Source organism: Streptomyces sp. NPDC057697 (assembly GCF_042799335.1).
Lineage (GTDB): Bacteria > Actinomycetota > Actinomycetes > Streptomycetales > Streptomycetaceae > Streptomyces.
This window is the reverse complement of record NZ_JBHVJA010000003.1, coordinates 522,165-637,004: the sequence shown is the minus strand read 5'-3', so window position 1 is coordinate 637,004 and position 114,840 is coordinate 522,165. Positions and strand designations below refer to the sequence as shown.

The window sequence follows — 114,840 nt, the reverse complement described above, 5'->3', positions numbered from 1 at the left end:
GCGCTCGCCGTACTCGCGGTCATCGGGACCTCGCTGCCGAACGCGCTGCGCGCCTTCCTGCTGACCCTCGCGGTCGTCGACGACCTCTTCGCGATCCTGATCATCGCGGTCTTCTTCACCGAGCAGATCGACTTCATGGCCCTGCTCGGCGCCTTCGTCGGACTGGCCGTCTTCTTTCTGCTGCTGCGCAAGAACGTGCGCGGCTGGTACATCTACGTACCGCTCGCCCTGGTCATCTGGGGCCTGATGTACAACAGCGGCATCCACGCCACGATCGCCGGTGTCGCCATGGGTCTGATGCTGCGCTGCACCCGTCGGGAAGGCGAGACCCACTCGCCCGGCGAGCACATCGAGCATCTGGTCCGCCCGCTGTCGGCCGGTTTCGCCGTGCCGCTGTTCGCCCTCTTCTCGGCCGGTGTCTCCCTCTCCGGCGGCGCGCTGGCGAACGTCTTCACCCGGCCCGAGACGCTCGGTGTCGTGCTGGGCCTGGTCGTCGGCAAGACCCTGGGCGTCTTCGGCGGTACGTGGCTGGCCACCCGCTTCAGCAAGGCGGAGCTCAACAAGGACCTGGCCTGGGCCGACGTCTTCGCGGTCGCCGCACTCGCCGGAATCGGCTTCACCGTCTCGCTGCTCATCGGTGAGCTGGCCTTCACCGGCGACGAGGACACGATCAACGAGATCAAGGCCGCCGTGCTGGTCGGTTCCCTGACGGCCGCCGTGTTCGCCTGTGTCCTGCTCAAACTCCGGGTACGCAGATACCGGACGCTGCACGAGGCGGAGGAGCTCGACGAGGACCAGGACGGGGTACCCGACGTCTACGAGCAGGACGATCCGGAGTACCACCTGCGGATGGCCGCGATCCACGAGGAGAAGGCCGCCGAGCACCGCCGCCTTGCCCAACTGGCGGGGGCAGCGCGCAGTGAGCCGGACAGTCCGGCATGATCTGACACCAGATGTGTTGAGCAGCAGAAGCAGGAGAGGGAGTCAGGGATGAGCGACCCCGGCAACAACGCGGGCAGCGCCGACCGCAGTCTCGGGCAGCTGGTCGCCTCGGCGACAGCCGAGATGTCCGCACTGGTGCACGACGAGATCGCCCTGGCCAAGGCCGAGGTACGGCAGGACGTCAAGCGCGGGGCGATCGGCAGCGTGGTGATGATCATCGCCGCCGTGCTGCTCCTGTTCATGATGCCGATGCTGAGCTTCGCGGCCGCCTACGGGATCCACCACCTGGGAATGGGCCTGGCGCGGTCGTTCCTGATCGTGGCGGGCGGGTACTTCATCCTGGCGTTTCTGCTGGGGCTGATCGGCTGGCTCAAGTTCAAGAAGCTGAAGCCGCCGGAGAAGTCCATCGCCTCGGCGAAGCGGACGGCGGCCGTGCTCCAGGGCGTCAAGCCGCACCCGCGGCCCGCCGTCAGGGCCGGAACGAGCCGTCCGGCCGTCTCGGGCAGCACGCTGGCGGGCAAGGCGGTGGAGAAGGCTCCGGTCCAGGACAAGAGCTCCGCTGTGGCACGCTCGTCCACATGACGGTCCCCGATTCCAGCGCATTCGGCCCCGTAGGCCCCGTAGGCCCGGAAGACCCCGCAGGTCCGGAAGGCCGGGCGGATCCCGCAGCCCCGGAAGACCGGGCAGCCCTCACGGCCAGGGACGGCCGGACGGGTGCGGACGGCCGGAGAGACTCGGACGGCGGGACGAGGCGGCCAGAACGGACGGGTTCGCACGACTCGACGGGATCGCACGACTCGACGGGTTCGTGCGACTCGACGGGTTCGTGCGACTCGACGGTTCCAGGCCCGGCACTTTCGGACAGCCCGACGCCCAGTGACAGCCCGATGCCCAGTGACGGCCGGGCGGCCCGCGACGGTCAGGCGGCCCATGACGGTCGAGTGGCCCGCGACGGTCAGGCGGCCCCGGTCGGCCCCGGCGGACCCGTGCGGATCGAGGGGCCGTGGACGCATCGGGACGTGGCGGCCAACGGCGCCCGTTTCCATATCGCCGAGCTCGGCGAGGGGCCGCTGGTACTGCTGCTGCACGGCTTCCCGCAGTTCTGGTGGACCTGGCGCCATCAGCTCACCGCACTGGCCGACGCCGGTTTCCGGGCCGTCGCGATGGATCTGCGCGGGGTCGGCGGCAGCGACCGTACGCCCCGGGGTTACGACCCCGCCAACCTGGCGCTCGACATCACCGGCGTGATCCGCTCGCTCGGCGAACCGGACGCGGCGCTGGTCGGCCATGACCTGGGCGGCTATCTCGCCTGGACGGCCGCGGTGATGCGGCCGAAGCTGGTGCGCAGGCTCGTGGTCTCCTCGATGCCGCACCCGCGCCGCTGGCGCTCCTCGATGCTCTCCGACTTCGCGCAGACCCGGGCCGGCTCGTACGTCTGGGGCTTTCAGCGCCCATGGGTGCCTGAGCGTCAGCTCGTCGCCGACGACGCCGCGTTGGCCGGTCGGCTGATCCGCGAATGGGCCGGCCCCCGCACCCCGGACTTCCCCGACGACGCGACGGTGGACGTCTACCGGCGCGCGATGTGCATCCCGTCGACGGCGCACTGTTCGATCGAGCCGTACCGCTGGATGGTGCGCTCCCTCGCCCGCCCGGACGGAATCCAGTTCAACCGGCGGATGAAACTCCCGGTACGGGTACCGACGCTGCATCTGCACGGTTCACTCGATCCGGCGATCCGTACGCGCAGCGCGGCCGGATCCGGCGAGTACGTCGAAGCGCCGTACCGCTGGCGACTTTTCGACGGTCTGGGGCACTTCCCCCACGAGGAGGATCCGGCCGGCTTCTCGGCCGAACTCATCAGTTGGCTCAAGGATCCCGAGCCCGACCGGTAGCGGTAAGGGCACAGTTGTCCGACGAACAGCCAAGTGCCTGGCGCATAGGCCAATTGGCTGACGGATGGGCGGTTACCGACCATGAGGCACGGGCAGACGTCCCGGTATGGGCTGGACGCACGACTTCGGTGACACAGCACGAAACCGACGCTCGACCGCCACGGCGGGTCTGAGCACTCATGAGGGGGGCGGCCTTCAGGGCCGGGTGCACGATATGCGTGTTCTGCATGATCCCCGGCTCGGTATTCCGCGCATTCTGCGCCGTCGGGCCCGCTGGGTCTCGGCGCGGCTGCGGCATCCGCGCGGATGATCTCCATCCCGGTCGGCCGGTGAATGATCACCGGCCGGGCGGGACTCCTCCCGGCTCTTCCCCGCCTTGCCGGGCGGAGCCGCGCCACGCCCGGCTCTTGCCGGTGCCCGGCTTCTGTCGGTGCCTCTGTCTGTGCCCGGCTCCTGTGGTGTCCGGCTCCTCAGCCGGTCCCTGCCGCTCCTGACCGGGCAGGCGCCACTCCTGCCGGGCGGGCGTCACGTCTCCGCCGGGCGGCTTTCACCTCCTGCCGGAGTCGACCAGGAGTCCGCAGGCCGACGGGTGTCACGGCCGCCACGTACGCGTCACGGCCGCCCGCCGGGTGCGTGTCACGACTACGGGGCAGGCGTCACGCCTGACGAGGTACGCGTCACGACCGCCGCGCACATGCCACAGCCGTCCGGTACGTGTCACGTCCGCCGGACAGCTGTCACGACCGCCACGTACGCGTCGCGACCGTCCGGTACGTGTCACGTCTACGGGGCAGGCATCACGTCTGACGCGGTACGTGTCACGGCCGCCGCACCCGCCTCAGAGTGCGCACGCCTGGCTGTCGACCTGCTGGTTGGCGGAGCGGCCGTGCTCGATGTCCTGGCGGATCTCGTCGGCCGTCAGCGCGTAGCCGGTGGCGGGGTCGTCGAGCGACTTGGCGAAGACGACGCCGTACACCTCGCCGCCAGGAGTCAGCAGCGGTCCGCCGGAGTTGCCCTGACGGACCATCGCGTAGAGCGAGTAGACATCGCGGCGGACGGTGCCCCGGTGGTAGATGTCCGGGCCCTTGGCGTCGATGCGGCCCCGGACGCGCGCGGCGCGCACGTCGTACGCGCCGTTCTCCGGGAAGCCCGCGACGATGGCGCCGTTCCCCGTCCGGGCGTCGTGGTCGGGGTCGGTGAACTTCAGCGGCTTCGCGTCGAGGTCCGGTACGTCGAGCACGGCGATGTCGCGACGCCAGTCGTACAGGACGACCTTCGCGTCGTACAGCCGGCCCTGGCCGCCGATCTGGACGGTCGGCTCGTCGACGCCGCCGACGACATGCGCGTTGGTCATCACCCGGCGGTCGGAGAAGACGAAGCCGGTGCCTTCGAGGACCTTGCCGCAGCTCGGGGCCGTACCGACCACCTTGACGATGGACTGCCGGGCGCGGGCCGCGACGGGGCTGCCCACCAGCGCCGGATCCGGCGCCTGGACCTCGGTGATCGGCTCGTTGGCGAACGGGCTGAAGACCTGTGGGAAGCCGTTCTGCGCGAGGACCGAGGAGAAGTCCGTGAACCAGGTGGAGGCCTGTGCGGGCATCACCCGGGAGATACCGAGCAGGACCGAGGAGCTGCGGACCTCCTTGCCCAGCGTCGGCAGCGAGGTACCGGCCAGCGCGGAGCCGATCAGCCAGGCGACCAGCAGCATCGCGACGACGTTGACCAGGGAGCCGCCGGTGGCGTCGAGGGCGCGCGCGGGCGACCACGTGATGTACCGGCGGAGCTTGTTGCCGAGATGGGTGGTGAATGCCTGGCCCACCGAGGCGCAGACGATCACGATGACGACGGCGACGACGGCGGCCGTCGAGGAGACCTCCGAGCCGTTCGTCAGCTGGTCCCACAGGAGCGGCAGCAGATAGACGGCGACGAGGCCGCCGCCCAGGAACCCGATCACCGACAGGATGCCGACGACGAACCCCTGTCGGTAGCCGATGACCGCGAACCACACGGCGCCGGCCAGCAGCAGCATGTCCAGCACGTTCACCGTCTATAGCCTCGCAGATTCGTCGCCGGGCCCGTTCCCACGGCTGGGTCCGGGCGGGGCCGGACAGCGCAGCACGGAAGTCAGCCTGTCATGCGCGCCAGTCCAGCGGCACCTGCTTGGCCGCGTCCCAGGGGCGCTCCCAGCCCGCGAAATGCAGAATGCGGTCGATCACTCCGGCCGTGAAGCCCCACACCAGGGCCGATTCGACCAGAAATGCCGGGCCTCGGTGGCCACTCGGATGGACCGCGGTCGCGCGGTTGGCCGGATCCGTGAGATCCGCCACGGGCACGGTGAAGACCCGGGCTGTCTCACCCGGATCGACGACACCGACCGGGCTCGGCGAGTGCCACCAGCCGAGGACCGGCGTCACGACGAAGCCGCTCACGGGAATGTAGAGGCGGGGCAGCACGCCGAAGATCTGGACGCCGTGCGGGTCGAGACCGGTCTCTTCCCGGGCCTCGCGCAGGGCCGCCCTGAGCGGCCCCGTCGTCGCCTGGTCGCCGTCCTCCGGGTCCAGGGAGCCGCCGGGGAAGGACGGCTGACCGGCATGGGAACGCAGGCTTCCGGACCGCTCCATGAGAAGCAGCTCGGGACCGCGGTCGCCCTCGCCGAAGAGGATGAGCACGGCGGACTGCCGCCCGGCGCCGCTCTCCGGGGGCAGGAAACGGCTGAGCTGGTCGGGCTCGACCGTCCGCGCGGCGTGGGCCACGGGGTCGAGCCAGGCGGGCAGCCCCTCGGTGGTGACGGCGATCGCGGCGTCCTCACCGGCTCCCGCGGCGGCGGCCGCCGCCCTGACCGCCGCCGCGGGACTGACCGCCGCCGGGTGTCCCGCCGTGGGCGCGGCTGCCGCTTCCGTGCTCTGTTCATGCGTCTTCATAGGCACCCCTCGTCTCACAACGCCTCTGGTCACACATTTCGTTCCGCCGTCCCGGAACCGGCGGAGCGCCCCGGCTCCGAGCGGTGCCGCGTCTCAGTCGGCCCCGAGCGGCGGTGCGGGCTCGCCGGGGTAGTCCGCGGGCGGGTTCAGCCGCTGCCCCGGCCGCCCGCCCATCTCGTACTTCAGCAGCTTCTTCGCCTTCTCCGGATCCGTCTCCCCCTCGCCGTACGCCGGGCAGAGCGGGGCGATCGGGCAGGCGCCGCAGGCGGGCCTGCGAGCATGGCAGATGCGGCGGCCGTGGAAGACGACCCGGTGCGAGAGCATCGTCCACTCGCTCTTGGGGAAGATCGTGGCGATCTCGGCCTCGACCTTCTCCGGGTCCTCCTGCTCCGTCCACTTCCAGCGGCGGACCAGCCGTCCGAAATGGGTGTCGACGGTGATCCCCGGGACGCCGAAGGCATTGCCCAACACGACGTTGGCGGTCTTGCGGCCGACCCCGGGGAGCGTGACGAGATCGTCGAGCCTGCCCGGCACCTCGCCGTCGAACCTGTCCCGGAGCGCCACGGAGAGACCTATCAGCGACTTCGTCTTGGCCCGGAAGAATCCGGTCGGCCTGATGAGCTCCTCCATCTCCTCCGGAACGGCCGCGGCCATGTCCTCGGGGGTGGGGTAGGCGGCGAAGAGCGCGGGGGTCGTCTGGTTGACCCTCAGGTCGGTCGTCTGCGCGGAGAGGACCGTGGCGACCAGGAGCTCGAAGGGGTTCCGGAAATCCAGCTCGGGGTGGGCGTACGGGTAGAGCTCGGCGAGCTCGCGGTTGATCCTCCGGGCACGGCGCACCATCGCCAGCCGCGATTCCGGCTTCCGCCCCGCCCCTGCCCGCGCCGCTCCCGCCGCCGGCACCGAGGGAGCGGCCGACGCTCCTCCTGCGACCGACGCTCCTCCTGCGGCCGGTGCCGCCCCTGCGGCCCGTGCTCCTCCTGCGGACGGTGCTGCGGGCTTCGCCTTCGCGAGGCCCTTCACCGACTCCCTCGCGGGACGTTTTGTCGCTTTTTTCGGGCGAATCGCCCCCTGTTCGCCCACAGCGGAATCACGGCCTTCCGACACCCCATCAGCCCCCTTGGCCTGCGCTCTCACCGGCGATTTGGACACCCGGCCAGCCTAGAGCCACGCACTGACATCCGCCCCTGTCACCGTGCATCAGCCCCCAATCGGCCCCCTGCCGCACGATTCGGCACGCCCGTGCGTCAAACTGGTTTGTGATTGATCGCACTGTTTTACCGTCCGGCATGATGGGGACCACGGTTCCCTGAACAGGCCGACAAGGAGAAATCTCGTGGACGACGTTCTGCGGCGCGCCCCGCTTTTCGCGGCGCTCGATGATGAGCAGGCCGCGGAGCTCCGCGCCTCGATGAGTGAGGTGACCCTCGCACGCGGCGACGCGCTCTTCCACGAGGGCGACCCGGGCGACCGCCTCTACGTGGTCACCGAGGGCAAGGTGAAGCTCCACCGCACCTCCCCCGACGGACGCGAGAACATGCTGGCGGTCCTCGGCCCCGGCGAGCTGATCGGCGAGCTGTCGCTCTTCGACCCGGGCCCGCGCACCGCCACCGCGACCGCGCTGACCGAGGTCAAGCTCCTCGGCCTGGGCCACGGCGACCTCCAGCCCTGGCTGAACGCCCGCCCCGAGGTGGCCACGGCCCTCCTGCGTGCCGTCGCCCGTCGTCTGCGCAAGACCAACGACCAGATGTCCGACCTGGTCTTCTCCGACGTACCGGGCCGCGTCGCCCGCGCCCTTCTCGACCTGTCGCGCCGCTTCGGCGTCCAGTCGGAGGAAGGCATCCACGTCGTCCACGACCTGACCCAGGAAGAGCTGGCCCAGCTGGTCGGCGCCTCCCGCGAGACGGTCAACAAGGCACTCGCCGACTTCGCCGGACGCGGCTGGCTGCGCCTGGAGGCGCGCGCCGTGATCCTGCTGGACGTGGAGCGCCTGGCGAAGCGGTCCCGCTAGCCGGACCGTCTGCCCACGCGTGTGGAAGGCCCCGCCGAACGGCGGGGCCTTCCACACGTGCGGGGTCGCGCACGGGGCTGGGTACGGGCCCGCGTCGGGGCCTGTGTACGGGACCGCACATCGGGCCGCTCGCGCGGGGCACGTACGGGACCCCTCGCACCGGCGGGAGACGGCTGACGGCTGACGTCCGTACCCGCGCGCCGGAACCCGCGTACCGGCGGCCGGCAGCTGACGGCTGACGGCTGACGGCTGACGGCTGACATACCCACGCGCCGCGCCCCGCGCCCGACCACCCCCGCGACACCCCGCACCGCATCCGCGTGCCGCGCCCGTGCGTCAGATCAGCCCGTGCTCGCCCAAGTACTCCAGCTGCGCCAGCACCGAGAGTTCCGCCGCGGGCCACAGGGACCGGTCCACATCCGCGTACACCTGCGCCACCACCTCCGAGGCCGTCCGGTGCCCGGCCTCGACCGCGGTCTCCACCTGGGCCAGCCGGTGGGCGCGGTGCGCGAGGTAGAACTCGACCGCGCCCTGTGCGTCGTCCAGCACCGGGCCGTGCCCCGGCAGCACCGTGTGCACGCCGTCGTCGACGGTCAGCGAGCGCAGCCTCCGCAGTGAGTCGAGGTAGTCGCCGAGCCGCCCGTCCGGATGCGCCACGACCGTGGTGCCGCGGCCGAGGATCGTGTCGCCCGTCAGCACCGCCCGGTCGGCGGGCAGATGGAAGGAGAGCGAGTCCGCGGTGTGCCCGGGGGTCGGCACGACGCGCAGCTCCAGTCCACCGGTGGTGATCACATCGCCCGAGGTCAGCCCCTCGTCGCCCAGCCGCAGCGCCGGGTCCAGGGCGCGCACCTTCGTACGGGTCAGCTCGGCGAACCGCGCGGCGCCCTCCGCGTGGTCGGGGTGCCCGTGGGTGAGGAGGGTGAGCCCGATCCGGCGGCCGGCCCGCTCGGCGGTGTCGATGACGGCCCGCAGGTGGGTGTCGTCCAGCGGGCCCGGATCGATGACGACGGCAAGATCGGAGCCGGGCTCCGCGACGATCCAGGTGTTGGTGCCGTCCAGCGTCATCGGCGAGGCGTTGGGCGCGAGGACGTTGACGGCACGGCGGGTGGCGGGGCCGGACAGGGCCCCGCCGCGCGGCTGCCCCGGAAGGGCCGCGGCCTCGCTCATCCGGCCCCACCGCCCGCGCCGCCGCTCGGGATGTGTTTGGTGAACTCGTCGTGTCCCGGCCAGCTCAGCACCAACTCGTCACCCTCCAGCCTCGCCTGTGCCAGCACGGGGGCGAGGTCCTGGGACTCCGCCGCCTTCAGGGCCTCGGCGGCCGTCCCGTACGGCCTCAGCGCCCGCAGCGTGGAGATGGTCGGCGGCATCATCAGCAGTTCGCCCCGGTCGTATCCGTCGGCCGCCTCGCCCGGCCCGATCCACACCGTGCGGTCGGCCTCCGTGGAGGCGTTGCGGGTGCGCTGGCCCTCGGGGAGCGCGGCGACGAAGAACCAGGTGTCATAGCGGCGGGGCTCGAACTCCGGGGTGATCCAGCGTGCCCAGGCGCCCAGCAGGTCCGAGCGCAGCACCAGACCTCGCCGGTCCAGGAACGCGGCGAAGGACAGCTCCCGGGCGACCAGCGCCGCCCGGTCCGCCTCCCAGTCGGCCCCCGTGGTGTCGCTGACCACCGTGTCCGCGCCGGGTCCGGCGAGGAGCACGCCCGCCTCCTCGTAGGTCTCGCGGACCGCCGCGCAGACGATGGCCTGGGCCTCGGCCGGAGTACCGACGCCCAGCCGCTCGGCCCAGGTCTCCAGCGCGGGCCCGGCCCAGCCGACGAGCCGGTCGTCGTCGCGCGGGTCGACCCCGCCACCCGGATAGGCGTACGCCCCGCCGGCAAAGGCCATGGAGGTGCGGCGGCGCAGCATGTGGACGGTGGGACCGCCATCGGTGCCAGTGGCGGAGTCCCGGAGCAGCATCACGGTGGCGGCCCGCTTCGGGGCCGCGGCCGTCAGCTCACCTGCGGCGAGTGCCCGGATCCGGTCGGGCCATTCCGGTGGGTACCACTGACCATTGGACATGGCCGGAGGCTATCCGGAACCGCGCCGATGTTCGAGAGGTGCGGGGATCCGTACATGCCCCGTACACAGATGATCCCGCCCGGTCGTCATGACCGGCCGGGATCGGAGGAGCAGAGACGGCGGGGACTACAGCGGCGGGCAGAGACGGCAGGAAGACAGCAGGCGCGGCAGGGACCGCGGCGACATCAGAGACGAGCAGGAAGACAGCAGGGGCGGCAGGAACAGCAGACGCTTGACGCCCCTGATGCCCTGACGCCCCTGACGCCCCTGACGCCCCTTGCGTCCTCAGGCCCCGACCAGCTCGACCTGGACCTCGACCTCGACCGGCGCGTCCAGCGGCAGCACCGCGACACCCACCGCGCTGCGCGCGTGCACACCCTTGTCGCCGAGCACCGCACCCAGCAGCTCGCTGGCGCCGTTGATCACGGCGGGCTGCCCGGTGAAGTCGGACGCGGAGGCGACGAAGCCCACGACCTTCACCACACGCGCGATCCGGTCCAGATCGCCCGCGACGGACTTCACGGCTGCCAGCGCGTTGAGCGCGCAGGTCTTCGCCAGCTCCTTGGCCTCGTCGGGCGTGACCTCGGCACCGACCTTGCCGGTGACCGCGAGCTTGCCGTCCACCATCGGCAGCTGGCCGGAGGTGTACACGTACACACCCGACCGCACGGCCGGCTGGTACGAGGCCAGCGGAGGCACGACGTCCGGCAGCGTCAGCCCGAGCTCGGCGAGCTTCGCCTCGACGGCGCCCGCCACTACGCCTTCTCCCGCTTCAGGTAGGCCACGAGCTGCTCGGGGTTGTTCGGGCCGGGAACGACCTGGACCAGCTCCCAGCCGTCCTCGCCCCAGGTGTCCAGAATCTGCTTGGTCGCGTGCACGAGAAGGGGCACGGTCGCGTATTCCCACTTGGTCATGGCCCGACTGTAATACCTGGCACGCGCAGCCTCGTGCGTAGCCTGCGGTGTGACTGGTTAGGCTCGAATACGTGAGCAGGTTCCAGGTCGTCAGCGGCAAGGGCGGTACCGGTAAGACCACGGTCGCCGCCGCCCTCGCGCTCGCCCTCGCGACCGAGGGCAAGCGCACCCTCCTCGTGGAGGTCGAGGGCAGGCAGGGCATCGCCCAGCTCTTCGATACGGAGTCCCTCCCGTACGAGGAGCGCAAGATCGCCGTCGCACCGGGCGGCGGCGAGGTGTACGCCCTCGCGATCGACGCCGAGCGCGCCCTTCTCGACTACCTCCAGATGTTCTACAAGCTGGGCAGCGCGGGCCGGGCGCTCAAGAAGCTCGGCGCGATCGACTTCGCCACCACGATCGCGCCCGGCGTGCGGGACGTCCTGCTGACCGGCAAGGCCTGCGAAGCCGTACGCCGCAAGGACAAGCAGAACCGGTACGTCTACGACCACGTGATCATGGATGCCCCGCCCACCGGCCGCATCACCCGCTTCCTCAATGTGAACGACGAGGTGGCGGGGCTGGCCAGGATCGGCCCGATACACAATCAGGCGCAGGCCGTGATGCGGGTGCTCAAGTCCCCCGAGACCGCCGTCCATCTGGTGACGCTGCTGGAGGAGATGCCGGTCCAGGAGACCGCGGACGGCATCGCCGAGCTGCGGGCGGCCGACCTGCCGGTGGGCCGGGTCATCGTGAACATGGTGCGCCCCCACCTGCTGGACGAGGACACCCTGCGCACCGCCGCCGGCGGCCGCCGCAAGGAGATCGCCAAGGCGCTGACCAGGGCCGGGGTGACCGGCTCCGCGGGGCTCGTACGCCCCCTGGTCGAGCAGGCGGCCGAGCACGCCCAGCGGGTCGAGCTGGAGCGGGAGCAACGTGCCGTGCTCGCGGACCTGGAGCTTCCCGGGTACGAACTCCCGTTGATCGGCGAGGGGATGGACCCGGCCGGTCTCTACGAGCTGGCGACCGAGCTCCGCAAGCAGGGCGTGGGCGAAGGGGCGGCACAAGGGGTGGGTGCATGACACAGCGCGCGGACGCGGCCACGGCCGCCACGACGGGTACGGCTGCCTCGATGAACGCGGCACCTCCTAGGAAGGCGACGTCTTCGACGAACGCGGCACCTTCCAGGTCCGGGAACGCAACGCTCTCGACGAACGCGACGCCTCCCAGGAACGCAACGCTCTCGAAGGACACGGCTTCTTCCACGTCTTCCACCGCGGCCGCTCCTCCTCCCGCCCCCACTTCCGCCTCCGGTCCCGCTTCCGCCTCCGGTCCCGCTTCCACCTCCGACGCCTCCTGCCCCACCCCCGCCCCCACGCTGGACACCGACGCGCTGCTCGACGACCCGGACATCCGGATCGTCGTGTGCTGCGGTTCGGGTGGCGTCGGCAAGACCACGACCGCGGCGGCCCTGGGCGTACGGGCGGCGGAGCGCGGCCGCAAGGTCGTCGTCCTCACCATCGACCCGGCCCGCAGGCTCGCCCAGTCCATGGGCATCGACTCGCTGGACAACATCCCGCGCCGGGTACCGGGCATCGAGGGCGAGGACGCCGGGGAACTGCACGCCATGATGCTCGACATGAAGCGGACCTTCGACGAGATCGTCGAGGCGCACGCGGACGGCGAGCGGGCCCGCGCGATCCTGGAGAACCCCTTCTACCAATCCCTGTCGGCCGGATTCGCGGGCACACAGGAGTACATGGCGATGGAGAAGCTCGGGCAGCTGCGCGCGCGCAACGAGTGGGACCTGATCATCGTCGACACCCCTCCGTCGCGCTCCGCGCTGGACTTCCTGGACGCGCCGAAGCGGCTCGGTTCGTTCCTGGACGGAAAGTTCATCAAGCTGCTGATGGCCCCGGCGAAGATGGGCGGCCGGGCCGGGATGAAGTTCCTGAACGTCGGCATGTCGATGATGACCGGCACCCTGGGCAAACTGCTCGGCGGTCAGTTCCTGCGCGACGTACAGACCTTCGTCGCGGCGATGGACACCATGTTCGGCGGATTCCGTACCCGGGCCGATGCCACGTACAAGTTGCTCCAGGCACCCGGAACGGCGTTCCTCGTCGTCGCGACACCGGAGCGGGACGCGCTGCGCGAGGCGGCGTACTTCGTGGAACGGCTGGCGGCGGAGGAGATGCCGCTGGCCGGGCTGGTGCTCAACCGGGTCCATGGCAGCGATGCCGCCCGGCTCTCCGCCGAGCAGGCCCTGGCCGCCGCAGAAAATCTTGATGCAGAAAATCTTGACGGGGTCGGCATTGTGGATCAGACGGCCGGGAAGGCTGGACTTCGTGACCGGGCCGAACGGTCGGCCGCCTCCCCCGAAGCCACTGACACTCCCGGTGCCACATCGCACACCACTCCCGACGCCACGCCCGACCATCCCGCGCACGAGAACACCGAGGACCGCGAGCCCACGCCGGTGGCCGCTCCCGACGCATCCGGGACCACCTCCGTCGATGAGCTGACCGCAGGTCTGCTGCGCCTGCATGCCGAACGGATGCAGGTCGTCGCGCGCGAACAGCGCACACGCGAGCGCTTCACCGCGCTGCACCCCGAGGTCGCCATGGCCCAGGTCGTCGCGCTGCCTGGCGATGTACATGACCTCGAAGGACTTCGAGCCGTCGGAGAACGGCTCGCGACCGGTTCCGCCCCGGCCGGAGTGGTGTAGCTGTAGCCGCTCGTTCGTCCTATCCCACCGCGGCGAACCTCTCGTGCAGTTCGTCGTCGTCCAGCCCGATCGCCACGGGCAGGATGCCCGTCGACTGCTCGTACTCGCTGCGCGCGGTCTCCAGCAGCCGGCGCCAGGACGTGACGGTGGGCCGCCTGCGCAGCAGCGCGCGGCGCTCCCGCTCGGTCATTCCACCCCACACGCCGAATTCGACGCGATTGTCCAGCGCATCGGCCAGGCACTCGGTCCGCACCGGGCATCCGGTGCACACCGCCTTGGCCCTGTTCTGCGCTGCCCCTTGTACGAACAGTTCATCCGGATCGGTAGTGCGGCAGGCTGCCTGCGCACTCCAGTCGGTTACCCAGCCCATCACGGCGCCGTCCTCTCCCGAATCGAGGCTCCCCCACGGCGGAAACGGCATATTCACCGCTGCCAGTTGAGGACGTTACGGAAGGTGGCGACAGCACAACACCCCCTTCGGGCCCAATCTTGAATGGCCCGAACGGACTATGCGTATGCGGCAGATCACCCAGGGGAGTGAGGCGAGGGCATACGCGACTATCCCGTCGCAATCGGGACAGTTCACCTGGATCACAACGGACGTTCAATGACACACGAGGTGAATTCGGGAGCGCTGAACTCGTGGCCGGGACCTGCACGGGGGTTGATACGGAACCGGACTGCTGTGACAGTTGAGAGCAGCTTAGGCCAAGGCATATACGTGTGTCCGGCGAATGAGAACGTAGGTGCCTCGCGTTGCTCGGCCGTCACGGACATGGCGGCGGCCACGGAGCGCCGAGACCCCGCCGACCGGGCTCCATCGATGCGTCCGACGCGTCCGACGCGTGTGATGCGTCTGATGCGTCTGATGCGTCCGAATGCGTCCGCCTGCATCGAGCTCCACCGGACGGCATCGCCCCCGGCGTCCCCACCCAGCATCCCCATCCGGCATCCCCATCCGGCCGCATCGGACGACACCGAAAGGCTCCCGGAGCCGCCGGAAGGCTCCGGGAGCCGCCGGGAGCCGCCGAACGGGCATCCACCTGCGCCCGGATGTCACGGTCTGGTACTCGAACGCCGCGAGAGGCCCCCGCTCCCGCAGAACGCCGCCGACGACGGATTAGGCTGCCTCCATGCCAAAGAAGCGCTCGGGCGGGGGTCTCTCGACGACCCAGCAGGCCGCCAAGTTCCTCGGTGTCGCCGCACTCTCCGGAGTTGTGCTCGCGGGCATCGCGCTGCCGGCCGCCGGAGCACTGGGGCTCGCCACCAAGGGAACGGTCGAGGGATTCGACGAGATCCCGGCCAACCTCAAGACTCCGCCGCTGAGCCAGCGCACCACGATCCTGGACAGCAAGGGCGGGATGATCGCCTCGGTGTATTCACGTGACCGCACGGTGGTCCCGCTGAAGGACATCTCGCCGTACATGCAGCAGGCGATCGTCGCGATCGAGGACGCCCGCTTCTACGAGCACGGGGCCGTCGACCTCAAGGGCATCCTGCGCGCGCTGAACCGCAACGTGCAGTCGGGCGGAACGGCCGAGGGCGCGTCGACCCTCACCCAGCAGTACGTGAAGAACGTCTTCGTGGAGGAGGCCGGCGACGACCCGGACAAGGTCGCGCAGGCCACCCAGCAGACGATGGGCCGCAAGGTCCAGGAGCTGAAGTACGCGATCCAGGTCGAGGAAGAGCTCGGCAAGAAGAAGATCCTGGAGAACTACCTCAACATCACCTTCTTCGGGCAGCAGGCATACGGCGTCGAGGCCGCCTCCCAGCGGTACTTCTCCAAGTCGGCGAAGGACCTGACGCTGGAGGAGGCCGCGCTGCTGGCCGGTGCGGTGCAGTCGCCGAGCCGGTACGACCCGGTCAACGACCCGGCCGAGGCGACCAAGCGCCGCAACACCGTGCTCCAGCGCATGGCGGACGTCGGGAACGTCTCGCAGGCCACGGCCGACAAGGCGAAGGCCCGCCCGATCAAGCTGAAGGTCAAGAAGCCGAAGAACGGCTGCATCACCGCCGTCAGCGGGGCCGGCTTCTTCTGCGACTACGTACGCCATGTCTTCCTCACCGACCCGGTCTTCGGCAAGTCCAAGGAGGACCGGGCCAAGATCTGGAACCAGGGCGGCCTGACGGTCCGGACGACGCTCGACCCGCAGTCCCAGCAGTCGGTGCAGGCCTCGATCAAGAGCCACGTCTACAAGTCGGACAAGGTCGCGACGGCCGTGACGCTGGTCCAGCCCGGCTCCGGCAAGATCATGGGCATGGGCCAGTCCAAGCCGTACGGCTTCGGGACCAACGAGACCCAGTACAACTACTCGGTCAACAAGGCCATGGGCGGCTCCAACTACGGCTTCCCGACCGGCTCGACGTTCAAGCCGTTCCTCGCCGCCGCGGCCATAGAGGGCGGCAAGCCGGCCACCCAGACCTATCCGTCCCCGTACGAGATGGACTACCCGGACACCGTGCAGTCCTGCGGGAAGCCGTGGATCAACGACGGTGTGCCGAAGTACCACCTGGAGAACGAGAGCGAGTCCGAGAAGGGCCCGTACGCGCTGAAGGAGGCGATGGCGAAGTCGGTCAACACCTACTTCGTCGAGATGCTCCAGGACATCGGCATGTGCCCCGTCTCGCAGATCACCGACAAGCTCGGCGTGGTGCAGGGCGACGGCACGAAGCTCCCGCAGAACCCGTCGACCCTGACCCTGGGCTCCAACGGTCTGTCGCCGCTGACGATGGCGAGCGCGTACGCCGCCTTCGCCAACCGCGGTACGTACTGCACGCCGATCGCCATCGAGTCGGTCCACAAGGCCGACGGCAGCTCGCTGCCCGTGCCCAAGACCTCCTGCTCGCAGGCGATGTCCCAGACCACGGCCGACACCGTCAACACGCTGCTGCGCGGTGTGGTCGACTCCGGTACCGGCCAGCAGGCCGGTCTGCAGAGCCGCGACAACGCGGGCAAGACCGGTACGACCGACGCCCGGAAGAACGCCTGGTTCGTCGGGTACACGCCGAACATGTCCGGTGCCGTCTGGGTCGGCAGCCCGTCGCAGAGCGTCGAGATGGAGAACATCACGATCGGTGGCGTCTACCAGGAGAAGGTGTACGGCGGACAGGTCCCCGGACCGATCTGGCGTGACGCGATGACGGGCGCCCTCAACGGAGTGGCGGCTCCCCCGTTCAACACCATCGACATCCCGGACCCGCAGAAGAACGACGACCGGGGCAAGGGCCGGAACCGGGGCCGGGACAAGGGACAGCCCGGCTCCGACAACAAGAAGCCCGGCGGAAACAACGGCGGCGGAGACAACGGCGGCGGGCGCGGCGGGAACAACGGCGGCGGGCACGGCAACCACGGCGGCCAGACCATCGCGGGCACGCAGGGCCCCTGACCCTCGCGGCTCCTATGAAGGGGTGCCCCGGACCGATTCCTTCCGGTCCGGGGCACCCCTTCATATATGTATGCCGTTGTGCGCACCTGTCTCCGCACCGTCACGGGACGCCCCGGTACGTACGCCGCGCCTGCCGCGTACGCCGCATCTGCCACGTACGCCGTGCGCCGCAGGGGCTCAGCCCGCGAGAAGCTTCTTCACCGAGGCGGCCACCCGCCCGCCGTCCGCGCGCCCCGCCACCTTGGGGTTCACGATCTTCATGACGGCGCCCATCGCGCGCGGCCCCTCGGCCCCGGCGGCCCTGGCCTCCTCGACTGCGGACGCCACGATCGCGCCCAGCTCGTCGTCGCTCAGCTGCTTCGGCAGGTACGCGTCGAGGATCTCGCCCTCCGCCTTCTCACGCTCGGCCTGCTCCGCACGGCCGCCCTGGGCGAAGGCTTCGGCCGCCTCACGGCGCTTCTTCGCCTCCTTGGCGATCACCTTCTGCACCTCGTCGTCGGAGAGCTCGCGGGCCGACTTGCCGCTGACCTCCTCCTTCGTGATGGCGGTGAGGGTCAGCCGGAGCGTGGACGAGGTCAGCTCGTCACGCGCCTTCATGGCCGTGGTGAGGTCTTCCTTGAGCTTGGACTTGAGCGTGGTCATGTGCTGATTGTGGCAGGTACGGGGCGACCGGCGCCCGCCGGTTTTCTGCTGGCCGCACGGTGTCTGCGACGATGGACACATGCGCGCACGCTACGGAGTACCCCTGAAAGTCACGGCAGTCGGCGCGGCGATCGGCGCAGCCGGTCTCGCCTACGCCGCCGGATTCGAGGCCCGCTCGTTCCGCCTCCGGCGGGTCACCATCCCCGTACTTCCGCACGGGGCACGCCCGTTGCGCGTGCTCCAGGTCTCCGACATCCACATGGTGAGCGGCCAGCGCAAGAAGCGCGCCTGGCTCCAGTCGCTGGCGGGCCTGCGCCCGGACTTCGTCGTGAACACCGGCGACAACCTCTCCGACCCGGAGGCCGTGCCCGAGCTGCTCGACGCGCTCGGCCCGCTGATGGAGTTCCCGGGGGTGTACGTCTTCGGCTCCAACGACTACTACGGGCCCAAGCTCCGCAACCCCGCCCGCTACCTCCTGGAGAAGGCCCACGGCAAGCACGGCCTCAACGGGAACGCACCCGCGGTCGGCGTGGTCCACAACCCGTGGGAACCGATGCGCGACGCCTTCGACGAGGCGGGCTGGCTCGGCCTGTCCAACACCCGCGGCCACCTCAAGCTCGACGGCCTGGAGATCGCCTTCACCGGCCTGGACGACCCGCACATCAAGCGCGACCGCTACGCGGAGGTGGCGGGCGGCCCCGAAACGGGCGCCGACCTCTCCATCGGCGTGGTCCACGCCCCCTACCTGCGCTCCCTGGACGCCTTCACCAGGGACCGTTACCCGCTGATCCTGGCCGGTCACACCCACGGCGGCCAGCTCTGCATCCCCTTCTACGGAGCCCTGGTCACCAACTGCGACCTGGACACGGACCGGGTCAAGGGTCTCTCGACCCACTCCGTGGACGATCACCGCGCCTACCTCCACGTCTCCGCCGGCTGCGGCACCAACCGCTACACCCCGGTCCGCTTCGCCTGCCCGCCCGAGGCGACCCTCCTGACCCTGACGGCCCAGGACTGACCCCCGACCGGGCACCCGCACCCCCGCCCCGCAACCACCACGACGGCGCCCCGGCCCTGCCCCCGCCCACCGGCACCGAAACCGGATTTCGTCTGCGGGCGCGGGTGGGCTAAAGTAATCGATGTCGCCAGAACACCGGCGACGATCGGGGTGTAGCGCAGCTTGGCAGCGCGCTTCGTTCGGGACGAAGAGGTCGTGGGTTCAAATCCCGCCACCCCGACAGCTGAAAGACCAGGTCAGGGGCCTGATCCGCGAGAGCGGGTCAGGCCCCTCCTGCATTTCCGGTGATCGTCCGGGAGAGATCCGGGAGAGATCCGGGAGAGATCCGGGAGAGATCCGGGAGAGGATCGAGAGAGAGCCGGGAGAGAGCCGGGAGAGGATCTTGGCCGGCTTCTCCCGGCATGTGATCACCCCGGCGGGACCCGCGGCAGCCACCAGGCCCGCACGCGCGGCCACGGCGCCTTCCATGCCGCTCCCGACCAGGTGGACCCGTTCGACCACCACGAACGCGACCGGCAGGTCGACCAGTTGCCTCCCCGCGCCAGGCGATGAACCCCGTCGTCGAGTGGCCCGACCCGCGGCCCGGCACCCTCGACGACGCCCGGAGACGCCCGGAGACGCCCCGGCCGCATGATCCGCAACGTCTCAGGGCCCGGTCGGTCCGAGCCGCCGAGCGAGGCCCGCCCGCGACGGCCCGGCGGACGACGATCGGCGCACATCCGGGGGCGAGGTCGGCACCCGGCCAGGGGGACCGCCTCCCGCGCTGCCGCATCCCGTCATGGCGGCTCACCAGTCGCGCAGCTGCTCGGCGGCTTCCTGGTAGGCCTCGGTGGCGCGGGTGAAGTAGTCGAAGAGGACGTCGAGTTGGTCCTGGGTGTAGCCGCCGAGAATCTTTCCGACCTTCTGACGGGCGGGGGCCATCGCGAGGTCGAGCCCGGCGGGCTCACCGAGTGGCTCGACGGTGACCTTGCGGCGGTCGGTGGGGTCCGGCACGCGGCGTACGTAGCCCGCCCGCTCCAGACGGTCGATCAGGCGGGTGGTCGGCCCGGTCGTCAGACCGGTGCGCGTACCCAGTTCGCCCGGGGTCATCGCGCCCGCCAACTGAAGGATGTTGAGCGCGTACAGGTCGGTGGCGCCGAGCTCGCAGGCCCGCGCGCTCGCGTGGCTGTGGAGCAACACCGCACTGAGGTACTGGCGGTAGATCCGGCTGGCATCGGGGCGCATCTCCGGCGTTGACAAGGGCTCCTCCACTCCTTAATCTCTTCCTCGAAGAAGAGAAATCTTCGACGCAGTAACTTCTCTTAAGAAGTTATCACGGGAGGGCATGACCATGAACGCCACCAGCACCCCGCAGACCGAGCAGCAGAAGCACCTGGAGCCGCTCACGACCGTCCGGACGTCGGCCCCGAAGAGCCGCCGTCGCCGCATAAAGATCATCCTCGGTGTCACCGCGCTGACGCTGGCCGTTGCCGCAGGTGGCGGATACCTGTGGCTCGGCGCCACCTCCGACGCGAAGAACCTCGGTGTGAGCGACTGCAACGCGGTCGAGCCCGAGATCACCGCCACTCCGGCCGGCTCGGCGACCGCCGACGACCACCGCGCCGTCTGCGGCGTCCTGAGCGCGATGAAGGACGCCTGGGCCCGCCACGACGCCACCGCGTACGGTGACCTGTTCACCGAGGACGCCACCTACACCACCTACGTGGGCACCGCCTACCAGGGCCGACGCGACATAGCCGAAGGCCACCGCGCCCTGTTCGGTGGATTCCTCAAGGGGACCAAGCTCTCCGACTCATGGCTCAGCATCCGCTTCTACGGCCCCGACACCGCCGTGGCCACCAGCCGCGGCGACACCTACGAAGGCGGGGAGCCGAAGGCCGCCGACCTCTCCAAGACGCAGACCTACACCCTGGTCCGCCAGGCCGACGGCGCATGGCGCATCGCCGCTTTCCAGAACACCAAGCGCCAGCGCGTCATGGAACGCATCTCGTTCCTGTTCTCCCCCGGCACCAAGCCCGCGGCCGAGAAGTGAACCCGCTCGGCGCCCGGAACCGGGGCGCGGACATGCCCACCGCGCTGGTGACCGGCGCCGGAGCCGGGATCGGGCGGGAGTTCGCCCGCCAACTGGCGGCGCGCGGCCACCAGGTGATCGCCGTCGCCCGGAGCGAGGACGGACTCCGGTCGCTGACCGACGAACTCGGCCCGGACCACTCGCACATCGCCGCCGACCTGACGACCCCCGACGGCCTGCGGAAGGTCACCGGGGCACTCGACGGGCACCGCCGGGTCCAACTGCTCGTCAACAACGCCGGCACCACCGTGCCGGGCCCCTTCGCCACGGTCCCGCTCCATCGGACGCTGGCGATGATGCGGCTGAACTGCGAAGCGCTCGTCACCCTCGCCCATCGGTTCCTCGCCCGTGCCGAACCCGGTGACAGCCTGCTGAACGTGTCCTCGACCCTGGCGTTCGCCCCCATGCCGGACCTGAGCGTCTACGCCGCCACCAAGGCGTTCGTGACCTCCTTCTCCGAGTCCCTCTGGCACGAACACAAGGACCGTGGCATCTACGTGATGGGCCTGTGTCCGGGCATGACGGCCACCGAATCCCAGCCGCACTCCGACGGCGACAGCCGCTCCGTGCCGGTGCAGTCCCCGGAACGCGTCGTACGGACGGCCCTCACCGCCCTGCACCGGCGCAGGCGGCCCACCGTCATCTCCGGACGACGGAACACGCTCTTCGCCGCGGCCACCCGCTCCCTGCCGCGCAGGACCGTACTCAAGATGCTCGGCGGGACCTGAGCCAGGCGCTCCTGGACTGCCGAGAGGGGTGACGCAGTTCGCCGCACCCGCTCCTGCCGCGGTTCCGGACGCTGCGGCACAACCTTGTGGTGCCCGAGGGAGTCTGCGAAGTATCCACTATGGGCTTTTCTGATATTAAGGTGCACGTCATGCCGAGATTCGCTGAGTTCGACGCTTCATCGCTCCGCCGCACCAGTGCAGTTGAGGGCGGGTTCCCCTGGCGCGGGCAGACCGTGACCCTGATCCAGGTCGACGCGAAGGGGATCGTCAGCCAAGCCACCCGCGTGACCGAGAAGCGGACGATGCTGGCCGAGGCGGGACCGAAGGATCTGATACTCGCCGCATGGCCCGGGCAGTGGTCCCAGGACGTGTTCCTGGTGGACGATCTCAAGGCCGCTCGCGAGGAAATGGGCTGAGCCCGGCCGCTGCCGCGAGAAACGATCTTTCTCGCGGCAGCTCGTTCCCGATCGTCACCCGTCCCGGTGACTTGCCCCGGCTTCTCCTGACCGGTCCGATCCATCATGGGCAGGATGGGCCGCCGTGAAGCAGGGCGTCTCGGGGGAGGTGGCCTATGTCCTTGCTGCCTTGGCGAGCCCTTGTGCCGAGCGGTTCGTCCCGCGTGATCGTCACCCGGCCGGACAGTACCGATGCCGATGCCGATACCGATATCGATGCCGCTCCAGCCGTCGCGCTCCGGAAGGGATGCGAGCCGGCCACCGGGGCCGGCCCGCTCCGTCCCCCGCGAACGACCTATGCGGAACGTGACGAGCGGCCGCCGTCGAACGAAGTGGCCCGTCTGCTCGCGGGGGCCATGCACGGGCGTGTGGACCGTATCGGTCAGGCGCGCGATCTGGTGGGGCAGTGGCAGGACCGTGCGCTGGGCCACGAAGTACGCGACATCCGGCGCCTGGGCCCCCTCGCCGGAGACGTACTCGTCCGCTGGACCCTGGACAACGTGCTCAACGCGCGAAAACGTCCCGCGCCCTCCTTCGGATTCAGCCTTCCTCTCGTCCTGACCCACAGCGTCGCTGCCCACCGCCAGCGCCGGCTGCGCGACATCGTGGCGGCCGGGTCGGTGGGTCTGATGGTGGTGCGCCATCCCTGGGGTGCCCTGGCGCTGATGGTGATGGTGCTGCTCCACCACTACCTCGTCGGAGCGGGGCTCCTCCACGCACTGCTCCGCTGGGGCTCCAGCTCTCTCGTTCCGCTGCTCCTCGTCGTGGCAGGCGGCTACCTGGCCTGGTCAGAGGTGCGGACCCATGCGTCCGCCCTGTCGTTCGCGGTACGGGACTCCGTCGCCGCCGCCGTGTGGACGGCCTTCCTGCTCACCGTCGTCCACACGGTGGATCGCTGGTCGTGCCTGGCTCACCTGGCCTCGCTGGGCCCTCGGCGGAGGGCTTCGGCGGTCCGCCCGCGCCTCGCTCCACGGGCGAGGGCACGCATCGCCGAATGCGAGGTGACCGAGAGGTGGCAGAGCATCCCGTACCGGAAGGAGGCCGGAGTCCATCGCTTCGTCGGTGCCGGACTCGATGCCTGGCGGGCCAGTGGCCCCCGGATCCAGCTCACCGCCGCCCCTCGTACCGACGCCGAGGAGAACGCGGAGCCCGGCAGCGCACGAGCGGCGGCGCCCCCGCCGACGTTGCCCGCGCAGGCCGGGGCAGCCCCGGAGGACGAGCCGGCCGGCATCCGCAGGTTCGAGGCCGATGAGCTGATGGACAGGCTCCGCGTCGAGCTCGAACGTCTCAGCGGTGTCCTGGTGGAGACCCATGCCCTGCCTCACTGCGACATCTTCGAGGTCCTCACCGTTCCGCAGTCCCGGTGGAGGACGCTCACGCGGAAGCCCTACCGCGAGCCCGGTGGCCCGAGAGGGGATCTCGACGGCAGGTGGCCGGAGGCACACGAGATGATCCAGGAAGGGACGCGGGCGCCGTCCGGCCATCACTCGCGTCGATATCTCGCCGCGCAGGTCGTCGACTGGCAGGGAGAGATCGTCGTCACGGTGTTCGCGCATGCCGCTCTCGAAGGAAGAACGCTCCACTTCGTGACCCGGCCGCATGTCATGGCCCCTCTCCGGGCCGAAGCCCGCTCCGAAACCGCGAGGGGGCGGGAACTCGCCGCGAAAGTCCTGGTCACCCCGGTTCATGCCGTCGGCGACACCGTGGCGCTGGCACATGGCGCCCGTACCTGGCTCATCCGCGCCTCGAACGTGGTCCTGGGCGGTTTGCTCGGGCGGTTCGCGCAGCAGCGGGCGGCGGAGGCTCTCGACCGGGCAGAGCAGGCGGACGACGGCGAGCCCGTCAGCCTCCGGGAACACTGCGCTCTCGACGCACCGGAAGACATGCATCAGGCGGAAGACGCGGCCCGGCACATCTCGATCCTCCAGTCACGGATGTTCACCACCGTCGGTGCGTTCCTCGACGATCACGGCGTCTACACCGGCGACTTCAGGCGCCAGGCACAGGAAGTCGTCACCAAGATCTTCATCAACGGCGATCACAACCAGGTCAATACCGGAAACATGCACGGCGGTCAGACGAAGAACGCCGAAGGCGACAACGCACAGCCGAAGGGATGAGCATGAACATCTGGCGGGGTCGTGGCACGAGCAGCGGCGTCCACATCACGGGAAGCGGCAACCAGGTCAACACGGGCCGGATCGGTGGAAGCCAACAGCAGTCGTACGCCGGAACGGGGCAGGGCGCCGAGCTCCAGGACGCGCTGGCGAGGCTCTCGGAGCTGCACGCCGCCCTGGAGCACCATGCGGAAGAGCTGAGCAACGCCGATCTGGCGCGCCGCACGGCCCGGCGCATCGAGGAAGAGTTGAACAGTGCCCGGCCCGACCGGCGCCGTATCAGGGACAACCTCGAAGATCTCGAACTCGCCGTCGGGTCCGCGGCAGCCGTCGTCACCGTTGTGCAGGGCCTCACGGCTGCCGTCGTGACGCTGCTCGGCTAGGGACTCTGCTCGGGCAGGGGTTCTGCTCGGACAGGACGGCCGCTCCCCGAAGGCTGATCGCCCGTTCTGTTCGGACAGGGGTTCTGCTCGGACAGGACGGCCGCTCCCCGAGGGCTGATCGCCCTTGGTGCGGGTCAGCTCTCCAGGGGGGCGGTCCATGAGCGGAGTTTCTCCGGGTTGCGGACTGCCCAGATGTGGGTGACGCGGTCGGCCGTGAGGCTGAACGCGGCCACGGTCACGGGCACGCCGGTGTGCTGGGCGACCAAGCCGGGTCGGCCGTTGACCGTCCGTTCCAGGAGCGTCAGGCCCGGGGCCTTGTCGGCGATGTGGATCAGGTACTGGGCGATGCGATCGCTGCCCCGGACCGGGCGGAGGACGGCGCCGACCAGACCGCCACCGTCGGCGGTCATCGTGGCGTCGGGGTCGAGGAGGCCCACGAGAGCCCCGATGTCCCTGGCCTCCCAGGCTTCCTTGAAGCGTCGCACCAGGCCGGTCTGCCCGGCCGCCGGAACCATCGGGGTACGGGCGGCGCGGACCCTCCGGCGCCCCGAGGACGCCAGCTGCCGACAGGCCGCCGGGGTCCGGTCCACGATCTCGGCGATCTCCGCGAACGGGTACCGGAAGACGTCGTGCAGGATGAACGCCACGCGCTCGGCCGGTGTCATCGACTCCAGTACGACGAGGAAGGCCATGTCCACCGACTCGTCCAGGGTGACCTGGTCGGCGGGGTCCGCCGACTCGGCCCCACCGCCGCCCGACCGCCCGCTGAACCACTCCGTACGGTCGGGCAGCGGCTCGGGGATCCACGCGCCGACGTAGGCCTCGCGCCGGACCCGTGCCGAGCCGAGCACGTCCAGGCAGATGCGGCCGGCCACCGTCGTCAGCCAGGCGGCGGGCACCTCCACGGCCTCCTGCCGGTGCCTCGGCATGGCGTACCAGCGGGCGTAGGTCTCCTGTACGGCGTCCTCCGCCTCGGCCAGCGAGCCGAGCAGCCGGTAGGCGAGGTTGATCAGCCGACGCCGCTCGTCGGCGATCAGGCTCGGGGCGGGCGTGGCGGGGGCGTGCGCCCCGGTGGCGGGGGCGTGCGCCTGGTCCGTGGGGGCGGTGGGAGTGGGGGCGGTGGAGGTGGGGGCCGGGTCCGGCTGGGTGTGCGCCGGGTCGGATGGGGTGCTCATGGCCGTGGCCGCTCCCTTGTTCTCCTCAGCCGGTGTTCTTCTCGGTCGCGGTTCGCTTCGTTCGTGGTGCACCGGGCGATGGGGGCCGCGCCCGGCCTCACATTCCGCGGCCCTGTGTCGTCGAACTACCGAGACATTACTGATCCACCGCCGCGAGGCAGAAGAGGGGGACCGTGTCATGACCACACGGACGACCGCAGCACCGGGCAGAGTCACGTTCATGCAGGTCTCGATAGCGCTTCAGACCTTGGCCATCTTCTTCCAGGCGGCCACGGCCGGTCTGCTGCTCTCCACGTCCTACGGCGAGACGCTGCACAGTGTCGGGGCACGGGTGATGTACGGCGCGTCGATGCTGTACGTGCTCGCGGCGGTTCTGGCCTGGCGGCCGGGCGGTGGTTCGCCGCGCCCGATCCTTTACGCGTCCGGCTTCCTCGTACTCGCTTCCGTGCAGGTGGTGCTGGGCATCGCGCACAAGCCCTCGCTCCATGTGCCCCTGGGCGTCCTGATGTTCGGCCTCAGCGTGCTGGCGCTGGGCCAGGTGCTGACCGGCCGCGCGCCGGGGCCCGACGGCACGCGGTCGTAGCCGCTGGCGGGACCGCGCACGCCGGTGGCGGAGGCCGTGCACGCTGCGTATCCGGGGGAGTCGCGCTCGGCCGCTACCACCCAGAATGCACCTTTCGCACCCACATGCGAATCTGGTGATGGCCCATCGTCCGAGTTCCGCAACAGGAGGCACGATCGTGGGCAAGAAGCAGAGTCGACAGAACCGCGGTGCCCGCAGCGGCGGCCATGAACGCAGCACTGCTCCGGAGGCGAAGGAGCAGAAGCAGCCGACGACCGCGCAGGAAACGGTGCACTCGATCTCGGAGCAGGTCTCCCACCGGAAGCAGCGGAGGTTCGGCCACAACTGATCCTCGTATCTCCGTAGAACCACGAAAACCGCCCTCTGCGGCGGCGCCCCCTCGGGGGATTGCCGCCGCAGAGGGCGGTTTTTTTCTGTGCTTTTTTTTCTGTGCTCTTTCTGTGCTTTTTCTGTGCCTCATGAATGACCCGTCGGCTCGGACATCGGTGCACTCGATGAGCCGCTGAAGCCGTGAATCCGGAAATTCGGGCACCGGTACGCCCCTGCCCGCCATGCGACCCCCTGCCGATATGCCACCCGTTCGGGTCTCGGTCAGGGGTTTATCTACGCGCGGAGCTATGACGCCCGAACGATCATTCGGGCATATCAGACTAGTTCTTCCGCAGCTATTACCGGCCGGTACCTTCAGCTGCTAGAAACGTGGCGCTCAATCAACCCCCCACCCACCCCCCACACTTCGGAGGGCTGACAGCCATGTCAGTACGGAGATTCTGGGCGTCCGCATCCACTCTGGTCCTCGCCGCCGTGGCCGCACTGGGCATGGCCCAGCCGGCCTCGGCGAACTCCTCGGCCGCCGCCGACGGATACGTCGCCCTCGGCGACTCGTACTCCTCCGGCGTCGGCGCCGGGAGTTATCTTTCCGACAGCGGCGACTGCCGCCGCAGCACCAACGCCTACCCCTACCTCTGGGCCGCTGCGAACTCCCCTTCCTCCTTCGCCTTCGTGGCCTGTTCCGGTGCCACGACCAGTTCGGTGGCCGGGACCCAGCTGGGGGCGCTGAGCTCGTCCACCGGTCTGGTCAGCGTCACTGCGGGCGGCAACGACGTCGGGTTCGCCGATGTCATGCAGGACTGCGTGCTGTCCGGCGAGGCCACCTGCCTCAGCAGCGTCTCCACGGCCGTGTCGCAGATTCAGAACTCACTGCCTTCCGGCCTGAGTTCGCTCTATGGTTCCATCCGCTCGCGGGCCCCGCAGGCCCATGTCGTGGTGCTCGGCTACCCGCGCTTCTACCAGCTGAGCGGCAGCTGTATCGCCGGGCTCTCGGAGAAGGAGCGGTCGGCCATCAACAACGCGTCCGACGTGCTGAACGGGGTCATCGCCAAGCAGGCGGCCGACGCCGGGTTCACGTTCTCCAGCGTGGTCGACGAGTTCACCGGGCATGAGCTGTGCTCCGGTGACCCGTGGCTCCACAGTGTGTCGTTGCCGATCTACAACTCGTACCACCCCAAGGCCGCCGGCCAGTCCGGTGGTTACCTCCCGGCCTTCCGCTCGGCCGCGTAGGACGCGGGCGAGAGAAGCGCGGGAGTGCGGGAGTGCGGCGGGCCACCGGGGGTTCCCTCGGTGGCCCGCCGCACTCCGTCGCGCTCCTCCGGGCTTCTTCGCACCCCCCGAGCTTTTCCGCGCCTGTCCGAACTTCCCCGCACTCCCCCGCGCTTCCTCGAACCTCCCTTCTCTTCCCCGCGCTTCCGCGAACCCCCTTCTCTTCCCCGCGCTTCCTCGAACCTCCCAGCACTCCCGTCACAGTCGGGCGGGAAGGTCGGGCGTAAGGGTCAGGTGGGAAGGTCGGGCGCGAAGGTCAAGCGGGGTCCGACGCGGCTCCCGGCCTGTGCAGGGCCAAGGCGCCGATCGCGGCGAGTACGGCGGTGACGGCTGCCGCCCACCAGCCGTGGCGGAACGCGTCGAGCGCCTCGCCCGGCCCGTCCGGCGCCCCGAGCAGCGTGACCATCAGCGCCACCCCCAGCACCGAACCCGTCTGCCGGGCCATCGTCGTGACGGCCGATCCGGTGGCGAACCGGGTGGGCGGGAGCGCCGCGGCGGCCGCGCCGACCAGGGTGGGGAGGGCCAGGCCGACGCCCAGGCCGGTGACCAGCATGCCGGGGAGGAAGCCGCTCGCGTAGCCCGGAGCCGTATCAAGGGCGACGGCCCACCAGGCCAGCCCGGCGGCGAAGAGCAGGCAGCCGGCCGCCGCCGTACGCCCCGCTCCGAGCCTGCGGACCACCGGTCCGGAGAGGACCGCGAGCACGGGCACGACCAACGGGCCCGGCGCGACGGCGAGTCCGGTACGGATCGCCGAGTACCCCCACACCTGCTGGCACCAGAGCACCGCCGTCAGCAGCATCGCCGCGAACGCGACGGTGAAGAGCAGGGCCGCGAGGGTGGCCGTCGCGAAGACCGGGGTCCGCAGCAGCGGCAGTTCGACGACCGGGGCCGGATGCCGGGCCGAGCGCACCCAGAATCCTGCGGCGAGCACGGCCGTCGCGACCAGCGCGACCAGGACACGCGGCGAACTCCAGCCCCAGGCGTCCGCCTTGACCAGCGCGAGGGCCAGCGCGCCTATGGCGAGGGTGAGCAGCACCGCCCCGACGAGGTCCGGGAAGGGGCCCTCGCGGTGCGGGCGGGCGTCGGGCAGCCGCCGCGCGCCCGCGAGCAGCCCGATCACCCCCACCGGCACGTTGACGAGGAAGACCCAGCGCCAGTCCGCCTCCACCAGCACGCCACCGACCACCGGGCCCAGACCGGCCGCGATGCCGCCGATCGCCGCCCAGCTCCGGATGGCCCGGGGGCGGCGCTCTGCCGGGGTGTTGACCAGCAGGAGCGCGAGGGACGTCGGCATCAGCGCGGCTGCTCCGGCCGCTTGCAGCGCCCGGGCGGCCACCAGCCAGCCGACTCCCGGGGCGAGGGCGCAGAGCGCGGAGGCGACGGTGAAGACCGCCAGCCCGAGGAGGAAACCGCGGCGGTGGCCGTACCGGTCGGCCAGCCGGCCCGCGACGACGAGCAGCGCGGCGAAGACGATCGCGTAGGCGTTGAGCACCCAGGACAGCGAGGCCAGGGAGCTGCCGTCGAAGGCGTCACCGAGCGCGGGGACCGCGACGTTGACGATGAACAGATCGAGGTTCACCACGAAGACACCGGCCGAGATGATCCAGACAGTGGCCCGTGAAGTGGGCGGGGAGGAGGCGGCGATCGGCTGGCCCGCTGTCGCCGCCGGAGAGGGTGAGTTTGATTTTCCAACTGTCATGGCGGCAAGGTAGCGCCAGTGAGTTTGAGATGGCAACCTTGTGGTGATGAGTGCTGCACAGGAATCCCGCGCCCGTACTGCCACCACTGCCACGACGACCGCGACGGCTGCGACCACCGCGACCGCCACGACCACTGCGACGGCTGCGCTGCCCGGTCGGCCCTGCTCGGCGGCTGCCGCGCTGCATGTGGTGGGCGAGAAATGGGCGCTTCTGGCGGTGCGCGAGATCTTCTTCGGCAACCACCGGTTCGAGGCGATCGCCCGCAACACCGGCGCGCCCCGCGACCGGCTCGCGGCACGCCTGCGCTCACTGGAACAGGCGGGAGTGGTGGAGCGTCGGCCCTACAACGAACGCCCGCCGCGTTACGAGTACCACCTGACCGATTCGGGCCGTGACCTCGCTCCGGTCATCCGGGCGCTGCTGGACTGGGGCGATCGGTGGGTACGGGAGGACCGGCCGGTGGTCATGCTCCACGAACCGAGTACGCACGCGGACGTGTCGGCCGACGTCCACGCGGACGAGCCGATGGACGGGCAGGTGGCCGCGCATGCGCACGATCTCGATGCGGCGTGGATCTGTCGCACCTGCGGCGAGGAGGTCGAGATGAACACCCTGACGGTCGACGTCCGCGCCCCCGGGTGGGACCGCTCGGGCCCCAGGGTTCCAAGCCCGTCCGACAACTGACGACCAACGGCCAACGACCGACGGCCGATGACAGCGACGGCGACTGCCACTCCACTGCCACTGCCACTGCGGGCAAGATCTCGTGGGCGCCCGCAAAATGGCTGGCACGGGTGCGGCCCGTGCAGGACCCTGAGCGCATGCCTCAACGCCTCATGTTCGTGCAGTTGAAGAGCGGCTACAACACCGACCGCGGGCCCTCGTGGATCGGGTGGGTGAACTTCTCGAAGACCTGGAGCACCGCGTACTTTCGCGGGAGGACACTGCGCCGGGCAGGGGGAATGTCCGATGCGAACTTCTACGACGTGCAGACCGACGAGGAGTTCTGGATCTCCGGACCGAAGCGGGATCGCACCGACACCCGCTACGGCCCCGACGACCCCGAGATCGAGCCGAATGCCGTCGAGCCCTACCGCGCCTTCCTGAACGGTGCACCTCTGCCGGGCCGGGAAAACGGCTAGCCTCGCGCTCGGGTGAGCGGGCCCGTCCAGGACCTCGCGCCACCACGGCCCGGGAGCGGACCTTCGGGCCCGGATTCGAAGCAGGTCGTCAGGCGCAGACTCGAAGCGGACCCTCGGGCGCAGGCTAGTACCGCTCGACGAGATGCTCCCGGCCCGACGGAGGCTCGTACGGCTCGGGCCAGAAGTCGGTGATTCCGCTGATCCGCCCCGCCGCGTCGAACACGAAGAAGTGGATGGCGTGCAACTCCTCGCCGCCGACCGTGAAGAGCGTGCGGACGGCGGCCTGCCGTCCCTGGTCGTCGGCCACCACGCGCTCGACTCGGACACGCCAGTCGCCGGGGTACTCCCGGTTGAATCTCAGGTACCGGTCCTTCCCCCGGATCCGCTCGCGCGTCTGCGGCAGCTCGTACAGCACCTCGTCGGCCAACGTCGCGGCGAAGGCGTCCCAGTCGCGGGCATCGGCCGCGCTCCAGTACGTCTCCGCCACTTCGCGCAGATCGGCAGTCGTCGTCATGGGTCCGAGTCTGGACCCCACCACTGACAATCGGCCGCGGTTCAGGAATCGGCGGCCCTCGACGCCTTGATGGAGTACATCAGCGGGATGCGCGGCCGGTCGGCGGGGAAGCGGTAGAAGCCGTCGCTCTGCCGCTCCAGCGTCGGGAAGCGGGCGAAGAGCGAGGCGTCGTGCTCGTGCAGGAACTCGATCCGCAGCCCCTCGGCGGCCAGCGCCGACACCACCTCACCGATCGGGTGCTGCCACTCGACGCTGCGGTTGTGGACGGTGGGCGCGTCGAAGTCCGCGTACGTGCCGGGCGTCTCGTCCACCCAGGCGTCGCGGCTGAAGTAGTCGTGCTCGACCTTCGTCCCGGTGGCGTCGTCGAGGCAGTCCGTCATCGGGTGGAATTCGGCGAGGTAGAGGAAGCCGCCCGGCGCCACGAGCGAGGCGGCGGTCTCGGCCCAGCGACGGATGTCGGGCAGCCAGTTCAGCGCGCCGATCCCGGTGTAGACGATGTCGTACGACGAGTCGGGGACGGCCTGCGCCGCGTCGTGCACGTCGGCCGCGACGAACGCCGCCCGGTCCTGGCCGAAGCCGAGCTCACGGGCCAGGGCGCGCGCGGTCTCGATGGCCGGTTCGGAGAAGTCCAGGCCCACGACCTGTGCGGCGCCGTGCCGGGCCCAGGAAAGGGTGTCGACCCCGATGTGGCACTGGAGGTGCAGCAGCGACTTGCCCGTGACGTCCCCGACCTCGGCGAGCTCGAAGTCGCGCAGGGCGTCCTTGCCGGCGCGGAAGGAGTCGAGGTCGTAGAAGTCGCTCCTGGCGTGTATCGGGACCCGCTCGTCCCAGTGCGCGCGGTTTGCCTCGTGCCAGTCGGCAGGGGTCGATGCATGCATGCCGGGAGGTTATCCACAGGCTGAGGACGAGGCGAACGAATTGTCGGCGTTCCGACGCAGAATGGGGGACATGACTGAGACCAATGGCCCGACGACGGCCCCTTCCGCCCAGGCCCACGCTTCCGTCCCGGAGTGGGAGAAGCGCTTCCGGGCGCCGCGCGTGTCGTTGCCCGACTGGGCGGAGGACGCCCCCGACCGCGCGCTGTTCGTCTCCAATGCCACGGGCACCTACGAGCTGTACGCCTGGGACCGCGCCACCGGCGAGCAGCGCCAGGTGACCGACCGGCCGAACGGCACCACGGACGGGGTGCTGACGCCCGACGGGGAGTCGGTCTGGTGGTTCGACGACACCGATGGCGACGAGTTCGGGGTGTGGATGCGCCAGCCGTTCCACGGCGGCGGCGCGGGCGGGCCGGGCGCGGTGGTGGACGAGCCGGCGACGCCCGGCCTCGCCCCCTCCTACCCGGCCGGGCTCGCGATCGGCCGGGACGGCACGGCGGTGGTCGGCCGCTCGACCGACGAGGACGGGACGACGGTCCACGTCGTGCGGCCCGGGGCGGCGCCCGTGGAGATCTACCGCCACCGCGAGTCGGCGGGCGTCGGTGACCTCAGCCATGACGGCACGCTGATCGCCCTGGAGCACACCGAGCACGGCGACGCGATGCACTCCGCGCTGCGCGTGGTGCGGCCGGACGGGACGACGGTCGCCGAGCTGGACGACACCGAGGGCGGTACGAAGGAGCTGGGGCTGTCCGTGCTGGGCTTCGCCCCCGTCGCCGGGGACACCCGGCTCCTGGTCGGGCACCAGCGGCGGGGGCGCTGGGAGCCGATGATCTGGGATCCGACCACGGGCGAGGAGACGGAGCTCGCGATCGATCTGCCCGGTGACGTGGTCGCCGAGTGGTATCCGGACGCCTCCGCGCTGCTGATCGTGCACGGCTTCGAGGCCCGCAGCGACCTGTGGCGGTACGAGCCGGAGGCGGGCGGCGCCCCCGTCCGGGTGGAGACCCCCGCGGGCTCGGTGTCGGGAGCCACGGCCCGGCCGGACGGCACCGTGGAGTACCTGTGGTCCTCCGCCGCGCAGCCGCCGGTCATCCGGTCCACCTCGGGCGCGGTGGTGCTCGATCCGCCCGGCCCGAAGGCCCCGGCGTCCGTGCCGGTGGAGGACGCGTGGGTGGACGGGCCCGGGGGCCGGATCCACGCACTCGTGCAGCGGCCCGCCGCCCCGGCCGAGGGGCCGTTCCCCACGGTCTTCGAGATCCACGGCGGCCCGACCTGGCACGACAGCGACGCCTTCGCCTCCGGTCCGGCCGCCTGGGTGGACCACGGCTTCGCGGTCGTCCGGGTCAATTACCGAGGCTCCACCGGTTACGGCCGCGCCTGGACGGACGCGCTCAAGCACCGGGTCGGCCTGATCGAGCTGGAGGACATCGCCGCGGTCCGGGAGTGGGCCGTGAAGTCCGGCCTCGCGGACCCGGAGCGGCTGGTCCTGTCCGGTGGCTCCTGGGGCGGCTATCTGACCCTGCTCGGCCTCGGTACGCAGCCGGACGACTGGGCCCTCGGCCTGGCGGCGGTCCCGGTCGCCGACTACGTCACGGCGTACCACGACGAGATGGAGGACCTGAAGGCGATGGACCGGACGCTGCTGGGCGGCACGCCGGAGGAGGTTCCCGAGCGCTTCGAGGCCTCGTCCCCGCTGACGTACGTCGACGCGGTCCGGGCGCCGGTCTACATCTCCGCGGGCGTCAACGACCCGCGCTGCCCGATCCGCCAGGTGGAGAACTACGTCGACCGGCTGAAGGACCGGGCCGCGGTGCACGAGGTGTACCGCTACGACGCGGGACACGGTTCGCTCGTCGTGGAGGAGCGGATCAAGCAGGTCCGCCTGGAACTGGACTTCGCCCGGCGCCACCTGGCTCCGGAGCCGGGCCCGACCACCGTGTAGCGGACGGGCCGGGCCGGGGGCTCCCGCCGGTGGCACCCCGCTCCGGGCGGCCGGAGCGGGGACCGTACCGTGGAGGGGTGTACCGGTTCCTGCTGACCCCGCGATGGTGGGGAATCAACCTCTTCGTCGTGCTGGCCATCCCGTTCTGCGTGTTCATGGGCACCTGGCAGCTCGGCCGCTTCGAGGACCGCGTGCAGACGCACGACGCCGCCGAGAAGCAGCCCGCTCCGGGTACGAGGCCCGCGAAGCCTCTCGATGAGCTCCTGCCCGTCGACACGGTGACCTCGGGCCGCCCCGCCACCGCCACCGGCCGGTACGCCGACCAGTTCCTGGTGCCCGGACGGGAGTTGGACGACAGGAGCGGCTTCTACGTACTGAACATGCTCCGTACGGACAGCGGCAAGGCCCTGCCGGTGGTACGCGGCTGGCTGCCCGGCAAGCCCGGCCACACCGCCGTGCCCGCCGCGCCGACCGGCACGGTCACGGTGACCGGTGACCTCCAGGCGTCCGAGAACACCGGTACCGCGGGTGTCGACACGGCGGGCGGGCTTCCCGACGGCCAGTTGGGCATGATCAGCGCCGCGTCGCTCGTCAACCTCGTGCCCTACGACGTGTACGACGCATGGGTGACCCTCCAGGACGCCGACGGCGGCGCCGGGGGCAAGGGCGCCGGCGCGCTGCGCCCCGTACCGGCCGCCGTGGCCCAGGGCACCGGGCTGGACCTGAAGGCCTTCCAGAACCTCGGCTACACCGGCGAGTGGTTCGTCTTCGCGGGGTTCGTGCTCTTCATGTGGTTCCGGCTGGTCCGCCGCGAGGCCGAGGCAGCACGCGACCTGCAACTGGGCCTCACCGAGGACACGGGCGCGGGCGCGGATGCGGGTGCGGATGCGGATGCGAATACGGCCGCGGAGGCGGGCGTGGCCCCGGCCGCGACCGCGAAGGCGGATGTTTCAGCCGAGGCGGGGGCTGCGTCCGGGGCCGGGGCCGGGGCCGACGACAAGGCCGACGTCAAGGCCGGGGCCGGAGCGGGCAAGGACGGCGTGGGTACCGAAACCGTCTGAGACACATATGTATCCATGAGGGGCCCGCCGGTCGATCGTCGATCCGGCGGGCCCCTCATGGATATGCGCTGTGGTGCACCTGTCGTGCGGCCGCTGTGCGCCTGCCGGGCGGCTGCCGTGCTCCTGGCGGGCGGTGCGCGGCCTCACGTCGCGGGGGCCAGCACCCCGGTCCGGTAGATCGTGCCCGAGCAGGCGTTGTCGATCTTCGTCTCGGCGACCGGCGCCCCGGGCTCCGGCGTGTGCATCACGGAGACACTGCCGTCCTGCGTACCCCCGCCGTCCTCGCTGCCGAACTGCGCGACGGTGTCCGACGTCCCCTCACCATTCCCCGCGCCGGTACCGGCAGCCGCGGCGCCGCCCGCCCCGCCCGCGTCCTCGGTCGGTGTCGGACTCGGCGAGCCCCCGACGGTCGGGCAGGTGTCCTTGGGCACCCAGGCGAACTTCACCTCGTACGCCATGGACGGCTTCAGCAGCACCGTCTCCTGCTCCTGCGAAGGATCGGGCAGTCCGGCCGCCGCGTCGCCCGCGGTGTGGTGGACGACCGCGATCCTGGCCGGGTCGGCGGCGCCGATCGCCTGGAAGCCCACGCTTCCGCTGCTGCTCACCGCACACTCCGTGCCGGAGACGTTGGCGATCCGGAAGGTGCCGTAGACCGTGCCGTCGGCACCGGCCGCGCCGGTCTCGGCCGAGGCGACACCGAGCTGTCCCGGGTCGCAGGCGGGCATGGCGACCATCGCGGAGCTGCTCGGATCGGCGATCCCGCCGGACAGGTGCCCGTCCTCGCCCTGGCCACGGCTGTCGGCGGGGCTGGCCGTGCTCGTGGGCTGGTTCGGGCCGCCGTCGGCCTGCCCCTCGGTGCTGCCGCTGCTGTTCTTGCCGCCGGACTGCGAGCCGGTGTCGACGCCGTTGCCGCCCTGCGCCTGCTCGCCGTGTCCGGCTATCGCGGGGTCGGCGGCGTTCGAACCGTCGGAGTTCGCCACATGGACGAAGGCGGGTACCGCGGTGCCGATGAGCAGCGCCGCTGCTGCCAGGCCGACGACGGCCTGGCGCCGCTTGGCGCGCCGGACGGGAACCGCGCGTTGCAGATGGTCGAGCGTGCCGTCGCTGGGCTCGATGTTCTCGACGACGCCGTGCAGCATGCGGCGGAGGGCGGCCTCGTCGAGGCCCGCACCGGTGCCGCTGCCGGCGTCGCTCCCGGCACCTGGGCCGTCGGTCCGGCCCGTCCTCCGGCCCGAACCGAAGAGATTGCTCAGGGTGGCGAGTTCGGCGGTCTCGGCGGTCTCGACGGCCGCAGTGGTCCCGGGGGCGGTCGTCGTGATCACCTCGGTCTCGGCGGACGCCTCGGTCCCGGCAGTCGCCTCCCTCCCGACAGGCACCCCAGGCACCCCAGCCCCGCGAGCCCCAGTGGTCACGTCAGCCCCGTCAGCCCCAGCCGAATCGTCCAGCGCATCCGACCCGTCCGACCTGCCCGGCCCATCCGCCCCGTCCAGCGCGTCCGATCCGTCCGACCTGCCCGGCCCATCCGCCCCGCCCGGCTCGTTCAGCTCGTCCGGCCCGTCGTTCACAATCCCGATTCCAGTCCGGTCCGTCCGAGGACACCCACTCGGCTGCTCACGCCCGGGACCGTTCGCCTTCTCGTTCTCGTTTGCGCTCTCGTACGCGCTCGCGCTCGTGCCCTCGTACGCGTTCTCGCGGTCGCCGCGGCTCATCCCTGCGCCTCCATCACGACGCGCAGTGCCGCGATCCCGCGGGAGCCGTAGGCCTTGACCGAACCCAGGGATATCCCCAGCGTCTCGGCCACCTGGACCTCCGTCATGTCCGCGAAGTAACGCAGCACCAGCACCTCCCGCTGGCGCCGCTGGAGCCCCCGCATCGCCTTGATCAGCGCGTCCCGCTCCAGCTGGTCGTACGCGCCCTCCTCCGCGCTCGCCATGTCCGGCATGGGCTTGGAGAGCAGCTTCAGGCCGAGGATGCGGCGGCGCAGCGCGGAGCGCGAGAGGTTGACGACGGTCTGCCGCAGATACGCCAGCGTCTTCTCCGGGTCCCGCACCCGGTTGCGCGCCGAGTGCACGCGGATGAACGCCTCCTGCACCACGTCCTCGCAGGAGGCCGTGTCGTCCAGGAGCAGGGCGGCGAGGCCGAGCAGCGAACGGTAGTGGGCGCGGTAGGTCTCGGTGAGATGGTCGACCGTGGTTCCGGCAGCCACGCTCTCCTCAGCACCCTCGCGCTGCGAGGGCAGCCGGGTGGAGCGAGCAGCGGGCATGGGCGCAATCACCGGCATACCGCCGGGTGCGCGGGGCCGCCGCAGCGGACGCACCGAGGCGCCGCGCAAGGGGCCCACCACTGTGATATCGAGAACCTCTGCCACGCCAGTTGGACACGTTGCCCCCCGTCAGGGTTGTACGCGCGCGCCACCGCGTTCGGCGCTGTGCGACATGCCCTCATACGTACCTGCTCTTCCCCAAATGCCCCGAATGTGCGCCTCGCCGCGCCAGAGGTGACCGCATAGACGCACACGCCCCGGCCAGTGGTTGCAGCGGGCCGAAAGCCATCGTCGGATATGGAAACACCCCAGCTCAAGAGGTTGAGGCTTTCAACTTACTCACAGGGCATTCACAGAATGCGTACAAACCAGGTGCGATCAGGACCGGGGCGACTTCGATCAGGTGCGGGGGAACTCCGCGGCCACCGACTCGGCGATCTGAGCCACGTTCAGCGCCGCGCCCTTGCGCAGGTTGTCGCCGCAGACGAACAGCTCCAGACCCTGCGGATCATCCAGTGACCTGCGCACTCGCCCGACCCAGGTCGGATCGGTGCCGACGACGTCGGACGGCGTCGGGAAGTCCCCCGCCGCCGGGCTGTCGTACAGCACCACGCCCGGTGCCGTCGCCAGGATCTCGTGGGCCCGCTCGACCGCGATCTCGCTCTCGAACCGGGCATGCACGGACATCGAGTGCGTCGCGATGACGGGAACGTACACACAGGTGGCCGCGACCCGCAGGCTCGGCAGGTCGAGGATCTTGCGGCACTCCTCGCGGATCGCCAGCTCCTCCGACGACCAGCCGTCCCCGGCGTCGGTACCCGCCCAGGGCACCACGTTGAGGGCCACCGGCGCGGCGAAGGGGCTGCCCTCCGTGTCGCCCAGGGCCCGGCGCACATCGCCGGGGTTCGTGCCCAGCTCCGTACCGGCGACCAGCGACAGCTGTTCGCGCAGGGCCGCGACACCGTCCCGGCCCACCCCGCTCACCGCCTGGTACGAGGAGACGACCAGTTCCCGCACGCCGAACTCGGCGTGCAGCGCGCCCACCGCGACGATCAGCGCGAGCGTCGTGCAGTTCGGGCTGGCCACGATGCCACGCGGCCTGATCCGTACGGCGTGCGGATTGATCTCGGGCACGACCAGCGGGACGTCCGCGTCCAGCCGGAACGCGGCGGAGTCGTCGATGACGACCGTGCCCTTGGCGGCGGCGATCGGCGCCCACCGCGCGGAGACGTCGTCGGGCACCAGGAACAGCGCCACGTCCACGTCGTCGAAGACGTCCTCGGTGAGTTCGAGGACCTCGGTCTCCTCACCGCGCACGACCAGCTTGCGGCCGGCCGAACGCGGCGAGGCGATCAGCTTCACCTCGCCCCAGACATCCGCGTGCTGCGAAAGGATCTGGAGCATGACGCCGCCGATCGCCCCGGTCGCGCCGACGACCGCGAGCGAAGGACGGCGCGCGGTCATCGGCCGGTGCCCCCGTAGACGACGGCCTCGTCCGAGTCACTGTCGAGACCGAAGGCGGTGTGCACGGCGCGCACGGCCTCGATGACGTCGTCGGCGCGGGTGACCACCGAGATACGGATCTCGGACGTCGAGATCAGCTCGATGTTCACACCGGCGTCCGAGAGCGCCTCGAAGAAGCCCGCCGTGACCCCGGGGTTGGTCTTCATACCGGCGCCGACCAGGGAGATCTTGGCGATCTGGTCGTCGTAACGCAGCGAGTCGAAGCCGATGGCGCCCCGGTTGCGCTCCAGGGCGTCGATGGCCTTGCGGCCCTCGGCCTTGGGCAGCGTGAACGAGATGTCGGTCAGCCCGGTCGACGCGGCGGAGACGTTCTGCACCACCATGTCGATGTTGATCTCCGCGTTCGCGATGGTGCGGAAGATCGCGGCGGCCTCGCCCGGCTTGTCGGGCACGCCGACGACGGTGATCTTGGCCTCGGAGACGTCATGGGCGACTCCGGAGATGATCGCGTGCTCCACCTTCTGGTCCCCTTGCGGCTCGTTGCTGACCCAGGTTCCGCGCAGTCCGGAGAAGGACGAACGGACGTGGATCGGGATGTTGTAGCGGCGTGCGTACTCGACGCACCGGTGCAGCAGCACCTTGGAGCCGGACGCGGCCAGCTCCAGCATGTCCTCGAAGGAGATCCAGTCGATCTTCCGGGCCTTCTTCACGACCCGCGGGTCGGCGGTGAAGACACCGTCCACATCGGTGTAGATCTCACAGACCTCGGCGTCCAGCGCGGCCGCGAGGGCGACGGCGGTGGTGTCGGAGCCGCCGCGTCCGAGGGTGGTGATGTCCTTCTTGTCCTGGGACACGCCCTGGAACCCCGCGACGATCGCGATGTTCCCCTCGTCCAGCGCGGTACGGATACGGCCCGGCGTCACATCGATGATGCGCGCTTTGTTGTGGACCGAGTCGGTGATGACGCCCGCCTGGCTGCCTGTGAACGACTGGGCCTCGTGGCCCAGGTTTTTGATCGCCATCGCCAGCAGGGCCATGGAGATCCGCTCTCCGGCGGTCAGCAGCATGTCGAACTCACGCCCGGCAGGGATCGGGGATACCTGCTCGGCGAGATCGATCAACTCGTCCGTCGTGTCGCCCATCGCTGACACCACGACAACCACCTGGTTGCCATTCTTCTTGGCATCGACGATTCGCTTGGCGACGCGCTTGATGCCTTCGGCATCGGCTACGGAGGAGCCTCCGTACTTCTGCACGACAAGGCCCACGTGCGCTCCTCGCTCAGTCCATTACTGCGGTCGACTCAGTTTAACGAGCAGCCCGGAAACGCCTCGCTGATACCACATGGTGAGATGTCCCGCTCAGCACGTGATCATCAGCGAGTCGTTCCGGACCGCTCGTACAGAGTTGCTGCCCGCCGAAATGGCCCGCACTCCCGTATGTGTCCCAGCCCACACGCCCGGTCCGTGCGGCAGGTCCGTGCGCCCAGCCCGCACGTCCGGTCCGCACGCCGGGTCCATGCGCCGGGTCCGTACGCCCGGTCACCCTGCCCCGGGCGCGCGGTCCGCACGCCACGGACGGCGGCGGGCTGACGGACGGCGGCGGGCTACCAGAGAGCTGCGACCTCGCTGTTGGTGAGCGCGCCGGAGAAGGCCCGGACCTGGTCCACGGCCCCGTGCAGATACTCGCCCCACCCGTCGGCCGTACGGCCCCGGCCCACTTGGAGGCCGCCGCCGCTCGTCCAGCCACCACGGAACTCGGCGACGCCCGCGGTCTTGGCGTAACCGTCCACGAAGAGGGTGATCCGGCCCGCCGCGACGTCACGGACCACCGCGATCCGGTGCCCCCCGCCCTGGCCGCCGTCCGGCTCCACGAACCGGGCGACCGTCGTCTCGGCGGCTCCCGGCTCGTCCGCGTCGGTCACCACCAGTTCCCAGCTGGACGTGGACGGCTCGTAGCGGACCTTGAAGGCGTCGCCGTGCGCCCCTCCCTGTGAGAGGACGGTCATCGGGTGGTCCGGCTCCTGGTCGGCCAGCCGCACCGTCGCACTCACCGTGTAGCTTTCGCCGGTGTCGACGACCGGCTTCTCCGTGGCCGCGTGGCCCGAGACACCGTTCAGATTCAGATGGCCCTCGTCCACGAGGGGCCAGTCCCCGGGGTTGCAGTCGGGGTCCGCCGGATCGCACGTCCCGTCCAGCCGGAAGATCGAGGCACCCTGGCCCAGCTTCAGTGGCTGACCGCCGTTCGACTCGGCGCTGATGCCGCCGGGAGCCGTCTCCAGCGCCCAATGGCCGAGCAGCTCCGCCTTACGGGCGGCGAGCCGCTCGATCTCGGCCGGCACCGCCACACGGTCGAAGACCTGTGCCTCGCCGACCTCGCCCCGCCAGTGGTCCCGGTAGCCGGCGGCTCCCCGTGCCCGGCCGATCTGGAAGTCCCCGTCGCCCGCCACCGGGGTCACGGTCCGCTCATCGCCCACCGCCTTGCCGTTGACGTACAGCCGGGCCTTGCCCGTACGGGCGTCGTACCGCCCGAGCACATGGGCCCACTCGCCCGCCCCGGGTTCGCCCCCGGTCAGCGTCGTGCCGCCGACGGCGAACGACCAGACCGGCTTGCCGCCGGCCTGCCGGAGGCCCAGCGTGAACGCGGCCCCCTGCCCGGAGTCCTGACTGGCCACGGTCCGGGTGCCGTCCACCGAGGCAGGCCGCACCCAGGCCCCCACCGTGAAGGTCCCGTCCGCCGCAACGACCGGGGCGTCGGGCGTCACGAAGCCGTCCTCCGTCCCGTCCAGGCTCACCGAGGAGGTCATGCCCGTGCCCGACGGCGCACCGGCGCCGAACGCGGCTCCGGCTCCGGCACGGGCCACCGGACCGGCCTCCGCGGCTGCCGTGTGCGAGCCCGCCGCGTCGTCCAGCTTCCAGTGCGCGGCCGGTGCCCGCCCGGAGCCCACCCGGAACTGGTAATTCGTGGGCGTGCTGCCGTTGCCCGCGCGGTCGAACGCCTGGACCGTCAGCATGTGAAGGCCCGACGACTCCGGGAGGTAGTCGATGTCCGCCGCCCGGTCCGGGCCCGACGCCTGGACGGTCAGCTGCGGGCCGCCCAGGAAGGTGTACTGGTAGGACTCGACGTCCTCGGACGGCGAAGTGATGTGGAAGGTGCCGTGCACCCCGACGCCGTCCGTCCAGTCGTCACCGTCCGGATAGTCGGCGGACGACACCGCCGGGGCCGCGGGGACCGTACGGTCGTACACGAACACGCAGGCAGCGCCCGCGCCTTCGGAGCTCCAGGGCGAGGTCTTCCCCTCGCTGAGGGCGCGCACATGCCACGAAATCGCGGTGTCGGCCGGGATTCCGATCTCCTCGGGCAACTGCCAGGAGAAGACCGAACCCTGGGGCTTGGAGGTCGTGGTCAGCCGGCGCCGCTCGACGCCGCCATCGGCCGACCACCACACCTCGAACTCGGCCGCGACCGCGGGCGCGCCCGGCTGCCCGCCGTTCACCGGGTCGGACAGCACGGCACGCAGCGGTGGAACGGTACGGACGTAGGCCTGGGGCTCCCCCGCCCCGCACGCCCGGCTGCCGGTCTCCAGCTGCGAGGCCCACGACTGCTCCGGAGCCGGGTCGGCGACCGCGACCGCCGTCCCCTGCGTCGTCAGCACCACCCCGGCGACCAGCGACAACGCCCCCAGCCGCGCCGTTCTTCGACGCCCCGCACCCATGATCTGACGCATACGTCCCTCCCCATCACTTTCTGTGACAACCACAGATCATCGGGAGGTTAGCAACACGCACCGACAACGGCACGAAATTTTCTACGGCTACGCAACCGGGCGCCGCTACGGATCAGCGGCGCGTTACTGAACCGGCCGAAGCCCCAGGGGGCCCGCGATCTCCTCGGCCATCACGCGGCCCGCCTCTTCGGCGAGGTCGTCGTCGATGGTCTCCGAGTCGGTGTCCAGGCCGTCCAGCTCCTGGAGGGGCTGGTTGAGGCGGATGTGGGCGACCAGGGACTGGAGGGCGCGCAGGGTGGCGGAGGCGGTGGAGCCCCAGTTGGAGAAGTAGGAGAACTGCCACCACCACAGCGCCTCGGTGGTGCGGTCCTCCTCGTAGTGGGCCAGGCCGTGGCGCAGGTCGGTGACCAGGTCGGCCAGGTCGTCGGAGATCCGGGCCGGGACCGGGGCCTTGCGGGGCTCGTACGGGTCGAAGACCTCGGAGTAGACGTCGATCGGCTCCAGCAGGGCGGCGAACCGCTCGCGCAGGCCGTCCGCGTCCGGCTCCGCGCCCAGGTCCGGCTCGTAGCGCTCGTCGGGGAGGATGTCCTCGTACGCGCCGAGCCGGCCGCCCGCCAGCAGGAGCTGGGAGATCTGGAGCAGCAGGACGGGAACGGCTTCCTCGGGCTCCTCGACCTTGGACACCTCGGTGACCGCGACGATGAACGTCTTGATCTGGTCGGCGATCTGGACGGCGAAGTCGTCCGGGTCCTGCGTGACGGAGTTCAGCGTGGCGTCAGACATCGAGGGGACCTCCCGTGGGCACGGTCGCGAACGGTGAGTAGAACATAGCGTCGCTGAACGTAAAGCCGCCGTGAGTCGCGGGAACGACCGGAGAAGCCGTCGTGAAAACCGTCGCGGGAACGGTCCTGCGGACACTCCCGGAACGCGCCGCGCGAACAGTCCCGCCGACACTCACGGAACCCGCCGCGCGAACAGTCCCGCCGACACTCACGGAACCCGCCGCGCGAAGCGCCGTCGTCACGGGGAGCGGCGTCGCCGCGCGAAGCGCCGGCGGCACGGGGAGCGCCGTCAGGAGGGTGCCCGGGGATGGGTGGGCGTCAGACATCGAGCAGGCGCCTCCCCTCGAAGGCGCGGCCCAGAGTGACCTCGTCCGCGTACTCCAGGTCGCCGCCCACCGGCAGACCGCTGGCGAGCCGGGTGACCCGCAGGCCCATCGGCTTGACCATCCGCGCGAGGTACGTCGCGGTGGCCTCGCCCTCCAGGTTGGGGTCCGTCGCCAGGATCAGCTCCGTGATCGAGCCGTCCGCGAGGCGGGCGAGCAGCTCTCGGATGCGCAGGTCGTCCGGGCCTACGCCCTCGATCGGGCTGATCGCGCCGCCGAGTACGTGGTACCGGCCCCGGAACTCACGGGTCCGCTCGATCGCGACGACGTCCTTCGGCTCCTCGACCACACAGATCACCGACGGGTCCCGGCGCGTGTCCCGGCAGATGTTGCACTGCTCCTGCTGGGCGACATTGCCGCAGACGGAACAGAACCGGACCTTGTCCTTGACCTCCAGGAGTGCGTGGGCGAGCCGGCGCACATCGGTCGGCTCGGCCTGCAGGATGTGGAAGGCGATCCGCTGCGCGCTCTTGGGACCGACGCCGGGCAGCCTGCCCAACTCGTCGATGAGGTCCTGAACCACGCCTTCGTACAACGGGAACGCCTTCCTTTCCTTGAGCTGTCCTGAGGTGCTTGAGCTGTCCTGAGGTGCTTGAGCTGTCTGAGCTGTCTGAGCTGTCCCGAGCTACCCCGCGCTGCCCTGCGCCGTCCTGGGCGAGCGGGCTCCGGTGAGCGGGCTCCGCTCCGGCCGGCCCGGACGCGTCAGAAGGGGAGGCCGGGCATGCCGCCCAGGCCCTGGGCCAGCGGGCCCAGCTTCTGCTGCTGGAGCTGCTGCGCGTTCTCGTTGGCCGCCTGGACCGCGGCGACGACGAGGTCCGCGAGCGTCTCGGTGTCCTCCGGGTCGACCGCCTTCGGGTCGATCACGAGGTTGCGGAGCTCTCCGGAGCCGGTGACGGTCGCCTTCACGAGACCGCCACCCGCCTGCCCCTCGACCTCGGTCCTGGCCAGTTCCTCCTGGGCCGCGGCGAGGTCCTGCTGCATCTTCTGGGCCTGCTGCAGCAGCTGCTGCATATTGGGCTGACCACCACCGGGAATCACGGTCACTCCTGGCAATTCGACGACAAAATGTTTCGGTACGCCGAGCCTACGTGGTCACCGGGCAGCGCGCCCCACTCACTGGCGCGCAACTCTTTCGGGTGAGTTTCAAGCGGGGCCTGCCACGCTCCTATACCTGATCACAGCCTCCGCGCACCCGGGAATACCGCGTTTTCTACCCCACGGCCCACCATTCGGCGGTAGGAAGGGCATGCGCGTCTGAACACGCAGGCACACCGGTCGTCACGCAAGGTTACCCACGCGGGACTGTCGGCCACGCCGGAGAGCAGTGAGCACCCCGCCGTCTCGCACACATCGCCGCTTCAGGCGTCGCTACGCAGAATGCAGAGGAGTACCCGGTGAGCCAGCCGGAGATGCAGCCCGAAGGGCCGCCCCGCAACGAGCCCGGTTCGGCCGGCTCGGCCGGTTCCTCCGGTTCGGGCTCCGGCGCACGCGGCCGGGGCGCCCGGGGCCGGGATCTGACCGGTGCGCCGTTCCCGCTCGGCGACTGGGGCGAACCCGCCGACCGCCTCGACGAGCTGTACCGCTGGGTCGAGGCCGACGCGCTGCGCACCGCCGACTGGTACCTGGGCGACCGGGTGTGGAAGCGCCGCGCGGCCAGGGCACTGCGGGTCGGCACCGCGGCCGGGACACTGGCGGGCGCCGCGCTGCCGCTGTTCGATCTGACCGGGGTGCTGCACGGGGCGGCGGGCTGGGGCTATCTGTCGCTGCTGCTGGGCGCCGCGAGCATGGCCAGCGACCGGTACTTCGGCCTCACCTCCGGCTGGATAAGGAGTCTCGCCACTGCCCAGGCCGTGCAGCGGCGCCTCCAGGTGCTCCAGTTCGACTGGGCGTCGGAATCCGTGCGGGAGGTCCTCGGCCCGACCGAGGGGACGGCCAGCGAGGCGGCCGAACGGTGCCTGGGCGTGCTGCGGCGGTTCTCGGAGGACATCACGGAGCTGGTGCGCACCGAGACCGCCGACTGGATGGTGGAGTTCCGGGCCGGGCCCGCGCCGATGGGGATGCAGGCGCTGTCCTCGGGCGGCGGGAACAGCGGGCGCCAGGACCAGGGGGTGCTGCCCGGCCGGTTCCCGCTCCAGACGATGGCCCGGCCGAACATGCCGCGCCAGCGCCCCCCGGAGTCGCCGCGGTGACCCCGGAGCCCCGGCCCACCCACGACTGCCCCCGGCCCGCCCACGACGGGCCCCGGCCCGCCCACGACTGCTCCCGGCCCGCCCGGAGCAATCCCGTATCCGTCCCGGTCCGGCCGGAGGACGGCACTTCGAAGACGGGCCCTAGCTGAAGATGATCATGGAGCCCTGGGCGAGGCTCCGGGTGGCCGCCGCGTGCAGGCCCAGCCAGACGTGCCGTTCCCGGGCGAACGGGCTGTCGTCGTACGGCATCGGGGCCGCCGGCTCCTCCAGGGAGGTCGGTGCGGCGGGCGGCAGCGGGGCCGGCGGCGGGTTCGCCGGGTCGATGCCGATGGACGGGGCGACGTACTGGAGCTCCCGCAGCAGGCCGTGCGAGGAGCCGAGCGGGCCGCCGCCCTCCAGCAGGTCGTCGGCGGAGAGCGGGGCGGCGAAGTCCAGCGGGACGTACGCCCCGGCGTGGTCGTAGTGCCAGACCAGGTGGGACTGGCGGGCCGTCGCCTCGAACATCTCCAGCAACTGCTCGTAGTCACCGCCCAGTTCACCGACCGGCGTGACGGAGAATCCGCTGAGCTGGAGCAGGAAGGCGCGGCGGAGGAAATGCAGGGCGTCGTAGTCGAAACCCGCGACCGGCGCGACATCGCCCGTCAGCCCCGGCATGTACGCGTACACGGGGACGGGCGGCAGTCCGGCCTCGCCCAACGCCTTGTCGTAGACGGCTATCTCTTCGGCGAACGGGTTGTCGGGGCTGTGGCACAGCACGTCGACGAGGGGAACCAGCCACAGGTCACAGGCCACGAAGTCTCGCTCTCCCACGGGTACGCATCGGGGTGTTCGGATGTCCGGATGTCCGGCATGTTCGGATGTTCGGGGTATCCAGTTGTCCGGAGTCTCCGGGGGTTCGGAGTCTCCGGGAGTTCGGAGTGTTCCGGAAGGCCGGGACAGACAGCGTAATGCGGTGGGCGCGTTGCGCACAGTGGCCAGGGGGGGGCGGGGGCGGCGGGCAAGGGCCTTCGCCACCTGCGCCTCCTACGCCTCCGGGCTCCGCCCGGCCGCGCGCTCCCGCCGCCCCGGATGTTCGAGCTCTCCGGCGGCGAGCCGGTCCGCCCAGTTCAGCGCGTGGCTGTTGTAGTCGTCCATCACCGTGCGCACCGCGTCGTGGTCGCTGAGCGTGATCGCCGCGACGAGATCCTCGTGGCCGTGCCAGAGCCAGTCCCGGGCGGCCGGGTCGTGGCGCAGATAGGGCACCGCGAACACCCAGGCCTGGACGCGGAGTCGGTGCAGGAAGCCGTTGATGTACGTGTTGCCCACGAGCGCGCCCAGCTCGCGCCAGAACCGCAGGTCGTAGCCGATGAGTATGTCGAGGTCGCCGCCGCGTGCCGCCCGCGCGGCCTCCTGGGCCCGGCGGCGCACCGAGACCAGGCAGTCCCGGAACGCCGCCCGTTGCGCGGGCGAGAGCCCGGCGCCGAAGAAGATCCCGCGGATGACCCCGTCGATGACCAGGCTGCGGGCCTCGACCAGGGACCGGTAGTCGGCGACGGTGAACTCCCGTACCCGGAAGCCCCGGTGCTGGTCCGATTCCAGCAGTCCCTGCGCGGAGAGGTCGAAGAGCGCCTCGCGCACCGGGGTCGCCGAGACCCCGTACTGCTCGGCGATCTGCTTGACCGTGAACTCACGCCCCGGTTGCAGACGTCCGGCCAGCACTTCGTCACGCAGTGCGTCCGCGATCTGCTGCCGCAGCGTACTGCGGGTCACAGCTCCGCTCGCGCACATGGCGCCCCTCCCCATTTCCGGCTCCGGTCACCTTAAGCCAGGGCAGCTGTGCCCGGATCCGGGCAGGGAGGGGCGTCGTGCTGCCGGGCCGCCCGGTGGGGCCGCCCGGCAGCGGGTCACACTGTGTGTTCGTCCGCGACCGACAGCGCCGCGTCGAGGGCCGCGAGGCCCTCCTTGGCCTCGGCCTCGGTGATGTTGCAGGCCGGCACGGCGTGCGTGCGGTTCATGTTGATGAAGGGCCACAGGCCGTGCTTCTTGGCCGCGGCGCCGAAGGCCGCCATCGGCGCGTTGGCCTCGCCCGTCGCGTTGTACGGGACCAGCGGTTCGCGGGTCTCCTTGTTGCGGACCAGGTCCAGCGCCCAGAACGCGCCGAGGCCGCGGACCTCGCCGACCGAGGGGTGGCGCTCGGCCAGTTCGCGCAGGCCGGGGCCGAGGACCGTCTCTCCGATGTGCGCGGCGTTCTCGATGACCTTCTCGTCCTCCATCACGTGGATGGTGGCGACGGCCGCCGCACAGGCCAGCGGGTGACCGGAGTACGTCAGTCCGCCCGGGTAGGCGCGGGTCTCGAAGGTCGCGGCGATCTCGGCGGAGATCGCGACGCCGCCGAGCGGTACGTAACCGGAGTTGACGCCCTTGGCGAAGGTCATCAGGTCCGGCACCACGTCGAAGTGGTCGGCGGCGAACCACTTGCCGGTGCGGCCGAACCCGGCCATGACCTCGTCGAGGACGAAGACGATGCCGTACCGGTCGCAGATCTCGCGGACGCCCGCGAGGTAGCCGGGCGGCGGGGTCATGATGCCCGCGGTGCCGGGGATCGTCTCCAGGATGATCGCGGCGACCGTGCCGGGGCCCTCGAAGGCGAGGGTGTCCTCCAGGTGCTGGAGTGCGCGGGCGCACTCCTCGGCCTCGGTCTCGGCGTGGAACGGCGAGCGGTAGAGGAACGGCGCCCAGAAGCGGACGACGCCCGCCGAGCCGTTGTCGGAGGGCCAGCGGCGCGGGTCACCGGTCAGGTTGATCGCGGTGGAGGTGGCGCCGTGGTACGAGCGGTAGGCGGAGAGCACCTTCGTACGGCCGGTGTGCAGCCGGGCCATCCGTACGGCGTTCTCGACGGCCTCGGCGCCGCCGTTGGTGAAGAAGATCTTGTCCAGGTCGCCGGGGGTGCGCTCGGCGATGAGGCGTGCGGCCTCGGAGCGCGCCTCGATCGCGAACGCGGGGGCGAAGGTGGCGAGCTTGCCCGCCTGCTCCTGGATCGCGGCGACGACGGTGGGGTGCTGGTAGCCGATGTTGGTGTAGACGAGGCCGCTGGTGAAGTCCAGGTAGCGGTTGCCGTCGTAGTCCCAGAAGTACGCGCCCTCGGCGCCGGCGACGGCGAGCGGGTCGATCAGACCCTGGGCGGACCAGGAGTGGAACACGTGCGCGCGGTCGGCGGCCTTCACGGCCGCACCGGCGGCGGGGTCGACATGAGGGGCATGAGGGGTCATGCGGCGAGCGTAGGCGGCGCCGGGAGCCGCCCGACATGACCACCTTGTATGGCGTGGGGCGCTGCGCTGGGCAGGGTGTCGCGTCGTCGGCGTACGAGCGGGAGGGGCGGACCGGCCCGGAACGGGTGTCGCGTCGTCGGCGCACGAGCCGGGGGCGGACTGGCCCCGGAACGAGTGCCCGGCGTACGAGCCGGGGGCAGACCGGCCCGGAACGAATGCCCGGCGTACGAGCCGGGGGCAGACCGGCCCGGAACGAATGCCCGGCGTACGAGCCGGGGGCAGACCGGCCCGGAACGAATGCCCGACGCACGCACCGGGGGCAGACCCGCCCCGGAACGGGTGTCGCGTCGTCGGCGCACGAACGGGGGGGGCGGACCGGCCCGGAACGGGTGCCCGGTGTACGGCCTCTTCCGTGGCGGACCTCTTCGCGTACCCGGCCGAAGCCGCAACCGGCCCGGGTACGCGTTGCGTGGGTCCCTATGATCGAGCGAGCCACGCCAGGCACCGCTCAGTGCCCACCCGGGGAAGGACGTTCAGCGCCATGCAGAGCCTGTCGCCACAGGACCCGCGCGTCATCGGCGCCTACCGGCTGCTGGGCCGGCTCGGTGCCGGGGGCATGGGCCAGGTCTATCTGGCCCGGTCCGAACGCGGCCGCACCGTAGCGATCAAGCTGGTCCGCGGCGAGCTGGCGGAGCAGCAGGAGTTCCGCGACCGGTTCCGGCACGAGGTGCGGGCCGCCCGCCAGGTCGGCTCCGCCTGGACCGCCCCCGTGCTGGACGCGGACACCGAGGCCGCCGTGCCCTGGGTCGCCACCGGATACGTCGCCGGGCCCTCTCTGCACGCCACCGTCACCGGCCGCTCCCGCACCACCCCCGAGGGGACGGTCTCCGGCGCCTACGGCCCGCTGCCCGTGCGTTCGGTCCACATCCTGGGCAGCGGGCTCGCCCATGCCCTGCGGGCCATCCATGCCGCCGGGATCATCCACCGCGACCTCAAGCCCTCCAACATCCTGCTGACGATAGACGGGCCGCGCGTCATCGACTTCGGCATCGCCCGCGCGCTCGACACCGTCGCCGACGGCAGCGTCACCCGCACCGGGGCCCTGGTCGGATCGCCCGGTTTCATGGCGCCCGAGCAGGTGCGGGGCGAGCGGGTGACCCCGGCGTGCGACGTGTTCTGTCTGGGTTCGGTGCTGGCGTACGCCGCGACCGGGCGGCTTCCGTTCGGGGCCTCCGACAGCGGCGCGGCCGCGCAGATGTTCCGGATAGCCAAGGAGGACCCGGACCTGACCGGCGTCCCCGACGCCCTCGTCGGCCTCGTCCGGGACTGCCTGCACAAGGACCCGGCCGCCCGGCCGACGACCGACGCGATCCTGGCCCGGCTGGGCGGCATCGACTCGGCCGAGCCCTGGCTCCCCGCCGCGCTGATAGCCCAGCTCGGCCGCCACGCGGTGGAGTTGCTGGACTCGGAGGACCCGGAGGACGAGGCGGCGGCCGCGCCCGCCCCCGCGCCGGACGTGAGACCCCCGGCGCCCGCGCCCACCACGTCCGCCACCCCCGTCACGCACCACCCCGCGGCGGCCGCAGCCTCGACCCCTCCCCCGGCCCCCGGCTACGGCTACCCGCCGCACCCCGGCCAGGGCTTCGGCCCCCCGCAGCCCCCGACCGGGTACGGCTATCCGCCGCAGCAGCAACAGCCGTACCAGCAGACCGGGTTCGGCCCCACGCCCCCGTTCGGCCCCGGGTACCCCACCGCCGCGCAGTCCGAGCCCGCACCCGCCCGCCGCCGGAAGGGCCCGACCATCGCGCTCATCGCCGTCGCCGTGCTGGTGGCCATAGGGGCGGGCGGTTCCGTCTACGCCCTCATGAACGGCAAGCCGCCCCGCCCCGACCCGTCCCCCACCGGCTCCTCGTCCGCCTCGGGCGGGTCCTCGGGTTCCCCGGACGGCTCCCCGTCGCCGGATTCCACCGACGACCAGAAGAGCGGCGACGGCAGCATCCCGTCCGGCTACCTCGGCACCTGGTCGAGCGCCATCGACAACGCGGCCGGTCACTCCACCCGCAAGCTCGTCATCCAGCAGGGCAAGGTGGGCGAGAACGTCCTCACCCTCACCGCAGACGGCCCGCTCGACACCGGCGGCTCCTACCACTGCGTCTTCCAGGCGACCCTGACCGCGGAGCCCTCCCCGGACGGCCCCGTCGAGGTCGGCCCCTCCACGGTCACCACGGGCGAACCCATGACCTCCTGCACGGCGGGCAAGGCCACCACGCTCACCCTCTCCGCGGACGGCACCCTGAGCCGCGAGAACAACGACAGCGGCGAGCGGCTCACGTACACGAAGGACGACTGAGCGGATGCGCTCCCCGAGGCCGTTCAGCGCAGGAGCGCCGAAGCCGCGTTGAGCAGCAACAGCGCATGGACGAACCTGCCCGGCCTCGTCGGCGGGAAGTACCACGCCAGCGGCCATGTCCGTCCGCACAGGGCCGGGACCGGTACGTAACTGACCTTGTTCGCCGTGGTGTTGAGCCGGGTGACCCCCGCAGGCCACGCCTTGCCGAGCGTGCTCCCTACCGGGACGAAAAAGTACACCGCCCGCCGCCCGTTCGCCTCGGCGACGACGGGCCCCGGCTCACCGCCCGTGATCGCCTCCATCAGCAAGGCCAGCCGACGCCCGTCTTCCCCGTCCACGCGTAGGGCGTCGAAGTGCACGCCTGCTTTGCGCAGTTGAAATCCGGAGTAAGGAATCCACTCAAGGTTCAGTTCACTTTTCTGTGCATTCACAGGACCAGTCTGGCCTCTATTGGTTAGCGTTTTACTCGACTGACGAGGGGCGTCGCATAGCCGTTGACCTGCGCGAACTCCCGTAAAACTCAGTTGAGTCCGGCAGTTCTGGGTAGTGACCGGTTGAGACCGGTTGAGTCGAAAAGGGATCGCAATGGCACGAGCGGAGAACAAGGAAACGGCGAGTCCGACAGCCAAGTTGGTGGCCGATGTGGCCAAAAGGGCACGGCTTCGGAAAAGGATGACTCAGGAGCAACTCGGAAACGAGATCGGCTTCTCGGCGGCGGCGGTGAGCGCCATGGAGACGTGTGCGCAACCGGCGAGCGACGACATGCTGGTGGCGCTGGAGCGGGCGCTCGGGGACGGCCTGGGCATGTTCGAGCAAGCGCGGTTGTACATGCGGATGGAGGCGTATCCGCCGCAGTTCAAGCCTCACGCTCCGCTTGAGCAGGCCGCGATCAGCCTCCACCTGTACGCGACTCACGTCGTGCACGGTCTGTTCCAGACGGAGGACTACGCCAGGGCGCTGATCGGTGGCGGCTACCCGCCGCTGTCGGACCAGCGGGTGGACCAGCTCGTGGAGGCACGCGTGCTCCGCAAAGCGCTCTTCGACCGGGATCCGCTGCCCATGATCGAGCTAATCCTCGAAGAGTCCGTGCTCACCAGGGTCATCGGCAATGCCTCGATCATGAGGGAGCAGATGCGACACCTCGCGGACCTTGCTCGCCGCCGCAACGTAACGCTCCTGGTGTTGCCTCTGGACTGCGGTAAGTTCGGAGAGTACGCAGGTGACCGAGGCGGCATGACGCTGGTGGAGACCCCTCAGCACGACCGACTCATCTACCTGGAGCCGCAGGATGAGAGTCTGCTGATCAGCGACCCTGGGAAGGTGAGCACGTACGCCCAGCGCTATGCGAAGATCCGGTCACAGGCCATGGGTCCTCGTGAATCGCTGGACCTCATCAAGCGGTTGGCAGGAGTAAAGGAATGACCAGCACCCTGCGGTGGTTCAAGTCCAGCTACAGCGACAGTGGCGGCGGCAACTGCATCGAGGTGGCCTTCAACTGGCACAAGTCCTCGTACAGCAGCTCCAGCGGTGGCGAGTGCATCGAGGTCGCCGCCTGCACCCACGCTGTTCACATCCGGGACTCCAAGGTGCCCGAGGGCCCCACGTTCGAGGTCGCTCCCGATGCCTGGACCACGTTCCTCACCTGGGCGAACTGACGTTTCGCGGGGTCGGGAGTGCCCTGGCCCCGCAAATGTGTACGACTTGTGGACGTCATGACATACCCTGCGTTCCTGGGCCGCACCCCGCTCTCATCTGCGGGTGCCATGCGGCCCTCTCTTACCGTGGGGGTAACTCGTTTTGCGTACGCGCAGAATCTCGGCCGCGACCTCGCTCGCAGTCCTCTTCAGCTCAGTGGTTCTGGTCGGCGGGGCGGCGAATCCGGCCGCCGCCGACTCCAGCAAGGTCCTTCCCGCCGCGTCGGTCGGCGACATCGTCGCGGACGGTGTGCACAAGCGGGTCTTCATCAGTGACCCGACCGGCGGCAAGGTGCTCGTCGCCGACTACAACGGCGCGGTCATCGGCACGATCGCCTCTCTGCCGGGCGTGACCGGCCTCGAACTCTCCGCCGACTCCGGCACGCTGTACGCCGCCGTCCCGGGCGCCGACGCGATCGTCACCATCGACACGGCCGGGCTCAAGGAGTCCGCCCGGTACGCGACCGGCGAGGGCACCGACCCGAAGCACCCGGCGCTGGCGGGCGGCAAGCTCTGGTTCGGGTACGGGGCGGCGGGCGAGGGCAACATCGGCTCGCTCGACCTGTCCGGCGCCGAGCCGGTCGTCACCCTGGACCAGGACCAGGACCGCACCTGGTTCTCCGCCCCGACCCTGGCGTCCACGCCCGGCGCGCCGGGCACGCTGGCCGCCGGCATCGAGACGCAGAGCCCGGCGGAGCTGGCCGTGTACGACGTCGCCTCGGGGACGGCCACGCGGACCGCGCACGCCTCCGTCGACGGGGGCAACATGCGCGACCTGGCGCTGAGCCCGGACGGCAAGCAGATCGTGGTGGCCAGCGCGGCCCCGAACCGGCACCAGGCGTACAACACGGCGGACCTCACGCGGGGGACCGCGTACGCGTCCACGTCGTACCCCAACGCGGTCGACATCGCCCCGAACGGCACGGTCGCCGCGGGCTCGTCCGCCTGGTACGACCCGGACGTCTACGTCTACAAGCCCGGCAGCACCACCAAGCCGGTCCGCACATACGACTTCCCCAACACCGGGAACAGCAGCGGCGCGGACACCCTGGCGGACGCGGGGCTGGCCTGGGCACCGGACACCAGCAGGCTGTTCGCGGTCACCGAGAACAGCGCGGGCGTCCGTTCGCTGCGGGTGCTCACCGACGCCGTGAAGTCGGTCTCCACCGTCACGGTCAGCGCCCCGGCGAAGTCGGCGCTGAACAAGAAGCTGACCGTCACCGGCCGGGTGAAGTCCACGGGCGCGTTCCCGGCGGGCGCCAAGGCCACGGTCACGCGCACCGACATCGAGTCGCCCAAGGGCAAGACGCTGCCCGCGGTGACGCTCAAGTCGGACGGCAGCTTCTCCTTCACCGACACCCCGACCGCGGGTGGCCAGGTCACGTACAAGGTGTCGTACGCGGGCGACGCGACCCACTCCGCGGCCTCCGGCTCGGACAAGGTCGCCGTGCCCCGCACGGTCACCTCGATGAGCCTGAACCACAACAAGGCGCTGTACGCGTACGGCACCGACGTGACGTTCACCGCGCACCTCGGCAAGACGTACAAGAACCGCACCGTCGAGCTGTGGGTGGACCCGTTCGGCTCGGACAAGCCGAACAAGCTGGTGAAGACCGGCAAGGTCGACTCCAAGGGGAATCTGTCGACCAAGGTCGACATGACCCGGGACACCACCGTCTCCGCGGTGTTCAAGGGCGACGGCCGGTACACCTCGAAGAAGGTCACGTCGGTCGCGTACGCCAAGGTGAAGGTCTCGACCTCCATCGCCAAGCAGTACAAGACGGCGAAGATCGGCAAGACGTCGTACCGGTACTTCCACAAGAAGACCGACCCGGTCTTCACGACGACGATGACGTACTACAAGAACCGCGCGCACAAGCTGTCCCTGGAGCTGTACTACCAGGGCAAGTGGTACGACGCGGGCTCGCAGTACTTCAAGCTCGGCACGGCCGGGAAGTCCATCGTGACGCTGAAGGGCACCCACGACACGGGCTACCGGATGCGTGTCCGCGCCTCGTACGTGAACGGCACCTCGGGCGACACGGTGAACTCCACCACGCACGGCGCCTGGCAGTACTTCATCTTCACGAAGTGACCTGCTGAGCGGGTGAGTTGATCGGTGGGGGCCGCTTTCCTTCCTCGGCCCCCACCTTCCCGGTCGGTCAGCCCAGCAGTGCGCGCAGCCGGAGCGCCTGCCGCTCGTCCGTACCGGGCGGGTTCCTGGAGTCTGCGGGGTCTGCGGCGGCGAGGATGAACAGCCAGGTCAGCGCCAGCAGACGGCGGCAGTCCCGCAGCCGGGCGCGCTCCTGGGCGGTCAGGTCGAAGCAGGCGAGGAAGGCGGCGGCATCCAAACCGCCGCCGACACCGTCATCGACACCGCCGCCGACACCCGCGTCGACCCAGCTCGACACGTGTTCGGTGATCTCCGCGAGTTCGAAGGCCCGGTCGCTGCGGCCGGAGTCCTCGAAGTCGACCACCGCGATGCGTGAGGTCTCCGCGTCCCAGAGGTAGTTGGCGAGGTTGCCGTCACCGGCGCCGAAGACCGGCGCGGGCCCGTCCGTCGCGGCGGCCCGGTCCCGGCGGCCGTCCAGCCAGGCCATGCCCTCGCGCAGAGCCTCGCGCACCACCGTTCCGGTGCCCGGCGCCGGGGTGCGGTCGTACCGGGTGCGCAGGTCCGCGATCAGCCCGGCCTCGTGGCCGGGGCGCATCGGCACCCGGAGCAGCCGGTCGCGGGGGACGGCCCGGTACATCGCGTCCAGTGTCCCGGCCAGCGCCGCCAGGCGCGCCGCGTCCACCGGGGCTCCGCGCAGCGGAACGCCCGGCACCCGTGACATCACCACGGTCGGCGGGTCGGCCTCGCGGTCGACGGAGAGGGGCGCGGGGGCGAGGCCGGGCGCGTGGCCGTGCAGCAGGGTCAGCGCCCGCCACTCGCGGTCGAGCAGGGCGCGGACGTCGCCCTTCCGGTACCGCTTCGTCACGGTGTCGCCGCGGATCTCGATGTCATGGGTGCTCCACCGCACGGGGTCATGATGCCCCGGATCGACCGGGAGCAGCGGCTGTTCGGGCTGCTGGCGGATCGGGATCCGGGCGCGCGGGCCCCGGCACCGTCCCCAGGCCCTGTCTTCAAACTGCGGTCGTCCGGCCGGAGGCCGGAGGCCGGGCGACGGCAGCTTGAAGACAGGGCCTAGAGCAGCGGCTTGGCCGACATCAGCAGGTGCTGGTGGGTGGTGGGGCGGGGGTCCGCCGTGTCCGCCCCGGGCGTCCGGCCGGTGACCATCGCGCGCTGGCCGGGGCCCATCAGACCGAACCTGATCACGGGGGTGCCGAAGGAGCCCAGGGCGTCCATCAGATAGCCGGGGTTGAAGGCGACCGTCAGCTCGACCGCGCCCTCCAGCACGGCCGGCAGGCGCTGAGAGGCGACATCGTCCTCGTAGCCCGCCTGGAGCAGCACCGAGCCTTCGGAGAAGGTGAGATGGAGCGGGCTGCCGCCCTCCGCGACCACGGCGACCCGCTTGACGGCCTCGACCAGGGGCGCCCGGTCCGTCTCCGCCGTGACCGCGCCGGTCATGGTGAACAGCTTGTCGTGGCGCGGCAGCCGTCCGTCGAGCAGGCGCACCGTCGTACGCATCCCGGCCAGCTCGAAACCGGCCGAGCCGCCGTCCAGCGCGAGCCGGACCAGGCCGCCGCCCGGACCGAAGGAGCGGGCGATCTCGGTGAGCCTGCGGGCGGAGACCACCACATCGGCCGCCGCCCCGTCCGCGCCGGGCTTCCAGGCGAGCGTGCGCACCGCGAACCGGTAGCGGTCCGTGGCGGCGAGGGTCATCGTGTCGCCGTCCAGCGCCAGCCGGATGCCGGTCAGCGTCGGCAGCGCGTCGTCCCGGCCCGCCGCCACCGCCACATGGGCGACGGCCGCCGCGAACTCCTCCGCGTCCACCTCACCGAGCACCGCGGGCAGCGGGGGCAGGGCCGGGTAGTCGTCGAGGGGCAGCACCGCGAGGCCGAACCGGGCGCCGTCGCTCGTCAGCGAGAACCGTGAGCCCTCGACCGCGCACTCCACCACCTTCTCGGGCAGCACCCGGCAGACGTCGAGCAGCCGACGGCCCATGACCAGCACCTTCCCGGCCCGTACGGTCTCCGCCGCCACCTCGATGCGGGCGGACGCCTCGTAATCCAGGCCCGAGATGGTCAGCCGCCCGTCGGCCGCCTCCAGCAGCAGGCCACCCAGCACGGGGACGGGCGAGCGGGTGGGCAGCACCCGGGCGGCCCAGGCCACGGCGTCGGTCAGTGCGGTGCGCTCGATGCGGAACTCCATGGCGACGGTCTCCCCCGGTCGACTCCGGCTCGCGCACGCGAGCCTGGGCCGACCCTAGGGGCCACCACTGACAACGGAGGGTACGGCTGCGGCCGACGACAGCGGCTACCCCCGTGAGCCGCGGCCGTCGCCCCCTGCCCCTCCCCCCGAGGGTGCCGCAGCCGTGTTCGGACTCTAGGTGCTCGGGTACGTACCCGGAAGCTTCAATTCGCACGGTGTGGGCCGTGTCGGGTATCAGTCCGCACAATCAAACCGGTACCCTTCATTCCGGTTTTTGGCGGGAGTGGAGGGTCTGTGCGCGCGCGGAAACGGGCCGATGACGTACTGCGGATGTACCGGCTGGCCCGGTCGGGCGGGGCCAGGGAGCTCCTGCACTGGGTGTCGGGCCGGGCGGCGGGCTGGGCCGGGCTGCTCGACGGGGACGGCACCGTACTGCACGGCGTGACGCGCGGGGCGGACGGCACGGGCATCGACGCGGCGGCGCTGACGGGCGTGGACGCGGCGGCGCTGGCGGGCGAGTACGCCAGGGACCTTTCGCGGCTCGAAGCCCGCTCGTTCGCCTTCGACCGGGGGCCGCACACCGCGCTGCTGTTCCCGTTGGACGGCCCGCCGGATGCCACCGCCCCGATCCTCGCCGTGGTAGCGCCGCGCCCGCTGCCGGACGGGCTCGCCGTGCTGCTCTCCGACGTGGCCATGCCGCTCGCCATGTGCTGGGCGGCGGAGACCGTGGAACGCAAGCGGCTCCGCGTCGACCTCGCGGAGTCCCGCAGCCGGGAGGCGGTGCTGCATCTGCTCATGACGGGCCAGCTGTCCATCGCCCACCAGGTGGCGGGCGCCCTGCGCCCCACGCTGCCCGACCCCGTGCGGGTGTACGTCGTGGAGTGCCCGAGCGGCCGCCGGGACGAGGTGGCACGGATCTGCGAGGAGCTCTCCGCGGGGCGGTCCTGGATCGTCCGCTGCCCGGTCTACGCGCGCCATCTGATCCTCGTCGTACCGGCGGACGCGGACGCGGCCGAACAGCGGCTCGGGCTCCGGGCCGCCGAGGTGGTGCCCGAGTGCGTCGTGGGCGTGAGCGAGAACGTACCGCTGCCCGACACGGCGACCGGCTACCGCCAGGCGTTCCACGCGCTGGCCGTGGCCCGGGGGCTTCCGGAGCGGCACGCCCGCTTCGGTTCGGCGCCGGACCCGACCGTGGCCGCCGGGGAGGCCGGCGCGCGGTGGGCCGACGAGCTGCTCGGCCCGCTGCTCACCCACCAGCCCCGTCGCAGCCAGGACCCGGGCAGCCAGGAACTCGCGGCGACGCTCGCCTCCTGGCTCGCGTTCGCCTCGCACGCGACCCAGCACCTGAAGATCCACCGGAACACCCTGGCCGCCCGGCTCCGGCTGATCGGCGAGCTGCTCGGCCTCGATCTGAACCGGGTCGGCGACCAGGCCGCCCTCGACCTGGCCCTGCGCATCCGCGCCACCCCGACCGGGCTCCGGACCGTCGGAGCGACCGGGCTCCGTGGCACCGGCCCGGACGAGCGGGACGGCCGATCGGCGCTCGGCACGGACGCCCGGTCACGGCTCGGCGCGGACGCCCGGTCACGGCTCGTACCGGAGTCCGGGCCGGCGCTCGTACCAGGGTCGGGACCCGCGCTCGTACCGGAGTCCGGGCCGGCGCTCGTACCGGAGTCCGGGCCGGCGCTCGTACCGGAGTCCGGACCGGTGTTCGGTCTGGACGACATCCTGCGCGGTCCGGCCGTTCGGGAGTGGGCCGCCCAGCAGCTGCGCCCGCTCAGCGTCTCCGGCGCCTCCCGTGCCGCCGCCGACCCACGGACGACGCTCCGCACCTGGCTGGCGTGTGAGGCCAACCTCGGTGCGACGGCGCAGGCGTTGGGGATTTCGGTGCCGGGGGCCCGTAAGCGCCTCGCCCGGCTCGAATCGATTCTTCAGCGCTCACTGCTCCAGGCACCGAGCGCCCGTTACGACCTGTGGCTCGCCTTCCGGGCCCTGGACGGCGCGGACGCGGACGACGCCCGATGAACCGGAACGGGAACAGGAACGGAATCGGAACGGGAATCGGAACGGGGACTGAAACCGGAATGGGGGCGTGTCCGGCCGGGGCCGGGCACGCCCCCTTCGGGTGGGGGGTCCACCACCGAGGGTCCGTCGGCCGTCGCGGTCACGGCCGGCGGACCCACGGAGTGGGGGTCAGCAGCTCAGGTTCGAGCCGGGGGTGGTGCCGAGGATCGCCACGAACGCCTGGTAGCGGTCGATACGGCTCTGGACCTGGGCGGGGTTGCCGCCGTTGCACTCCAGGCTGCCGTTGATGGAGCGGATCGTCTCGCCGAAGCCCGCGCCGTTCACCATGGCGTTGTGCGCGGTCATGGTGCCGGGGCCGTTCTGGGTGTTCCAGTACCAGAGGCCGGTCTTCCAGGCGACCGAGGCGTTCTGCTCGACCAGGTACGGATTGCCCAGCAGGTCGATGCCCAGGGCGTCACCGGCGGCCTTGTAGTTGAAGTTCCAGCTGAGCTGGATCGGCCCGCGGCCGTAGTACGCGGCCTGTCCGGCCGGGCAGCCGTAGGGCTGGCTGCTGTCGCAGTAGTGCGGGTAGTTGGCCGTGTTCTGCTCGACCACGTACACCAGACCGCCCGTCTCGTGGCTGACGTTGGCGAGGAACGCCGCCGCCTCCTGGCGCTTCACGGTGTCGCTCCCGGTGTTCGCGAAGGCCGGGTAGGCGCTCAGAGCCGCGGTCAGACCGTCGTACGTGTAGAACGGATTCCGGTTCGGGAACATCTGGTTGAACTGCGCCTCGCTGACGACGAAGCCGGACGGGGTGCCCGGGTCCGTGCCGCCGCCTCCGCAGCTGCCCTGGTCCGCCCAGACGTCGGAGCTGCCGGGGGTCTCGTTCTGGGTCCACCACTTGGCGGTCCAGTTGTGTCCGTTGTAGGAGGCCGAACCGCCGCCGGTGTAGACGGACGAGGAGTTCCAGGGGGCCGCGCACTCGGCTGCCGCGGCGGTGGTGGCGGGGAGAACGACGACCATTGCGACGACCGCGCCCAGCGCGGCGAGCAGGCCCATGATGCGTCTGATCATGCGATCACTCCTTCGGTGCGGCGCAGCGAACGCAGTGAACCGGCCGGTGCACCGCCATGGGGGGCGTGACGGTCACTCAAGCGCCGCCACACGGGGCTGTCAAGGTCTAGACCAACGTCCGCTCACGCCTCCGCCGGGGCGCCCGCAGGCGGGCCGACGACGCGTACGCACCACTGGACCCTTCCTCAACAGGGTTGATTCCGGAGGGAGTTCATCCGGATCAGGCACCTCGGACCGGACGGGCCCGCAGGTAAAAAATCTGGGGACCCGTCCACCATGCGGGACACCGGGACCACCCGGGCGAGCGACGCGGCCTCGGCGCGGGGTCGGGGAGTGGGCGACGAACCGTCAGCCGTCCCCCGCCAGCCGCCGGCCGACCCGGTGGTGTGACGTAGCGTCAGTGCTCGACGCCCGGTCGGTCCATCGGCGGGGCGTCAGCAGCTCAGGCGGGAGCCCGGTGCCGTACCGAGGACGCCGGTGATCCGTTCGTACCCGGCGACCCTGGCCGCGACCGAGGCGGGATTGCCACCGTCGCACTCCAGGGCGCCGTTGAGCGAACGGATCGTTTCACCGAACCCCGCGCCACCGACCATTGCCTCGTGCGAGGTCATCGTTCCGGGGCCGTTCTGGGTGTTCCAGTACCAGAGGGCCGTCTGCCAGGCGATGGACGGGTCCTGCTCGACCAGCCAGGGGTTGTTGAGGAGATCGAGGCCGAGCGCGTCGCCCGCGGCCTTGTAGTTGAAGTTCCAGCTGAACATGATCGGGCCCCGGCCGTAGTACGCCTTCTGCCCCGCCGGACAGCCGTACGGCCGGCTGTAGTCGCACTTGCGCCAGTAGTTGTCCTCGTTGATCTCCTTCACGTACTGGAGCCCGACCGACTCGAAGTCCGCGTGGGTCAGGAACGCCGCGGCCTCCTGCGCCCGGGTGGTCGGCGTACCGGTGTTGGCGAAGCGTGGGTAGGCGTGCAGGGCGTCGATCAGGCCCTGGTACGTATAGAAGGGGTTGCGGTCCGGGAAGATCTCGTCGAACTGCGCCTCGCTGATGACGAAGTCCGAGACCCCGCCCGTGCAGGCCCCTTCGTCGGCCCAGACGCTCGTGGCACCCGGATTCTCGTTCTGTGTCCACCACTTGGCCGTCCAGTTGCGGCCGTGGTGCGAGACCGTGCCGCCCTGTGTGTAGGCGGTCGACGAACTCCACACGGGCGCGCACTTCGGAGCCGGATCCGCGGTGACAGACGCGAAAGCGGAGGTGGAGGTGGAGGTGGAGGTGGAAGTGGAGGTGGAGGTGAAGGCGGGTGTGGAGGCGGTGGCGGTGGCGGCGGGAAGGAAGGCGGCCGTCGCGACTACGGAACTCAGCACGATCAGAAGGCTCTTGATGCGTTTCAGCGCTGCTCACTCCTTCGGCAGGGCACGCCGAACACCTCAGCGGGCCGTCTGGACGTCCCGCCACTCAAGCGGCGATGGTCTGGACCTGTCAAGGTCTGGACCAATGGGCCGGGTGACCGTCCGGGAGACGGGAGAGGGCCGGGATTCGCCGTCCCGGCCCTCTCCGCGTTCGCCGCCCCTGCGGGGCCGCCGCTCCTACAGGAAGGAGTTGATCTCGATGGTCTCGGTCCGGCCGGGGCCGACGCCGATCGCGGAGATCGGGGCGCCGGACATCTCCTCCAGCGCCTTCACGTACGCCTGCGCGTTCTTCGGCAGGTCACCGAAGGTCTTGGCCTTCGTGATGTCCTCGGACCAGCCCGGCAGCATCTCGTAGACCGGCTTCGCGTGGTGGAAGTCGGTCTGGCTGTACGGAAGCTCCTCGACGCGCTTGCCGTCGATCTCGTACGCCACGCACACCGGGATCTGCTCCCAGCCGGTCAGCACGTCCAGCTTGGTGAGGAAGAAGTCGGTGAGGCCGTTGACCCGGGTCGCGTACCGCGCGATGACCGCGTCGAACCAGCCGCAGCGACGGTCGCGGCCGGTGGTGACACCGCGCTCGCCACCGATGCGGCGCAGCGCCTCGCCGTCCTCGTCGAGCAGCTCCGTGGGGAACGGGCCCGCGCCGACGCGGGTCGTGTACGCCTTGAGGATGCCGATGACCCGGGTGATCTTCGTCGGACCCACGCCGGCACCGGTGCAGGCACCGCCCGCGGTCGGGTTCGACGAGGTGACGAAGGGGTACGTGCCGTGGTCGACGTCGAGCAGCGTGCCCTGACCGCCCTCGAAGAGGACGACCTTGCCCGCGTCGATGGCGTCGTTGAGGATCAGCGTCGTGTCGGCGACGTACGGCTTGATCTGCTCCGCGTACTGGAGCATCTCCTCGACGATCTTGCCGGACTCGATCGCGCGCCGGTTGAAGACCTTGGCGAGGAGCTGGTTCTTCTGCTCCAGGGCCGCCTCGACCTTCTGCTCCAGGATCGACTCGTCGTAGAGGTCCTGGACGCGGATGCCCACGCGGTTGATCTTGTCGGCGTAGGTCGGGCCGATGCCGCGACCGGTCGTGCCGATCTTGCGCTTCCCGAGGAACCGTTCCGTCACCTTGTCGACGGTGACGTTGTACGGAGTGATCAAATGGGCATTGCCGCTGATCAGCAGCTTGGACGTGTCCACGCCGCGGTCGTTCAGCCCACTCAGCTCGGAGAGCAGGACGGCCGGGTCGACGACGACACCGTTTCCGATGACCGGGGTACATCCCGGCGAAAGGATTCCGGAGGGGAGGAGATGCAATGCGTACTTCTGGTCACCGACGACCACCGTATGGCCGGCGTTGTTGCCGCCTTGGTAACGCACCACATAGTCCACGGATCCACCGAGGAGGTCGGTGGCCTTTCCCTTGCCCTCGTCACCCCACTGAGCACCGAGCAGCACAAGTGCGGGCACAGGCGTACACCCCTTCCGGGCGGGGCATGTCCAAGGTCAGGGGGCGTACGTAAACGTCGTACATGCCGTACGACGATGTACGACAAGGCCTGAACCGTCGAACCGGGTGCCCCGGAATAGACGAAGCCCCTGGCGCAATAGCGCAAGGGGCTCTTGCACCAAGATGCTACCCGAGGAAGGACCGAGGTGTCGGCTGCCCAGCCCCCCGGCGACGGTGCGCACCAGCTGCTGGTGGTCATCGACCCGGTCGCCCGCCGGACCGACGGCGAATCCGTGCGTATCGCGAAGGACGTGCTGAGCGCCGGTTCGCACGCCAAGATCTGCCTGCCCGACGGGCCCGAGGAATTCGCCCGAGCCCTGTCGCGGCGGGGCGGCCGGCGGCCGGTGGTGGTCGGCGACGACCGCGCGCTGCGGCGGGCGGTGGCCCAGCTGTACCGGGAGCGGGAGCCGTCCGGGAGCGCGCTCTCGCTGGTCCCGGTCGGCAGCGCGGCCACGCTGGAACTCGCGCATTCGCTCGGCGTGCCCACGGGCGCGGTGGCGGCGGCGCGCACCGCGCTGGACGGTGCCGCGCGCAGGCTCGACCTCCTGGTCGACGACAGCGACGGCGTCGTCCTGGGGGCGCTGCACATCCCGGCCCTGAGCGCGCCGCCGGGCGCGGCGGGCGCGCACACCGGGGTCACCGCGGTCTGGGACACCTGCCGCCATCTGGTCCGCACCCTGGTGCGCCCGGCCCCGGCGGCGCCCACCGCCCCGGCGGCCACGCACCGGCTGCGGGTCGAGGCGGACGGCGTGCTGCTGAACGATCTGGACCGCCCGGTCGAATCGGTGACGGTCACCTCGCGCGGTGGCGACGGGGGCCTGGCGGACGTGGTGATCAGGCCGCCGGCGGCCGACCCGGAGACGACGGAGGCGAAGGCCGTCACGGTCTCGGGCGCGGACTTCCGCTACCGGGCGGACATACAGGTCGGCGGCCCGGTCCGGACGAGGACGTGGACGGTGCGGGCGGGGGCCTGGGGACTGATGCTGCCGACGGGCGAGAGCTAGCGGGCCTCCGGCCGAGGGGCGCGGCGAGCGGAGCGAGACGGGGGAGGAACGGGCGCGAGAGGGGGCGAGAGGGGGCGAGAGGGGGTGTCGGGCATCTCGGAGGATGCGGACGGGGTCAAGGACGCGGACAGACCCGAGGATGCGGACGGAGCGAAGGACGCCTGCGTCTCGAACGGAGCGAAGGACGCCTGCGTCTCGAACGGAGCGGACGGGGCCACGGGCGCGGAAAGGCCCGGCTCGGACGGGGGCGGGGGCGGGGGCGGGAGCGAGGGCGGGAGCGGGGAGCCGGAAGCAGCCGCTCCGGCCGTTCGGGCCTCGTACTCCGCACTGGCCCGCACAGCGGACCTACAAGCCCGGCGGCGGGGCCCGGACACCGGGAAACCCCGGGGCACGGGCGATGTACGAGCGGGGCAGCCGGTGACCTGGTGGCGGGTGCCGACGCTCCGGTGGGACACCGGAATCATGCGGGCCGCAGGTCTGCTCGGGTACGCGGCCGTCGTCGCCGTGGTGTGCGGGGGCTGGGGGATCGGCGCGGTCCCGGGAGCGGCGAGGGCGGGCGCGGTCCTCAGCGGGATCGTGGGGGTCTACTTCGCCTGGCGGGCATGCGTCACGCGCATCCCGTTCGCGCGCCGGGCGGCACGTGCCGCCCACGCCCCGGAGCCCCGGACGCGGCGGTACGCGCTGCTGTTCGACGTGCACGACGCGGCTGAGGGGCCCCTGTTGGTGATCTACCCGTCCGAGGGGGCGGAGGCGCTTCCGGAGGGGCTGCTGAGGCTCGTACCGCCGGGGCGGGGCAAGTGCCCCTGGGCGGGGCTTCCCGCACCGGCCGGGGAGGTCGAGCTGCGTGGGTGGCTCGACGGGTCGCCGGTGGTCGTCGCCTGGATGGAGGGGCGGCCGTACTGGCCGCTGGACGTGTACCAGGTCATCGACCCGTCCGATCCGGAGGCCCTCGCAGCCGTGGCGGAGCTGCTCCCCGGCCCGATGTGACGGACGCGCGACGGTGCGCGACGGCGGGCGTGATGCGGTGCGGGACGGCGGGCACGACACGGTGCGCGGCGGCGGGTGTGATGCGGTGCGGGACGGCGTGCGTGATGCGGTGCGGGATCGCGGGCACGACACGGTACGCGGCGGCGTACGTGATGCGGTGCGGGATCGCGGGCACGACACGGTACGCGGCGGCGTACGTGTGACAGTGCGGGACGGCGTGCGTGTGACGGGTTGCGGGCAGGCCGCAGGGCGCGGGGCGTCCGTCAGGCGCCCGCGTGCCCTGCGGGGGGCCCGAAGTCGAGCGTCTTGCGGTGCTCGTGCCAGCGTTCCATCATGGCGCCCAGCTCCGCCTGCAAGAACTCGAAGAACGCGACCGTCTCCGCGATCCGCGCACCGGCCGGGGTGTCCGCGCCCAGGATGCGGACGCCTTCCCGGAGGGTGTTCTCCCAGCGGGTCAGCACCCGGTCCCGGCTGACGAAGGTCGTGAACCAGACCTCGTCGTGCAGGCGGTAGCGGTCGCGCCGCGAACCCGGCTCGCGCTCGCGGCCGACCATGCTGACCTGGGTGAGGTAGCTGACCGCGCCGGACACGGCCGCCGGACTGATCTGCAACGCCATGGCGAGCTCGGCGGAGGTCATGGACCCGTCGTCGTCCGCGAGGAGCGCGGCGAAGACCCGGGAGGCCATTCGCTGCATCCCCGCCTCGGTCATCTCGGACGCGAACCGCTCCACGAACCGTGACACGGCCTCCGCGTCACGCCCGGAGCGCATGCTCTGTCCGGTGTCGCTGATCTCGGTTTCGCTGGTCATCGACCGATCGTCTCCCCTGGTTTCGCGGCCCCCGCCATGACGCCAACTTTATACGCTTCCTTAACTTCACAAAATTGTGAAAGTAGCGTACGTTCAGAAACATGACGAAGGCGATCACGGTGGCCGGACTGCACAAGTCGTTCGGTCGGACACACGCGCTGGACGGCCTCGACCTCACCGTCGAGGCCGGCGAGGTCCATGGCTTCCTCGGGCCCAACGGCTCCGGGAAGTCCACCACCATCCGGGTGCTGCTGGGTCTGCTGCGGGCCGACTCCGGCGCCGCCCAGCTGCTCGGCCGGGATCCGTGGCACGACGCGGTGGAGCTCCACCGGAAGGTGGCGTACGTCCCGGGTGACGTCACGCTGTGGCGCAACCTCTCCGGCGGCGAGGTGATCGACCTCTACGGGAGCCTGCGCGGCGGCCTCGACCGGACCCGGCGTGCCGATCTCGTCGACCGCTTCGAGCTCGACCCGACCAAGAAGGGGCGTACGTACTCCAAGGGCAACCGCCAGAAGGTCGCCCTGGTCGCCGCCTTCGCCTCCGATGTGGATCTGCTGATCCTGGACGAACCCACCAGCGGGCTCGACCCGCTGATGGAGGGGGTCTTCCAGGAGTGCGTCGCCGAGGAGCGGGCGCGCGGGCGGACGGTCCTGCTCTCCAGCCACATCCTCAGCGAGGTCGAGACGCTCTGCGACCGGGTCAGCATCATCCGCCAGGGGCGGACGGTCGAGACCGGTTCGCTGGCGGACATGCGCCATCTGACGCGTACGAACATCAGCGCCGAGCTGGCCGGTCCGCCCGACGGACTCGCCGGTCTGCCCGGCGTCCACGACCTCGAAGTCCGGGGTCTGCGGGTCACCCTCCAGGTCGACACGGACAAGCTCGACGCCGTGCTCAGGTCGCTCACCGCGTCGGGCGTGCGGACGCTGACCAGCACCCCGCCCACACTGGAGGAGTTGTTCCTGCGTCACTACGCGGCGGATGCGGCGGACATGACGGACGCGACGGGCGTGGCGGGCACGGTGGACGCGGTGGACGCGACGGGTTCGGTGGACGCGACGGACGCCTCCGGCGGCGAGGGCGCGGGGGTGGCTGCGCGATGACTGCCGTGACCACCGACGCCCCGTCCGACACCCGCCGCCGGACGGGGAACGCGACGGGGCAGCTCGCCGGGACGTGGCCCCTGCTGCGGCTCGCCCTGCGGCGCGACCGGATCATGCTGCCGATCTGGGTGCTCGCGCTCGGCGGCTCCTTCTCCTCGATCAGCAGCTCCATCACCGCGCTGTACGGCACCGCCGCGCAGCGTGCCGAGCTCGCCGCGTCGATGAACGGCAACAGCTCGCTCCGGGCGATGTACGGGCCGGTCTTCGAGGACTCGGTCGGCGGGCTCGTGAGCTGGCGGATGGCCGCCTTCGGAGCGGTGCTGGCGGCCGTGATGAGCCTGATCGTCGTCATCCGGCACACCCGGGAGGAAGAGGAGACCGGCCGTCAGGAGATGCTCTCCTCCGCGATGGTGGGACGCCGCGCCCCACTGACCGCCGCGCTCCTGACCGCAGTGATCGCCAACGCGGCGCTGGCTCTGGTGATCATGGCGGGCCTGGCGGGATCCGGTGCGGGCGGCGCCGGGGCGGTGGCCCTCTCCCTGGCGGTCGCCGGTACGGGAGTGCTGTTCGCCTGCACGGCCGCCATCGCCGCACAGTTCACCGAGAGCGCCCGGCTCGCCAAGGGGCTCACGGCGGCGGTGATCGGTGCCGCGTTCGTCCTGAAGGCGGCGGGCGACTCCGCGACGGACGACGGCTCGTCCATGCTGACCTGGCTCTCCCCCATCGGCTGGGCGGAGAACGTCCGGGCGTACGCGGACGAGCGCTGGTGGGTGCTGCTCGTCCTCGTGGCGGCGGTCGCGGTCCAGGCCGTCCTCGCGTACACCCTGGCCGGACGGCGCGATGTCGGCATGAGCTTCCTGGCGACGAGACCCGGGCCCGCGCAGGGCCGGATCACCACGGCGTTCGGTCTCGCGCTGCGGCTCCAGCGCGGTGCGCTGACCGGGTGGACGCTCTCCTTCGCCGTGGTCGGTGTCGCCTTCGGCGGACTGACCGGCGGGGCGGCCGAGCTCGTCGGTGGCAACGAGCAGACCAGGGAGATCTTCGAGCGGATGGGTGGACAGGCCGGTCTGACCGACGCGTTCCTCGCCGCGATGCTCTCGGTGCTCGGCATGGTCGCGGCGCTGTACATCGTCGCGTCGGTGCTGCGGCTGCACGGGGAGGAGACCGCCGGGCGCGCCGAGCCGGTGCTCGCGGGCGGCGTGGGCCGGACCGGGTGGGCGGCCGGACATCTGGTCGTCGCGTTCGGCGGCGCGGCCCTGCTCATGACGGCCGGCGGCCTCGGCCTGGCCATCGGCTACGGCCACGAACTCCCTGCCGTGCTCGGGGCGTCACTGGTACAGCTCCCGGCGATCTGGCTGCTGGGCGGAGTGACGGTCCTGCTGTACGGGGCGTTCCCGAAGGCTGCGGTGGCGGCCTGGGGTGTCGCGGGGATCTGTCTGGCGCTGGGCTGGCTCGGGCCCGTCGTCGACATGCCACAGGCGGTGATGGACCTCTCGCCGTTCACACATCTGCCGAAGCTGCCGGGCGGCACAGGAATGGAGTGGGCCCCGGTGCTCACCCTCACCGCCATAGCGGCGGTGCTGGCCGGGGCGGGGGTGGCGGCACTGCGCAGGCGCGATGTCCTGACGTGACGGCGACCGGGGGCGGGGGACGAGGGACGGGGTACGGGGATGGACCGGCTGGGACGGGGCACGGGGCAGGGGTGCCGGGGACGGGCGGGGGTCGGGGACGGGGGTTGGGGTGCCGGGGACGGGCTGAGGCGGGGGTCGGGGCGGCAGGGGCACGAGACCGGGGACGGGCGGCCTGCCCGGACGGGCCCCAGGGGCGGGAGCGTGCCCGGACGGTGCCGGGCGCGGCGCGGGCCCGAGACGTGGTGCCCGGCGTGGGGAAATCCCGGGGTGTGCAACCTCGTCGCAGTGTCACCGCGTCACCCCGTTCATGGAGAAGAACCGAAGCGAAGCCGCCCGTGGGGCCCTCGGTTGTCTGGTCGTCGCGGCAGGTGGGGCCGCAGGGATGCTTGCCTGGGCGCCGTACGGCAGGCACGGCATCTTCGGCGGCTTCGAGGGCACCTCGGAGTGGAACGTGCTCTGGCTCGGACTGCCGGTCATGACGCTCGGCGGCATCGCGGCCGGGCTCACCCTCGTCGCCCTCGCGGGGCGGAAGTGGCGGCGGGCGTTGGGTGCGGCGGCGGCGCTCGTCGCCCTTGCCGGTTTCGGGGTGGCCTTCGACGTGCTGGAGGGTCCGCCCCTGGCCTGCGGCCCGGTCTGCTGAGCAGGGGGCGGTCCGGCGCGCAGTCCACCGAGACGGTCCGGCCCCAGCCGGCCCGCATCCCAGCCGGCCCCCGCATCCCACCCGGAGCCGAGCCCGCAGCACAACCGGGCTCCGCCCACCCGGAGCCGAGCCGCACCCCGTCCAAGATCCGGCCACCGCGCACGGTCTGCCATCACCGCACGGTCTACCGCGCGCGCCACTCACCGCATCCGTCAGCCGCCCACGCCGCCCCTGCCGCCCCTGCCGCCCCTGCCGCCCCTGCCGCCCCTGCCGCCGACGCCACCCACGCCACCCACGCCACCCACCGCAACCGTCAGCCGCCCGCGCCGCTCACACCACTCACCCCCGCCCACGTCACTCACCGCAGCCCGTCCACCGCTCACCCGCAGCCCGTCCACCGGCCGGACCACCCGTCTACCGCCCGGCCCGCCCGATCCGCTCGCCATCGCCATCGCCATCGCCGTCGCCATCGCCGTCGCCATCGCCGTCGCCGTCGTCCGCAGTCGTCACAGCTCCACGCGGAGTTCCTTCAGGCCCCTGATCACATAGCCCGGGTTCCACTCCGGCTCGGCGGCCAGCCGCATCCCCGGGGCGCGGCGCAGCAGCTCGCCGAAGGACGCGGCCAGTTCGACCCGGGCCAGCGGGGCGCCCAGGCAGAAGTGGATACCCGCGCCGAAGCTGACGTGCGGGTTGTCCTGCCGGGCCAGGTCCAGGGTGTCCGGGGCGGTGAAGCGGGCCGGGTCGCGGTTGGCGGAGCCGAAGAGCAGGGCCACCTCCGAGCCGCGCGGAATGACCGTGCCGTCGATCTCGATGTCGTCGAGGACCCAGCGCTCGAACATCTGGAGCGGGGTGTCGTACCGCATCAGCTCCTCGATGGCCGTCGGCAGCAGCCCGTGATCGGCGCGGAGGGCGGCCAGCCGACCAGGGTGACGGAGCAGGGTCCACCAACCGTTCACGGTGGTGTTGACGGTCGCCTCGTGGCCCGCGTTCAGCAGCAGCACACAGGTGGAGATCATCTCCTGCTCGCTCAACCGCTCCCCCTCGTCGTGGGCGGCGATGAGCGCGGAGATCAGATCCGTACCAGGGTTCTTGCGCCGCTCCTCGATCAGCTCACGCAGATACGCGGAGAAGTCGAGCGAGGCACGGACGGCGGCGCGGGCGGTCTCCTCGGACGGGTTCAGTTCGAACATCCCGCAGATCGCGGCGGACCAGGGCCGCAGCGGGGCCCGGTCGGACTCCGGGATACCGAGCATCTCGGCGATGACGGCCACCGGCAGCGGCTCGGCGACCGCCGTGAGCAGATCCCCGCCGCCCGCCTCCACGAAGGAGTCGACCAACTCGGCGGCCAGCCGCCGCACGGTGGGAACGAGCCGCTCGACCGTGCGCGGGGTGAACGCCTTGGAGACCAGACGCCGGATCCGGGTGTGGTCGGGGGCCTCCAGGTCGAGGAGGCCCTGCCCGTTCAGGGTGTGGAAGGGCTCGTGCTCGACGGGCGGCGGGGTGCGGCCGAACTCCTCGTGGGTGAAGCGGTGCAGATACGTGCGCCCCAGCCGCCGGTCACGCAGCAGCGCGGACACATCGGCGTGGTGCGGCACGAGCCACTGGTCGGTCGGCTCGAAGCGGTGCACCCGGCCGGCGGCGCGCAGCGCGGCGTAGGCGGGGTACGGGTCCGCCACGAAGGCGGGGGACCAGGGGTCGAAGGGCGCATCGGCCACGGAACGGGAAGACGGGTGCATAGGCGGACGCTAACCGCACCCCGCCACCGCCGACCACCCACCGACGACCACCCATCGCCGACCACTCACCGCCGACCATCCACCGGCACGCGCGTCCCCACTTGCCTACGCCCACACCCTGTCCGCCCCCGCCGCGCCCTCACTCGCGTACGTACACGCGCCCCCACCCAGCAGCACGCCACGGCTCCGCCTCCCCCCAGCCTGTCCCGGTTCCGGACCCGGCCCCGCCCGCCCTGCCCCGGCGCCTCAGGACGGGGTGACCAGCCGGGCCTCGTACGCGAAGACGGCCGCCTGGGTGCGGTCGCGCAGCCCCAGCTTCACCAGGATGCGGCTCACATGCGTCTTGATGGTGGACTCGGCGACCACCAGGTGCGAGGCGATCTCGGCGTTGGACCGGCCCTGCGCGATGAGGACGAGCACTTCCGTCTCGCGCTCGGTGAGGTCGCCGACCCGGGCCAGCGCGGGCGAACGCGGGGCCTCCGCGAGTTTCGAGAACTCGTTGATCAGCCGCTTGGTGATCGTCGGGGCCAGCAGTGCCTCGCCTGCGGCCACCACCCGTACGCCGTCGGCGAGCTGGCGCGCGGAGGCGTCCTTGAGGAGGAAGCCGGACGCCCCGGCGCGCAGCGCCTGGTACACGTACTCGTCGAGGTCGAAGGTGGTGAGCACCAGCACCTTGGCGTCCGCGTCGGCGGCGACGATCTCGCGGGTGGCCTCGATGCCGTTGAGCTCCGGCATCCGGATGTCCATCAGGACCACGTCGGGGTGCAGCGCCGCGACCTGGGCGATGGCCTGCCGTCCGTCGACCGCCTCACCGACGACCTCGATCCCCGGCATGGCGTTGAGCAGCACCGAGAATCCCTCGCGGACCATCATCTGGTCGTCCACGATGAGCACCCGGATCGGCGGGGAGGTGGGGGTGCTCATGCCCGTCCCGCCTGTTCCACCTGATCCATCTGCGTCGTGTGCTTCGTCTGATCCGAACGATCCGAACGATCCGTCTTCCCGAGCCGGACGCCACCCGTCCCGCCCTGCCCCTGGGACTCCCCCCGGGACGAGGACGAGGACGAGGACGGGGACTGGGACGGGGACTGCGGCTCGGTGCCCGCCTGCACGGGGATGAACGCGGTGATCTCGTAACCGCCCTCGCGCGTCGTCTCCGCCGTCATGTCCCCGTTCAGCATCGCGACCCGCTCCCGCATCCCCGTGATCCCGTGGCCGGCACCCGGCGAAGGCTTCACCGGACCGGTCGGCGGCCCGTTGACGATCCGCAGGCCGAGCCCGCCCAGCACGTAGCCGATCTCCACCTTGGCGCCGGCGCCCGGTGCGTGCCGCAGCGAGTTGCTGAGGGCTTCCTGGATGATCCGGTACGCCGACAGCTCGACGCCCTGCGGCAGTTCACGCACCGCGCCGGTGATCGTCTTCTCCGTCTCCAGTCCCGCCTCGCGCACATTGGCCAGGAGCCTGTCGAGCTGGGCGAGGGTGGGCTGCGGGGCGTCCGGGGCCTGGTAGTCCTCGGCCCGTACGACACCGAGGACCCGGCGCAGCTCGGTGAGCGCGGCGACGGCGTTCTCCCGGATCGTGACGAAGGCCTGCTCCAGCTCGGGCGGCGGATTCTCCACCCGGTACGGGGCGGCCTCGGCCTGGATCGCGACGACCGACATGTGGTGGGCGACCACGTCGTGCAGCTCGCGGGCGATGGTGGTGCGCTCCTCCAGCAGCGTGCGCCGGTCGCGTTCGACGGCGGTCACGCTGCGCTGTACGGTCACCTCGCGCTCCGCTTCCCGCCGGATCTGCACCATGGCCACCACGAGCAGGGCGAACGCCGAGGTCAGCGCCATGCCCACGGTGGTGGTGCCGGGCCGCCAGACGAGGTTCTCCATGAACGTGCCGAGCAGCAGGGTCAGACCCCACATCCAGGCGCCGGTACGCGGCCGGGTCCGGGCGGCAACGACGACCAGCACGACCAGGTGGGCGAGGAAGGTGGTCGGCCCCCAGGGCCAGCCGTCGCCGCCGAAGAACGCGGTCAGCGGAGTCGCCAGAAGCGACACCCAGAACGCCCCGACCGGCCTGACCAGCGTCATCGCCACGGCGAGCGCCGGGAACACCGCGAGGAGTTCGGCGATCGGGTATCCCGTCCGGTTGAAGCCCACCAGGAAGACCACGAGCGCGAGCAGCACCACCAGCGCGTGCGGCGTCCAGACCGCCTTCTCCCTCATCCGCCGGGGCAGCCGCCGGATCAGCGGCCCGTCGCCCGGGAGCGGCGGCATCGGCCGGTAGGCGAACGCATCGTGGAAAAGGGCCTCCCGGAGGCCGCCTATCGCCCCCGCGGCCATCCGGTACTCCGGGCTTCTGCTCTTGGTCTCGGTCACGCTTCCACGGTAGGGGGCGGACCGGGCCCCGGTCGTCAGCAGTGATACGGATCCTGCGGCATCCGTCGCAAGTACTACGGACTCCTCCGCACCGCCACGCCCAGGCTCACCACCGCCACGCCCCGGCTCACCAGGCCAGTTGGGCGAGCTCCTCCGCCACCACCGCGCAGGCGTCCGCCGCCGGGTCGATCAGCGGGAAGTGGCCGACCTCGGGCAGCAGCGTCAGCCCCACCGTCTCGCCCGCCTTGGCCGCCGCGTCGACGAACGCCTCCGCGACCGCCTGCGGCACATCGACGTCCGTGGTGCCCTGCACCACGGTGGTCGCGATGCCGGTGGGCAGCAGCACGGCGGGGTCGGCGTGCGGGGCCCGCTCGTCGAAGTCCTCCTCGCGGCCGAGGAACTGGCCGACCGCCCCGGAGCACACGTCGAGCGCGACGGCGGTGGCGAAGTCGGCGATCGGTGCGAGGGCGACGACGCCCCGCAGCTGCGGGGGCGCGGGCAGCCGCCACGGCGACCCCTCGGGCAGTACGTGCCGGGCGGCGGCCCACAGGGCCAGCTGCCCGCCGGCGGAGTGCCCGGTGATGACGATCCGCCGGGCGTCGGCCTGCGGGAGTTCCCGGGCCAGCAGCGCCGGGAGCGCGTCCAGTGCCGCGGCGACATCGTCGAAGGTCTCCGGCCAGCGGCCCGCCACCGGGCCGGACCCCCGCTGCTGCGGGATCTCGCTGCCGCGCCGGTACTCGACGCTGGCGACGGCGAACCCGCGCCGGGCCAGGAAGTCCGCGAACGGCGACACGTGCTGCCGGTCGTAGGGCGCCCGCCACGACCCGCCGTGCAGGACGACCACGACGGGCGCCCCGGTCCGCCCGTCGCGCGGGGCGTAGAAGTCGATCAGCTGGTCGGGGTGGCTGCCGTAGGCGGCGGAGGCGTCGGGGGCGACCGGTGGATGCGAGAAGGCCGATTCGGTCTCGGCTGCGTCCCGATCACGCGCGGCAGAATCCGACATGCTGCTCCAACCGTCCTGTAGCTGGGCCCAACTGGGCTGACCTGCGGGGACGGTACCAGTACGGAAGGCTTCCGTCCCCGCTGAGGACCATGTTCAGGAGCACGCCGACGACCACGCTCGGAAGCACGCCAACGACCGTGCCCAGGAGCACACCGACGACCACGCTCGGGAGCACACCGACGAACGTGCTCGGAAGCACGCCGTGCACCTCCGCCTGAGCACGCTGCGGACCTCCATCGGAGCACGCCGCGAACCTACGCAAGAGCCCGACGCGGACCTCCACCGAAGCCCGCCGTGAACCTCCGCGAGAGACCAGCCCCCGCGGAGGGTTCCGTCACGTCTCCGCCAGCACCTCGCCCAGCGCCCGCGCCGCCCGTTCCACGTCCGCGAAGCCGACGTACAACGGCGTGAATCCGAACCGCAGCACATCCGGCCGGCGCAGGTCCCCGACGACGCCCCGCGCGATGAGCGCGCTCATCACCGGTTCCGCGTCCGCGCAGCGCAGCGCGACCTGGCTGCCACGCTCCGCGTGCGCGACCGGGGTGACCGAGGTGACCCGGCCCTCGGGCACGTACCCGGCGACGCACTCCAGGAAGAAGTCGGTCAGCGCCAGGGACTTGGCCCGGACCGCCTCGACCGGGACCCCGTCCCACACGTCCAGCGCCGCTTCGAGCGCCAGCATGGAGAGGATGTCGGGGGTGCCGACCCGGCCCCGGACGGCGCCGTCCGCCGGGGCGTACGCCGAGGTCATGCCGAACGGGTCCGTGTGCGACGTCCACCCCGGCAGGGGCGAGTCGAAGGCCGCCTGATGGCGTTCGGCGACGTAGAGGTAGGCGGGCGAACCGGGGCCGCCGTTCAGGTACTTGTACGTACAGCCCACCGCCAGGTCCACGCCGTGCGCGTCGAGGCCGACCGGCAGGGCGCCCGCGCTGTGGCACAGGTCCCAGATCGCGACGGCGCCCGCCGCCCGCACCGCGGCGGTGAGTCCGGGCAGGTCGTGGAGCCTGCCGGTGCGGTAGTCGACGTGGTTGAGCAGGACGGCCGCGGTACGGGGGCCCAGCGCGCCGGGCACCTCGGCGGGGGCGACCGGGACGAGCCGGTGACCGGTCATCCGGGCGGCGGACTCGGCGATGTACCCGTCCGTGGGGAAGGTCGTCGCGTCGACCAGGATCTCGTCGCGCCCCGGGGGCGCCAGCCGGGTGGCCGCGACGACCGCCTTGAAGACGTTCACGCTGGTCGAGTCGCCCACGACGATCTGCCCGGCGGCGGCCCCGACGAGCGGGGCGATCCGGTCGCCGATCCGTTCCGGCGCGGTCCACCAGCCGCTCTCGTCCCAGGAGCGGATGCGCAGCTCGCCCCACTCCCGGGCAAGGACCTCCTGGACCCGGGCGGGGACGTGTACGGGCAGAGCGCCCAGCGAGTTGCCGTCGAGGTAGACGCCGTCGTCGAGGACGAACAGCTTCCGGCGGTCCGCGAGCGGGTCGGCGGCGTCGAGTGCGACGGCCCGCCCGGCGAAGGTTCCCGGCATGGCGGTGAAGGTCTCAGACATGGCTGCGCGCCGTCCACAGCTCGGGGAAGACGTTCTTCGTGGCCCGCTTCTCCAGCCAGGCGACCCCGGCGGAGCCGCCCGTCCCGGTCTTCGAGCCCATCGCGCGCCGGGTGGCGACGAGATGGTCGTTGCGCCAGCGCCACACCAGCTCGCCGACATCGGTCAGGGCCTCACCGAGCCGGACCAGTTCGTCGTGCTGATCCGGGTTGGCGTAGATCTCCGCCCAGACGGTCTCGACCTCGGGGGACGGCTCGTACTTCCGTGTCAGGTCCCGGTCGAGCACGGACCGGGGTACGGCGTGGCCGCGCCGGGCGAGCAGGGCGAGGGCCTCGTCGTAGAGGCTCGGTTCGGCAAGTGCCTTCTCCAGTTCCGCGTGGACCCGGGGCGCGCCCCGGTGCGGCACCAGCATGGACGCGGACTTGTCGCCCAGCAGGAACTCCATCCGCCGGTACATCGCCGACTGGAATCCGGAGCCCTCACCGAGGGCGGAGCGGTAGGAGTTGAACTGGGCGGGAGTGAGCTGGGCGAGCGGGGTCCACGAGGCGTTCAGCGCCTCCAGCTCCCGCACGGACCGCTTCAGCGCATCGCGCGCGACGGGAATCCGGTCCTCGCGCAGGGCGTGCGCGGCGGTCTCCCACTCATGGACGATGACGGTGAACCACAGCTCCATGACCTGGGTGGTGACCAGGAAGACCATCTCGCCCGGATCATCGGAGCGAGGGTGCTGGAGATGGGTCAGGACATCCGCCTGGACGTAGTCCTCGTACGGAGTCGTGCCCGCGAAGTCGAGGTGCGGGGTCTGCGCACCGGTGGCTTCGGGGTCGGGGTGGATCGTCGACATTGCTGTCTCCTCGACACGAGCTTCCGGGTAGCGGTCCGCCCCTTCCGTGAGGTGGTGGAGCTCCGGTCCCCTGTCGGCATCCTAGACGGACGCCCCAGGAGTGCGCAGACCCCGCGGACGCACCGCGGTCCACAGGGTCCGGCACACAGATCCACTCACCGAGGATCCCGACGGCGAACGGCTCCCGGCTTCCCCAGCCGCAGAACTCGGCAGAGGCCGCTTCCCCGGCCGAGGGATCCGGCAGAGGCCGCTTCCCTGGCCAAGGATCCCGACAGCGGTCGACTTCCCTAGCCGAGGGTCTCGGCGGCGGTCGGCGAGGAGTCGCGCAGGAACGTCGAGCAGCGCTCGTACTCCTCCTGCTCACCGATCGACCGGGCGGCCCGCGCCAGGGCGTGCAGGGCGCGCAGGAAGCCGCGGTTCGGCTCGTGCTCGAACGGCACGGGGCCGTGGCCCTTCCAGCCGGCCCGGCGCAGCGCGTCGAGGCCGCGGTGGTAACCGGTGCGGGCGTAGGCGTACGACTCGACGACGCGGCCGCCCTCGAACGCCTCGTCGGCGAGCTGGGCCCAGGCCAGGGAGGAGGTCGGGTACTTCGCGGCGACATCGGCGGGGGCCACGCCGTTCGCGAGCAGTTCGCGCGGCTCCGGGTCGTCGGGCAGGTGGGTCGGGGCGGGGCCCCCGAGCAGGTTCTCGTGGATCGACATGGGTTCAAGTGTGCCTGGCACACGCGTGCCGGGGTACCCGGGCGGTCAGCCGGCGCCCGGGGTCTCCTCGTTGTCCTGCGCGGGCTCCAGGGGCGGGGCGGCGATCCCGCAGTGCACCGTGCACTCGGGCCGCGCCTGCTCCGTCTCGTCGGGCGCGGGAGAGAGCCCGCGCACCGTCGCCCAGGCGATCACCGCCCCCAGGACGAGGAGCCCGGCGCACATCGGCATGGCCCGGCGGAAGGTCGCGGCGAACTCGTCGGGCATCCGGTACGCCTCCGGGCCCATTCCGGCGAGCAGCGGCAGTGCGGCCACCGCGATCAGCCCGGCGGCGCGGGCGGCGGCGTTGTTGATCCCGCTGGCGAGACCGGCCCTGGCGGTGTCCACGGAGGCCAGGACGGTCGCGGTGAGCGGTGCGACCAGGGTGACCAGTCCGACGCCGAGGACGGCGACCGCGGGCAGCACGTCGGTGAGGTAGCCGGAGACGGTGTTCGACCCGGGCCCGACCCGCAGCATCAGCAGCATGCCCGCGGCGGCGACCAGCGGACCCGCGGTGAGCGGGATGCGGGGCCCGATGCGCTGGCCCAGTTCGCCCGAGGCGGCCGAGAAGAGCAGCATCAGGACGGTCGTCGGCAGCAGCGCCGTGCCCGCGCCGAGCGCCGAGTACCCGGCCACCACCTGGAGCTGGATCGCGGAGAGGAAGAAGTAGCCGCCGAGTGCCGCGTACACGCAGAGGGTGATGACGTTGACGGCGGTGAACTGCCGGGACGCGAAGACCGAGGGCGGCAGCATCGGTGCCGCCCGGGTGCGCTCCACCCGTACGAAGACGGCCCCGAGCAGGACCCCGGCGACGGCCGACCCGATCACCACCCCGGACGCCCCCTGCCCCGGCGCCTCGATCAGCGCATAGGTCACCAGGGCGAGGGCGAGCGCCCCGAGCACGGCACCCAGCACGTCGAAGCGCCCGTGCGCGTGCGGGTCACGCGATTCCGGTACGTGGCGCAGCGCCACCGGCACGCAGACCGCGGCGAGCGGCACGTTGAGCAGGAACACCCACCGCCAGCCCGGCCCGTCGACCAGCCAGCCGCCGACGAACGGTCCGATGGCGGCCCCGACCCCGCCGAGCCCCGACCACAGCCCGACCGCGCGGGCCCGGTCGTCGGGGTGGAAGCTCGCCTGGATCAGGGCCAGCGAACCGGGCGTGAGGAGCGCGCCGCCGATGCCCTGGAGGGCGCGGGCGGAGATCAGGACGGCGGCGTTCGGCGCCAGCCCGCACAGCACGGACGCGGCGGCGAACCAGACGACACCGACGACGAAGACCCGCCGCCGCCCGTACCGGTCGCCCAGGGCACCGCCGAGGAGGATCAGCCCGGCGAGGGTCAGCATGTAGGCGTTGACGGTCCACTGGAGCGCGGCCAGGTCGGTGCCGAGGTCCTTGCCGATCCGGGGCAGGGCGACGTTGATGACGGTGGAGTCCAGCATGGCCATGCTGGAGCCGAGGACGGTGGTGAGAACCACCCAGCGTCCGGCGGCGGAGGCGACGCGGATGGCTCCCGTCTCGGATGCGTCAGGCATACGAGCAGCATCCCCGCTCCGCGCCGGGAGAGCCATCGGGCCGGGGCGCCCGCTCCCCCGGGATCGGCCGGTGATGTCGTACGGGCCTCAGCGCGACCGACGGGACCGGACGGGGCTCAGCCCGGCTGGGGGGACCGGACGGGCCTCAGCCCGGCCGACGGGACCAGACGGGCCTCAGCCCGGCCAGCGGCACCGGGCAGGGCTCAGCGCGGCCGACGGGGTCGTACGAGCTGAGACCCGCCCGTCGCACGGGCTGAGACCCGCCCGGTGGGACCGGCCCGGCACCACCCGGCCAGCCGGACCGCAGGTCCGACCGGACCCACACGACCGACCGGACCACACGACCAGTCGGACCCACACGACCGACCGGACCACACGACCAGCTGGCCCCGCACGACCAACCGGACAGCCAGGCACGGACAGGAGGCCAGCCGGTCAGGCCGCCCGGCGGCCAGGCGGCCAGGCACAGTCCGCCCGCCACCCAGTCACAGTCAGGCCGCCCCCTGCCCAGGCACGGACAGCCGCCGACCCGGCACCGTCAGCCGGCCGACCAGGCACCGTCAGCCGGTCAGGTCGACCGAGGGACGGCTCTCGCCCGTGCCGTTCCAGTGCACACGGAACCCGGCTTCGCGGAACGCTCCGACAACGCGTTCACCAGCCCGCTCCATCGCCCGGGTGTTGCCGTCCGGGGCGCCCCAGAACGCCAGGGGTAGGTGGCCCGTCCGCTTGGCCCGTACGGCGTCCTGGCGTGTGTAGAAGCAGAATCCGACGAGGCCATCCGGATCCACGGCCCGTTCTCCGCTCCGTTCTCCGGCCCGATCCCCGGCCCGATCCCCAGCCCGATCCCCGGCGGCCTCGGAGCAGGCGTCGAAGCCGTCCGACTGAGTGGTGCCGGCCGCGGCGAGCGCGACGAACCCCGCCGCGTCCAGCCCGTCCAGCACGGCGCCGATCCGCTTCTCCGCCGCCCGCCACTGCGCCCGCGACAGCCGCCGCTCCGGCGCCCGCTCCCTCTCCACCCCGGCCTCCGCCCCGGCCCACAGCCCGGTCCCGGCGGCGGCCGCCAGAAGCGCGGCGACCTCCGGGACCCAGGCGTTGACGGTGACGTGGTTGCCGTGGCCGTCGGTGACATCAGGATCCGCCCCACGGGCGATCAGCAGCTCGACCGCCTCCGGCGACCGCGAGAACTCGGCGGCGAGGTACAGGGCGGTGCGCCCGTCACCGCCCGGATGCTCGACGGGCGCCCCGGCGTCCAGCAGCGCGCCGAGGACGGTAGCCGCGCGGACCGGGTCGTTCTCCGCCCCCATCGCGGCCCGGTGCAGCAGGCTCCACCCTTGGGCGTCGACCGCGGTGACATCGAACCCGGCGCCCAGGGCGGCCCGTACCGCAGCGGCATCACCGTGGTGCGCGGCCTCGAAGATGTCCATCGGAGGCCGGCCTACGACGCCCGCGCCGTCACGGCCCGTACGCCCCGGATCAGCGCCTCGACCCCGGCCTCCGCCTTGGCCCGCGGGCACCCCACGTTCAGCCGTACGAAGCCCTCCGCGCCGTACACCCCGCCCGGCATCACCGCGACCTTCTCCCGCTCTATCAGCACCCGCTGCAAGGGCTCGTCGCCCTCGACGCCCGCGGGTCGCAGATCGATCCAGGCCAGATATCCGGCCTGCGGCGGCCGCCATCCCAGCTCCGGGAACGCCTCGTTCAGCCGCTGCGCGACCAGCGCCAGGTTCCCGGAGACGTACCCCCGCAGCTCGTCCAGCCACTCCGCCCCGTCCCGGTACGCGGCGATGTGCGCGGTCAGCGACAGCACCGCCGGAGAGGCGAGCCCCTCGGCTGTCTCCATCCGGCGCAGGAACTCCGCCCGGTCGGCCGGATCGCCGATCAGCCCGTACGAACCGGTCAGCGCCGGGAAGTTGAACGCCTTCGACGCGGAGGTGATCAGCGCCCAGCGCCCCTCGCCGCCGAACCGCGTCCAGGGCACATGCGTATGTCCGTCGTGCACGAAGTCCGCGTGTATCTCGTCGCTGATCACCGCGACCCCGTGCCGCGCGGCGAGCGCCGCCATGTCGGCCAGCTCGGCCTCCGTCCACACCCGGCCCGTCGGGTTGTGCGGCGAGCACAGGACCAGGACCTTGCTGTCGGGGCGGGCGAGCTCCCGCTCCAGCGCCGCCCCGTCCCCCACCGGCACGCCCCGCAGCTCCCGCCGGAGCCCGGTGACCGCCTTGCGGAACCCGTCGTACGTGGGGGTGTGGACGACCACGCCCTCGCCCTGCGCGGTCCACATCTGGAGCAGCTGCGAGAGCTGGCTGAGCACGGAGGGCCCGTACACCAGCTGCCCGGTGTCCACCTCCGTGCCGTACCGGGTCGCGTACCAGTGGGCTATCGCCGAGCGGAAGTCGTCCTGCCGCCAGTCCGTGTAGCCGAACACCCCGTGGTCGAGGCGGGAACGCAGTGCGCTCAGCACCTGCGGGGCCGTCTCGAAGTCCATGTCGGAGATGGTGAACGGCAGCAGCCCGTCCACCCCGAACCGGTCCGCCACCCCGTCCCACTGGACGCACCAGGTGCCCCGGCGGTCGACGACGGTGTCGAAGTCGTAGCGCGCGCTGGAACTCACAGCGACCCCTTCATATGCGCATATGCGGCTTTCGGACATGCCGTGGGCCCGGCCCCCACGGGGTACCGGGCCCACGGCCACACACTTCGTACCGGCTGCTACTTCAGCTTGGTGCCGGTGGAGCGCAGGTTGGCACAGGCCTCCGTGACACGCTTGGCCATGCCGCCCTCGGCGGACTTGCCCCAGCTGCGCGGGTCGTAGACCTTCTTGTTGCCGACCTCGCCGTCGACCTTCAGCACACCGTCGTAGTTGCGGAACATGTGGTCCACGATCGGGCGGGTGAAGGCGTACTGGGTGTCGGTGTCCAGGTTCATCTTCACGACACCGTTCTCCAGCGCCGTGGCGATCTCCTGCTCGGTGGAGCCGGAGCCGCCGTGGAAGACGAAGTCGAACGGGGACGCCTTGCCGTACTTGGCGCCCACACCTTCCTGGAGGTCCTTCAGCAGCTCGGGACGGAGCACGACGTTGCCCGGCTTGTAGACGCCGTGGACGTTGCCGAAGGAGGCGGCCAGCAGGTAGCGGCCCTTCTCGCCCAGGCCGAGCGCCTCGGCGGTGCGCAGCGCGTCGTCGACGGTGGTGTACAGCTCGTCGTTGATCTCGTGGGTGACGCCGTCCTCCTCGCCACCGGTCGGGGTGATCTCGACCTCAAGAATGATCTTGGCGGCGGCGGCCTTGGCCAGCAGCTCCTGGCCGATGGCCAGGTTGTCGGCCAGCGTCTCGGCCGAACCGTCCCACATGTGGCTCTGGAACAGCGGGTTCTCACCGCGGGCGACGCGCTCGGCGGAGATGTCGAGCAGCGGACGCACGTAACCGTCCAGCTTGTCCTTGGGGCAGTGGTCGGTGTGCAGCGCGACCGTGATGTCGTACTTGGCGGCGACGATGTGCGCGAACTCGGCCAGGGCGACGGCGCCGGTGACCATGTCCTTGTTGTACTGGCCGCCCAGGAATTCCGCCCCACCGGTGGAGATCTGGACGATGCCGTCGCTCTCCGCCTCCGCGAAGCCGCGCAGTGCAGCGTGCAGGGTCTGGGTCGACGTCACATTGATGGCCGGGTAGGCGAACTTGCCTGCCTTCGCCCGGTCGAGCATCTCGGCGTAGACCTCGGGGGTTGCGATGGGCATCTGACCGCTCCTTGGGATGTGCGGGTGTGCGTGCTGGTTCCCTGACCTGGGGGCGACGTCATCGTCGCCCCCATCTTCCCAGACTCTCGCTCCGGCTCCACCCGGCCCTTCGCCCCGACGTTCGGGCGCACCGGACCGGGACATGCCGAAGGGGCGGGCCGTTTCACGTGAAACAGCCCACCCCCGGAAGAAACAGCAGGTCAAGCAGGCATCAGGCCAGGTCGAGATCGGCCACCGAGTAGACGTGGACATACGGGAGACCGGCCTCGGCGATGGCCGGAGCAGCACCGCGCTCCACGATCACGGCCACGGCCACGACCTCGCCACCGGCCTCACGGACCGCCTCGACGGCCGTCAGCGGCGAACCGCCCGTGGTCGAGGTGTCCTCGACCACCAGGCAGCGGCGGCCCTTCACATCGGTGCCCTCGATGCGGCGCTGCATCCCGTGCGCCTTCTGCGCCTTGCGGACGACGAACGCGTCCAGCTCCTGGCCGCGCGCGGCGGAGGCGTGCAGCATCGAGGTGGCGACCGGGTCGGCCCCCAGTGTCAGCCCGCCCACGCAGTCGTAGTCCAGCTCGGCGGTGGCGTCGAGCATGACCTGACCGACCATCGGAGCGGCCTTGCCGTCCAGCGTGATGCGGCGCAGGTCGATGTACCAGTCGGCCTCAAGACCCGAGGAGAGGGTCACCTTGCCGTGTACCACGGCCTTGTCCTTGATCTGCTGGAGCAGCTCAGCACGTACGTCAGTCATGGCTACGAGCTTAAGCCGCGCGTCTCACATCAACTTTCGCCGACTCCGGTGCCGGGATCACAGCCGACGCCAGCTCCATGTCGTCGAGATCTCCAGCGGGTCGATCGGGGTGACATAGCGGGGCGTGGTGTTCAGTCCGTTCGGCGGGCCGGACTGCGGCTCCACGCAGACCGCCTCGTCCTGCTCGTCGTAGATCACGACCCACTCGTCCCGGCTCTTCACGGTCAGCTCCAGCTGCTCCGGCCAGGTGAGCGTCACCTCGACCCCGTCCGGCATCCCGAAGCAGTCGTCCCAGGGACCGGCCAGGGGCGGGATACGGCGGCCGGTGGGCAGGTGGTCCGCGCCCCGCTCCTCCTGCCAGGCCGCGTCGAAGGCCACCTCCACGTCCTTGCCATCGCCGCCGAGGTTGCGCAGGAACCAGGGGTGCCAGCCGGCCTGCGCCGGGAACGAGTCCCCGTACGTCTCGACACCGAAGGCGAGCGTGAGCGCGTCCTCGGCCAGCTCGAAGGTCTGGGTCACCCGGCCGGGATACGGCCAGGGGTCGACGAGGTCGTAGTAGAAAGCGGCCTCCCGCTCGCCCAGCCGGGCGGTGTGCCAGGCGGTGTCCCGGCCGGTGCCGTGGATGGCGTGCGGCGGGGCGTTCAGCGGCAGCCGGTGCGGGACGTCGCCGTTGTGGAACAGCCCGTTCCCGGTCCGCCCGCACCACGGCACCATCGGGAAGCAGCCGTACCGATCCCCCTGCCGCAACACCTCGGTACCACCGATCCGCAGGCTGTCGATGCGACAGCCGTTGGCGGGATTCACGGTCAACTCTGTGTCGCCGACGGACAGCCGGACGTCCTTCTCGCTGCTACTCACCCGACCGAGATTACTGGCGCGACCGCCAGAGATCACGGGACGGCCCTCAGCGCCGCCGCCGCAGTGCCCGGGTCACCACCACCGCGGACGCCAGCGCGAGCGCGGCGGCCGGGGCGACCCAGCGAAGCGTGGCGCCCGCGCTGGTCGAATCGGGTGAGGGAACGGGCGCGTACCGGCCGCGCGGCGGCGCGTGGTCGACCTCCTCGGCGCTGCGGCCGATCATGGTCCGCCTGGCGTGCGCGGCCTCCGCCGGGGGGCCGTCGGGCACGGTGAACTCCACCTCGGCGACCGGGTCGAGCGACGGCGGGGGCACGGGCGCGTCGAAGACGGAGCCGGTGCCCGGCGGGTTCCCGGACTCGCCCTGCTCGTCCGCGTCGCCCCGCGCGTCCTGCTTCTCCGCGTCACCCTGCCCGCCCTGACCGCCCTGCCCGCCCTGCCTGCCCTGACCGCCCTGACCGCCCTGCCTGCCCTGACCGCCCTGCTCTCCGTGCTCGTCCGCGGAAGGCTCCTCGGGCCTCCCCGCGGAGGGCGCCTCGTCCGCCGCGGCCTCGTGGGTGGGCGGGGTGTCGTCGGCAGCGGTGGCCGCGCCGGTGATGTCGGCCTCCTCGGCCGCCTCCTCGATGGCCTGCTCCACGGCTTCCCCGACGGACCGCTCGTCCTCGCCGAGCACCGCACCGGGCCCGTCGCCCAGGCCCTCGCCGCTCTCTCCACCGGCCGCCAGGGTCTCCGTCACCAGCTGCTGGGCGAAGCGGTCCAGCAGACGGTGGGCCGCCGCCAGGGCCGCCGCCGCGTCCAGCGCCAGGAACCGGCCGTCACCGCTCGCCGTGCCCTCGAACCCGATCAGCGTCCCGCCGTCCTGCTCGGTCAGGCGGATCGCCAGGGTCAGCTTCGCCGAGCCGCTGCCCCGGGCCTCGGCCCCCTCGCCGCTCACCAGGACCGCCGCGCCGCGCACCCCCTCGGGGCCGTCCTGCGGGGCGTCGGCCAAGCTCAGCGCGCCGCGGTACGTGATCGTGTGGCCGTCGACCCGGATCCGGAGCCGGCCGGACAGCGGGCCCGCGGACGCGTCGGCGTCCTGCTGAAGCCCCGGCACACAGCGCGCGACACGGGCGGGGTCACCCAGCGTCCGCCGCAGCGACGGGACCGGAACCGGAACGAACACCTCATGCTCCATGGAAACCGAGCCTACTCAGCCCCGGCCGTCACGTCAGCGGTTCCGCCCGCGAGGCCACCGGCACCACCGGCCCACAACACCGGCCACCGGGCACCGGGCACCGGGCACCGGGCACCGGGCACCGGGCACCGGGCACCGGGCACCACCGGACCACAACACCGGAACCACCGGAACCACGACACCACCGGAACCACACCTCCCCAGCCCAACCCAACCCCACCTCACCCCACCCCGCCTCAACCCCATCCCCGGCCCCATCCCCATCCCCATCCGCATCCGCATCCCCATCCCCATCACCATCACCAGCACCAGCCTCGCCCCACCCCCCCGCTCAGCGGTCCTCCCAGTACCGCGGATGCACCAGCGTCGAGGGCGGCAGCCCCGGCCGCCGGTCCCGTTCCGTCTCCCGCCCGGCCTCGACCAGGGCGGCCTCCGTCATCGACCGCAGCGGCGGCACCTTCGCCGCGAGGCCGAGCGGCGGCGGCCGCCTCCCCCGCCCGGCGAGGACGAAGCCCCAGCCGTGCGCGACATGCGCCCGGTGCGTGGCCCGGTCGGGACCGGCCGCGGAATCGGCGCGTCGGCCGCTCATCCGGTAGGAGCGGGTGCGCAGCCCCGCCGCCCGCATCGACGCCTCGACCGTCCAGAACGTACGGGGCCGGGCCAGCGGCGGGCCCCCGTGCACCACCAGCCGGCCGCCGGGCGCGAGCGTCTCGGCGACCAGGCCGTAGAACTCCGCCGAGTAGAGCTTGGTGCTGGTGGAGATCCCGGGGTCGGGGAGGTCGGAGATCACCACGTCGTAGCGGCCGTGCCCCGCCCGCAGCCAGTTGAAGGCGTCCGCCGTGACCGCCGTGAGCCGCGGGTCCCGGTACGCGTGGCCGTTCAGCTCCGAGAGCGCCCGGTCGGTACGGGCCAACCGGGTGACGCCCCCGTCGAGCTCGACCACGGTGACGGTGCGTACGTCCGGGTAGCGCAGCACCTCCCGGGCGGCGAGGCCGTCGCCGCCGCCCAGGATCAGGACGTCGGCGTGCGGCCCGTTCATCGCCGGGTGCACCAGCGCCTCGTGGTAGCGGTACTCGTCGCGCGCGCTGACCCGCAGCCGTCCGTCCAGGTACAGGTCCAGGGAGCTGCGCCCCGCCCCGGTGAGCACCACCTCCTGGATGTCGGTCTGCACGGCGACCCGCACCCCGTCCCCGTACACCGCGCGCCGCGCCGCCCGCTCGAAGTCGTCGACCAGCGCGCCGGCGACGGCCAGCACGGCGATCACCGCCACGTTGCACAGGATCAGCAGCCAGCGGGAGCGCGGGGTGAGATCCCGCCGGAACACGCACAGCACCAGTGCCCCGCCCGCCGCCGCGTTGACCGCGCCGGTGAACAGCGCCCCGGAGAGCTGCCCGAGCACCGGCAGCAGCAGGAAGGGGAACGCCAGCCCGCCGACCAGCGCGCCCACGTAGTCCGCGGCGAAGAGATCGGCGACGGCACCGCCCGCGTCCTGTCGGTCGACGCGCTGGATCAAGGTCATCAGCAGCGGGATCTCCGCACCGATCAGGATGCCGATCGTGAGCGAGAACCCGACCAGGGCGTAGCGCGACTCCCCGATCCAGGCGAAGGAGGCGTACAGCACCAGCGCCGAGGAGCCCCCGACGAGCGCCAGGGCCGCCTCGATCAGCCCGAACCCCACCGCGGCACGGCTGCGTAAACGTTTCGCGAGAAGCGACCCGACCCCCATCGCGAACACCATCACGGAAAGCACGACCGATGCCTGGGTGACGGAATCACCGATCAAGTAGGAGGCGAGCGCCACCAGTTCGAGCTCGTACACCAGACCGCAGGCGGCACAGACGAAGACCGCGGCCAGCACGAGATAGCGACCGGTCCTCGGCCGTACGGGAAGACACGCCGCGCCCCCTCGCAGCAATACCTGCTGGTCGATCATGATGCGAACGCTACGTCACGACAGCGTGGCAGCCTGTCACCCACAAGGGTGCAAGTGGGGTGCTCGCAACGGAGTTGGGGTTTCTCAGAGCGCCGCGACCGCCGGCATCCGCACGCCCACCCGGGTGCGCGTCACCACCAACTGCCCCTCCTGCGGGTACGCGTGCCAGGTGCGCCAGCGCACCTGGCCCTCGGTCCGCTGGGCGAGCATGGCGGTGAAGGCGTGCGGGCTGCCCGGGAACGTCCCGGCCAGTCCGTGCGGGTGGTCGGCCACCAGCGCGAGGAGTTCCTGCGCGCGCCCCGCGAACGAGCCCTCCGAGAGGGTCTCGACGCGCGCCGCGAATTCGTACTCCCACTCCCCGAGCCGCTTGGAGACACCGAGCGGAAGCGGTGTGCTGCTGCCGGGGATGCAGGCGACGGTTTCGGAACAGGTGCCGCGCTCCTCTTCGAGGAGTACCTGGTGGGAGGCGCCGAGCAGGCGCAGTTGCAGCCTGGCACCCGCGAGATCGAGGTCGAGCACGGCCAGGGCGGGAAGGGGTTCGCGCCCCAGTGCCCAGGCCAGGTCGGCAGCACGGGTGTCGGAATAAGCCGTCTGGAGGGTCGTGAGCATGGGTCGGCTCCGCAAGCAAGCATGGACACATGGACAGGGGACGCCCCCCGACGTCGTGCACGTGGGAGGTGGGTAGCGCCCGATCAGGTCCAACTGGGGTCCGAGGGCTGGATGTTCTCTCCTCCGAGGGAACCATGAATAAGTCGCATCCACAGCGTTTTTACCCAACTTGCCGTGGTTTCCATCCCCTCGGGGGCCTCTCTGATCATCTGTTCAACGACAACGTGCGAAATTCCCCAACAAAAAGGTGCCCGGCGGGAGTTCACCCGCCGGGCACCTCCGGAACCAGCCGTCCCGGTCAGCTTCCCCCACCGCATCCGCCACCACCGCCGCACGAGGAACCACCACCGCACGAGGAGTGGCCGCCGCCGCAGGAATGACCCCCGGAGTGACCCCCGGAATGCCCTCCGGAGTGACCGCCGCCGCTCCCGCAGGACGTACCGCCGCCGTCACCGCCGCCCGCCCACCAGCCGCCCCCCGCGGAGCCGCTCCCGACAGCCCCGCGACGCACCCGGCGCCCGGACGCCTTCGTCCTGCGTCGCGACTTCGCCGTGACCGAGACGAGCAGCGCGACCAGTACGACCGCGATCACCACACCCATGAAGACCTCCACCGACCCCACGTCCTTCCATCCCCCGAAGCGAGGTCCCCCGCTTCCCCGCGCTTCCCGCGTGGGTGGGGGATGCCCCCGCACACGAACGGCCAAAGCAGACTTGAGCAACTCCAGAGCTTCCGCGCAGGATGACAGCCATGACACAGCCACGACCGCTGCTCAACCGCCGCCTCGCCGAGTTCGGCACGACGATCTTCGCGGAGATGTCGGCGCTTGCCGTACGGACCGGCTCCATCAACCTCGGCCAGGGCTTCCCCGACACCGACGGCCCCGAAGAGATCCGGGAGGCCGCCGTCCGGGCCCTGCGCGACGGGCGCGGCAACCAGTACCCGCCGGGCCCCGGCGTCCCCGAACTGCGCACCGCGGTCGCCGACCACCAGCAGCGCTTCCGCGGCCTCGCCTTCGACCCCGACACGGAGGTCCTGGTCACCGCCGGCGCCACCGAGGCCATCGCCGCCGCGATGCTCGCCCTGCTGGAGCCGGGCGACGAGGTCATCGCCTTCGAGCCGTACTACGACTCCTACGCCGCCTGCATCGCGATGGCGGGCGGCGTCCGCGTCCCGCTGACCCTCCGCGCCCCCGGCTTCCGCCCCGACCTGGACGCCCTCCGCGACGCGGTCACGCCCCGCACCCGGCTGCTGCTGCTGAACAGCCCGCACAACCCGACGGGCATGGTCCTCACCCGCGAGGAGCTGTCCGCGATCGCCGCGCTGGCGGTGGAGCACGACCTCCTGGTGGTCACCGACGAGGTCTACGAGCATCTGGTCTTCGAGGGCGAACACCTCCCCCTCGCCGCCCTGCCCGGCATGCGCGAGCGCACCGTCTCCATCTCGTCCGCCGGAAAGACCTTCTCGTACACCGGCTGGAAGGTCGGCTGGGTCACCGCCCCGGCCCCGCTCGTCGCCGCCGTCCGGACCGCCAAGCAGTACCTCACCTATGTCAGCGCGGGGCCGTTCCAGTACGCGATCGCCGAGGCGCTGCGCCTGCCGGACAGCTACTTCGAGGGCCTGCGCACCGACCTCCGCCGCAAGCGCGACCTGCTCGGCGACGGCCTGCGCGCGGCCGGGTTCGAGGTCCACCGGCCGCAGGGCACGTACTTCATCACCACCGACGTCAGCGCCTTCGGCGAGAAGGACGCCTACGCCTTCTGCCGCGCCCTCCCCGAACGCTGCGGTGTCGTCGCCGTCCCCAACTCCGTCTTCTACGACGACCCCGAGACCGGCCGCGGCCAGGTCCGCTTCACCTTCTGCAAGCGCGACGACGTCCTCCACGACGCGGTCGGCCGCCTGCGCCGCCTGGCGCCCTGAGACGGCGCCGCCCCGGGGCGGCGGTCGCGTGGACCGTCACTCCGGGGCGGGCGCTCAGCGGCGTACGGGGCTCAGCCCTCCGAGGGGGCCGGGTCCTCGCCGTCCGTCTTCTCCTCGGCCGGGGCCAGGCCCAGACGCTCCTGGAGCCACTTGTCGAACTCGATCGAGGCGCGCACCCAGCTGACCGTCGACGAGACGAAGTGCTCCAGGCTGACGCCCGTACCGATGAGCATCTGCGCCTCACCGATGAGGCGCACCGAGACCTCGGTGTCCTCGGAGCCCTCCTCGGGCTCGTGGGTGTGCGTGTAGACCTTGGGCCACAGGGTGCGGCGGTTCCAGTCGTCGATCGCGTCGAGCAGGACCGGGCGCTGGTCCGCGGCGTGCGGGCGGTCGTAGAACGTACGGACCGAGAAGACCTGCTGCTCGTCCTCGCCCCGGAACATGAAGTACGTCCGGAACTCCTCCCACGGCGCGGCGAGGTCGCCCTCGTCGTCGAGGACGTACTTCAGCTCCATCTGGTCGAGAAGCTGCTTGACCAGGTCCTGGTCAGGGACAACGGGGCCCTCGGGTCCTGCCGCCTGCGGTTCGGGCTGGCCCCCGAAATTCGGAATCGAGGACGGATCGATAGACATCGCTGGGTACTCCTGTGGATCGCACGTGGTTTCCTGCCGACGACCCTAGCCGCGTTTCGCCGCCAGGGGGTCTACGCCCTCCGGGGAATCATCTGCGCATCGGTGCCCCGGGCCCGTCCCCATGCGACGGCGGCGAGAATCGCGCACAGCACGCCGAGGAGTCCGGACGCCCCGATGGTGTTCGCCGACGAGCCGGTCAGCTCCGTCACCGCGCCCCCCAGGGCGACACCGATCCCCTGGATGGCGGTCACCCCGGACCTGGCGAGCCCCAGCGCCTGGCCGCGCCGGTCGGCCGGGGTCAGGAGTACGAAGGTGGCCCCGGCGGTGATCTGGTAGGCCGAGCACACCCCGGCGACCAGCAGCAGGAACATGGCCGCCCCCACGCCGGGGTCGAGCCAGTAGGCGACGAGCGGCAGATTCGCCCCGATCGCCAGCGGACCGAGCAGCCTGCGCCGCGACTCGTCGCCGACCTTGGCCCGCCCCAGCACGGCCGCCCCCAGCACCATGCCCGCCGGATGCGAGGCGAGCAGGAGCCCCACCGCGTAGGCACCGCCCCCGGCCTCGTCCGCGAACGGGGCGGCGAGCCCCTCCGGCAGGACGACGAACCCGGCGAGCCAGCCCATCGCCAGCAGCGACCGGAGCCTGCGGTCCGACCAGATCAGCCCGGCCGCGCCCCCGACCTGGGCGCCGAGCCGCGGCTTGCGGTCGGCGGCGGTCGCCGCGGGACGGGCCTTCACACCGAACCTGATCAGGGACGCCGAGAGCAGGAAGGTCAGCGCGTTCACGCCCAGGGAGAGATTGCTGCCCAGCCACGCGGCCAGCAGCCCGCCGCCGGCGAAGCCGACCAGCTGCCCGGTCTGGTGGGTGATCTGCATGACCCGCTGGCCGCGTTCGTACCGCTGTGTACCGAGCACCGTAGGCAGCAGCGCGCCCTGGGCGGCGCCGAAGGGCGCCTCGGCCAGCTGTGCCAGCACCAGCAGCCCGGCGAGCAGCGGCAGCGGCATCCCGGGCAGGGCCATCAGCCCGACCAGCACCATCCGCACCAGGTCGCAGCTGATCATGACCGTACGACGGGGGAAACGATCCGCCAGGCCGGACAGGAGCACCCCGGAGAGCAGGGCGGGCAGGGTGGTCAGCGCATAGGTCGCCGCGGTCCATCCCGGCGAGTCGGTGCGCTCGAACACGAGCAACGACAGGGCCACGCGCGCGAGTTGGTCACCCAGGATCGATTGAGCATAGGCAGCCCAAAGGGTACGGAATTCGCCAAGGCGAAAGATATTGTCGGATCCGGCCTTCTCGGACCCAGGAGTTATCTCATCGCCTGTCCGCTCGTTCATGCGGGCACGCTACCCACTGCCGAATTGGGCCCCCAACCGCGCTCGCGAGCGGGCCGCGACCGACGCCCCGAGGTGTCCTGATTATGCGCCCGCCCCCGGGCGGACGGCGTTCAGGACCGTACGGAAGTCCCTTGTCAGAGGCGGGTGATGCAGCCCGGTGCGGAGCAGGTCCGGGGATGCCGCCCCTCGGTGCCGAACGAGGCGTTTGGCGCGATTTCGATGTTGAACAGTGGATCACCGGTGGGGGTGAATGTTTTCCCTTTCTCCCGAAATCACTGGAATGCCTCTCCGCCCCCGCAGCGCCTCTCTGTCCCTGGGGCGCCTCGCGCTTGGAAGCGACGTCGGTCCCCGGCCGACTGGCCGGGGACCGACGCGGAACGGGCGATGCGCCGTCTACGAGGGCGCGTCCGTGGCCGCCTCCGCGGACGCGTCCGACGTCGCGTCCGAGGTCGCGGGACCGACGAGCAGGCCGTCGCCGACCCGGTCGACGCGGACGGTGTCCCCGTCCTTGACCTCGCCCGCGAGGATCTCCTTCGCCAGCCGGTCACCGATCGCCGTCTGGATCAGGCGGCGCAGCGGACGCGCCCCGTAGGCCGGGTCGTTGCCCTCCTCCGCCAGCCAGGCCAGGGCGGCCGGGGTGACGTCGAGGGTGAGCTGCCGGTCCGCGAGCCGCCCCGCCAGCCGGTCGATCTGGAGCCCCGCGATATGGGCGAGTTCGTCGCCGGAGAGCGCGGAGAAGACCACCAGGTCGTCCAGCCGGTTGAGGAACTCCGGCTTGAAGGACGCCCGGACGACCTCCAGGACCTGCCGCTTCTTCTCCTCGGGCTTGGTCAGGGGGTCGACCAGGAACTGACTGCCAAGGTTGGAGGTCAGGATCAGGATGGTGTTGCGGAAGTCCACCGTCCGGCCCTGTCCGTCGGTGAGCCGGCCGTCGTCGAGCACCTGGAGCAGGATGTCGAAGACCTCGGGGTGGGCCTTCTCGACCTCGTCCAGCAGCACGACGCTGTACGGGCGGCGGCGGACCGCCTCGGTGAGCTGGCCGCCCTCCTCGTACCCGACGTATCCGGGCGGGGCGCCGACGAGCCGCGCGACGCTGTGCTTCTCGCTGTACTCGCTCATGTCGATGCGGACCATGGCCCGCTCGTCGTCGAAGAGGAAGTCCGCGAGCGCCTTCGCCAGCTCGGTCTTGCCGACGCCGGTCGGCCCGAGGAAGAGGAACGATCCGGTGGGCCGGTCGGGGTCGGCGATCCCGGCGCGGGTACGGCGCACCGCGTCCGACACCGCCCGCACGGCCTCGTTCTGCCCGATGAGGCGCCTGCCGAGCTCGTCCTCCATCCGCAGCAGCTTCTGGGTCTCGCCCTCCAGCAGACGTCCGGCGGGGATGCCGGTCCAGGAGCCGACGACGTCGGCGATGTCGTCCGGGCCAACCTCCTCCTTGACCATCGTGTCCTTGGCGGCCTCCTGCTCGGCCTCGGACGCCTCGGCCAACTCCCGCTCCAGGCCCGGGATCTCCCCGTACAGCAGCTTGGAAGCGGTGTCGAAGTCGCCGTCGCGCTGGGCGCGTTCGGCCTGGCCGTGCAGATCGTCGAGGCGCTCCTTCAGCTCACCGACGCGGTTGAGGCCCTGCTTCTCCTTCTCCCAGCGGGCGTTGAGGCCGCGCAGCTCCTCCTCCTTGTCGGCGAGGTCGCGGCGGAGCTTCTCCAGGCGCTGCCGGGAGCCGGGGTCGGTCTCGTTCTTGAGGGCCAGCTCCTCCATGTGGAGGCGGTCGACGGCCCGCTGGAGCTCGTCGATCTCCACCGGCGAGGAGTCGATCTCCATGCGCAGCCGGGAGGCCGCCTCGTCGACCAGGTCGATGGCCTTGTCGGGGAGGAAGCGGGAGGTGATGTAGCGGTCCGAGAGGGTCGCGGCGGCCACCAGCGCGGAGTCCGCGATGGAGACCTTGTGGTGGGCCTCGTACCGGCCTTTGAGCCCGCGCAGGATCGCGATGGTGTCCTCGACGCTCGGCTCGGCCACCAGCACCTGCTGGAAGCGGCGCTCCAGGGCGGGGTCCTTCTCGATCCGCTCGCGGTACTCGTCGAGCGTCGTCGCGCCGACCATGCGCAGCTCGCCGCGCGCCAGCATCGGCTTGAGCATGTTGCCCGCGTCCATGGCGGAGTCGCCGCCGGCGCCCGCGCCCACGACGGTGTGCAGCTCGTCGATGAAGGTGATGATCTGCCCGTCGCTCTCCTTGATCTCGGAGAGCACGGTCTTCAGCCGTTCCTCGAACTCGCCCCGGTACTTGGCGCCCGCGACCATCGCACCGAGGTCCAGCGAGACGAGCCGCTTGTTCTTCAGCGACTCGGGGACGTCCCCCTTGACGATGCGCTGGGCGAGGCCCTCGACGACGGCCGTCTTGCCGACGCCGGGCTCACCGATGAGCACGGGGTTGTTCTTGGTGCGGCGGGACAGCACCTGGACGACGCGGCGGATCTCCTGGTCGCGCCCGATGACCGGGTCGAGCTTGCCCTCGCGTGCGGCGGCGGTGAAGTCCGTACCGAACTTCTCCAGCGCCTTGTACTGGCCCTCCGGGTCGGGTGTGGTCACCCGGCGCCCTCCCCTGCTCTTCTCGAACGCGTCCAGCAGCTTCTTCGCACTGGCCCCCTGCCCACTGAGGATCTCACCGGCCCGCCCGCCCTCGGCGGCGATGCCGATCAGCAGGTGCTCGGTGGAGATGTAGTCGTCGCCGAGCTCCTTCGCGCGCTGCGCGGCGTCCGCGATGACGGCGAGCAGCTCACGGTTGGGCTGCGGCGGGGCGACGGTGGCTCCCGTGACACTGGGCTGGGCGGCGAGGAGCTGCTCCGTCCCGGTGCGTACGGCGATCTGGTCGGCCTCCACGGCGGCGAGCAGATCGATGATGTTCGCGTTGTCCTCGCCCGCGAGCAGCGCAAGCAGCAGGTGCCCCGGGGTCAGATCGGCGTGCCCGTCCTTCACGGCCCTGTTGGTGGCCGCGTTGATGGCGTCCCGGCTCTTGTTGGTCAGCTCGGCGTCCACGTGCGCTCTCTCCTCCTTGCGGCGACGTACCTCTCCACAGCAGTGACTCAGTCAACGTGCGTAAAGTTGAGTCTACTCCACTCAAGGCAATATTGAGTCCACCCCACTCAACTTGATTCCGTCGGCTGTCCCACGCCCTGCGCCTCGCACCCGCGCCTCGCCCCGACTCGCCCACAGCTTCGAGTGAACCGGCCGCGCGGGCCCTCCGCCACCGCAGCGGGGGCCGCCGCGGTGCGGGGGCCCGTACCGCACTGCCTACGCTGTTCCCATGGCAGTCGACGTGACGAACCCTGGCCCCGAGTACCTCGCCTTCTGGCGCGCGCGGCATGTGTGCACCCTGACCACGCCCCGCCCCGACGGCACACCGCACGTGGTACCGGTGGGCGTGACGTACGACCCCGAGAGCGGGCTGGCGCGGGTCATCACCGGCAAGAACACCCGGAAGGCCGCCCATGTGCTGGCCGCGGGCCCGGAGGGCGCACGGGTCGCCGTCTGCCAGATCGACGGGCGCCGCTGGGCGACGCTGGAGGGGCGCGCGACGGTGCGCACGGACCCCGAATCGGTGGCCGACGCGGTACGCCGCTACGCGGAGCGCTACGAGCGCACGCCGAGGCCCAACCCCGACCGGGTCGTCATCGAGATCGCCGTGGACCGGGCGCTCGGCAGGGTCTGACCGGCCCTGCGGACCGCGTCCGGCGGGCGGCGCCCGGCCGGGAAAAGCACAACGGCGCCATCGTGTTCAGGTCACGATGGCGCCGTTGTGTGGGGGAGTGACTGAGCGACATGGAACGACGGGGGATCGCTCAGGCACTGCGGGGGGTGGCGGAAATAGTCTCTGGCTCGAACAGCTGGTGGTCCCGCCGGTCGAGGTTGACGAAGATCATGTCGTACCGGATCGCACAGCGCACGGGCTGCGGGGCTCCGCGCGGCTTGCGCAGGCAACGGTAGGCACGTACTTCGTCGTCTTCTTCACGTGCGACGACGATGGGGTCGCCGAACAGAGTGACCATCAACGAGTCGCCACAGTGGGGGATGGCAGTGACGAGATCGATGAAATGCCAGCCTGATCGGTAGGCCGTGGCCATCTCTCGCCGGAAGGTCCGGTCGTCCGGCGGGATGGTCATGCGCCTGGTCGGGTCGGTGCGACCCAGCTGATCTCGTCGGACGCGACCGATGTCCCGGAGAGCCAGCTGATCTCGCCGGCGGAGGCCGCGGCCTTGACGCCCCAGCTGATCTCGCCCGGTCCGGCGCCCGCTTCGGTACTCCAGCTGATCTCGCCGGCGGGCTTGGCCGCCTCGGAGCCCCAGCTGATCTCATCGCTTCCCAGTACGCCATAGCCCAGGGCCGCGACGAATGAGACGGCAAGCGCCGAGCGAAGCAATCGCTTATACATAGTCGGCTTCGTCCTCACTTGTGGATTCTTCTCCCCCGCACCTAAGACGATGTCCCACCTGGGCACACGAACACCACCGAGTCGATGCATCATGTTCCTGCATGTTCAGGAACCTGGGGGGTGGAGATATGACCACAAGCAACACAAAAGGTACACATCCTCACGGGATCACTGAACTATGCGAAGACGGGGGGCGTCTCTACGCCAGCGCGTTGCGCTCCGGCCGGATATCGCGGGCCGAGGCGGCCACCGCACCCTGCCTGATGGACTTCGCCCTGCTGCACCCCGACCCCGACGACGCGGAGTGGCTCCGCCCCGTACCGCCGTCCGCGGCACTCGCGCAGCGGCTGAACCCCATCGAGCGCGAGATCCAGGAACGCAGGCGGCTGTCCCTGGAATTGGCCGAATCGTTCGAGCCCTTCATGGACATCAGCGCGCAGGATCCGCCCATCACCCATGCCATCACGGTGCTGGAGGGCAGCACCCGCATCAACGCCGCCCTGGACCTCGCGACCGCCGAGTGCCGCACCGAGGTGCTCACGGTCCAGCCGGGCGGCGACCGGGGCGAGGACCGCCTCCGGGAGGGCCTGGAGCGCGCCCTCCTGGTGGTCGACCGCGGGGTGGGCATGCGCACGCTCTACCAGCACACGGTCCGGCACAGCCAGGGCACGCGGGCGTACGCGGAGCGCCTGGCCGACGGCAAGGTAGAGATCCGCACGCTGGAGGAGCTCATCTCGCGCCTGATCGTCTTCGACCGGGCCGTCGCGTTCATCCCGGCCAGCGACGACGACCAGGTCGCCCTCGAACTGCGCCACCCGGGACTGGTCGAGTACCTCATCACGGTCTTCGAACAGCTCTGGAACCGCGCCTCCCCGCTCCTGGAGGACCTCCCCTACGACCCGGCGCCCAAGGGCATCAGCGGCGTCCAGCGCTCCATCGCCCAACTCCTCGTGGAAGGCCACGTGGACGACTCGATCGCCCGCCGCCTCGGCATGAACGTCCGCACCTGCCGGGCGCACGTGGCCAAACTGTCCGCCGTCCTGGGCAGTACGAGCCGGGCCCAGCTCGGCTATCTGATCGCCCGGTCGGGAATCCTGGAAGAGGAACGCAACTAGGCCCTGTCCTAGGGCTGTCCCATAGGCCGTGTATCGAAAAGCGCTGTCCCCCCGACAACCCCCGGGACGGCCCCACGCACAGCTTCCAGCACCCGCACCCCCGGTACGGCCCACCCACGCACCGCTTCCGGCACCCGCACAACCGGCCCCGCCCGCCCACGCGCCGCTCGATACCCGCACGCTCGGTACGACCCGCCCACGCAACCGGTACGACCCACCCACGCACCACCCAGCACCCGCACAACCGGCCCCGCGCCTTCACCCCCACTCGGCACCCGCACAACCGGCCCACCCGGCCCCGCCCTTCGCCTCACGCCGCCTGACGCCACCTCACGCCGCCTGAGCACCCCGGGTCCGCCTCACCGCCCCCGGACAGCCGAAGGGCCGGGAAGTCCGACCCGTGAGTCGGCCTCCCGGCCCTTCCGTGCGCGGGCGGGCGGTCCGCCGGCCTCGGCCGGCGCGGATGCCCGGTCCGCTCAGTCCTTCGGCCGCTTCGGCCGCCAGACCACCAACGCGCTGGTCTGCTGCACGTCCTGGTAGGGCACCAGGTCGCGCCGGTACGAGGCGTGCACCTGGGCCTCGCGCTGCTGCATCGCCTGCGCCGCGCCGTCCACGGCCGCCGAGAGCTCGGCGACGCGCTGCTGGAGCGCGGCGACCTGGTTCTCCAGCTCGATGATGCGCTTGATGCCGGCGAGGTTGATGCCCTCGTCCTGCGACAGCTGCTGCACGGTACGCAGCAGCTCGATGTCACGGGCCGAGTAGCGCCTGCCGCGCCCGGCCGTGCGGTCGGGCGAGACCAGGCCGAGACGGTCGTACTGGCGCAGCGTCTGCGGATGCAGGCCCGAGAGCTGGGCCGCGATCGAGATCACGTACACCGGGGATTCATCGGTCAGTTCGTACGGATTGCGTCGTCGGCCGTCCACCTCAAGCTCCCTTCGCCGCCTGGAACAGTTCCGCCCGCGGGTCGTGACCCGCGGTCGCCTTCCGGTAGGCCTCCAGGGCGTCCCTGGCCTCGTCGCCGAGGTCCCTGGGCACCGCCACCTCGACGGTGACCAGCAGGTCGCCCCGGGTGCCGTCCTTGCGTACGGCGCCCTTGCCGCGGGCGCGCATCGTACGCCCGTTGGGGGTGCCCGCGGGGAGTTTCAGGGTGACCGGCGGGCCACCGAGCGTGGGGACCTTCACCTCGCCGCCGAGCGCCGCCTCCGTGAAGTCGACCGGCACGGTGACCGTCAGGTTGTCGCCCTTGCGGCCGAAGACCGGGTGTGCGTCGACATGGACCACGACGTACAGATCACCGGCCGGACCGCCGCGCTCGCCCGGACCGCCCTTGCCGCGCAGCCGGATCCGCTGGCCGTCCGAGACGCCCGCCGGGATCCTGACCTGCATGGTCCGGGAGGACTTCGCCCGGCCGCTGCCCTTGCAGACGTCGCAGGGGTCCTGGGCGATGAGGCCCCGGCCCTTGCAGTCCACACAGGGGTCGGTGAGCGAGAAGCCGCCGCCGGTACCGCGCGAGACCTGGCCGGTGCCGAGACAGGTCGGGCAGACCCTGGGGGTGCCGTTCTTGTCCCCGGTGCCGGAACACGCCTTGCAGGGCGCCTGGCTGGACATCCGCAGCGGAACCGTGGCCCCGTCGACCGCCTCGGTGAAGCTGAGCGTCACCTCGGACTCGATGTCCTGGCCGCGGCGCGGCTGCACCCGCGTCCCCGTACCGCCCCGGTTGAACAGGCCGCCGAAGACGTCGCCCAGGCCGCCACCGCCGCCGAAACCGCCGGCGCCGCCGCCCTGGCCCCCGCCCTGGGCACCGCCGAAGAGGTCGCCCAGGTCGAAGTTGAAGTTGCCGCCCGCGCCTCCGGGCCCGGCCCTGAAGCCGCCGTTGCCGAAGAGGGCGCGTGCCTCGTCGTACTCCTTGCGCTTCTTGCTGTCGCCGAGGACGTCGTTCGCCTCGGAGATCTCCTTGAAGCGCTCCTCGGCCTTGTCGTCGCCCTTGTTGGCGTCGGGGTGGAACTCGCGGGCGAGCTTCCGGTACGCCTTCTTGATCTCGGCGTCGGTGGCGTCCTTGGGGACGCCGAGGACCTTGTAGTAGTCCTTCTCGACGAAGTCCTTCGTGCTCATCGACGTCCCTCCTTCCGGACGATCGGCCATGCGACCGGCCCGTGGGCCGGTCGCATGGCCGGGCGGTGGGCCGCGAGGTGGTCAGACGGGATGTCAGACCTCCTCGGTGCCACCGCTCTCCTCGTCGGTTGCCTTCTCTTCCTTGGCTGCGGCCGGTGTCGCACCCGGCTGCGGTTCGGCCACCGCCACCCGCGCGGGGCGGATGGTGCGCTCGCCGATCCGATACCCCGGCTGCAGGATCGCCACGCAGGTCGTCTCCGTGACGTCCGGCGCGTACGAGTGCATCAGGGCTTCGTGGATCGTCGGGTCGAAGGGCTCGCCCTCCTTGCCGAACTGCTGCAGGCCCAGCTTGGCGACGACCGTCTCAAGAGACTCGGCCACCGACTTGAACCCGCCCACGAGCTCGTTGTGATCCCGGGCGCGGCCGACGTCGTCGAGCACGGGCAGAAGCTCGGACAGGAGACCCGCGACGGCGATCTCCTTGACCGTGGCCCGGTCCCGCTCGACGCGGCGGCGGTAGTTCTGGTACTCGGCCTGGAGCCGCTGGAGGTCGCCCGTGCGCTCGTTGAGCGCGGTACGGACCTGGTCCAGCTGCGCGGTCAGGCCGACTGTCTGTACTCCGTCCCCGGCCGGGGCCGCCCCCTCCTCCGAAGAGGAGGCGGCGTCCTTCGGCTCGGCTCCGTCAGGGGTGGCGCCGGAGGGGACGTCGGGCTTCTCCTCGAAGCCCGGAGTCTCCTCGGTCACACCGCACCGCCCTTGGTGTCCTTCTCGTCGTCCACGATCTCGGCGTCGACGACATCGTCATCGGCCTTGGCCTGGGCACCCGGCTGCGCGTCGCCCTGCGGGCCGCCGTCGGCCTGGGCGTTGGCGTACATCGCCTGGCCGAGCTTCTGCGAGACGGCCGCGACCTTCTCCGTGGCGGTACGGATCTCGGCGGTGTCCTCGCCCTTGAGCTTCTCCTTCAGCTCGGTGAGCGCGGTCTCCACCTCCGTCTTCACCTCGGCGGGAACCTTGTCCTCGTTGTCCTTGAGGAACTTCTCCGTCTGGTAGACGAGCTGCTCGCCCTGGTTGCGCGACTCGGCGGCCTCGCGGCGGCGGTGGTCCTCCTCCGCGTACTGCTCGGCCTCCTCACGCATCCGGTTGACCTCGTCCTTCGGCAGCGAGGAGCCGCCGGTGACGGTCATCTTCTGCTCCTTGCCGGTGCCGAGGTCCTTGGCGGCGACGTGCATGATGCCGTTCGCGTCGATGTCGAACGCGACCTCGATCTGCGGGACGCCACGCGGGGCCGGCGGCAGGCCGGTCAGCTCGAACATGCCGAGCTTCTTGTTGTACGCCGCGATCTCGCGCTCGCCCTGGTAGACCTGGATCTGCACGGACGGCTGGTTGTCCTCGGCCGTCGTGAAGATCTCGGAGCGCTTGGTCGGGATCGTGGTGTTGCGCTCGATGAGCTTGGTCATGATGCCGCCCTTGGTCTCGATACCGAGGGACAGCGGGGTGACGTCGAGGAGCAGGACGTCCTTGACCTCGCCCTTGAGGACACCGGCCTGGAGCGAGGCGCCGATGGCGACGACCTCGTCCGGGTTCACACCCTTGTTGGCCTCCTGGCCACCGGTCAGCTCCTTGACGAGCTCGGCGACGGCCGGCATACGGGTGGAGCCACCGACGAGAACGACGTGGTCGATCTCGGAGAGCTGGATGCCCGCGTCCTTGATGACGTTGTGGAACGGGCTCTTGCAGCGGTCCAGGAGGTCGGCCGTGAGCTGCTGGAACTGCGAGCGCGTGAGCTTCTCGTCCAGGTGCAGCGGGCCCTCGGCGGACGCCGTGATGTACGGCAGGTTGATCGTGGTCTCGGTCGAGGACGAGAGCTCGATCTTCGCCTTCTCCGCGGCCTCGCGCAGACGCTGGAGAGCCATCTTGTCCTTGGACAGGTCCACGCCGTGCCCGTTGGCGAACTGCTTCACCAGGTAGTCGACGACGCGCTGGTCCCAGTCGTCACCACCGAGGTGGTTGTCACCGTTGGTGGCCTTCACCTCGACGACGCCGTCACCGATCTCCAGGAGCGACACGTCGAAGGTGCCGCCACCGAGGTCGAAGACGAGGATCGTCTGGTCGTCCTTGTCGAGCCCGTACGCCAGCGCGGCGGCGGTCGGCTCGTTGACGATGCGCAGGACGTTCAGGCCCGCGATCTCGCCGGCCTCCTTCGTCGCCTGGCGCTCGGAGTCGTTGAAGTACGCGGGGACGGTGATGACCGCGTCGGTCACCTTCTCGCCCAGGTACGACTCGGCGTCCCGCTTCAGCTTCTGCAGGATGAAGGCGCTCATCTGCTGCGGGTTGAAGCTCTTGCCGTCCAGGTCGATCTTCCAGTCAGTGCCCATGTGGCGCTTGACCGAGCGGATGGTCCTGTCGACGTTGGTCACTGCCTGGCGCTTGGCGACCTCGCCGACCAGCACCTCGCCGTTCTTCGCGAAGGCGACGACGGACGGCGTGGTCCTGGCGCCCTCTGCGTTGGTGATGACGGTGGGCTCGCCGCCTTCGAGAACGCTGACGACGGAGTTAGTCGTGCCCAGGTCGATGCCGACCGCACGTGCCATTTCAATTCCTCCAGTGACTACTTGAGTGGATCTGACTCAAGGATGCATGACCCTCGCCCCACTGTCAACAGACCTGAGTCGAGGCGACTCAACTATCGTGCAGACACCTGGCGCCGACCGCGAATTCCCGACCCTACGGCCGCCTCGCACCCCCGTCCGCGGGACGCGCGGGACGCACGGGACGCGCGAGACGACACATACGCGCGGGACGCATGGGACGGGACACATACGCGGAGGCGCACCGGGCCCGGACGCAGGGAGCCGCACAGGGCCGGACGAGCACCGATCGCGCGCGACGCTCCCGACGAGCACCGATCGCGCGACACTCCCCCTCTCCCGGCGACGCAACCCCTCCCCATCATCGCCCCATGGGATCGTTCTGTCACAAAATGCCGCGAGTCACGCAAAACCGGCACGACGACGACTCCGCCGAGAACCCAGGCAGGTGCGAACGATGCGGACCCGGAGAAGAAGGACAGGACGGAGAGCGGGAGCAGAAAGGAAGGCGGCAGGGCAACCGCGGACAGCGGGAAGGAAGACGGCAGGGCGAACGCGGTCAGCAGCAGGGGCGGCGGCAGGGCGAGCGCGAACAGCGGCAAGGGCGGCATCGGCAGCGGCATCGGCAGCAGGCATCCCGGCGAAGCACTGGGAGCCGCCGTCCGCCAAGCGCGTACTGGACCTCACCCTCGGCTCGGCCCTCCTGGCCCTGGCCTCTCCCCTCCTCGGCGCCGGCGCCCTGGCCCTGGCGGCGCGGCGGCCCCCAGGCGGCGTACTGACCCGCTCGCCCCGGGTCGGCCTGGACGGCCGCGTCTTCGTGCTGTGCTCGCTGCGCACCCGGCGGCTGCGGCTGGACGTGCTCTCCCGGCTGCCGCACGTCGTACGGGGAGACCTCTCCCTCGTAGGCCCGGAACCCCTGACTCCGGAGGACAGCGGGAACGGAGGCGGGACCGACCCCGCCGGAACCCCGGCCTCCCCCACCGCGAGACACTGGCGGCAGGAACTGAAACCGGGCCTCACCGGCCTGGCCCAGGTGCGCTCCCGCTCCGGGATGCCGTGGGACGAGCCGGCCCTCTTGGACCAGCACTACGCCGAGCACCACGGAGTGGGACTGGACCTGGCCATCCTGGCGAGTGCCGTACGCGCTCCGCTGCGCGGGGCGCTCCGCGGGCTCGCCCGGCGCGGCAAGGCACGCCTGAGCGACACAGATCACCGCCTGTCCGGCTACAGCACGGCGGAAGAAGTGGGTAGTGTCAGCACAGACTGATTAAGTTACTGCTTAGTAATCACGGATAATCGCCAGTACTCGCTCATCGACGCTGGATCCCACCCTCGCAGGCCCGAGGAGCCCCTACATGCAACTCGCCGCGATCATCGTGTCGCTGGTGCTGACTGTCGTCGGCGTTGCGCTCATCGCCCGAGCCGTCGCGCAGATCTACCGGTTCGTCACGCTCGGACAACCGGTACCGGCAGGCAGCCGCACCGACCAACCGAAGCAGCGCACGATCACCCTGGTCAGGGAGTTCCTCGGCCACACCCGGATGAACCGGTGGGGGATCGTCGGCTTCGCGCACTGGTTCGTCGCCATCGGCTTCCTGACCCTGCCGCCGACGCTGGTCCAGGCGTACGGGCAGCTCTTCAAGGCCGACTGGGTGCTGCCGATCATCGGCAACTGGCTGCCGTTCGAGATGTACACCGAGTTCATCGGCCTGATGACGACGGTCGGCATCCTCGTGCTGATCGCCATCCGGCTGCTGAACCTGCCCTCCCGGGCCGGCCGCAAGTCCCGGTTCGCCGGTTCCAAGGCCTGGCAGGCGTACTTCGTCGAGTACGTCATCCTCGCCATCGGCCTGGCGATCCTGACCCTGCGCGGTCTGGAAGGCGCGATCCACCACGTCGAGGGCTACGAGGCCGGGTACTTCATCTCGTACCCCCTGGTCCTCGCCTTCAAGGGCCTCGCGGTCGGAACGCTGCAGAACCTCATCTACTTCACCGCGATGGTGAAGATCGGCGTCTCGCTGATCTGGATGATCACGGTCTCGCTCAACACCAACATGGGTGTCGCCTGGCACCGCTTCCTCGGCTTCCCGAACATCTGGTTCAAGCGGAACGCGGACGGCTCGACGGCGCTCGGCGCGCTCCAGCCGATGACGTCGGGCGGCCAGGAGATCGACTGGGAGGACCCGGCCGACGACGCCGTCTTCGGCGTCTCGCAGGTCGAGCAGTTCTCCTGGAAGGGCATCCTCGACTTCTCCACCTGCACCGAGTGCGGCCGCTGCCAGTCGCAGTGCCCCGCCTGGAACACCGGCAAGCCGCTCTCGCCCAAGCTCCTGATCATGTCCCTGCGCGACCACGCGCACGCCAAGGCCCCGTATCTGCTGGCCGGCGGCGGCAAGACCATGGAGGGCGAGGAGAAGGCGTCCGAGGAGCAGCTCAAGGACGTCTCCGCGGCCGCCCTCGCGGAGGCCGAGCGTCCGCTGATCGGCACGGTCGAGGGGAACGGGGTCATCGACCCGGACGTGCTGTGGTCCTGCACCACCTGCGGTGCGTGCGTGGAGCAGTGCCCGGTCGACATCGAGCACATCGACCACATCGTCGACATGCGCCGCTACCAGGTGATGATCGAGTCCGCGTTCCCGTCCGAGGCGGGCACGATGCTCAAGAACCTGGAGAAGAAGGGCAACCCCTGGGGGCTCGCCAAGAAGCAGCGCGTGGAGTGGACCAAGGAGGTCGACTTCGAGGTCCCGATCGTCGGCAAGGACGTCGAGGACCTCACCGAGGTCGACTACCTCTACTGGGTCGGCTGCGCGGGAGCCCTCGAAGACCGGGCCAAGAAGACCACGAAGGCATTCGCCGAACTCCTCCACATCGCGGGCGTCAAGTTCGCGATCATGGGCGGCGACGAGAAGTGCACCGGTGACTCGGCCCGCCGCCTGGGCAACGAGCCGCTGTTCCAGCAGCTCGGCCAGGAGAACGTCGCGATGCTGAACATGGCGTTCGGCGAGGACGACGAGGACGACTCCACGAAGAAGGCCAAGGCGTCGAAGAAGATCGTCGCCACCTGCCCGCACTGCTTCAACACCATCGCCAACGAGTACCCGCAGCTCGGCGGCGAGTACGAGGTCATCCACCACACGCAGCTGCTCCAGCACCTCATCGACGAGGGCAAGCTGGTCCCGGTGACCCCGGTCGAGGGCCTGATCACGTACCACGACCCGTGCTACCTGGGCCGCCACAACAAGATCTACACGCCGCCGCGCGAGATCATGGACAAGGTCCCCGGCCTGCGCCAGCAGGAGATGCACCGCCACAAGGAACGCGGCTTCTGCTGCGGCGCCGGTGGTGCCCGGATGTGGATGGAGGAGCGGATCGGCAAGCGCATCAACAACGAGCGCGTCGACGAGGCCCTGTCCCTGAACCCGGACATCGTCTCCACCGCGTGCCCGTTCTGCCTGGTCATGCTGACCGACTCGGTCAACGGCAAGAAGAACGACGGCAAGGCGAAGGAGTCGGTCCAGGTGGTCGACGTCTCCCAGCTGCTGCTGGACTCCGTGAAGACCCCCGCCGATCCGGCCGGGGAGGCGGAGTCGGCGGACGAGCCGGAACCGGAGCCGGTGAAGTAGCCCGCGGCCACACAGCCACACAGCTGCTCGACCGCACGACTCCACAACTCCACAACCGCTCAACCGCACGTCGGAAGCGGCCGGACCTGCCTCGGGGGCGGGACCGGCCGCTTCCGCCTTTCCCACGGCGGTACGGGAGCCGGGGGGGACGGGGGGCCTGGGGGCTGGGGCCTGGGGGCTGGGGCCTGGGGGCGCCCCCAGGGTTCCCCTAGGGGATGTCACAGCTCGGCCGCAATGGCGGGCAGGTTCCCCAGGCCCTCTGACCGCACCGCCCTGGACCAGGTACGTTCGATGACGTGGCTGGATTCAGGATCGGACGCGGCCGGGACAACCGCACCCCGCAACAAGCGCAACAGCAACCGCGGCAGCAGCCGTACGGCACGCAGGCACCACCGCCGTACGGCCAGCAGCCCTGGCCACCGGCAGGAGGCAACGCGGCCCCGCCCCCGTACAACAACGGCGGCTACGGCAACGCCGGAAACGGCTACAACGGCGGGGGCCACGGGGGCAACCACGGCGGGGGCCATGGCGGCGGCCACGGGGGCGGCCACGGCGAGCCGGAGTACTTCGGCGACCCGTACAACCAGCACCCCCAGCACCCCCAACACCCCCACGGCTCCCCCCAGCAGGGCGACCCGTACGCCAACTCCCCCGGCCACACCCAGGCGTTCAGCATCGGCGAGGAACCGTACGGCCCCGGCGACACCTACCGCGCCGGCCAGCCCCCCGCCCAGCCCGCGGGCCCCCGGCTGCGGTGGAAGGAGCTGCTCACCGGCATCGTGCTCCGCCCGGGCCCGACGTTCTGGCAGATGCGCGACTACCCCGTCTGGGGCCCGGCGCTCATCGTCACGTTCCTCTACGGCCTGCTCGCGCTCTTCGGCTTCGACCAGGCCCGGGACGACGCGATCCACGCCACGATCTCCGCGGCGGTGCCCTACGTCATCATCACGGGCCTCGGCTTCGTCATCGGCGGCCTGGTCCTCGGCGCGGTCACGCACACGCTCGCCCGCCAGCTGGGCGGCGACGGCGCCTGGCAGCCGACGGTGGGCCTGTCCATGCTGATCATGTCGATCACGGACGCGCCCCGCCTGATATTCGCGCTCTTCCTCGGCGGCGAGAACTCCCTGGTCCAGATTCTCGGCTGGATCACCTGGCTGGCCTCGGGCGCGCTCTTCACGTCGATGGTGAGCAAATCGCACGACCTGCCGTGGCCGAAGGCACTGGGCGCGTCCGCGATCCAGCTGATCGCGCTGCTGTCGATCATCAAGCTGGGCACGATCTGACCCCCGCCCCCCACGCCCTCACGCCCTCACGAACAGCGAACCCCCGGCACATTCTCGTGCCGGGGGTTTCTCGTCACCGGTACGTCCGATACCGGGATCAGGCGTCGAGAACCTGCCCACTGCGCCGTACGACGGGCTTGTCGACGCTCCAGGGGAAGTTGATCCAGCGGTCGGTCTTCTTCCACACGTATTCGCACTTCACCAGCGAATGCGACTTCTCGTAGATGACCGCGCTGCGGACCTCGGCGACATGATCGATACAGAAATCACGCACCAGCTTCAGCGTCTTCCCGGTATCGGCGACGTCGTCGGCGATCAGGACCTTCTTGTCCGAGAAGTCGATGGCGTTGGGAACGGGTGCCAGCATGACCGGCATTTCCAGGGTGGTCCCCACCCCGGTGTAGAACTCCACATTCACCAGATGAATGTTCTTGCAGTCGAGGGCGTAGGCGAGCCCGCCGGCGACGAACACCCCGCCGCGCGCGATACTCAGCACGACATCGGGCTCGAACCCGTCGTCCGCCACGGTCTGCGCCAGCTCACGCACGGCACGGCCGAACCCCTCGTACGTCAGGTTCTCCCGCACGTCACCCGCATCAGCACTCATGGGACATCACACCTGGGTCCGATGGAAATTCATGAAAGAACGCGACGCGGTGGGCCCGCGCTGGCCCTGGTACCGCGACCCGTACCGCTCGGACCCGTACGGGAACTCCGAGGGAGAACTCAGCCGGAACATGCACAGCTGCCCGATCTTCATCCCCGGCCACAGCTTTATCGGCAGCGTCGCGAGATTCGACAGCTCCAGCGTCACGTGCCCGGAGAATCCGGGGTCGATGAACCCGGCGGTCGAATGCGTCACCAGCCCGAGCCGCCCCAGCGAACTCTTGCCCTCCAGCCGCGAGGCGAGATCGTCGGGCAGCGAGATGACCTCGTACGTCGAAGCGAGCACGAACTCACCGGGATGCAGGATGAACGCCTCGTCGCCGTCCGGCTCGACCATCCGTGTCAGATCGGCCTGCTCGACGGCCGGGTCGATATGTGGATAGCGGTGGTTCTCGAACACCCGGAAGTAGCGGTCGAGCCGCACATCGATGCTCGATGGCTGCACCATCGACGCATCGAACGGATCAATGCGCACACGTCCGGCGTCGATCTCGGCCCGGATGTCCTTATCTGAGAGAAGCACGCCCCGAGGATACGCAGAACGCGCGGGCCCGCCCCAATCCGGGACCACCCGCGCGCCTGCCGCCACCGTTTACCGCTGCTCGAACACCACGGGCACGGCATGCCGCAACCGCGCACACCGAGGACAGCGAATGAGCCGCCCGGGACCGATCCGCCCGGCCCCGAGCTGCTGCATCGGGAACGAAGCGGTAGCGAAAACGTGCCCTTCGGCACAGCGGACGACGGTGCGCTCCATGGAGTCCATCAAGTCCCTTCCCCAACAAGCCTTGGACGAAAACGCCACATTAGGGGATGAACAGGACGCCACTCCAGGCGGCACTCCGACCCCCCACGCTACGCCCCCAACTCCCGCCCCCAGCACCCACATCCACCCCCCACCCACACCAAAAAGGCCCCACGGCTCAAACGCCGGGGACCTGCGATGGGGTACAGTATGGGACGGTAGCCGCCGCTCGGACGGCATGCTTCGCGGGTGTAGTTTAATGGTAGAACATGAGCTTCCCAAGCTCAGAGCGCGAGTTCGATTCTCGTCACCCGCTCTTCCACGAACCCCCAGGTCATCGACCTGGGGGTTCGTCGTTGTCCCGACCTCTCGGGGGAAGCTGCCGGGCCCTCCGGGTAGCGTCGGCGCCACGGGCGCCATCTTCTGTTCACTTTTTGTCCCCCTCGAAGACTCCTGAAATCAACCCATGATTCTCATGGGCTCCTCATGTGCCGTTGGTTGCTTGTACGAGGCCGGTCGATCCGCAACGTACGAGCAAGGAGGCGCATGGTGTTCCTGTCGAAGGCAGCCGCGGCGCGCGCGAGCCGGACAGAGGAGGCCCGGACCGAAGAAGTCCTGGCGGACGGCAACGGGGAGCCGGTCGGCGAGGAGCCGCTGCATGTGGCCAGCCGGCTGCACGCGTTCAACCGGTTCGAGCTGAAGTACCTGGTCCCTGTGGAGCAGGCGGCCGAGATCCGCGACGAGCTGGGCGAGCGGATGGAGCGGGACCTGCACAGCCCCGTCGGTGGGTACGGGGTGTGGAGCCTGTACTACGACACTCCTCAGCTCCGCTTCTACTGGGAGAAGATCGAGGGCCTGAAGTTCCGCCGCAAGCTGCGCATCCGCCACTACGGCGATCTCGACGGGGTCACCGACGACTCGCCGGTCTGTGTCGAGATCAAGCAGCGCGTCAACCGGGTCACGCAGAAGCGCCGCATCACCCTTCCCTACGGCGTGGCACGGCAGTTGTGCGACGGCCGGGAGATGGTGGAGCACTCGCCGAAGGAGAGCGCCTTCGTCCAGGAGGTCCTCGAACTGGTCGTCCGGCTGAACCTCCAGCCCACCGCGATCACCGGCTACCAGCGCGAGGCCCTGGTCGGCCGCGACGCCGACACCGGCCTGCGGGTCACCTTCGACCGTCGCATCCGCGGACGCGACCGGGACTTCCACTTCGGCATCCCCACGCCGGAGAACCGGTTCACGATCCCACCGCACATGTCGGTCATGGAGATCAAGGTCAACGAGCGCACCCCGCAATGGATCACCGATCTGGCCGCCCGGCGCAACCTCAACCTCGTCCGGATCTCGAAGTACGTGCAGTCCGTCGAGGCGTTCGGCCTGGCCCCGCGTTCGGTCTTCCACGTCAACGAAGCGGACTACCCGCCGCCCACCCCCACCCCCACCGATGAGCAGTCGGTGCGCCATGACGCGCCGTCGAAAGTAGGAGCGCAGTGAACTTCGACCTCAACCTGCAGGAGCTGAGCGGCACGTTCAGCGTCGCCGACGTCGTGGCGGCGATGGCGCTGTCGTTCATCCTGTCCACGGTGATCGGCTACACGTACCGGTACACCCACCGGAACGTCTCCTACAGCCAGTCCTACGTGCAGACCCTGGTCATTGTCGGCATGATCGTCGCCTTGATCATGCTGGTCGTCGGCTCCAACCTGGCCCGCGCGTTCTCGCTGGTCGGCGCCTTGTCCGTGGTCCGCTTCCGCAACGCGGTCAAGGAGACCAGGGACGTCGGCTTCATCTTCATGGCCATGGCGATCGGCATGGCCTGCGGCGCCCGCTTCTACACCCTGGCCGCCGTCGGCGCCGTCGTCATCTGCGCCGTCGTCCTGGTGATGTTCAAGTTCAACTGGTTCGCCCTCAACGTGCAGCGCCAAGTCGTCAAGGTCCAGGTTCCGGCCGGCGAGGACTACACGCCGCAGATCCGCGACGTCCTCATCAAGTACACCAGCGAGTTCGAGCTGGTGAGCACCGAGACGATCCGCGGCGGCGCGCTGACCGAGGTCTTCTACACCGTGCGCCTGAAGAAGGGCGCCGAGCCTGGCGACCTGGTCGGCGCCCTTCAGGAGCGGACCTCGGGCCAGCGGGTCACCGTCCTGACCGGCTACGACACCACGGACCTGTGATGAGCGGCGAGACCACCGCGCAGCGCGGGAGGCGGCTGAAGGACCGGCTGCCCGTCCGGCTGCGCCACCACTGGAAGCCGGCCGCAGCGCTGGGCGTCGGGCTCGCCGCAATGGTCTATTTCATCGGTGACGCGCGGATCTCCCCGTACGTGACGTCCGCCTCGCGCGTCGAGGGGGACCCCGTCACGGAGGACGTCAGGGGGACGGTCGATCTGTACGACACCTCCGTACCGCACTCGATCCAGCTGACCTACAAGCAGACCGACTTCGACAAGATGATGAAGGAGTTCAAGGAGGACGGGACCAAGGACTACGTCGAGGCCGACCTCGTCGTCGACGGCGTCTACCTCAATGACGTCGGGATCCGTCTCAAGGGGAACTCCACCCTGTCGTCCCTGCGGGGCAACCGGGGCATGCCCGGTGGCGGCCGGCAGATGCCCGGCGCCCAGCAGGGCGCTCCGGCCGGTGCCGACGGCGCGGCCGGGGGCCAGGACCGCCGCCAGGGCCAGCAGCCCGGCGGCGGTCCTGGCGGAGCCGGTGGCGCCAGCGGTGGTGCCGGTGGTGCTGGTGCCGGTGGTGCCGGTGCCGGTGGTGCCGGTGGTACCGGTGGTGCTGGTGCCGGTGGTACCGGTGGTGCTGGTACCGGTGGTGGGGACGCCGGGGGCGCCGGTGGTGCTGGTGGTGCCGGGGCCGGTCCGGACGGTGGTGGCCCGGGCGGAGGCGGTGGCGGCTTCGGCGGGATGGTCCAGTACAACCTGTCCGCGGACAAGCCCGAGGAACTGCCCTGGCTCGTCAAGATCGACGAGTACGTCGAGGGCCGCGCCTACCAGGGCGAACGGGAGATCTCGCTCCGTCCGGGCAGCAACGCGCAGGTCCCCCTCAACGAGGCCCTGTCCCTGTCGCTGACCGACAAGAGCGGACAGAAGGCCGAGCGGTACGCCTTCACCCAGGTGAAGGTGAACAACCGGCCCTCCGTCGCCCGGCTCATGGTCGAGGCCCCCGACACCGACTACGCCGACGACATCGCCGACGGCAACGGCGTGCTCTACAAGGCCAAGGCGAGCGGCAGTTTCGAGTACCGCGGGGACGACCCCAGCGAGTACGAGAACTCCTTCAAGCAGCTCAACAAGAAGGGCAGCCAGGACCTCGAACCGGTGATGAAGCTCATCAAGTGGGCGAGTAAGGCGTCGGACGAGGAGTTCGCCCGCGACCTCCACAAGTACGTCGACGTCGACTCGCTCGCCCGCTACGTCGCCTCGCAGAACCTGCTGCTGAACTTCGACGACATCGCAGGCCCCGGCAAGAACTACCTCCTCCGGTACGACCTGGATACCAAGAAGTTCTCCGTGCTCGGCTGGGACTACAACCTCACCTTCAGCGGGGACGCGACCGCCGGACCGGACGACTCCACTGGGATGGACGGCGGCGGCATGCCCGGCGCCCGTCCCGGCGGCAACGCCAAGACCGGAGGAGCCGGAGGCAACGGCACCGCCGGCGGGAACACGGGCGGCACGCCGCCGAGCGGGTTCCCCGAGGGAATGCCGGAGGGCGCGCCCGGCGGTGCCGGAGGCGACCGGGAAGGCGGCCCCGGCGGGGGCAGGGGCGGCATGTCCCACGTCCTGAAGACCAAGTTCCTGGAACTGGACGCCTTCGACTCCGTCTACAAGAAGGCGTACCGCGAGCTGTACCAGGAGTTCTACGCCTCGGGCACGGCGGCGGAGAGTGTCAAGGCGATCGCCGAGCAGGCCCGGTCGGCGGGTGCCGGCTCCAAGGAGCTGGACACCGCCGTGACCAAGCTCACCAAGACCGTCACCGACCGCTCCGCGGCTCTGGCCAAGGACAAGGAAGTGACCGGCTGAGAGCAGTTCCGGCGCCCCGGACGGACGTTCCCGACAGGGATGCCCCGGGGCGCCGGAAACATCCCTTTCGCAATGCCATGGACAGGTGCGGCACAGGGTGTCCGCCTACCATCGCGCCGCACGCACCGGAGCCGCCCCGCCGCGGCTCCTCCGCCCGTACCGCCGAGGTGCCGAGAACGTGAACGCCCCCCTGAACCTCCCGGCCGCGCCCGTCGGCGCCCGGCACACCGTCCTGGTCGTGGAGGACGACGCCAGCATTCGCACCCTGCTGTCCTCGGCACTGACCGCGGCCGGGTACGCCGTCGTGAGCGCGGGCACCGGGCAGGAGGCCATGTTCGAGGCGGGCAGCCGACGGCCCGACCTGATCGTCCTGGACGTGATGCTCCCCGACACCGACGGCTTCCGGGTCATCCGCGACCTGCGGGCCCAGGGTGTCTACACGCCCGTCCTGTTCCTCACCGCTCGGGCCGGGGTCGAGGACCGCATCATCGGCCTGAGCTCCGGCGGCGACGACTACGTCACCAAGCCCTTCCACGTTCAAGAGATCCTGCTGCGCATCCGCGCCATCCTGCGCCGCAGCAACACCTCGCCCGACGCGGCCGGCGGCCGGTCGTCCCTGCGCTACGCCGACCTCACTCTCGACGAGAACAGCCACGAGGTGTTCCGCGCGGGCCGGCCGCTGAAGCTGTCCCCGACGGAGTTCCGCCTCCTGGCCTGCCTGCTCGCCCACCCCGAGCGGGTGGTGGAGAAGGCCGAGATCCTCCAGCAGGTCTGGCAGTACGACTTCTCCGGCGACACCCGGATCGTGGACACCTACGTCAAGAACCTCCGCCGCAAGCTCGACCAGGACGCGCCCCCGCTGATCCACACCGTGCGCGGGGTCGGATACTGCCTGCGGCTGCCGCGCGACGAGACACGTACGGCCGGCCGGTGAGGCGGCTCCGCCGGCTGCGGCCGCGTTCGCTGCGCAGCCGTCTCGTCCTGATCGCCGCGTTGCTCGCCACCGGTGCCGTCCTGCTGTGCCAGCTCGCCGGCCTCACCGTGCTGCGCGGCTGGCTCACCGACCAGGTGGACGACCGGCTCGCCCACTTCCGTCCCCCCGGCCAGGTCTACGAGGACGTCATCACGGGCAACGAGACGCCCCGGCCGCCCAGGCCGGACGACACCCTGCCCTCGGACTACCGCGTCTACTTCTACGACCGGGACGGGAACCTGCTGCGCACCTCCCTGGGAAGCGGAAAGAGCCCCGGGCCCCGGCTCCCGGCGCGGGAGGCCGACCTGGACCTGACCGCCGGGCGGCCGGGCACCCTTCCGGCCGAGGGCGACGCCTCGGGCTCCGGCTGGCGCGTGGTCGCCTACGAGGGGCCCGACCGCATGCGCGCCGTCGTCGCCCTCCCGCTGGACACCGTGGACGGCGCCACCACCAAACTCCTCTGGCTCAGCCTGGCCCTCGGGGTCGCCGTCGCCGCAGGAGTCGTCGTCCTCGGGAACGGCGCCGTCCGCCTGGGACTGCGCCCACTGACCCGCGTCGAGCACACCGCCCAGCACATCACCGACGGCGCCCTGGAGCTCAACGTCCCCGTGACGGACCCGGACACCGAGGTGGGCCGACTCGGCCTGGCCCTCAACACCATGCTCGACCGGCTGCGCACGGCCCTGCACCGCACGGAGACCTCCGAGGCCCGACTGCGCCAGTTCATGGCCGACGCCGGACACGAACTGCGCACCCCGCTCACCGCCATCCAGGGCTTCGCCGAACTCCTCCTCGACGAGCCCGGCATGGCCGCCGGACGGCGCCACGAGGCGCACGCCCTGATCGCACACAACGCCGACCGCATGAGCCGGCTCGTCGACGACCTGTTCCTCCTCGCCAAGCTCGGCAAGGCACCCGTCACCCACCGGGAACCCGTCGACCTGCTCTCCCTGGCGGCCGACGCCATCGCCACCACCGCGATTCGGCACCCCCTCCGCACCATCACCCTGGAACCACTCCCGGCCCTCCCCGGACCCCCAGGACCCCCCGGGCCCGCCGGGTCCGGAGGGTCCGGAGGGTCCGGAGGGTCCGGAGGGTCCGGAGGGTCCGGAGGGTCCGGAGGGTCCGGAGGGTCCGGAGGGTCCGGAGGGTCCGGAGGGTC

At 71.0% G+C, this 114,840-nt stretch carries 101 protein-coding genes, 2 tRNA genes and 1 pseudogene (1 of these 104 cut by a window edge); 45 read left to right on the top strand and 59 right to left on the bottom strand.

The window, feature by feature from the left end:
* The 4 genes from nhaA to ACFVFH_RS12685 all read left to right on the top strand — a co-directional run.
* Positions 1-942, top strand: the 3' portion of a protein-coding gene (gene nhaA, locus ACFVFH_RS12700; RefSeq protein ID WP_383766445.1) for a Na+/H+ antiporter NhaA. 468 nt of this gene lie to the left of the window's left edge; 942 of the gene's 1,410 nt are visible here — the last part of the coding sequence; its start codon lies beyond the left edge, outside the window; it ends in the stop codon at positions 940-942.
* A 48-nt stretch (positions 943-990) separates the two neighbouring features.
* A complete protein-coding gene (locus tag ACFVFH_RS12695) occupies positions 991-1,524 on the top strand; it encodes a phage holin family protein (protein ID WP_383766442.1) in 534 nt (177 codons plus the stop codon).
* Positions 1,525-1,829: 305 nt separating this feature from the next.
* On the top strand, positions 1,830-2,834 hold the full coding sequence (locus ACFVFH_RS12690) for an alpha/beta fold hydrolase (protein WP_383766440.1): 1,005 nt from the start codon (positions 1,830-1,832) through the stop codon (positions 2,832-2,834).
* Between the two features lie 106 nt (positions 2,835-2,940).
* Positions 2,941-3,144, top strand: coding sequence for a hypothetical protein (locus tag ACFVFH_RS12685; RefSeq protein ID WP_383766437.1), 204 nt, complete (start codon positions 2,941-2,943; stop codon positions 3,142-3,144).
* 528 nt (positions 3,145-3,672) lie between these two features.
* Here the strand turns inward: ACFVFH_RS12685 and ACFVFH_RS12680 are convergent.
* The 3 genes from ACFVFH_RS12680 to nth form a co-directional block, all read right to left on the bottom strand.
* Positions 3,673-4,878 carry a MarP family serine protease gene (locus tag ACFVFH_RS12680; protein WP_383766435.1) on the bottom strand — a complete coding sequence of 402 codons (1,206 nt, stop codon included), beginning with the start codon at positions 4,876-4,878 and terminating at the stop codon, positions 3,673-3,675.
* An 88-nt stretch (positions 4,879-4,966) separates the two neighbouring features.
* Positions 4,967-5,755, bottom strand: a complete 789-nt coding sequence (locus tag ACFVFH_RS12675; protein WP_383766432.1) for an NUDIX hydrolase — start codon at positions 5,753-5,755, stop codon at positions 4,967-4,969.
* Positions 5,756-5,848: 93 nt separating this feature from the next.
* Positions 5,849-6,835, bottom strand: coding sequence for an endonuclease III (gene nth, locus ACFVFH_RS12670; protein ID WP_383766430.1), 987 nt, complete (start codon positions 6,833-6,835; stop codon positions 5,849-5,851).
* 253 nt (positions 6,836-7,088) lie between these two features.
* Between nth and ACFVFH_RS12665 the strand changes: the two genes are divergently transcribed.
* Complete coding sequence (locus ACFVFH_RS12665; RefSeq protein ID WP_014046869.1) at positions 7,089-7,763, top strand: Crp/Fnr family transcriptional regulator; 675 nt, start codon at positions 7,089-7,091, stop codon at positions 7,761-7,763.
* A gap of 336 nt (positions 7,764-8,099) precedes the next feature.
* Here ACFVFH_RS12665 and ACFVFH_RS12660 read toward each other — a convergent pair whose 3' ends face one another.
* The 4 genes from ACFVFH_RS12660 to ACFVFH_RS12645 all read right to left on the bottom strand — a co-directional run bounded on the left by ACFVFH_RS12660 (position 8,100) and on the right by ACFVFH_RS12645 (position 10,734).
* A complete protein-coding gene (locus ACFVFH_RS12660) occupies positions 8,100-8,930 on the bottom strand; it encodes an MBL fold metallo-hydrolase (RefSeq protein ID WP_383766427.1) in 831 nt (276 codons plus the stop codon).
* A complete protein-coding gene (locus ACFVFH_RS12655) occupies positions 8,927-9,820 on the bottom strand; it encodes an NUDIX hydrolase (RefSeq protein ID WP_383766425.1) in 894 nt (297 codons plus the stop codon). Before ACFVFH_RS12655 ends, ACFVFH_RS12660 begins: the two co-directional genes overlap by 4 nt.
* 285 nt (positions 9,821-10,105) lie before the next feature.
* Positions 10,106-10,576, bottom strand: coding sequence for a RidA family protein (locus ACFVFH_RS12650; protein WP_093547591.1), 471 nt, complete (start codon positions 10,574-10,576; stop codon positions 10,106-10,108).
* Entirely contained in the window at positions 10,576-10,734 is a 159-nt protein-coding gene (locus ACFVFH_RS12645) for a DUF4177 domain-containing protein (RefSeq protein WP_003967454.1), read from the bottom strand. The genes ACFVFH_RS12650 and ACFVFH_RS12645 overlap by 1 nt, the downstream gene beginning before the upstream one ends.
* 71 nt (positions 10,735-10,805) lie before the next feature.
* On the opposite strand from ACFVFH_RS12645, the gene ACFVFH_RS12640 reads away from it, so the two are divergent.
* Positions 10,806-11,792 (top strand): ArsA family ATPase, encoded by a 987-nt coding sequence (locus tag ACFVFH_RS12640; protein ID WP_383766422.1) that lies wholly within the window; start codon positions 10,806-10,808, stop codon positions 11,790-11,792.
* Entirely contained in the window at positions 11,789-13,438 is a 1,650-nt protein-coding gene (locus ACFVFH_RS12635; protein WP_383766419.1) for an ArsA family ATPase, read from the top strand. The genes ACFVFH_RS12640 and ACFVFH_RS12635 overlap by 4 nt, the downstream gene beginning before the upstream one ends.
* A gap of 19 nt (positions 13,439-13,457) precedes the next feature.
* Here the strand turns inward: ACFVFH_RS12635 and ACFVFH_RS12630 are convergent, their stop codons facing one another.
* Positions 13,458-13,808, bottom strand: a complete 351-nt coding sequence (locus ACFVFH_RS12630) for a WhiB family transcriptional regulator (RefSeq protein ID WP_176729316.1) — start codon at positions 13,806-13,808, stop codon at positions 13,458-13,460.
* Between the two features lie 763 nt (positions 13,809-14,571).
* Here ACFVFH_RS12630 and ACFVFH_RS12625 point away from each other — a divergent pair.
* Positions 14,572-16,824, top strand: a complete 2,253-nt coding sequence (locus ACFVFH_RS12625) for a transglycosylase domain-containing protein (protein WP_383766417.1) — start codon at positions 14,572-14,574, stop codon at positions 16,822-16,824.
* Between the two features lie 177 nt (positions 16,825-17,001).
* On the opposite strand, the gene ACFVFH_RS12620 is transcribed toward ACFVFH_RS12625, so the two are convergent.
* On the bottom strand, positions 17,002-17,466 hold the full coding sequence (locus tag ACFVFH_RS12620) for a GatB/YqeY domain-containing protein (RefSeq protein ID WP_383766413.1): 465 nt from the start codon (positions 17,464-17,466) through the stop codon (positions 17,002-17,004).
* 79 nt (positions 17,467-17,545) lie between these two features.
* On the opposite strand from ACFVFH_RS12620, the gene ACFVFH_RS12615 reads away from it, so the two are divergent.
* Entirely contained in the window at positions 17,546-18,484 is a 939-nt protein-coding gene (locus ACFVFH_RS12615; protein WP_383766410.1) for a metallophosphoesterase, read from the top strand.
* Between the two features lie 146 nt (positions 18,485-18,630).
* Positions 18,631-18,704: transfer RNA gene (locus ACFVFH_RS12610), tRNA-Pro, on the top strand.
* A 566-nt stretch (positions 18,705-19,270) separates the two neighbouring features.
* On the opposite strand, the gene ACFVFH_RS12605 is transcribed toward ACFVFH_RS12610, so the two are convergent.
* Positions 19,271-19,723: a MarR family winged helix-turn-helix transcriptional regulator gene (locus tag ACFVFH_RS12605; protein ID WP_383766409.1), complete on the bottom strand. Its 453-nt coding sequence runs from the start codon at positions 19,721-19,723 to the stop codon at positions 19,271-19,273.
* An 85-nt stretch (positions 19,724-19,808) separates the two neighbouring features.
* Here ACFVFH_RS12605 and ACFVFH_RS12600 point away from each other — a divergent pair, with 85 nt between their 5' ends.
* From ACFVFH_RS12600 to ACFVFH_RS12580, 5 genes are all read left to right on the top strand, one after another.
* Complete coding sequence (locus ACFVFH_RS12600; protein ID WP_383766407.1) at positions 19,809-20,516, top strand: SgcJ/EcaC family oxidoreductase; 708 nt, start codon at positions 19,809-19,811, stop codon at positions 20,514-20,516.
* A 32-nt stretch (positions 20,517-20,548) separates the two neighbouring features.
* Complete coding sequence (locus tag ACFVFH_RS12595) at positions 20,549-21,283, top strand: SDR family NAD(P)-dependent oxidoreductase (RefSeq protein ID WP_383766404.1); 735 nt, start codon at positions 20,549-20,551, stop codon at positions 21,281-21,283.
* Positions 21,284-21,432: 149 nt separating this feature from the next.
* Positions 21,433-21,699, top strand: a complete 267-nt coding sequence (locus ACFVFH_RS12590; RefSeq protein ID WP_383766401.1) for a hypothetical protein — start codon at positions 21,433-21,435, stop codon at positions 21,697-21,699.
* A gap of 407 nt (positions 21,700-22,106) precedes the next feature.
* Positions 22,107-23,858 (top strand): hypothetical protein, encoded by a 1,752-nt coding sequence (locus tag ACFVFH_RS12585; protein ID WP_383766399.1) that lies wholly within the window; start codon positions 22,107-22,109, stop codon positions 23,856-23,858.
* Complete coding sequence (locus ACFVFH_RS12580; RefSeq protein ID WP_383766397.1) at positions 23,855-24,238, top strand: hypothetical protein; 384 nt, start codon at positions 23,855-23,857, stop codon at positions 24,236-24,238. Before ACFVFH_RS12585 ends, ACFVFH_RS12580 begins: the two co-directional genes overlap by 4 nt.
* A 134-nt stretch (positions 24,239-24,372) precedes the next feature.
* On the opposite strand, the gene sigJ is transcribed toward ACFVFH_RS12580, so the two are convergent.
* Positions 24,373-25,413 carry an RNA polymerase sigma factor SigJ gene (gene sigJ, locus ACFVFH_RS12575; RefSeq protein ID WP_383766394.1) on the bottom strand — a complete coding sequence of 347 codons (1,041 nt, stop codon included), beginning with the start codon at positions 25,411-25,413 and terminating at the stop codon, positions 24,373-24,375.
* Positions 25,414-25,591: 178 nt separating this feature from the next.
* On the opposite strand from sigJ, the gene ACFVFH_RS12570 reads away from it, so the two are divergent.
* The 3 genes from ACFVFH_RS12570 to ACFVFH_RS12560 all read left to right on the top strand — a co-directional run bounded on the left by ACFVFH_RS12570 (position 25,592) and on the right by ACFVFH_RS12560 (position 27,556).
* Positions 25,592-25,996, top strand: a complete 405-nt coding sequence (locus ACFVFH_RS12570) for a hypothetical protein (protein WP_383766391.1) — start codon at positions 25,592-25,594, stop codon at positions 25,994-25,996.
* A gap of 157 nt (positions 25,997-26,153) precedes the next feature.
* Positions 26,154-26,324, top strand: coding sequence for a hypothetical protein (locus ACFVFH_RS12565; protein WP_383766388.1), 171 nt, complete (start codon positions 26,154-26,156; stop codon positions 26,322-26,324).
* 425 nt (positions 26,325-26,749) lie between these two features.
* Positions 26,750-27,556, top strand: coding sequence for an SGNH/GDSL hydrolase family protein (locus ACFVFH_RS12560; RefSeq protein WP_383766385.1), 807 nt, complete (start codon positions 26,750-26,752; stop codon positions 27,554-27,556).
* A gap of 295 nt (positions 27,557-27,851) precedes the next feature.
* On the opposite strand, the gene ACFVFH_RS12555 is transcribed toward ACFVFH_RS12560, so the two are convergent.
* Entirely contained in the window at positions 27,852-29,294 is a 1,443-nt protein-coding gene (locus ACFVFH_RS12555; protein WP_383766382.1) for an MFS transporter, read from the bottom strand.
* A gap of 46 nt (positions 29,295-29,340) precedes the next feature.
* On the opposite strand from ACFVFH_RS12555, the gene ACFVFH_RS12550 reads away from it, so the two are divergent.
* Positions 29,341-29,979 carry a winged helix-turn-helix transcriptional regulator gene (locus tag ACFVFH_RS12550; RefSeq protein WP_383766379.1) on the top strand — a complete coding sequence of 213 codons (639 nt, stop codon included), beginning with the start codon at positions 29,341-29,343 and terminating at the stop codon, positions 29,977-29,979.
* Positions 29,980-30,116: 137 nt separating this feature from the next.
* Positions 30,117-30,437, top strand: a complete 321-nt coding sequence (locus tag ACFVFH_RS12545) for a hypothetical protein (protein ID WP_383766376.1) — start codon at positions 30,117-30,119, stop codon at positions 30,435-30,437.
* Positions 30,438-30,561: 124 nt separating this feature from the next.
* On the opposite strand, the gene ACFVFH_RS12540 is transcribed toward ACFVFH_RS12545, so the two are convergent.
* Complete coding sequence (locus tag ACFVFH_RS12540) at positions 30,562-30,951, bottom strand: nuclear transport factor 2 family protein (RefSeq protein ID WP_383766373.1); 390 nt, start codon at positions 30,949-30,951, stop codon at positions 30,562-30,564.
* Between the two features lie 41 nt (positions 30,952-30,992).
* The gene (locus ACFVFH_RS12535; protein WP_383766370.1) at positions 30,993-31,829 is read right to left on the bottom strand and encodes a class I SAM-dependent methyltransferase; all 837 of its coding nucleotides are present in this window, start codon (positions 31,827-31,829) and stop codon (positions 30,993-30,995) included.
* A 70-nt stretch (positions 31,830-31,899) separates the two neighbouring features.
* Here ACFVFH_RS12535 and ACFVFH_RS12530 point away from each other — a divergent pair, with 70 nt between their 5' ends.
* Positions 31,900-33,774 carry a S9 family peptidase gene (locus ACFVFH_RS12530; protein ID WP_383766367.1) on the top strand — a complete coding sequence of 625 codons (1,875 nt, stop codon included), beginning with the start codon at positions 31,900-31,902 and terminating at the stop codon, positions 33,772-33,774.
* Between the two features lie 77 nt (positions 33,775-33,851).
* Entirely contained in the window at positions 33,852-34,835 is a 984-nt protein-coding gene (locus ACFVFH_RS12525) for an SURF1 family protein (protein WP_383766365.1), read from the top strand.
* 143 nt (positions 34,836-34,978) lie between these two features.
* Here ACFVFH_RS12525 and ACFVFH_RS12520 read toward each other — a convergent pair whose 3' ends face one another.
* The 8 genes from ACFVFH_RS12520 to ACFVFH_RS12485 form a co-directional block, all read right to left on the bottom strand.
* Positions 34,979-36,211, bottom strand: coding sequence for a hypothetical protein (locus ACFVFH_RS12520; RefSeq protein ID WP_383766362.1), 1,233 nt, complete (start codon positions 36,209-36,211; stop codon positions 34,979-34,981).
* A gap of 329 nt (positions 36,212-36,540) precedes the next feature.
* On the bottom strand, positions 36,541-37,116 hold the full coding sequence (locus tag ACFVFH_RS12515) for a SigE family RNA polymerase sigma factor (RefSeq protein WP_383766360.1): 576 nt from the start codon (positions 37,114-37,116) through the stop codon (positions 36,541-36,543).
* A 381-nt stretch (positions 37,117-37,497) separates the two neighbouring features.
* Positions 37,498-38,562: an aspartate-semialdehyde dehydrogenase gene (locus tag ACFVFH_RS12510; RefSeq protein WP_383766357.1), complete on the bottom strand. Its 1,065-nt coding sequence runs from the start codon at positions 38,560-38,562 to the stop codon at positions 37,498-37,500.
* Positions 38,559-39,830 carry an aspartate kinase gene (locus ACFVFH_RS12505; RefSeq protein WP_383766355.1) on the bottom strand — a complete coding sequence of 424 codons (1,272 nt, stop codon included), beginning with the start codon at positions 39,828-39,830 and terminating at the stop codon, positions 38,559-38,561. The genes ACFVFH_RS12510 and ACFVFH_RS12505 overlap by 4 nt, the downstream gene beginning before the upstream one ends.
* A gap of 338 nt (positions 39,831-40,168) precedes the next feature.
* Positions 40,169-42,289 carry a LamG-like jellyroll fold domain-containing protein gene (locus ACFVFH_RS12500; protein WP_383766352.1) on the bottom strand — a complete coding sequence of 707 codons (2,121 nt, stop codon included), beginning with the start codon at positions 42,287-42,289 and terminating at the stop codon, positions 40,169-40,171.
* A 123-nt stretch (positions 42,290-42,412) separates the two neighbouring features.
* Positions 42,413-43,072, bottom strand: a complete 660-nt coding sequence (locus ACFVFH_RS12495) for a DUF5063 domain-containing protein (RefSeq protein WP_383766349.1) — start codon at positions 43,070-43,072, stop codon at positions 42,413-42,415.
* A 317-nt stretch (positions 43,073-43,389) separates the two neighbouring features.
* A complete protein-coding gene (gene recR, locus ACFVFH_RS12490; RefSeq protein WP_124719582.1) occupies positions 43,390-43,989 on the bottom strand; it encodes a recombination mediator RecR in 600 nt (199 codons plus the stop codon).
* Between the two features lie 167 nt (positions 43,990-44,156).
* Complete coding sequence (locus ACFVFH_RS12485) at positions 44,157-44,492, bottom strand: YbaB/EbfC family nucleoid-associated protein (protein WP_072487886.1); 336 nt, start codon at positions 44,490-44,492, stop codon at positions 44,157-44,159.
* Between the two features lie 356 nt (positions 44,493-44,848).
* On the opposite strand from ACFVFH_RS12485, the gene ACFVFH_RS12480 reads away from it, so the two are divergent.
* Positions 44,849-45,643 carry an SLATT domain-containing protein gene (locus tag ACFVFH_RS12480; protein WP_383766347.1) on the top strand — a complete coding sequence of 265 codons (795 nt, stop codon included), beginning with the start codon at positions 44,849-44,851 and terminating at the stop codon, positions 45,641-45,643.
* 141 nt (positions 45,644-45,784) lie between these two features.
* On the opposite strand, the gene ACFVFH_RS12475 is transcribed toward ACFVFH_RS12480, so the two are convergent.
* The 3 genes from ACFVFH_RS12475 to ACFVFH_RS12465 all read right to left on the bottom strand — a co-directional run bounded on the left by ACFVFH_RS12475 (position 45,785) and on the right by ACFVFH_RS12465 (position 48,891).
* On the bottom strand, positions 45,785-46,435 hold the full coding sequence (locus ACFVFH_RS12475; protein WP_383766811.1) for a hypothetical protein: 651 nt from the start codon (positions 46,433-46,435) through the stop codon (positions 45,785-45,787).
* A 231-nt stretch (positions 46,436-46,666) separates the two neighbouring features.
* Positions 46,667-47,410 (bottom strand): GntR family transcriptional regulator, encoded by a 744-nt coding sequence (locus tag ACFVFH_RS12470; protein WP_383766344.1) that lies wholly within the window; start codon positions 47,408-47,410, stop codon positions 46,667-46,669.
* 116 nt (positions 47,411-47,526) lie between these two features.
* Entirely contained in the window at positions 47,527-48,891 is a 1,365-nt protein-coding gene (locus ACFVFH_RS12465) for an aspartate aminotransferase family protein (RefSeq protein WP_383766341.1), read from the bottom strand.
* A 541-nt stretch (positions 48,892-49,432) separates the two neighbouring features.
* Between ACFVFH_RS12465 and ACFVFH_RS12460 the strand changes: the two genes are divergently transcribed.
* Positions 49,433-51,241, top strand: a complete 1,809-nt coding sequence (locus tag ACFVFH_RS12460) for a serine/threonine-protein kinase (RefSeq protein WP_383766338.1) — start codon at positions 49,433-49,435, stop codon at positions 51,239-51,241.
* Between the two features lie 23 nt (positions 51,242-51,264).
* Here ACFVFH_RS12460 and ACFVFH_RS12455 read toward each other — a convergent pair whose 3' ends face one another.
* Positions 51,265-51,651, bottom strand: a complete 387-nt coding sequence (locus ACFVFH_RS12455) for a hypothetical protein (protein WP_383766809.1) — start codon at positions 51,649-51,651, stop codon at positions 51,265-51,267.
* 175 nt (positions 51,652-51,826) lie between these two features.
* Between ACFVFH_RS12455 and ACFVFH_RS12450 the strand changes: the two genes are divergently transcribed.
* From ACFVFH_RS12450 to ACFVFH_RS12440, 3 genes are all read left to right on the top strand, one after another.
* Positions 51,827-52,663, top strand: coding sequence for a Scr1 family TA system antitoxin-like transcriptional regulator (locus ACFVFH_RS12450; RefSeq protein WP_383766335.1), 837 nt, complete (start codon positions 51,827-51,829; stop codon positions 52,661-52,663).
* On the top strand, positions 52,660-52,896 hold the full coding sequence (locus ACFVFH_RS12445; RefSeq protein ID WP_329197117.1) for a DUF397 domain-containing protein: 237 nt from the start codon (positions 52,660-52,662) through the stop codon (positions 52,894-52,896). The genes ACFVFH_RS12450 and ACFVFH_RS12445 overlap by 4 nt, the downstream gene beginning before the upstream one ends.
* Positions 52,897-53,038: 142 nt before the next feature.
* Positions 53,039-55,030 (top strand): Ig-like domain repeat protein, encoded by a 1,992-nt coding sequence (locus tag ACFVFH_RS12440; protein ID WP_383766332.1) that lies wholly within the window; start codon positions 53,039-53,041, stop codon positions 55,028-55,030.
* Positions 55,031-55,097: 67 nt separating this feature from the next.
* Here the strand turns inward: ACFVFH_RS12440 and ACFVFH_RS12435 are convergent, their stop codons facing one another.
* Both ACFVFH_RS12435 and dnaN read right to left on the bottom strand, forming a co-directional pair.
* Complete coding sequence (locus tag ACFVFH_RS12435; protein WP_383766329.1) at positions 55,098-55,955, bottom strand: phosphotransferase family protein; 858 nt, start codon at positions 55,953-55,955, stop codon at positions 55,098-55,100.
* A gap of 164 nt (positions 55,956-56,119) precedes the next feature.
* Entirely contained in the window at positions 56,120-57,247 is a 1,128-nt protein-coding gene (gene dnaN, locus ACFVFH_RS12430) for a DNA polymerase III subunit beta (protein ID WP_383766327.1), read from the bottom strand.
* 330 nt (positions 57,248-57,577) lie between these two features.
* On the opposite strand from dnaN, the gene ACFVFH_RS12425 reads away from it, so the two are divergent.
* Positions 57,578-59,272 (top strand): helix-turn-helix domain-containing protein, encoded by a 1,695-nt coding sequence (locus ACFVFH_RS12425; RefSeq protein WP_383766806.1) that lies wholly within the window; start codon positions 57,578-57,580, stop codon positions 59,270-59,272.
* A gap of 168 nt (positions 59,273-59,440) precedes the next feature.
* On the opposite strand, the gene ACFVFH_RS12420 is transcribed toward ACFVFH_RS12425, so the two are convergent.
* The 3 genes from ACFVFH_RS12420 to ACFVFH_RS12410 form a co-directional block, all read right to left on the bottom strand.
* A complete protein-coding gene (locus tag ACFVFH_RS12420; RefSeq protein WP_383766325.1) occupies positions 59,441-60,325 on the bottom strand; it encodes a glycoside hydrolase family 19 protein in 885 nt (294 codons plus the stop codon).
* A gap of 434 nt (positions 60,326-60,759) precedes the next feature.
* Entirely contained in the window at positions 60,760-61,683 is a 924-nt protein-coding gene (locus ACFVFH_RS12415) for a glycoside hydrolase family 19 protein (RefSeq protein WP_383766322.1), read from the bottom strand.
* 222 nt (positions 61,684-61,905) lie between these two features.
* A complete protein-coding gene (locus ACFVFH_RS12410) occupies positions 61,906-63,189 on the bottom strand; it encodes an adenylosuccinate synthase (protein WP_383766319.1) in 1,284 nt (427 codons plus the stop codon).
* A gap of 186 nt (positions 63,190-63,375) precedes the next feature.
* Here ACFVFH_RS12410 and ACFVFH_RS12405 point away from each other — a divergent pair, with 186 nt between their 5' ends.
* Positions 63,376-64,233: a diacylglycerol kinase gene (locus ACFVFH_RS12405; protein ID WP_383766316.1), complete on the top strand. Its 858-nt coding sequence runs from the start codon at positions 63,376-63,378 to the stop codon at positions 64,231-64,233.
* Positions 64,234-64,695: 462 nt separating this feature from the next.
* The gene (locus tag ACFVFH_RS12400; RefSeq protein ID WP_383766313.1) at positions 64,696-65,220 is read left to right on the top strand and encodes a hypothetical protein; all 525 of its coding nucleotides are present in this window, start codon (positions 64,696-64,698) and stop codon (positions 65,218-65,220) included.
* 263 nt (positions 65,221-65,483) lie between these two features.
* On the opposite strand, the gene ACFVFH_RS12395 is transcribed toward ACFVFH_RS12400, so the two are convergent.
* Positions 65,484-66,029, bottom strand: a complete 546-nt coding sequence (locus tag ACFVFH_RS12395; RefSeq protein WP_383766310.1) for a GbsR/MarR family transcriptional regulator — start codon at positions 66,027-66,029, stop codon at positions 65,484-65,486.
* 101 nt (positions 66,030-66,130) lie between these two features.
* Here ACFVFH_RS12395 and ACFVFH_RS12390 point away from each other — a divergent pair, with 101 nt between their 5' ends.
* From ACFVFH_RS12390 to ACFVFH_RS12380, 3 genes are all read left to right on the top strand, one after another.
* Positions 66,131-67,132, top strand: a complete 1,002-nt coding sequence (locus ACFVFH_RS12390; protein ID WP_383766308.1) for an ATP-binding cassette domain-containing protein — start codon at positions 66,131-66,133, stop codon at positions 67,130-67,132.
* Positions 67,129-68,763, top strand: coding sequence for an ABC transporter permease (locus tag ACFVFH_RS12385; protein ID WP_383766305.1), 1,635 nt, complete (start codon positions 67,129-67,131; stop codon positions 68,761-68,763). The genes ACFVFH_RS12390 and ACFVFH_RS12385 overlap by 4 nt, the downstream gene beginning before the upstream one ends.
* A 382-nt stretch (positions 68,764-69,145) precedes the next feature.
* Entirely contained in the window at positions 69,146-69,403 is a 258-nt protein-coding gene (locus ACFVFH_RS12380) for a hypothetical protein (protein WP_383766302.1), read from the top strand.
* 506 nt (positions 69,404-69,909) lie between these two features.
* Here the strand turns inward: ACFVFH_RS12380 and ACFVFH_RS12375 are convergent.
* The 16 genes from ACFVFH_RS12375 to ACFVFH_RS12300 all read right to left on the bottom strand — a co-directional run bounded on the left by ACFVFH_RS12375 (position 69,910) and on the right by ACFVFH_RS12300 (position 88,228).
* Positions 69,910-71,139 carry a cytochrome P450 gene (locus tag ACFVFH_RS12375; protein ID WP_383766299.1) on the bottom strand — a complete coding sequence of 410 codons (1,230 nt, stop codon included), beginning with the start codon at positions 71,137-71,139 and terminating at the stop codon, positions 69,910-69,912.
* 246 nt (positions 71,140-71,385) lie between these two features.
* Positions 71,386-72,063, bottom strand: coding sequence for a response regulator (locus ACFVFH_RS12370; RefSeq protein ID WP_383766297.1), 678 nt, complete (start codon positions 72,061-72,063; stop codon positions 71,386-71,388).
* Positions 72,060-73,508 (bottom strand): sensor histidine kinase, encoded by a 1,449-nt coding sequence (locus ACFVFH_RS12365; protein WP_383766294.1) that lies wholly within the window; start codon positions 73,506-73,508, stop codon positions 72,060-72,062. Before ACFVFH_RS12365 ends, ACFVFH_RS12370 begins: the two co-directional genes overlap by 4 nt.
* A 127-nt stretch (positions 73,509-73,635) precedes the next feature.
* A complete protein-coding gene (locus tag ACFVFH_RS12360; protein WP_383766292.1) occupies positions 73,636-74,511 on the bottom strand; it encodes an alpha/beta hydrolase in 876 nt (291 codons plus the stop codon).
* A gap of 334 nt (positions 74,512-74,845) precedes the next feature.
* Positions 74,846-76,060, bottom strand: coding sequence for a kynureninase (kynU, locus tag ACFVFH_RS12355; RefSeq protein ID WP_383766290.1), 1,215 nt, complete (start codon positions 76,058-76,060; stop codon positions 74,846-74,848).
* A complete protein-coding gene (locus ACFVFH_RS12350; protein WP_383766289.1) occupies positions 76,053-76,901 on the bottom strand; it encodes a tryptophan 2,3-dioxygenase family protein in 849 nt (282 codons plus the stop codon). Before ACFVFH_RS12350 ends, kynU begins: the two co-directional genes overlap by 8 nt.
* Before the next feature lie 287 nt (positions 76,902-77,188).
* Entirely contained in the window at positions 77,189-77,602 is a 414-nt protein-coding gene (locus ACFVFH_RS12345; protein WP_383766287.1) for a DUF3151 domain-containing protein, read from the bottom strand.
* Positions 77,603-77,647: 45 nt separating this feature from the next.
* Positions 77,648-79,174 (bottom strand): MFS transporter, encoded by a 1,527-nt coding sequence (locus ACFVFH_RS12340; RefSeq protein ID WP_383766285.1) that lies wholly within the window; start codon positions 79,172-79,174, stop codon positions 77,648-77,650.
* A gap of 560 nt (positions 79,175-79,734) precedes the next feature.
* Positions 79,735-80,598: an ankyrin repeat domain-containing protein gene (locus ACFVFH_RS12335; RefSeq protein WP_383766284.1), complete on the bottom strand. Its 864-nt coding sequence runs from the start codon at positions 80,596-80,598 to the stop codon at positions 79,735-79,737.
* A gap of 11 nt (positions 80,599-80,609) precedes the next feature.
* Entirely contained in the window at positions 80,610-81,824 is a 1,215-nt protein-coding gene (locus tag ACFVFH_RS12330; RefSeq protein WP_383766282.1) for a MalY/PatB family protein, read from the bottom strand.
* 59 nt (positions 81,825-81,883) lie between these two features.
* The gene (fbaA, locus tag ACFVFH_RS12325; RefSeq protein ID WP_344513002.1) at positions 81,884-82,906 is read right to left on the bottom strand and encodes a class II fructose-bisphosphate aldolase; all 1,023 of its coding nucleotides are present in this window, start codon (positions 82,904-82,906) and stop codon (positions 81,884-81,886) included.
* Positions 82,907-83,117: 211 nt separating this feature from the next.
* Positions 83,118-83,657, bottom strand: coding sequence for an orotate phosphoribosyltransferase (pyrE, locus tag ACFVFH_RS12320; RefSeq protein ID WP_136326594.1), 540 nt, complete (start codon positions 83,655-83,657; stop codon positions 83,118-83,120).
* A gap of 57 nt (positions 83,658-83,714) precedes the next feature.
* Positions 83,715-84,515: an aldose 1-epimerase gene (locus ACFVFH_RS12315; RefSeq protein ID WP_383766280.1), complete on the bottom strand. Its 801-nt coding sequence runs from the start codon at positions 84,513-84,515 to the stop codon at positions 83,715-83,717.
* Between the two features lie 46 nt (positions 84,516-84,561).
* Complete coding sequence (locus tag ACFVFH_RS12310; RefSeq protein WP_383766804.1) at positions 84,562-85,674, bottom strand: hypothetical protein; 1,113 nt, start codon at positions 85,672-85,674, stop codon at positions 84,562-84,564.
* Between the two features lie 343 nt (positions 85,675-86,017).
* Entirely contained in the window at positions 86,018-87,619 is a 1,602-nt protein-coding gene (locus ACFVFH_RS12305; protein ID WP_383766278.1) for a polyamine aminopropyltransferase, read from the bottom strand.
* A gap of 84 nt (positions 87,620-87,703) precedes the next feature.
* Entirely contained in the window at positions 87,704-88,228 is a 525-nt protein-coding gene (locus tag ACFVFH_RS12300; RefSeq protein WP_329197074.1) for a DUF2617 family protein, read from the bottom strand.
* A 750-nt stretch (positions 88,229-88,978) separates the two neighbouring features.
* Between ACFVFH_RS12300 and ACFVFH_RS12295 the strand changes: the two genes are divergently transcribed.
* A complete protein-coding gene (locus ACFVFH_RS12295; protein ID WP_383766276.1) occupies positions 88,979-90,148 on the top strand; it encodes a pyridoxal phosphate-dependent aminotransferase in 1,170 nt (389 codons plus the stop codon).
* A 71-nt stretch (positions 90,149-90,219) separates the two neighbouring features.
* Here the strand turns inward: ACFVFH_RS12295 and ACFVFH_RS12290 are convergent, their stop codons facing one another.
* The 3 genes from ACFVFH_RS12290 to clpB form a co-directional block, all read right to left on the bottom strand.
* On the bottom strand, positions 90,220-90,780 hold the full coding sequence (locus ACFVFH_RS12290; protein WP_383766274.1) for a YbjN domain-containing protein: 561 nt from the start codon (positions 90,778-90,780) through the stop codon (positions 90,220-90,222).
* A gap of 71 nt (positions 90,781-90,851) precedes the next feature.
* On the bottom strand, positions 90,852-92,117 hold the full coding sequence (locus tag ACFVFH_RS12285) for an MFS transporter (RefSeq protein ID WP_383766272.1): 1,266 nt from the start codon (positions 92,115-92,117) through the stop codon (positions 90,852-90,854).
* 393 nt (positions 92,118-92,510) lie between these two features.
* The gene (gene clpB / locus ACFVFH_RS12280) at positions 92,511-95,147 is read right to left on the bottom strand and encodes an ATP-dependent chaperone ClpB (RefSeq protein ID WP_383766271.1); all 2,637 of its coding nucleotides are present in this window, start codon (positions 95,145-95,147) and stop codon (positions 92,511-92,513) included.
* 268 nt (positions 95,148-95,415) lie between these two features.
* Here clpB and ACFVFH_RS12275 point away from each other — a divergent pair, with 268 nt between their 5' ends.
* Entirely contained in the window at positions 95,416-95,820 is a 405-nt protein-coding gene (locus ACFVFH_RS12275; RefSeq protein WP_383766269.1) for a pyridoxamine 5'-phosphate oxidase family protein, read from the top strand.
* Positions 95,821-95,950: 130 nt separating this feature from the next.
* Here the strand turns inward: ACFVFH_RS12275 and ACFVFH_RS12270 are convergent, their stop codons facing one another.
* Together ACFVFH_RS12270 and ACFVFH_RS12265 are read right to left on the bottom strand one after the other, a co-directional pair.
* Positions 95,951-96,271: a (2Fe-2S)-binding protein gene (locus ACFVFH_RS12270; protein ID WP_072487853.1), complete on the bottom strand. Its 321-nt coding sequence runs from the start codon at positions 96,269-96,271 to the stop codon at positions 95,951-95,953.
* A complete protein-coding gene (locus ACFVFH_RS12265) occupies positions 96,268-96,540 on the bottom strand; it encodes a 5'-nucleotidase (protein ID WP_383766267.1) in 273 nt (90 codons plus the stop codon). Before ACFVFH_RS12265 ends, ACFVFH_RS12270 begins: the two co-directional genes overlap by 4 nt.
* Before the next feature lie 101 nt (positions 96,541-96,641).
* On the opposite strand from ACFVFH_RS12265, the gene ACFVFH_RS12260 reads away from it, so the two are divergent.
* Positions 96,642-97,655 carry a helix-turn-helix transcriptional regulator gene (locus ACFVFH_RS12260; protein WP_383766265.1) on the top strand — a complete coding sequence of 338 codons (1,014 nt, stop codon included), beginning with the start codon at positions 96,642-96,644 and terminating at the stop codon, positions 97,653-97,655.
* Between the two features lie 476 nt (positions 97,656-98,131).
* On the opposite strand, the gene ACFVFH_RS12255 is transcribed toward ACFVFH_RS12260, so the two are convergent.
* The 4 genes from ACFVFH_RS12255 to dnaK all read right to left on the bottom strand — a co-directional run bounded on the left by ACFVFH_RS12255 (position 98,132) and on the right by dnaK (position 102,358).
* Positions 98,132-98,578 carry a heat shock protein transcriptional repressor HspR gene (locus ACFVFH_RS12255; protein ID WP_072487850.1) on the bottom strand — a complete coding sequence of 149 codons (447 nt, stop codon included), beginning with the start codon at positions 98,576-98,578 and terminating at the stop codon, positions 98,132-98,134.
* 1 nt (position 98,579) lies between these two features.
* Positions 98,580-99,767 carry a molecular chaperone DnaJ gene (gene dnaJ, locus ACFVFH_RS12250; protein ID WP_383766263.1) on the bottom strand — a complete coding sequence of 396 codons (1,188 nt, stop codon included), beginning with the start codon at positions 99,765-99,767 and terminating at the stop codon, positions 98,580-98,582.
* Positions 99,768-99,860: 93 nt separating this feature from the next.
* On the bottom strand, positions 99,861-100,511 hold the full coding sequence (gene grpE, locus ACFVFH_RS12245) for a nucleotide exchange factor GrpE (protein WP_383766261.1): 651 nt from the start codon (positions 100,509-100,511) through the stop codon (positions 99,861-99,863).
* The gene (gene dnaK, locus ACFVFH_RS12240; RefSeq protein ID WP_383766259.1) at positions 100,508-102,358 is read right to left on the bottom strand and encodes a molecular chaperone DnaK; all 1,851 of its coding nucleotides are present in this window, start codon (positions 102,356-102,358) and stop codon (positions 100,508-100,510) included. The genes grpE and dnaK overlap by 4 nt, the downstream gene beginning before the upstream one ends.
* Before the next feature lie 454 nt (positions 102,359-102,812).
* Here dnaK and ACFVFH_RS12235 point away from each other — a divergent pair, with 454 nt between their 5' ends.
* From ACFVFH_RS12235 to ACFVFH_RS12225, 3 genes are all read left to right on the top strand, one after another.
* Positions 102,813-103,622 (top strand): sugar transferase, encoded by an 810-nt coding sequence (locus ACFVFH_RS12235; RefSeq protein WP_383766257.1) that lies wholly within the window; start codon positions 102,813-102,815, stop codon positions 103,620-103,622.
* A gap of 88 nt (positions 103,623-103,710) precedes the next feature.
* Complete coding sequence (locus ACFVFH_RS12230; RefSeq protein WP_383766255.1) at positions 103,711-105,978, top strand: (Fe-S)-binding protein; 2,268 nt, start codon at positions 103,711-103,713, stop codon at positions 105,976-105,978.
* A 296-nt stretch (positions 105,979-106,274) separates the two neighbouring features.
* Complete coding sequence (locus ACFVFH_RS12225; protein ID WP_383766254.1) at positions 106,275-107,261, top strand: Yip1 family protein; 987 nt, start codon at positions 106,275-106,277, stop codon at positions 107,259-107,261.
* A gap of 97 nt (positions 107,262-107,358) precedes the next feature.
* On the opposite strand, the gene ACFVFH_RS12220 is transcribed toward ACFVFH_RS12225, so the two are convergent.
* Positions 107,359-107,868, bottom strand: a complete 510-nt coding sequence (locus tag ACFVFH_RS12220; protein ID WP_093547726.1) for a phosphoribosyltransferase — start codon at positions 107,866-107,868, stop codon at positions 107,359-107,361.
* A gap of 6 nt (positions 107,869-107,874) precedes the next feature.
* Positions 107,875-108,450 carry a dCTP deaminase gene (gene dcd, locus ACFVFH_RS12215; RefSeq protein ID WP_072487843.1) on the bottom strand — a complete coding sequence of 192 codons (576 nt, stop codon included), beginning with the start codon at positions 108,448-108,450 and terminating at the stop codon, positions 107,875-107,877.
* Between the two features lie 467 nt (positions 108,451-108,917).
* Here dcd and ACFVFH_RS12210 point away from each other — a divergent pair.
* The 6 genes and pseudogenes from ACFVFH_RS12210 to ACFVFH_RS12185 form a co-directional block, all read left to right on the top strand.
* A tRNA-Gly gene (locus ACFVFH_RS12210) sits at positions 108,918-108,988 on the top strand.
* 344 nt (positions 108,989-109,332) lie between these two features.
* Positions 109,333-110,166 carry a polyphosphate polymerase domain-containing protein gene (locus ACFVFH_RS12205; protein WP_383766802.1) on the top strand — a complete coding sequence of 278 codons (834 nt, stop codon included), beginning with the start codon at positions 109,333-109,335 and terminating at the stop codon, positions 110,164-110,166.
* Complete coding sequence (locus ACFVFH_RS12200) at positions 110,163-110,846, top strand: DUF4956 domain-containing protein (RefSeq protein ID WP_383766252.1); 684 nt, start codon at positions 110,163-110,165, stop codon at positions 110,844-110,846. The genes ACFVFH_RS12205 and ACFVFH_RS12200 overlap by 4 nt, the downstream gene beginning before the upstream one ends.
* The gene (locus ACFVFH_RS12195) at positions 110,846-112,705 is read left to right on the top strand and encodes a CotH kinase family protein (RefSeq protein ID WP_383766251.1); all 1,860 of its coding nucleotides are present in this window, start codon (positions 110,846-110,848) and stop codon (positions 112,703-112,705) included. Before ACFVFH_RS12200 ends, ACFVFH_RS12195 begins: the two co-directional genes overlap by 1 nt.
* Before the next feature lie 178 nt (positions 112,706-112,883).
* Complete coding sequence (locus tag ACFVFH_RS12190; protein WP_383766249.1) at positions 112,884-113,639, top strand: response regulator transcription factor; 756 nt, start codon at positions 112,884-112,886, stop codon at positions 113,637-113,639.
* A pseudogene (locus ACFVFH_RS12185) lies at positions 113,594-114,710 on the top strand (histidine kinase dimerization/phospho-acceptor domain-containing protein); the annotation flags it as partial. The gene ACFVFH_RS12190 and the pseudogene ACFVFH_RS12185, both read left to right, overlap by 46 nt.
* Between the last annotated feature and the right edge of the window lie 130 nt (positions 114,711-114,840).

Bases quoted from the DNA above. Each gene is read 5' to 3' on its own strand.
- kynU (WP_383766290.1), bottom strand. From the start codon at position 76,060: ATGTCTGAGACCTTCACCGCCATGCCGGGAACCTTCGCCGGGCGGGCC.
- ACFVFH_RS12330 (WP_383766282.1), bottom strand. From the start codon at position 81,824: ATGTCCGAAAGCCGCATATGCGCATATGAAGGGGTCGCTGTGAGTTCC.
- ACFVFH_RS12675 (WP_383766432.1), bottom strand. From the start codon at position 5,755: ATGAAGACGCATGAACAGAGCACGGAAGCGGCAGCCGCGCCCACGGCG.
- dnaN (WP_383766327.1), bottom strand. From the start codon at position 57,247: ATGGAGTTCCGCATCGAGCGCACCGCACTGACCGACGCCGTGGCCTGG.
- ACFVFH_RS12555 (WP_383766382.1), bottom strand. From the start codon at position 29,294: ATGACAGTTGGAAAATCAAACTCACCCTCTCCGGCGGCGACAGCGGGC.
- ACFVFH_RS12595 (WP_383766404.1), top strand. From the start codon at position 20,549: ATGCCCACCGCGCTGGTGACCGGCGCCGGAGCCGGGATCGGGCGGGAG.
- ACFVFH_RS12275 (WP_383766269.1), top strand. From the start codon at position 95,416: ATGGCAGTCGACGTGACGAACCCTGGCCCCGAGTACCTCGCCTTCTGG.
- ACFVFH_RS12580 (WP_383766397.1), top strand. From the start codon at position 23,855: ATGAGCATGAACATCTGGCGGGGTCGTGGCACGAGCAGCGGCGTCCAC.
- dnaK (WP_383766259.1), bottom strand. From the start codon at position 102,358: ATGGCACGTGCGGTCGGCATCGACCTGGGCACGACTAACTCCGTCGTC.
- ACFVFH_RS12375 (WP_383766299.1), bottom strand. From the start codon at position 71,139: ATGCACCCGTCTTCCCGTTCCGTGGCCGATGCGCCCTTCGACCCCTGG.
- ACFVFH_RS12685 (WP_383766437.1), top strand. From the start codon at position 2,941: ATGGGCTGGACGCACGACTTCGGTGACACAGCACGAAACCGACGCTCG.
- ACFVFH_RS12220 (WP_093547726.1), bottom strand. From the start codon at position 107,868: ATGAGTGCTGATGCGGGTGACGTGCGGGAGAACCTGACGTACGAGGGG.
- ACFVFH_RS12395 (WP_383766310.1), bottom strand. From the start codon at position 66,029: ATGACCAGCGAAACCGAGATCAGCGACACCGGACAGAGCATGCGCTCC.
- ACFVFH_RS12450 (WP_383766335.1), top strand. From the start codon at position 51,827: ATGGCACGAGCGGAGAACAAGGAAACGGCGAGTCCGACAGCCAAGTTG.
- ACFVFH_RS12270 (WP_072487853.1), bottom strand. From the start codon at position 96,271: ATGACCATCCCGCCGGACGACCGGACCTTCCGGCGAGAGATGGCCACG.
- ACFVFH_RS12350 (WP_383766289.1), bottom strand. From the start codon at position 76,901: ATGTCGACGATCCACCCCGACCCCGAAGCCACCGGTGCGCAGACCCCG.
- ACFVFH_RS12695 (WP_383766442.1), top strand. From the start codon at position 991: ATGAGCGACCCCGGCAACAACGCGGGCAGCGCCGACCGCAGTCTCGGG.
- ACFVFH_RS12495 (WP_383766349.1), bottom strand. From the start codon at position 43,072: ATGTCTGACGCCACGCTGAACTCCGTCACGCAGGACCCGGACGACTTC.
- ACFVFH_RS12540 (WP_383766373.1), bottom strand. From the start codon at position 30,951: ATGACGACGACTGCCGATCTGCGCGAAGTGGCGGAGACGTACTGGAGC.
- ACFVFH_RS12195 (WP_383766251.1), top strand. From the start codon at position 110,846: ATGAGCGGCGAGACCACCGCGCAGCGCGGGAGGCGGCTGAAGGACCGG.
- ACFVFH_RS12690 (WP_383766440.1), top strand. From the start codon at position 1,830: ATGCCCAGTGACGGCCGGGCGGCCCGCGACGGTCAGGCGGCCCATGAC.
- ACFVFH_RS12590 (WP_383766401.1), top strand. From the start codon at position 21,433: ATGCCGAGATTCGCTGAGTTCGACGCTTCATCGCTCCGCCGCACCAGT.
- sigJ (WP_383766394.1), bottom strand. From the start codon at position 25,413: ATGAGCACCCCATCCGACCCGGCGCACACCCAGCCGGACCCGGCCCCC.
- ACFVFH_RS12620 (WP_383766413.1), bottom strand. From the start codon at position 17,466: ATGACCACGCTCAAGTCCAAGCTCAAGGAAGACCTCACCACGGCCATG.
- ACFVFH_RS12630 (WP_176729316.1), bottom strand. From the start codon at position 13,808: ATGGGCTGGGTAACCGACTGGAGTGCGCAGGCAGCCTGCCGCACTACC.
- ACFVFH_RS12230 (WP_383766255.1), top strand. From the start codon at position 103,711: ATGCAACTCGCCGCGATCATCGTGTCGCTGGTGCTGACTGTCGTCGGC.
- ACFVFH_RS12370 (WP_383766297.1), bottom strand. From the start codon at position 72,063: ATGAGCACCCCCACCTCCCCGCCGATCCGGGTGCTCATCGTGGACGAC.
- ACFVFH_RS12625 (WP_383766417.1), top strand. From the start codon at position 14,572: ATGCCAAAGAAGCGCTCGGGCGGGGGTCTCTCGACGACCCAGCAGGCC.
- ACFVFH_RS12260 (WP_383766265.1), top strand. From the start codon at position 96,642: ATGTTCAGGAACCTGGGGGGTGGAGATATGACCACAAGCAACACAAAA.
- ACFVFH_RS12290 (WP_383766274.1), bottom strand. From the start codon at position 90,780: ATGTCTATCGATCCGTCCTCGATTCCGAATTTCGGGGGCCAGCCCGAA.
- ACFVFH_RS12390 (WP_383766308.1), top strand. From the start codon at position 66,131: ATGACGAAGGCGATCACGGTGGCCGGACTGCACAAGTCGTTCGGTCGG.
- ACFVFH_RS12400 (WP_383766313.1), top strand. From the start codon at position 64,696: ATGCGGGCCGCAGGTCTGCTCGGGTACGCGGCCGTCGTCGCCGTGGTG.
- ACFVFH_RS12445 (WP_329197117.1), top strand. From the start codon at position 52,660: ATGACCAGCACCCTGCGGTGGTTCAAGTCCAGCTACAGCGACAGTGGC.
- dnaJ (WP_383766263.1), bottom strand. From the start codon at position 99,767: ATGAGCACGAAGGACTTCGTCGAGAAGGACTACTACAAGGTCCTCGGC.
- fbaA (WP_344513002.1), bottom strand. From the start codon at position 82,906: ATGCCCATCGCAACCCCCGAGGTCTACGCCGAGATGCTCGACCGGGCG.
- ACFVFH_RS12645 (WP_003967454.1), bottom strand. From the start codon at position 10,734: ATGACCAAGTGGGAATACGCGACCGTGCCCCTTCTCGTGCACGCGACC.
- ACFVFH_RS12615 (WP_383766410.1), top strand. From the start codon at position 17,546: ATGCGCGCACGCTACGGAGTACCCCTGAAAGTCACGGCAGTCGGCGCG.
- ACFVFH_RS12510 (WP_383766357.1), bottom strand. From the start codon at position 38,562: ATGACCGCGCGCCGTCCTTCGCTCGCGGTCGTCGGCGCGACCGGGGCG.
- ACFVFH_RS12535 (WP_383766370.1), bottom strand. From the start codon at position 31,829: ATGCATGCATCGACCCCTGCCGACTGGCACGAGGCAAACCGCGCGCAC.
- ACFVFH_RS12425 (WP_383766806.1), top strand. From the start codon at position 57,578: ATGTACCGGCTGGCCCGGTCGGGCGGGGCCAGGGAGCTCCTGCACTGG.
- ACFVFH_RS12570 (WP_383766391.1), top strand. From the start codon at position 25,592: ATGACCACACGGACGACCGCAGCACCGGGCAGAGTCACGTTCATGCAG.
- ACFVFH_RS12500 (WP_383766352.1), bottom strand. From the start codon at position 42,289: ATGCGTCAGATCATGGGTGCGGGGCGTCGAAGAACGGCGCGGCTGGGG.
- ACFVFH_RS12635 (WP_383766419.1), top strand. From the start codon at position 11,789: ATGACACAGCGCGCGGACGCGGCCACGGCCGCCACGACGGGTACGGCT.
- ACFVFH_RS12300 (WP_329197074.1), bottom strand. From the start codon at position 88,228: ATGCTCACGACCCTCCAGACGGCTTATTCCGACACCCGTGCTGCCGAC.
- ACFVFH_RS12460 (WP_383766338.1), top strand. From the start codon at position 49,433: ATGCAGAGCCTGTCGCCACAGGACCCGCGCGTCATCGGCGCCTACCGG.
- ACFVFH_RS12470 (WP_383766344.1), bottom strand. From the start codon at position 47,410: ATGTGCGCGAGCGGAGCTGTGACCCGCAGTACGCTGCGGCAGCAGATC.
- ACFVFH_RS12660 (WP_383766427.1), bottom strand. From the start codon at position 8,930: ATGAGCGAGGCCGCGGCCCTTCCGGGGCAGCCGCGCGGCGGGGCCCTG.
- ACFVFH_RS12655 (WP_383766425.1), bottom strand. From the start codon at position 9,820: ATGTCCAATGGTCAGTGGTACCCACCGGAATGGCCCGACCGGATCCGG.
- ACFVFH_RS12550 (WP_383766379.1), top strand. From the start codon at position 29,341: ATGAGTGCTGCACAGGAATCCCGCGCCCGTACTGCCACCACTGCCACG.
- ACFVFH_RS12235 (WP_383766257.1), top strand. From the start codon at position 102,813: ATGCGGACCCGGAGAAGAAGGACAGGACGGAGAGCGGGAGCAGAAAGG.
- ACFVFH_RS12560 (WP_383766385.1), top strand. From the start codon at position 26,750: ATGTCAGTACGGAGATTCTGGGCGTCCGCATCCACTCTGGTCCTCGCC.
- ACFVFH_RS12545 (WP_383766376.1), top strand. From the start codon at position 30,117: ATGCCTCAACGCCTCATGTTCGTGCAGTTGAAGAGCGGCTACAACACC.
- ACFVFH_RS12600 (WP_383766407.1), top strand. From the start codon at position 19,809: ATGACCATGAACGCCACCAGCACCCCGCAGACCGAGCAGCAGAAGCAC.
- ACFVFH_RS12420 (WP_383766325.1), bottom strand. From the start codon at position 60,325: ATGATCAGACGCATCATGGGCCTGCTCGCCGCGCTGGGCGCGGTCGTC.
- ACFVFH_RS12380 (WP_383766302.1), top strand. From the start codon at position 69,146: ATGCTTGCCTGGGCGCCGTACGGCAGGCACGGCATCTTCGGCGGCTTC.
- pyrE (WP_136326594.1), bottom strand. From the start codon at position 83,657: ATGACTGACGTACGTGCTGAGCTGCTCCAGCAGATCAAGGACAAGGCC.
- ACFVFH_RS12340 (WP_383766285.1), bottom strand. From the start codon at position 79,174: ATGCCTGACGCATCCGAGACGGGAGCCATCCGCGTCGCCTCCGCCGCC.
- ACFVFH_RS12465 (WP_383766341.1), bottom strand. From the start codon at position 48,891: ATGACCCCTCATGCCCCTCATGTCGACCCCGCCGCCGGTGCGGCCGTG.
- ACFVFH_RS12285 (WP_383766272.1), bottom strand. From the start codon at position 92,117: ATGAACGAGCGGACAGGCGATGAGATAACTCCTGGGTCCGAGAAGGCC.
- ACFVFH_RS12360 (WP_383766292.1), bottom strand. From the start codon at position 74,511: ATGTCGGATTCTGCCGCGCGTGATCGGGACGCAGCCGAGACCGAATCG.
- ACFVFH_RS12345 (WP_383766287.1), bottom strand. From the start codon at position 77,602: ATGTCGATCCACGAGAACCTGCTCGGGGGCCCCGCCCCGACCCACCTG.
- ACFVFH_RS12295 (WP_383766276.1), top strand. From the start codon at position 88,979: ATGACACAGCCACGACCGCTGCTCAACCGCCGCCTCGCCGAGTTCGGC.
- ACFVFH_RS12530 (WP_383766367.1), top strand. From the start codon at position 31,900: ATGACTGAGACCAATGGCCCGACGACGGCCCCTTCCGCCCAGGCCCAC.
- ACFVFH_RS12515 (WP_383766360.1), bottom strand. From the start codon at position 37,116: ATGCCGGTGATTGCGCCCATGCCCGCTGCTCGCTCCACCCGGCTGCCC.
- ACFVFH_RS12335 (WP_383766284.1), bottom strand. From the start codon at position 80,598: ATGGACATCTTCGAGGCCGCGCACCACGGTGATGCCGCTGCGGTACGG.
- ACFVFH_RS12385 (WP_383766305.1), top strand. From the start codon at position 67,129: ATGACTGCCGTGACCACCGACGCCCCGTCCGACACCCGCCGCCGGACG.
- ACFVFH_RS12305 (WP_383766278.1), bottom strand. From the start codon at position 87,619: ATGATCGACCAGCAGGTATTGCTGCGAGGGGGCGCGGCGTGTCTTCCC.
- ACFVFH_RS12265 (WP_383766267.1), bottom strand. From the start codon at position 96,540: ATGTATAAGCGATTGCTTCGCTCGGCGCTTGCCGTCTCATTCGTCGCG.